Annotated in this window: 113 protein-coding genes, 5 tRNA genes and 5 pseudogenes (2 of these 123 running past the window's edge); 63 read left to right on the top strand and 60 right to left on the bottom strand. The window is 62.8% G+C overall.

Features of this window, described 5'->3' with window-relative positions:
* From cheA to ACODNH_RS08320, 7 genes are all read left to right on the top strand, one after another.
* On the top strand, nt 1-1,685 hold the 3' portion of the coding sequence (gene cheA / locus ACODNH_RS08290) for a chemotaxis protein CheA (protein WP_306709167.1). Its footprint begins 310 nt before the window's first position; the window shows 1,685 of its 1,995 coding nt (coding positions 311-1,995); its start codon lies beyond the left edge, outside the window; its stop codon occupies nt 1,683-1,685.
* Nucleotides 1,682-2,491, top strand: a complete 810-nt coding sequence (locus ACODNH_RS08295; RefSeq protein WP_434531242.1) for a CheR family methyltransferase — start codon at nt 1,682-1,684, stop codon at nt 2,489-2,491. The genes cheA and ACODNH_RS08295 overlap by 4 nt, the downstream gene beginning before the upstream one ends.
* Before the next feature lie 6 nt (nt 2,492-2,497).
* Nucleotides 2,498-3,730, top strand: a complete 1,233-nt coding sequence (locus ACODNH_RS08300) for a HEAT repeat domain-containing protein (protein WP_434531243.1) — start codon at nt 2,498-2,500, stop codon at nt 3,728-3,730.
* Between the two features lie 59 nt (nt 3,731-3,789).
* Nucleotides 3,790-4,653 (top strand): CheF family chemotaxis protein, encoded by an 864-nt coding sequence (locus ACODNH_RS08305; RefSeq protein WP_306709173.1) that lies wholly within the window; start codon nt 3,790-3,792, stop codon nt 4,651-4,653.
* A gap of 66 nt (nt 4,654-4,719) precedes the next feature.
* Complete coding sequence (locus tag ACODNH_RS08310; protein ID WP_007189320.1) at nt 4,720-5,109, top strand: 30S ribosomal protein S6e; 390 nt, start codon at nt 4,720-4,722, stop codon at nt 5,107-5,109.
* Nucleotides 5,110-5,114: 5 nt separating this feature from the next.
* Nucleotides 5,115-5,543, top strand: coding sequence for a DUF7112 family protein (locus ACODNH_RS08315; protein ID WP_306709176.1), 429 nt, complete (start codon nt 5,115-5,117; stop codon nt 5,541-5,543).
* A 99-nt stretch (nt 5,544-5,642) separates the two neighbouring features.
* Nucleotides 5,643-6,521, top strand: a complete 879-nt coding sequence (locus ACODNH_RS08320; RefSeq protein ID WP_306709178.1) for a CheF family chemotaxis protein — start codon at nt 5,643-5,645, stop codon at nt 6,519-6,521.
* Nucleotides 6,522-6,546: 25 nt separating this feature from the next.
* Here the strand turns inward: ACODNH_RS08320 and ACODNH_RS08325 are convergent, their stop codons facing one another.
* Entirely contained in the window at nt 6,547-6,969 is a 423-nt protein-coding gene (locus ACODNH_RS08325) for a dCTP deaminase (RefSeq protein WP_434531244.1), read from the bottom strand.
* 104 nt (nt 6,970-7,073) lie between these two features.
* On the opposite strand from ACODNH_RS08325, the gene ACODNH_RS08330 reads away from it, so the two are divergent.
* Entirely contained in the window at nt 7,074-7,505 is a 432-nt protein-coding gene (locus ACODNH_RS08330) for a DUF5807 family protein (protein WP_434531245.1), read from the top strand.
* A 1-nt stretch (nt 7,506) separates the two neighbouring features.
* On the opposite strand, the gene ACODNH_RS08335 is transcribed toward ACODNH_RS08330, so the two are convergent.
* The 3 genes from ACODNH_RS08335 to ACODNH_RS08345 form a co-directional block, all read right to left on the bottom strand.
* Nucleotides 7,507-7,944, bottom strand: coding sequence for a hypothetical protein (locus ACODNH_RS08335; RefSeq protein WP_434531246.1), 438 nt, complete (start codon nt 7,942-7,944; stop codon nt 7,507-7,509).
* A 79-nt stretch (nt 7,945-8,023) separates the two neighbouring features.
* Nucleotides 8,024-9,115 (bottom strand): DHH family phosphoesterase, encoded by a 1,092-nt coding sequence (locus ACODNH_RS08340; protein ID WP_434531247.1) that lies wholly within the window; start codon nt 9,113-9,115, stop codon nt 8,024-8,026.
* 43 nt (nt 9,116-9,158) lie between these two features.
* Complete coding sequence (locus ACODNH_RS08345; RefSeq protein ID WP_170096931.1) at nt 9,159-9,623, bottom strand: universal stress protein; 465 nt, start codon at nt 9,621-9,623, stop codon at nt 9,159-9,161.
* A 124-nt stretch (nt 9,624-9,747) separates the two neighbouring features.
* Here ACODNH_RS08345 and ACODNH_RS08350 point away from each other — a divergent pair, with 124 nt between their 5' ends.
* Nucleotides 9,748-10,188 carry a universal stress protein gene (locus ACODNH_RS08350; protein WP_306709188.1) on the top strand — a complete coding sequence of 147 codons (441 nt, stop codon included), beginning with the start codon at nt 9,748-9,750 and terminating at the stop codon, nt 10,186-10,188.
* On the opposite strand, the gene ACODNH_RS08355 is transcribed toward ACODNH_RS08350, so the two are convergent.
* Nucleotides 10,185-10,706 (bottom strand): GNAT family N-acetyltransferase, encoded by a 522-nt coding sequence (locus ACODNH_RS08355; protein WP_434531248.1) that lies wholly within the window; start codon nt 10,704-10,706, stop codon nt 10,185-10,187. The two genes, ACODNH_RS08350 and ACODNH_RS08355, sit on opposite strands and share 4 nt — an antisense overlap.
* Complete coding sequence (locus ACODNH_RS08360; protein ID WP_306709192.1) at nt 10,703-11,074, bottom strand: universal stress protein; 372 nt, start codon at nt 11,072-11,074, stop codon at nt 10,703-10,705. The genes ACODNH_RS08355 and ACODNH_RS08360 overlap by 4 nt, the downstream gene beginning before the upstream one ends.
* Before the next feature lie 115 nt (nt 11,075-11,189).
* Between ACODNH_RS08360 and ACODNH_RS08365 the strand changes: the two genes are divergently transcribed.
* Nucleotides 11,190-11,918 (top strand): DUF5806 family protein, encoded by a 729-nt coding sequence (locus ACODNH_RS08365; protein WP_434531249.1) that lies wholly within the window; start codon nt 11,190-11,192, stop codon nt 11,916-11,918.
* 11 nt (nt 11,919-11,929) lie between these two features.
* Entirely contained in the window at nt 11,930-12,355 is a 426-nt protein-coding gene (locus ACODNH_RS08370) for a hypothetical protein (RefSeq protein WP_434531250.1), read from the top strand.
* Between the two features lie 33 nt (nt 12,356-12,388).
* Here ACODNH_RS08370 and ACODNH_RS08375 read toward each other — a convergent pair whose 3' ends face one another.
* Nucleotides 12,389-12,907, bottom strand: coding sequence for a DUF7529 family protein (locus ACODNH_RS08375; protein WP_434531251.1), 519 nt, complete (start codon nt 12,905-12,907; stop codon nt 12,389-12,391).
* 86 nt (nt 12,908-12,993) lie between these two features.
* Between ACODNH_RS08375 and ACODNH_RS08380 the strand changes: the two are divergent.
* The 5 genes and pseudogenes from ACODNH_RS08380 to ACODNH_RS08400 form a co-directional block, all read left to right on the top strand.
* Nucleotides 12,994-15,665, top strand: a pseudogene (locus ACODNH_RS08380) (dipeptide ABC transporter ATP-binding protein).
* A 97-nt stretch (nt 15,666-15,762) separates the two neighbouring features.
* On the top strand, nt 15,763-17,508 hold the full coding sequence (locus ACODNH_RS08385; protein WP_434531252.1) for an ABC transporter substrate-binding protein: 1,746 nt from the start codon (nt 15,763-15,765) through the stop codon (nt 17,506-17,508).
* 20 nt (nt 17,509-17,528) lie between these two features.
* Nucleotides 17,529-18,611 carry an ABC transporter permease gene (locus tag ACODNH_RS08390; RefSeq protein WP_306709203.1) on the top strand — a complete coding sequence of 361 codons (1,083 nt, stop codon included), beginning with the start codon at nt 17,529-17,531 and terminating at the stop codon, nt 18,609-18,611.
* Nucleotides 18,608-19,537 carry an ABC transporter permease gene (locus ACODNH_RS08395; protein ID WP_306709205.1) on the top strand — a complete coding sequence of 310 codons (930 nt, stop codon included), beginning with the start codon at nt 18,608-18,610 and terminating at the stop codon, nt 19,535-19,537. The genes ACODNH_RS08390 and ACODNH_RS08395 overlap by 4 nt, the downstream gene beginning before the upstream one ends.
* A pseudogene (locus tag ACODNH_RS08400) lies at nt 19,537-19,896 on the top strand (DUF7268 family protein); the annotation flags it as partial. The gene ACODNH_RS08395 and the pseudogene ACODNH_RS08400, both read left to right, overlap by 1 nt.
* Before the next feature lie 4 nt (nt 19,897-19,900).
* Here the strand turns inward: ACODNH_RS08400 and ACODNH_RS08405 are convergent.
* Nucleotides 19,901-21,226: pseudogene (locus tag ACODNH_RS08405) on the bottom strand (dihydroorotase); the annotation flags it as partial.
* Between the two features lie 24 nt (nt 21,227-21,250).
* Nucleotides 21,251-21,934: a lipoate--protein ligase family protein gene (locus tag ACODNH_RS08410; protein ID WP_306710459.1), complete on the bottom strand. Its 684-nt coding sequence runs from the start codon at nt 21,932-21,934 to the stop codon at nt 21,251-21,253.
* A 63-nt stretch (nt 21,935-21,997) separates the two neighbouring features.
* Between ACODNH_RS08410 and ACODNH_RS08415 the strand changes: the two genes are divergently transcribed.
* Nucleotides 21,998-22,195: a hypothetical protein gene (locus ACODNH_RS08415; RefSeq protein ID WP_434531253.1), complete on the top strand. Its 198-nt coding sequence runs from the start codon at nt 21,998-22,000 to the stop codon at nt 22,193-22,195.
* A gap of 284 nt (nt 22,196-22,479) precedes the next feature.
* On the top strand, nt 22,480-23,334 hold the full coding sequence (locus ACODNH_RS08420; RefSeq protein ID WP_306709210.1) for a hypothetical protein: 855 nt from the start codon (nt 22,480-22,482) through the stop codon (nt 23,332-23,334).
* Between the two features lie 68 nt (nt 23,335-23,402).
* On the opposite strand, the gene ACODNH_RS08425 is transcribed toward ACODNH_RS08420, so the two are convergent.
* Nucleotides 23,403-23,975: a cysteine hydrolase family protein gene (locus ACODNH_RS08425; protein WP_306709212.1), complete on the bottom strand. Its 573-nt coding sequence runs from the start codon at nt 23,973-23,975 to the stop codon at nt 23,403-23,405.
* Nucleotides 23,976-24,123: 148 nt separating this feature from the next.
* Between ACODNH_RS08425 and ACODNH_RS08430 the strand changes: the two genes are divergently transcribed.
* The 5 genes from ACODNH_RS08430 to ACODNH_RS08450 all read left to right on the top strand — a co-directional run bounded on the left by ACODNH_RS08430 (nt 24,124) and on the right by ACODNH_RS08450 (nt 28,845).
* A complete protein-coding gene (locus ACODNH_RS08430) occupies nt 24,124-25,584 on the top strand; it encodes an Hvo_1808 family surface protein (protein ID WP_434531254.1) in 1,461 nt (486 codons plus the stop codon).
* On the top strand, nt 25,577-26,935 hold the full coding sequence (locus tag ACODNH_RS08435) for an Hvo_1808 family surface protein (protein WP_306709217.1): 1,359 nt from the start codon (nt 25,577-25,579) through the stop codon (nt 26,933-26,935). Before ACODNH_RS08430 ends, ACODNH_RS08435 begins: the two co-directional genes overlap by 8 nt.
* A 52-nt stretch (nt 26,936-26,987) precedes the next feature.
* Nucleotides 26,988-28,151, top strand: coding sequence for a nicotinate phosphoribosyltransferase (locus ACODNH_RS08440; RefSeq protein ID WP_434531255.1), 1,164 nt, complete (start codon nt 26,988-26,990; stop codon nt 28,149-28,151).
* 34 nt (nt 28,152-28,185) lie between these two features.
* The gene (locus ACODNH_RS08445) at nt 28,186-28,470 is read left to right on the top strand and encodes a DUF6360 family protein (RefSeq protein WP_004515308.1); all 285 of its coding nucleotides are present in this window, start codon (nt 28,186-28,188) and stop codon (nt 28,468-28,470) included.
* A gap of 75 nt (nt 28,471-28,545) precedes the next feature.
* Nucleotides 28,546-28,845 (top strand): CPCC family cysteine-rich protein, encoded by a 300-nt coding sequence (locus ACODNH_RS08450; RefSeq protein ID WP_306709222.1) that lies wholly within the window; start codon nt 28,546-28,548, stop codon nt 28,843-28,845.
* An 18-nt stretch (nt 28,846-28,863) separates the two neighbouring features.
* Here the strand turns inward: ACODNH_RS08450 and ACODNH_RS08455 are convergent, their stop codons facing one another.
* Together ACODNH_RS08455 and ACODNH_RS08460 are read right to left on the bottom strand one after the other, a co-directional pair.
* Nucleotides 28,864-29,718: a ZIP family metal transporter gene (locus ACODNH_RS08455; protein ID WP_434531256.1), complete on the bottom strand. Its 855-nt coding sequence runs from the start codon at nt 29,716-29,718 to the stop codon at nt 28,864-28,866.
* A gap of 178 nt (nt 29,719-29,896) precedes the next feature.
* Nucleotides 29,897-31,033: a site-2 protease family protein gene (locus tag ACODNH_RS08460; RefSeq protein WP_434531257.1), complete on the bottom strand. Its 1,137-nt coding sequence runs from the start codon at nt 31,031-31,033 to the stop codon at nt 29,897-29,899.
* Between the two features lie 97 nt (nt 31,034-31,130).
* Here ACODNH_RS08460 and ACODNH_RS08465 point away from each other — a divergent pair, with 97 nt between their 5' ends.
* Nucleotides 31,131-31,877 (top strand): MBL fold metallo-hydrolase, encoded by a 747-nt coding sequence (locus ACODNH_RS08465; RefSeq protein ID WP_434531258.1) that lies wholly within the window; start codon nt 31,131-31,133, stop codon nt 31,875-31,877.
* Between the two features lie 24 nt (nt 31,878-31,901).
* Here the strand turns inward: ACODNH_RS08465 and ACODNH_RS08470 are convergent, their stop codons facing one another.
* The 4 genes from ACODNH_RS08470 to ACODNH_RS08485 form a co-directional block, all read right to left on the bottom strand.
* Nucleotides 31,902-33,197: an NUDIX domain-containing protein gene (locus ACODNH_RS08470; RefSeq protein WP_434531259.1), complete on the bottom strand. Its 1,296-nt coding sequence runs from the start codon at nt 33,195-33,197 to the stop codon at nt 31,902-31,904.
* 73 nt (nt 33,198-33,270) lie between these two features.
* Nucleotides 33,271-34,374 carry an aminotransferase class V-fold PLP-dependent enzyme gene (locus ACODNH_RS08475; protein ID WP_306709232.1) on the bottom strand — a complete coding sequence of 368 codons (1,104 nt, stop codon included), beginning with the start codon at nt 34,372-34,374 and terminating at the stop codon, nt 33,271-33,273.
* A gap of 217 nt (nt 34,375-34,591) precedes the next feature.
* Nucleotides 34,592-35,209 (bottom strand): rod-determining factor RdfA, encoded by a 618-nt coding sequence (gene rdfA, locus ACODNH_RS08480; protein ID WP_306709234.1) that lies wholly within the window; start codon nt 35,207-35,209, stop codon nt 34,592-34,594.
* A 44-nt stretch (nt 35,210-35,253) separates the two neighbouring features.
* Nucleotides 35,254-37,215 (bottom strand): archaea-specific SMC-related protein, encoded by a 1,962-nt coding sequence (locus ACODNH_RS08485; protein ID WP_306709236.1) that lies wholly within the window; start codon nt 37,213-37,215, stop codon nt 35,254-35,256.
* Nucleotides 37,216-37,518: 303 nt separating this feature from the next.
* On the opposite strand from ACODNH_RS08485, the gene ACODNH_RS08490 reads away from it, so the two are divergent.
* The 3 genes from ACODNH_RS08490 to crcB are packed head-to-tail and all read left to right on the top strand — an operon-like array spanning nt 37,519 to nt 38,611.
* Complete coding sequence (locus ACODNH_RS08490; RefSeq protein ID WP_004590827.1) at nt 37,519-37,866, top strand: hypothetical protein; 348 nt, start codon at nt 37,519-37,521, stop codon at nt 37,864-37,866.
* A 2-nt stretch (nt 37,867-37,868) separates the two neighbouring features.
* Nucleotides 37,869-38,252, top strand: coding sequence for a fluoride efflux transporter FluC (locus ACODNH_RS08495; protein ID WP_306709239.1), 384 nt, complete (start codon nt 37,869-37,871; stop codon nt 38,250-38,252).
* A complete protein-coding gene (crcB, locus tag ACODNH_RS08500; protein WP_306709241.1) occupies nt 38,252-38,611 on the top strand; it encodes a fluoride efflux transporter CrcB in 360 nt (119 codons plus the stop codon). The genes ACODNH_RS08495 and crcB overlap by 1 nt, the downstream gene beginning before the upstream one ends.
* Nucleotide 38,612: 1 nt before the next feature.
* Here crcB and ACODNH_RS08505 read toward each other — a convergent pair whose 3' ends face one another.
* Nucleotides 38,613-39,689: an ATP-binding protein gene (locus ACODNH_RS08505; RefSeq protein WP_306709244.1), complete on the bottom strand. Its 1,077-nt coding sequence runs from the start codon at nt 39,687-39,689 to the stop codon at nt 38,613-38,615.
* A gap of 75 nt (nt 39,690-39,764) precedes the next feature.
* Here ACODNH_RS08505 and ACODNH_RS08510 point away from each other — a divergent pair, with 75 nt between their 5' ends.
* Nucleotides 39,765-40,211: a DUF7382 domain-containing protein gene (locus ACODNH_RS08510; RefSeq protein WP_004958888.1), complete on the top strand. Its 447-nt coding sequence runs from the start codon at nt 39,765-39,767 to the stop codon at nt 40,209-40,211.
* On the opposite strand, the gene ACODNH_RS08515 is transcribed toward ACODNH_RS08510, so the two are convergent.
* The 3 genes from ACODNH_RS08515 to ACODNH_RS08525 form a co-directional block, all read right to left on the bottom strand.
* The gene (locus tag ACODNH_RS08515; protein ID WP_005537314.1) at nt 40,208-40,939 is read right to left on the bottom strand and encodes a protein-L-isoaspartate O-methyltransferase family protein; all 732 of its coding nucleotides are present in this window, start codon (nt 40,937-40,939) and stop codon (nt 40,208-40,210) included. The genes ACODNH_RS08510 and ACODNH_RS08515 overlap by 4 nt on opposite strands.
* A gap of 61 nt (nt 40,940-41,000) precedes the next feature.
* Complete coding sequence (locus ACODNH_RS08520) at nt 41,001-41,624, bottom strand: protein-L-isoaspartate(D-aspartate) O-methyltransferase (protein WP_306709250.1); 624 nt, start codon at nt 41,622-41,624, stop codon at nt 41,001-41,003.
* Between the two features lies 1 nt (nt 41,625).
* Nucleotides 41,626-42,279 (bottom strand): HVO_0476 family zinc finger protein, encoded by a 654-nt coding sequence (locus tag ACODNH_RS08525; RefSeq protein WP_007189348.1) that lies wholly within the window; start codon nt 42,277-42,279, stop codon nt 41,626-41,628.
* A 110-nt stretch (nt 42,280-42,389) separates the two neighbouring features.
* On the opposite strand from ACODNH_RS08525, the gene ACODNH_RS08530 reads away from it, so the two are divergent.
* On the top strand, nt 42,390-42,806 hold the full coding sequence (locus ACODNH_RS08530) for a DUF1648 domain-containing protein (RefSeq protein ID WP_306709253.1): 417 nt from the start codon (nt 42,390-42,392) through the stop codon (nt 42,804-42,806).
* Nucleotides 42,807-42,921: 115 nt separating this feature from the next.
* Here ACODNH_RS08530 and ACODNH_RS08535 read toward each other — a convergent pair whose 3' ends face one another.
* Nucleotides 42,922-43,881: an aminopeptidase gene (locus ACODNH_RS08535; RefSeq protein ID WP_306709255.1), complete on the bottom strand. Its 960-nt coding sequence runs from the start codon at nt 43,879-43,881 to the stop codon at nt 42,922-42,924.
* A gap of 192 nt (nt 43,882-44,073) precedes the next feature.
* On the opposite strand from ACODNH_RS08535, the gene ACODNH_RS08540 reads away from it, so the two are divergent.
* Nucleotides 44,074-45,138 carry a type II glyceraldehyde-3-phosphate dehydrogenase gene (locus ACODNH_RS08540; RefSeq protein ID WP_306709258.1) on the top strand — a complete coding sequence of 355 codons (1,065 nt, stop codon included), beginning with the start codon at nt 44,074-44,076 and terminating at the stop codon, nt 45,136-45,138.
* 3 nt (nt 45,139-45,141) lie between these two features.
* On the opposite strand, the gene ACODNH_RS08545 is transcribed toward ACODNH_RS08540, so the two are convergent.
* The gene (locus ACODNH_RS08545) at nt 45,142-45,633 is read right to left on the bottom strand and encodes a metallophosphoesterase (protein WP_306709260.1); all 492 of its coding nucleotides are present in this window, start codon (nt 45,631-45,633) and stop codon (nt 45,142-45,144) included.
* Nucleotides 45,634-45,744: 111 nt separating this feature from the next.
* On the opposite strand from ACODNH_RS08545, the gene ACODNH_RS08550 reads away from it, so the two are divergent.
* Complete coding sequence (locus ACODNH_RS08550; protein ID WP_306709261.1) at nt 45,745-45,996, top strand: DUF7533 family protein; 252 nt, start codon at nt 45,745-45,747, stop codon at nt 45,994-45,996.
* On the opposite strand, the gene ACODNH_RS08555 is transcribed toward ACODNH_RS08550, so the two are convergent.
* The gene (locus tag ACODNH_RS08555) at nt 45,993-46,667 is read right to left on the bottom strand and encodes an RNA ligase partner protein (protein WP_434531260.1); all 675 of its coding nucleotides are present in this window, start codon (nt 46,665-46,667) and stop codon (nt 45,993-45,995) included. The genes ACODNH_RS08550 and ACODNH_RS08555 overlap by 4 nt on opposite strands.
* A 96-nt stretch (nt 46,668-46,763) precedes the next feature.
* Here ACODNH_RS08555 and ACODNH_RS08560 point away from each other — a divergent pair, with 96 nt between their 5' ends.
* A complete protein-coding gene (locus ACODNH_RS08560; RefSeq protein WP_434531261.1) occupies nt 46,764-47,876 on the top strand; it encodes an RNA ligase in 1,113 nt (370 codons plus the stop codon).
* A gap of 14 nt (nt 47,877-47,890) precedes the next feature.
* Here ACODNH_RS08560 and ACODNH_RS08565 read toward each other — a convergent pair whose 3' ends face one another.
* The 3 genes from ACODNH_RS08565 to ACODNH_RS08575 form a co-directional block, all read right to left on the bottom strand.
* The gene (locus ACODNH_RS08565) at nt 47,891-49,732 is read right to left on the bottom strand and encodes a UvrD-helicase domain-containing protein (RefSeq protein WP_306709268.1); all 1,842 of its coding nucleotides are present in this window, start codon (nt 49,730-49,732) and stop codon (nt 47,891-47,893) included.
* 81 nt (nt 49,733-49,813) lie between these two features.
* Nucleotides 49,814-50,113 (bottom strand): DUF7521 family protein, encoded by a 300-nt coding sequence (locus tag ACODNH_RS08570; RefSeq protein WP_004958925.1) that lies wholly within the window; start codon nt 50,111-50,113, stop codon nt 49,814-49,816.
* A 28-nt stretch (nt 50,114-50,141) separates the two neighbouring features.
* Nucleotides 50,142-50,492, bottom strand: coding sequence for an ArsR/SmtB family transcription factor (locus ACODNH_RS08575; protein ID WP_004958928.1), 351 nt, complete (start codon nt 50,490-50,492; stop codon nt 50,142-50,144).
* 132 nt (nt 50,493-50,624) lie between these two features.
* Here ACODNH_RS08575 and ACODNH_RS08580 point away from each other — a divergent pair, with 132 nt between their 5' ends.
* Nucleotides 50,625-51,122, top strand: coding sequence for a PadR family transcriptional regulator (locus ACODNH_RS08580; protein ID WP_058994187.1), 498 nt, complete (start codon nt 50,625-50,627; stop codon nt 51,120-51,122).
* Nucleotides 51,123-51,399: 277 nt separating this feature from the next.
* Here the strand turns inward: ACODNH_RS08580 and ACODNH_RS08585 are convergent, their stop codons facing one another.
* Nucleotides 51,400-51,579, bottom strand: coding sequence for an HVO_0416 family zinc finger protein (locus ACODNH_RS08585; RefSeq protein WP_004515335.1), 180 nt, complete (start codon nt 51,577-51,579; stop codon nt 51,400-51,402).
* A gap of 194 nt (nt 51,580-51,773) precedes the next feature.
* A complete protein-coding gene (locus tag ACODNH_RS08590; protein WP_306709276.1) occupies nt 51,774-52,346 on the bottom strand; it encodes a YbhB/YbcL family Raf kinase inhibitor-like protein in 573 nt (190 codons plus the stop codon).
* A 175-nt stretch (nt 52,347-52,521) separates the two neighbouring features.
* Here ACODNH_RS08590 and ACODNH_RS08595 point away from each other — a divergent pair, with 175 nt between their 5' ends.
* A complete protein-coding gene (locus ACODNH_RS08595) occupies nt 52,522-54,804 on the top strand; it encodes a nitric-oxide reductase large subunit (protein WP_434531262.1) in 2,283 nt (760 codons plus the stop codon).
* A gap of 82 nt (nt 54,805-54,886) precedes the next feature.
* On the opposite strand, the gene ACODNH_RS08600 is transcribed toward ACODNH_RS08595, so the two are convergent.
* The 3 genes from ACODNH_RS08600 to ACODNH_RS08610 form a co-directional block, all read right to left on the bottom strand.
* On the bottom strand, nt 54,887-56,647 hold the full coding sequence (locus ACODNH_RS08600; RefSeq protein WP_434531263.1) for an alpha/beta hydrolase family protein: 1,761 nt from the start codon (nt 56,645-56,647) through the stop codon (nt 54,887-54,889).
* 258 nt (nt 56,648-56,905) lie between these two features.
* Nucleotides 56,906-57,277: a hypothetical protein gene (locus ACODNH_RS08605; RefSeq protein WP_434531264.1), complete on the bottom strand. Its 372-nt coding sequence runs from the start codon at nt 57,275-57,277 to the stop codon at nt 56,906-56,908.
* A gap of 82 nt (nt 57,278-57,359) precedes the next feature.
* The gene (locus tag ACODNH_RS08610; protein ID WP_434531265.1) at nt 57,360-58,349 is read right to left on the bottom strand and encodes a ring-cleaving dioxygenase; all 990 of its coding nucleotides are present in this window, start codon (nt 58,347-58,349) and stop codon (nt 57,360-57,362) included.
* Between the two features lie 137 nt (nt 58,350-58,486).
* On the opposite strand from ACODNH_RS08610, the gene ACODNH_RS08615 reads away from it, so the two are divergent.
* Nucleotides 58,487-59,014 (top strand): phosphopantetheine adenylyltransferase, encoded by a 528-nt coding sequence (locus ACODNH_RS08615; RefSeq protein WP_434531266.1) that lies wholly within the window; start codon nt 58,487-58,489, stop codon nt 59,012-59,014.
* 38 nt (nt 59,015-59,052) lie between these two features.
* Here ACODNH_RS08615 and ACODNH_RS08620 read toward each other — a convergent pair.
* The 4 genes and pseudogenes from ACODNH_RS08620 to ACODNH_RS08635 form a co-directional block, all read right to left on the bottom strand.
* Nucleotides 59,053-59,814, bottom strand: a pseudogene (locus tag ACODNH_RS08620) (energy-coupling factor ABC transporter ATP-binding protein); the annotation flags it as partial.
* A gap of 47 nt (nt 59,815-59,861) precedes the next feature.
* On the bottom strand, nt 59,862-60,653 hold the full coding sequence (gene cbiQ, locus ACODNH_RS08625; RefSeq protein ID WP_306709292.1) for a cobalt ECF transporter T component CbiQ: 792 nt from the start codon (nt 60,651-60,653) through the stop codon (nt 59,862-59,864).
* A gap of 3 nt (nt 60,654-60,656) precedes the next feature.
* Entirely contained in the window at nt 60,657-60,971 is a 315-nt protein-coding gene (locus tag ACODNH_RS08630) for a PDGLE domain-containing protein (protein ID WP_306709295.1), read from the bottom strand.
* Entirely contained in the window at nt 60,971-61,609 is a 639-nt protein-coding gene (locus ACODNH_RS08635; RefSeq protein ID WP_306709297.1) for an energy-coupling factor ABC transporter permease, read from the bottom strand. Before ACODNH_RS08635 ends, ACODNH_RS08630 begins: the two co-directional genes overlap by 1 nt.
* A 120-nt stretch (nt 61,610-61,729) precedes the next feature.
* Here ACODNH_RS08635 and nikR point away from each other — a divergent pair, with 120 nt between their 5' ends.
* Nucleotides 61,730-62,140: a nickel-responsive transcriptional regulator NikR gene (nikR, locus tag ACODNH_RS08640; RefSeq protein WP_306709299.1), complete on the top strand. Its 411-nt coding sequence runs from the start codon at nt 61,730-61,732 to the stop codon at nt 62,138-62,140.
* A gap of 92 nt (nt 62,141-62,232) precedes the next feature.
* On the opposite strand, the gene ACODNH_RS08645 is transcribed toward nikR, so the two are convergent.
* A tRNA-Ile gene (locus ACODNH_RS08645) sits at nt 62,233-62,307 on the bottom strand.
* Nucleotides 62,308-62,487: 180 nt separating this feature from the next.
* Nucleotides 62,488-62,560: transfer RNA gene (locus ACODNH_RS08650), tRNA-Asn, on the bottom strand.
* 95 nt (nt 62,561-62,655) lie between these two features.
* On the opposite strand from ACODNH_RS08650, the gene cca reads away from it, so the two are divergent.
* Nucleotides 62,656-64,056, top strand: a complete 1,401-nt coding sequence (cca, locus tag ACODNH_RS08655) for a CCA tRNA nucleotidyltransferase (RefSeq protein ID WP_306709334.1) — start codon at nt 62,656-62,658, stop codon at nt 64,054-64,056.
* Here the strand turns inward: cca and ACODNH_RS08660 are convergent.
* The 4 genes from ACODNH_RS08660 to ACODNH_RS08675 all read right to left on the bottom strand — a co-directional run bounded on the left by ACODNH_RS08660 (nt 64,035) and on the right by ACODNH_RS08675 (nt 67,542).
* Nucleotides 64,035-65,042, bottom strand: coding sequence for a histone deacetylase family protein (locus ACODNH_RS08660; protein ID WP_306709337.1), 1,008 nt, complete (start codon nt 65,040-65,042; stop codon nt 64,035-64,037). The two genes, cca and ACODNH_RS08660, sit on opposite strands and share 22 nt — an antisense overlap.
* Nucleotides 65,043-65,480, bottom strand: a complete 438-nt coding sequence (locus ACODNH_RS08665) for a histone (protein ID WP_306709338.1) — start codon at nt 65,478-65,480, stop codon at nt 65,043-65,045.
* Nucleotides 65,481-65,535: 55 nt separating this feature from the next.
* Nucleotides 65,536-67,002, bottom strand: coding sequence for a single-stranded DNA binding protein (locus ACODNH_RS08670; protein WP_306709340.1), 1,467 nt, complete (start codon nt 67,000-67,002; stop codon nt 65,536-65,538).
* 192 nt (nt 67,003-67,194) lie between these two features.
* Nucleotides 67,195-67,542 (bottom strand): hypothetical protein, encoded by a 348-nt coding sequence (locus tag ACODNH_RS08675; RefSeq protein ID WP_434531267.1) that lies wholly within the window; start codon nt 67,540-67,542, stop codon nt 67,195-67,197.
* 257 nt (nt 67,543-67,799) lie between these two features.
* On the opposite strand from ACODNH_RS08675, the gene ACODNH_RS08680 reads away from it, so the two are divergent.
* Nucleotides 67,800-67,872: transfer RNA gene (locus ACODNH_RS08680), tRNA-Arg, on the top strand.
* A 263-nt stretch (nt 67,873-68,135) separates the two neighbouring features.
* Here ACODNH_RS08680 and ACODNH_RS08685 read toward each other — a convergent pair.
* On the bottom strand, nt 68,136-68,528 hold the full coding sequence (locus ACODNH_RS08685) for a hypothetical protein (protein WP_306709345.1): 393 nt from the start codon (nt 68,526-68,528) through the stop codon (nt 68,136-68,138).
* Between the two features lie 85 nt (nt 68,529-68,613).
* Between ACODNH_RS08685 and ACODNH_RS08690 the strand changes: the two genes are divergently transcribed.
* Nucleotides 68,614-69,231 (top strand): DUF309 domain-containing protein, encoded by a 618-nt coding sequence (locus ACODNH_RS08690; protein WP_306709347.1) that lies wholly within the window; start codon nt 68,614-68,616, stop codon nt 69,229-69,231.
* Nucleotides 69,232-69,257: 26 nt separating this feature from the next.
* Here ACODNH_RS08690 and azf read toward each other — a convergent pair whose 3' ends face one another.
* A complete protein-coding gene (gene azf / locus ACODNH_RS08695; protein WP_004958965.1) occupies nt 69,258-70,031 on the bottom strand; it encodes an NAD-dependent glucose-6-phosphate dehydrogenase Azf in 774 nt (257 codons plus the stop codon).
* 74 nt (nt 70,032-70,105) lie between these two features.
* Between azf and ACODNH_RS08700 the strand changes: the two genes are divergently transcribed.
* The 4 genes from ACODNH_RS08700 to ACODNH_RS08715 all read left to right on the top strand — a co-directional run bounded on the left by ACODNH_RS08700 (nt 70,106) and on the right by ACODNH_RS08715 (nt 73,315).
* The gene (locus ACODNH_RS08700; protein WP_434531268.1) at nt 70,106-70,453 is read left to right on the top strand and encodes a dihydroneopterin aldolase family protein; all 348 of its coding nucleotides are present in this window, start codon (nt 70,106-70,108) and stop codon (nt 70,451-70,453) included.
* A gap of 74 nt (nt 70,454-70,527) precedes the next feature.
* The gene (locus tag ACODNH_RS08705) at nt 70,528-71,634 is read left to right on the top strand and encodes a DUF7544 domain-containing protein (protein WP_434531269.1); all 1,107 of its coding nucleotides are present in this window, start codon (nt 70,528-70,530) and stop codon (nt 71,632-71,634) included.
* Between the two features lie 105 nt (nt 71,635-71,739).
* Entirely contained in the window at nt 71,740-72,198 is a 459-nt protein-coding gene (locus ACODNH_RS08710) for a DUF5790 family protein (protein ID WP_434531270.1), read from the top strand.
* 229 nt (nt 72,199-72,427) lie between these two features.
* Nucleotides 72,428-73,315 (top strand): DUF4399 domain-containing protein, encoded by an 888-nt coding sequence (locus ACODNH_RS08715; protein WP_306709359.1) that lies wholly within the window; start codon nt 72,428-72,430, stop codon nt 73,313-73,315.
* A gap of 25 nt (nt 73,316-73,340) precedes the next feature.
* Here ACODNH_RS08715 and ACODNH_RS08720 read toward each other — a convergent pair whose 3' ends face one another.
* Entirely contained in the window at nt 73,341-73,865 is a 525-nt protein-coding gene (locus tag ACODNH_RS08720; protein WP_306709362.1) for a DUF6789 family protein, read from the bottom strand.
* Between the two features lie 117 nt (nt 73,866-73,982).
* Here ACODNH_RS08720 and coxB point away from each other — a divergent pair, with 117 nt between their 5' ends.
* Genes coxB through ACODNH_RS08735 form a run of 3 tightly spaced genes read left to right on the top strand, consistent with a single transcriptional unit; the run spans nt 73,983 to nt 77,609 of the window.
* The gene (gene coxB / locus ACODNH_RS08725; RefSeq protein WP_306709364.1) at nt 73,983-74,771 is read left to right on the top strand and encodes a cytochrome c oxidase subunit II; all 789 of its coding nucleotides are present in this window, start codon (nt 73,983-73,985) and stop codon (nt 74,769-74,771) included.
* Nucleotides 74,768-77,338: a cbb3-type cytochrome c oxidase subunit I gene (locus tag ACODNH_RS08730; protein WP_306709366.1), complete on the top strand. Its 2,571-nt coding sequence runs from the start codon at nt 74,768-74,770 to the stop codon at nt 77,336-77,338. Before coxB ends, ACODNH_RS08730 begins: the two co-directional genes overlap by 4 nt.
* 4 nt (nt 77,339-77,342) lie before the next feature.
* On the top strand, nt 77,343-77,609 hold the full coding sequence (locus tag ACODNH_RS08735) for a cytochrome C oxidase subunit IV family protein (RefSeq protein WP_306709368.1): 267 nt from the start codon (nt 77,343-77,345) through the stop codon (nt 77,607-77,609).
* Nucleotides 77,610-77,612: 3 nt separating this feature from the next.
* Here the strand turns inward: ACODNH_RS08735 and ACODNH_RS08740 are convergent, their stop codons facing one another.
* A complete protein-coding gene (locus ACODNH_RS08740) occupies nt 77,613-78,056 on the bottom strand; it encodes a hypothetical protein (RefSeq protein ID WP_306709371.1) in 444 nt (147 codons plus the stop codon).
* Nucleotides 78,057-78,395: 339 nt separating this feature from the next.
* Here ACODNH_RS08740 and tnpC point away from each other — a divergent pair, with 339 nt between their 5' ends.
* The gene (gene tnpC, locus ACODNH_RS08745) at nt 78,396-79,781 is read left to right on the top strand and encodes an IS66 family transposase (protein WP_434530227.1); all 1,386 of its coding nucleotides are present in this window, start codon (nt 78,396-78,398) and stop codon (nt 79,779-79,781) included.
* A gap of 32 nt (nt 79,782-79,813) precedes the next feature.
* The gene (locus ACODNH_RS08750) at nt 79,814-80,224 is read left to right on the top strand and encodes a DUF7534 family protein (RefSeq protein ID WP_306709373.1); all 411 of its coding nucleotides are present in this window, start codon (nt 79,814-79,816) and stop codon (nt 80,222-80,224) included.
* A 266-nt stretch (nt 80,225-80,490) separates the two neighbouring features.
* Here the strand turns inward: ACODNH_RS08750 and ACODNH_RS08755 are convergent, their stop codons facing one another.
* Together ACODNH_RS08755 and ACODNH_RS08760 are read right to left on the bottom strand one after the other, a co-directional pair.
* On the bottom strand, nt 80,491-82,413 hold the full coding sequence (locus tag ACODNH_RS08755; protein ID WP_306709377.1) for an ABC transporter ATP-binding protein: 1,923 nt from the start codon (nt 82,411-82,413) through the stop codon (nt 80,491-80,493).
* Between the two features lie 39 nt (nt 82,414-82,452).
* A complete protein-coding gene (locus ACODNH_RS08760; protein WP_434531271.1) occupies nt 82,453-83,043 on the bottom strand; it encodes a DUF192 domain-containing protein in 591 nt (196 codons plus the stop codon).
* A gap of 97 nt (nt 83,044-83,140) precedes the next feature.
* Between ACODNH_RS08760 and ACODNH_RS08765 the strand changes: the two genes are divergently transcribed.
* From ACODNH_RS08765 to ACODNH_RS08780, 4 genes are all read left to right on the top strand, one after another.
* Nucleotides 83,141-83,214, top strand: a tRNA-Val gene (locus ACODNH_RS08765).
* Between the two features lie 358 nt (nt 83,215-83,572).
* Nucleotides 83,573-83,646, top strand: a tRNA-Phe gene (locus ACODNH_RS08770).
* A 133-nt stretch (nt 83,647-83,779) separates the two neighbouring features.
* The gene (locus ACODNH_RS08775) at nt 83,780-84,349 is read left to right on the top strand and encodes a hypothetical protein (RefSeq protein WP_306709409.1); all 570 of its coding nucleotides are present in this window, start codon (nt 83,780-83,782) and stop codon (nt 84,347-84,349) included.
* A 103-nt stretch (nt 84,350-84,452) separates the two neighbouring features.
* The gene (locus ACODNH_RS08780) at nt 84,453-84,698 is read left to right on the top strand and encodes a hypothetical protein (protein ID WP_434531272.1); all 246 of its coding nucleotides are present in this window, start codon (nt 84,453-84,455) and stop codon (nt 84,696-84,698) included.
* On the opposite strand, the gene ACODNH_RS08785 is transcribed toward ACODNH_RS08780, so the two are convergent.
* On the bottom strand, nt 84,699-85,373 hold the full coding sequence (locus ACODNH_RS08785; RefSeq protein ID WP_306709413.1) for a class I SAM-dependent methyltransferase: 675 nt from the start codon (nt 85,371-85,373) through the stop codon (nt 84,699-84,701).
* A gap of 159 nt (nt 85,374-85,532) precedes the next feature.
* Nucleotides 85,533-86,033 carry an Hsp20/alpha crystallin family protein gene (locus ACODNH_RS08790; protein WP_306709415.1) on the bottom strand — a complete coding sequence of 167 codons (501 nt, stop codon included), beginning with the start codon at nt 86,031-86,033 and terminating at the stop codon, nt 85,533-85,535.
* Between the two features lie 458 nt (nt 86,034-86,491).
* Here ACODNH_RS08790 and ACODNH_RS08795 point away from each other — a divergent pair.
* Nucleotides 86,492-88,275: pseudogene (locus tag ACODNH_RS08795) on the top strand (FAD-linked oxidase C-terminal domain-containing protein); the annotation flags it as partial.
* Between the two features lie 60 nt (nt 88,276-88,335).
* Nucleotides 88,336-89,319 (top strand): heterodisulfide reductase-related iron-sulfur binding cluster, encoded by a 984-nt coding sequence (locus ACODNH_RS08800; protein WP_434531437.1) that lies wholly within the window; start codon nt 88,336-88,338, stop codon nt 89,317-89,319.
* Here the strand turns inward: ACODNH_RS08800 and ACODNH_RS08805 are convergent.
* A complete protein-coding gene (locus tag ACODNH_RS08805) occupies nt 89,311-89,835 on the bottom strand; it encodes a hypothetical protein (protein ID WP_306709421.1) in 525 nt (174 codons plus the stop codon). The two genes, ACODNH_RS08800 and ACODNH_RS08805, sit on opposite strands and share 9 nt — an antisense overlap.
* 52 nt (nt 89,836-89,887) lie before the next feature.
* Nucleotides 89,888-91,084: an ATP-binding protein gene (locus ACODNH_RS08810; protein WP_306709423.1), complete on the bottom strand. Its 1,197-nt coding sequence runs from the start codon at nt 91,082-91,084 to the stop codon at nt 89,888-89,890.
* A 223-nt stretch (nt 91,085-91,307) separates the two neighbouring features.
* Here ACODNH_RS08810 and ACODNH_RS08815 point away from each other — a divergent pair, with 223 nt between their 5' ends.
* A complete protein-coding gene (locus ACODNH_RS08815) occupies nt 91,308-91,502 on the top strand; it encodes a cold-shock protein (RefSeq protein WP_004515390.1) in 195 nt (64 codons plus the stop codon).
* 2 nt (nt 91,503-91,504) lie between these two features.
* Nucleotides 91,505-91,699 (top strand): cold-shock protein, encoded by a 195-nt coding sequence (locus ACODNH_RS08820; protein WP_306709429.1) that lies wholly within the window; start codon nt 91,505-91,507, stop codon nt 91,697-91,699.
* A gap of 166 nt (nt 91,700-91,865) precedes the next feature.
* On the opposite strand, the gene ACODNH_RS08825 is transcribed toward ACODNH_RS08820, so the two are convergent.
* The 3 genes from ACODNH_RS08825 to ACODNH_RS08835 form a co-directional block, all read right to left on the bottom strand.
* Entirely contained in the window at nt 91,866-92,606 is a 741-nt protein-coding gene (locus ACODNH_RS08825; RefSeq protein WP_306709432.1) for a DUF429 domain-containing protein, read from the bottom strand.
* Nucleotides 92,607-92,713: 107 nt separating this feature from the next.
* Entirely contained in the window at nt 92,714-92,899 is a 186-nt protein-coding gene (locus ACODNH_RS08830; protein WP_306709434.1) for a hypothetical protein, read from the bottom strand.
* 41 nt (nt 92,900-92,940) lie between these two features.
* Nucleotides 92,941-93,099 carry a hypothetical protein gene (locus tag ACODNH_RS08835; protein WP_306709436.1) on the bottom strand — a complete coding sequence of 53 codons (159 nt, stop codon included), beginning with the start codon at nt 93,097-93,099 and terminating at the stop codon, nt 92,941-92,943.
* Between the two features lie 75 nt (nt 93,100-93,174).
* Between ACODNH_RS08835 and ACODNH_RS08840 the strand changes: the two genes are divergently transcribed.
* Together ACODNH_RS08840 and ACODNH_RS08845 are read left to right on the top strand one after the other, a co-directional pair.
* Complete coding sequence (locus ACODNH_RS08840; RefSeq protein WP_306709438.1) at nt 93,175-93,897, top strand: sugar phosphate nucleotidyltransferase; 723 nt, start codon at nt 93,175-93,177, stop codon at nt 93,895-93,897.
* Between the two features lie 65 nt (nt 93,898-93,962).
* Nucleotides 93,963-94,559 carry a DUF4864 domain-containing protein gene (locus ACODNH_RS08845; RefSeq protein WP_306709440.1) on the top strand — a complete coding sequence of 199 codons (597 nt, stop codon included), beginning with the start codon at nt 93,963-93,965 and terminating at the stop codon, nt 94,557-94,559.
* Here ACODNH_RS08845 and ACODNH_RS08850 read toward each other — a convergent pair.
* The 3 genes from ACODNH_RS08850 to ACODNH_RS08860 are packed head-to-tail and all read right to left on the bottom strand — an operon-like array spanning nt 94,556 to nt 97,887.
* Nucleotides 94,556-95,635 (bottom strand): sugar ABC transporter permease, encoded by a 1,080-nt coding sequence (locus ACODNH_RS08850; RefSeq protein WP_306709442.1) that lies wholly within the window; start codon nt 95,633-95,635, stop codon nt 94,556-94,558. The two genes, ACODNH_RS08845 and ACODNH_RS08850, sit on opposite strands and share 4 nt — an antisense overlap.
* Nucleotides 95,635-96,597: a carbohydrate ABC transporter permease gene (locus tag ACODNH_RS08855; RefSeq protein ID WP_306709445.1), complete on the bottom strand. Its 963-nt coding sequence runs from the start codon at nt 96,595-96,597 to the stop codon at nt 95,635-95,637. Before ACODNH_RS08855 ends, ACODNH_RS08850 begins: the two co-directional genes overlap by 1 nt.
* Before the next feature lie 9 nt (nt 96,598-96,606).
* Nucleotides 96,607-97,887 carry an extracellular solute-binding protein gene (locus ACODNH_RS08860; RefSeq protein ID WP_306709447.1) on the bottom strand — a complete coding sequence of 427 codons (1,281 nt, stop codon included), beginning with the start codon at nt 97,885-97,887 and terminating at the stop codon, nt 96,607-96,609.
* Nucleotides 97,888-98,098: 211 nt separating this feature from the next.
* On the opposite strand from ACODNH_RS08860, the gene ACODNH_RS08865 reads away from it, so the two are divergent.
* The gene (locus ACODNH_RS08865; protein ID WP_306709449.1) at nt 98,099-100,189 is read left to right on the top strand and encodes an alpha-amylase family glycosyl hydrolase; all 2,091 of its coding nucleotides are present in this window, start codon (nt 98,099-98,101) and stop codon (nt 100,187-100,189) included.
* 92 nt (nt 100,190-100,281) lie between these two features.
* On the top strand, nt 100,282-101,448 hold the full coding sequence (locus tag ACODNH_RS08870; protein WP_306709451.1) for an ABC transporter ATP-binding protein: 1,167 nt from the start codon (nt 100,282-100,284) through the stop codon (nt 101,446-101,448).
* A 113-nt stretch (nt 101,449-101,561) separates the two neighbouring features.
* On the opposite strand, the gene ACODNH_RS08875 is transcribed toward ACODNH_RS08870, so the two are convergent.
* Nucleotides 101,562-103,580: a glycoside hydrolase family 15 protein gene (locus tag ACODNH_RS08875; RefSeq protein WP_306709453.1), complete on the bottom strand. Its 2,019-nt coding sequence runs from the start codon at nt 103,578-103,580 to the stop codon at nt 101,562-101,564.
* Between the two features lie 174 nt (nt 103,581-103,754).
* Between ACODNH_RS08875 and ACODNH_RS08880 the strand changes: the two genes are divergently transcribed.
* Nucleotides 103,755-104,807 (top strand): TrmB family transcriptional regulator, encoded by a 1,053-nt coding sequence (locus ACODNH_RS08880; protein WP_306709456.1) that lies wholly within the window; start codon nt 103,755-103,757, stop codon nt 104,805-104,807.
* A 31-nt stretch (nt 104,808-104,838) separates the two neighbouring features.
* Here the strand turns inward: ACODNH_RS08880 and ACODNH_RS08885 are convergent, their stop codons facing one another.
* Together ACODNH_RS08885 and ACODNH_RS08890 are read right to left on the bottom strand one after the other, a co-directional pair.
* On the bottom strand, nt 104,839-105,306 hold the full coding sequence (locus ACODNH_RS08885) for a type IV pilin (protein WP_434531438.1): 468 nt from the start codon (nt 105,304-105,306) through the stop codon (nt 104,839-104,841).
* Nucleotides 105,307-105,414: 108 nt separating this feature from the next.
* Nucleotides 105,415-106,413 carry a glutathione S-transferase family protein gene (locus ACODNH_RS08890; protein WP_306709458.1) on the bottom strand — a complete coding sequence of 333 codons (999 nt, stop codon included), beginning with the start codon at nt 106,411-106,413 and terminating at the stop codon, nt 105,415-105,417.
* Nucleotides 106,414-106,633: 220 nt separating this feature from the next.
* On the opposite strand from ACODNH_RS08890, the gene ACODNH_RS08895 reads away from it, so the two are divergent.
* Both ACODNH_RS08895 and ACODNH_RS08900 read left to right on the top strand, forming a co-directional pair.
* Nucleotides 106,634-107,167: a 50S ribosomal protein L16 gene (locus ACODNH_RS08895; RefSeq protein ID WP_306709461.1), complete on the top strand. Its 534-nt coding sequence runs from the start codon at nt 106,634-106,636 to the stop codon at nt 107,165-107,167.
* A 239-nt stretch (nt 107,168-107,406) separates the two neighbouring features.
* Nucleotides 107,407-107,550 carry the 5' portion of a hypothetical protein gene (locus tag ACODNH_RS08900; protein WP_306709463.1) on the top strand. 51 nt of this gene lie beyond the right edge of the window, so 144 of the gene's 195 nt are visible here — the first part of the coding sequence; the start codon lies at nt 107,407-107,409; its stop codon lies off the right edge, out of view.

Raw genomic sequence — 107,550 nt, forward strand, 5'->3', positions numbered from 1 at the left:
AGCACGGCGAATCGGGGACGGAGACCGACGAGATGGTCGAGGAACTCCGAGCTGTCCTCGAAGAGGGGGCCGCCGCCGCGGGCGACACCGAAACGACAGACGACAGCGACTCGTCAGACAGCGACGAGTCGCTCACCACGGATGCGGGCGTCAGTGATGCTGACATTGACGGTGATGCCGTCGGCGAGCGGGTCCTGCAGGCCGAGATCAGTGTCGGGGAGTCAGATATGCTCGGCGTCGACTCGATGCTGGCCGTCGAATCCATCGAGGGGCGGTTCGATATTCTCGATTCGAGTCCGAGCCGTGCCGATATCGAGGACGGTGAGTTCGAGGACACGTTCGTCCTGTATCTCGACGGCCCCGACGCGGCGACTGTTGACGCCGAACTCGGTACGACTGGAAAGGTCGACAGTTTCGACGTAACCGACGTGACCGATGAGCTGGTAAGCGACACAGACACCGGCTCCAATGCTGCCGACGATAGCGGGTCGAGCTCGGATTCGGATTCGGGTTCCGACCCAGAGGCCGAAGAAGAAGAACACAGCGTCGACGAGATCAAGTCCGTCCGCGTGGACGTGGACCAGCTTGACGACCTCCACGGGCTCGTCGAGCAACTGGTCACGAGCCGAATCAAGCTCCGGCGTGGCGTCGAGAAAGACGACCTCGATTCCACCGGCGAGACGCTGAACGAACTGGACAAGATTACGGCGAATCTCCAGAACACAGTGATGGATATGCGGCTCATCCCGCTGAAGAAAGTCGTCGGGAAGTTCCCGCGGCTCGTCCGGGACCTCGCGCGCGAACTCGACAAAGACATCGAGTTCGAAATCGAGGGCGAGGATATCGAGCTCGACCGAACCATCCTCACCGAGATTTCGGACCCGCTGATGCACATCCTGCGGAACTCGGTCGACCACGGGATCGAGTCACCCGAGGAGCGCGAACAGGCGGGCAAGCCACGTACCGGTCACATCACGCTCCGGGCTTCCCGGGAGCGCGACCACGTTATCATCGAAGTCGAGGACGACGGGGCCGGGCTTGATGTGCAAGGGATCAGAGAGAAGGCAATCGAGAAGGGCGTCCGCTCGCCAGAGGAACTGGACGCGATGGACGACTCCGCAGTGTATGACCTCGTGTTCCATCCTGGCTTCTCGACGGCCGACGAGGTGACCGACACTAGCGGGCGTGGCGTCGGAATGGACGTCGTCCACGACACGGTCTCCCAACTCGATGGGTCAGTCAGCGTTGACTCCGAACCGGGTGAAGGAACGACTGTCTCACTGCGCCTGCCGGTGACGATGGCGATCGTCAAGGTGCTGTTCGTCAAGGTCGGCGGCGAGGAGTACGGTGTCCCGATCAAGAACGTCGACGAGATTACCGGGACGGAGGAGGCAAAGCAGGTCAACGGCCAGGAGGTCATCAAGCACAACGACGAGATCTACCCGGTCATCCACCTCGACGACACCTTCGACATCGAGGGCGAGACGGCCAACGGCGACGGGATGCTCGTCCGCATACGCGAGTCCGAGCGCCAGGTCGCGCTCCACTGTGACTCGGTCAACAGCCAAGAAGAGGTCGTCGTCAAGCCCCTAGAGGGGATCCTCTCGGGAACACCCGGCCTCTCGGGCACGGCCGTCCTCGGTGACGGGAACATCGTCCACATCCTCGACGTGGTGACGCTATGAACAAAGGCAGCGATCGGACGTTCAATGACCTTGTAGAGTTTGTCGGCGAAGAGATGGACTTCGAGTCGGGCTTTTACAACGACTCGTATCTCGACCGCCGTATCACCGCGCGGATGCGCCGGACCGACACCGAGGACTACCAGAGCTACCAGCGACTGCTGGAACGCGACAACGGCGAGCGCGAGGAACTGCTCGATTCGCTGTCGATCAACGTCACCAGCTTCTTTCGGAACCCAGACGCGTGGGAGCGACTCCGGCCGGTCCTCCGAGAACTCACGGAGAACAACCGTCGCGTCAGGCTCTGGTCCGCCCCGAGTGCCGACGGCCGCGAGCCGTATTCGGCAGCGATGCTGGCACTCGATGACCCCGAGATTGACGCACGCCGAGTCGAGATCACGGCGACAGACATCAACGCCGACATCCTCGAAGAGGCCCGTAAAGGGACCTACGCGACCTCCCAGACGACCGACATCGCTGATGAACTGGAGCCGCTGGACGATTACACGAAGTACATCGAGCAGGACGGCGATACGTTTCAGGTTCGGGACCAGGTCAAAGAGATGGTCACGTTCGAACAGCACGACCTCATCAGGGGCGACCCCAAGCGCGATTTCGATCTGGTGTTCTGCCGGAACCTCCTCATCTACATCGATTCGGAGTTCAAGGTCCCCATCTTCGAGACGATTCGCGGGTCACTCCGCGAGGGCGGCTACCTCATGATCGGCATGACCGAGACGCTGCCCGCGGAGTGTCGGGATTCTTTCGACGCGGTCGACAAACGACACCGCATCTACCGGCGTGTGTAGCGACCTATGAGCCTCTACGAACTGGAACGGGACGGCAAGGCACAGGAACTCATCCGCCTCCTCAGAGAGAGCGACAACGAACGGGTCAAGACCCGTGCCGCGGAGCTACTGGGGAACTTCGAGGACCACGACGACCGGCGCGACGTTGTCAATGCCCTCGTGGACGCGGCCCAGAGCGACAGCGACGCGATCACCGGCGCGGCTATCGACTCACTTGATGAACTCGGTGACGACGCGATCACGCAACTTATCGGGAGTATGGCCGGCGTCGACCTCGAAGACGACGCCGCCGACTGGGTGAAGGCGAAGGCGTATATGCAGGTGCTCGACGCCGAAATCCCGGAACTCCGGATGGCAGCGGCAAACGGCCTCGGAAACCTAGACCAGGCCGACGCGGTCCCGAAGCTCGCAGAGCGCTTCGAGGACTCTGATCCGCGAGTACGGGCGCGAGCGGCCCGGTCGGCCGGGAAGATCGGCGACTCGCGGGCAACGACGCCGCTGGAGTCAGTCTTGTCGGACCCAAAAGCTGGCGTCAGGCGCGAGGCGGCGGACGCGCTGGGGAATATCGGGAACCGACAGGCGCTTCAGGCGTTGTTGCCGCTGTACGAGGATGACGACGAGCGAGTCCGGCGCATCGCCGTTGGGGCGTTCGGGAACTTCGGCAACGACCGGCCGGTCGACTATCTCATCGAAGCCCTTTCAGACGAGTCGGCTGCCGTCCGACGAACGGCCGTCTACTCGCTCATCGAACTCCTGTCGAACGTCCCGACCGACCAGAGCCACCAGATACGCGATACCGTCGTCGAGAAGCTCTCGAATACGGATGACCGGAGCGTCGTCGTGCCGCTGGTCGAAATTCTCGAAGAGAGCACGCAGGCCGCCCAGCGGCGTAACACTGCTTGGATGCTCGGACGGGTCACCAGCCAGGAAGAGCGTGACCGCGTCATCGAATCACTGGTCGACGCACTCAGCGACGACGACCAGATGCTCCGGCAGTTCGCCGCCACCAGTCTCGCCGAACTCGGCGACGATGACAACATGGTGGAACGGCGGCTACTCAAAATCGTGCAGGACGACGGCGTTGACCCCGATATCCGGGGACAAGCTATCTTCACCCTTGGGAAAGTTGGGAGCGAGCGCTCCCGGAAGACGCTGGATAAACTCATCGACGAGACCGAACACGACGTGGTCAGGAAGAAGGCCTTCTCGGCCATCTCGAAGCTCGGTGGCCGCGGATGAGTCAGCCGAGTGGATTAAGACGTGGCGGTGCGTACACCAGAGCGATAGCTGGCTAACCGATGAGCGACGGAGAACACGCACTGGTCGATACGAAGGGGAAGTTCGTTCAGGTCGTCTCGGACGGGCGCAAGCGAAACGACATCGAGTGGCTACCCGGTCGAATTTTGCTCTCGAACAAGCGGCTCGTCCTCGCGACCAGCGAGGGCAAACGGACCATCCCACTATCGAAAGTCAGCAGCGTCACGGCCAGCCAGATGAACCAGCCACTCGCACAGGTGGACAACTACATCAAGGTGCAGGCCGGCCGGAACGTGACGCTCATCTCGGCAAAGAAGGCCGAGGAGTTTCAGGAAAAACTCTACAGCACATTACTCGACCAGACCGTCGTCCTCGTCAACCATCCCGCAGTCAAGGGTGGCGTTGTTCAGGACGGCGGCTGGGAGAAGGGGCGGCTCAAGCTCGACGGCGACTGCATCAATCTGGCCATCGCCAGCGGCACGTTCGTCGAACTGGACATCGACGACGTTGGGACCGTCGAGGCAAAGGAGAAGACGATCCGCAGCGACGAGCGACCGCTGCTAGAGGTCGAACACACCATCGAAGGGACCAGCGTCGAAACCCACATCTCGGGGACACCCCGGCACGTCTCGCTCATCGAGGGGCTCGTCCGGCAGGGCGAGCAGCGCAACATCGCCGACGACGTGGAGCTTTCCGACAAGGAGACGCAGGTGCTGATGGCGCTGTACTCCGGTATCTCGCCGTTCAAGATTCCGGAGTTCGTCGACATGGAGATTGAAGAAGTCGAAGCCGTATATGACCGGTTGATGGAGTCCGATATCCTCGAGCCGGTCCGGACACGCCGGGAGGTCCAGCTTGAGGCCCGCGGTCGCTCAATCGCGAGCGATGCGATGGCCGACCAGTAACCGAGACGGTGTGACCGAGACGGACGGTTCGACGCGTTTTTGAAGCGCGGTTGATTGAGAACAGGTATGGCAGAATTCACGGTCGCTGTCTCCGACCCGGAGGACGGCCACACCTACCAGATCGACGTTGACGGACAGGACGCAAACCGCTTCATCGGCCGCGAGCTCGGCGACGAGGTCGACGGCGGCGCTGTTGGCCTTGATGGCTACTCGCTTGAACTGACCGGCGGCTCGGACACCTCCGGCCGACCGATGCGACCCGACGTTCGTGGCGTCACGACGAAAGAAATCATGTCCGATGGCGGCGTCGGCTTCGAGCCGACCACCGACGGCGAGCGCAAGCGGATCACCGTTCGTGGCCGCGAGGTCAGCGACGACACGCGCCAGATCAACGCGAAGATTACGGCCCGCGGCAGCGACGACGTGGCCGACCTCCTCGGCGACGACGACGAGTAAGTCACGTGCCGGACCGCGTTCCCAGTGACCACGAAACCGTCGAGACGCATCGCGTTCCCGTCGAGTCGGTCGGCCGAACCGACCGACCGCGAGTTGTACTCCCGGACGAACTCGATTTCGACGACGGAGACACCGTTCGCCTCGCAATTGACGGCGACTGGTACCACGCCGTCGTCGAGACGAATCTCGACGGCGAGCCGGTGATCTCACACGTTGCCGACAACCGCCGACTGGCCCGCGAACGAGACGGAACAAACCGCCTCGCGGAGTGGGTTGCCGATAGTGATGTCTCGCTTGGCGGGTCAGCACATCTCGACGTGGTCACCGACGGAACCGAGTACGGCCTCCGAACGCCGGGCAAGCGCGTCGTCTATACAGCGACTGGCGGCCCGGATTCCTCGCTGTCAGATATTGCTCGGAACCTCGACAACTGACGCTGTTGGCCCCATTCTCCTGAGCGAATCCGATTTTTGCTGTTGATACTCGCGCGAAACGCTCAATATCAGTGCTGATGTACATCGGGTAACGGACGAATGTCGGAATCAGTGATTGCGGATTTCGTCGGCAAATTCAACTCCGAAGTGGCCGGTCGGGGCGACCCTATCAGAGGTCGGATCGTCCTCTCGCAGAAGCGACTGGTACTGGCTGCAAGCGAGGACGACAAGCTGACCATCCCACTGGATTCGATTTTCGACATCGCCATCGGGCAGGTCCCACCCGATCTGGGCGATTTCTTCGACTCGACAGTGACCATTGCCTTCGAGCGCAAAGGAAAGCGACTCGTCGCAGCTATCGAAGCTGGCGACGAGAAAATCGAGAAGTTCGGCACGGTACTGTTCAAAGCCGTCATCAACGGTACCGAAACGACGGTCAAGGAACGCGCCCGCGTCGGTGGTCGCGTCACCGACGAGTCGTTCAAAACGGCGAAGCTATTCCTCACGCCCGGAAACGTCGAGTTCCGACGCAGCGACGGGTCGTTCAACGTCGACCTGAAGACAGTGTCGGACTTCGACCGGAATACGCGGGAAATTAACGGCAAAGGCCGGCCGGTACTGACGGTCCGACACATGAAAGACGGGACAGCCATGACGACGCTGGCCGCGATGGCGTCGAACCGCAAGATGTCTATCCTCGGGCGCTATCTCCGCCGCGAGTACGCCGAGCTCATGGAGGAGCTCAAAGACGTCGAACTCACGAAGGACAAGAAGGAGGTGCTGGTCGCGATGTACTCGACCGGCGACATGGACGGGATGCCGCTTGCAAGTATTCTTGGCAAGGATTCCTCACAGGTGTCGATGATTCTTCAGGACCTCTCGGCCGACGGCCTCGTACAAGACGGCTCCGACGGGCCGACGCTCACGCCGACTGGCAAGGTCGTCGCCAGCCGCCACCTCGAAGACGTGAACGCCTAATAACAGGGCGCTACCGCTCGTCGTCTTACTCCTCGGCTCCGACAATCGTACTAACTCTGGCGTTTTCCTTGAGCTTCAACCCCGCGCCGCCGACAGATAGTGGCACGCGCGGGAGCGCGCCAACGTGCAGTGTCGGGTGAGTCGCCCCGCGTTCGAGCAGTTCCGTCCGCGGCTGGAGCGTCACCGTCGCCTCGCCGGTCAGCGACTCGTTGTACTCGATAAGATACTGGCCGGCCCGCAGCGTCCACCACTCGTAGTCGTCGTCCGGTTTCCGCTTTTCACTTGTATGGGGAACCACTTCGGCCGCATCAAGCTCGCCGCCGCCGAAGTCGATCCGTCCCGGTTCGATGACCTCATACACCGCTGCGACGGTGAGGTCGAACCCTGGGCTGTCAGTCTGGGTCGGTTCGTGGACGATATCCGTGACGTACTGGGCGAAGTCGGTCATGTACGACTGTATGCCGCGAGTGTGCGTAAAAGTGAGGCTAGAACGGGACAGAGACATGCGGGAGGAACGCGGTACTTTTGCCCGGCGAGTGACTCCCTCTCTGCATGACCAAACACACGGAGTTTCTGGCGGGCGAGCGGCCTGAAGACGTGCTGTTCTTCCTCCATGAGGACGCCGTCTCGAACCCGGGTGCGCTGGCCGAGTACGCCGACGAAGTCGAGGACGGGCACGTTCTCGTCCTGCCGGGCGATGACGGCCGGAGTGCGTTCCAGTCGGCGACAGGCATCGACCCGATGGGACTGGCCCAAGAGGCGATGGGTACGGAGGGGGACATCGACGACGACCTGACCAACGCGGTCTGTCCGGTCGCCGAGGAGGAACCGGACAGTGACCACACGACCCGCTTTGTCTTCGCCTTCGCCGAAGAACAAAACGAGGACGTGGGCGGCCTCTACGCTGAGGGCGACGTGGTCCACGCCTACGCGGTGTGTGCCTGTGGGGAACGGTACAGCGACAAGTGGGTCGTCGGGGAGTAGCTTACAGCAGGAACGGCTCGGCAAGTCTGACGAGCAGTGCCTTCGGGAGTCCTGTTACTGGACTACCGCCATGTGAATATGGCACCCCAACCTCGTTGCGGGTGACGCCGTGGCGGAGGTGCTGGATACCGTCGAGGAGGAACCAACAGCCGAGGAGTGCCCCCAGGACAACGACCCACGTTGGGCCAGCGGCTGTAACCGTGTACGCCACGAAGCCAAACACGAGGAGCCCGAACACCACGTGGTCGGCGTAGTCGCCGACAGCGGCCTGGGCGACATCGGCGACGAGCCAGACACAGAAGGCGAGCGTTGCCGCGACTGCGGCATACCGTACCGACCCGTCGAGAACGTACAGCGTCGCGCCGACAGCGACGGTGCTTCCGAGTCGCTGTCGCACAGCTGTTTCGCGCGCGATTCGCGTGTGGAGGGACTCGGGCATCACCCAGAAGTGACGACTGAGAGGCAAATCAACGTTGTGTCGGGCGACGATACACCGTCCACGTCACTGTCAGGTCCGTCTACCGGTCGGTATCGACGCCTTCCGCTTCTTCCTCAGGCAACCGCCGGAACGCATCGACAATGGCCTGTTTCGCAACGGCCCCTTGCGTCGTCCAGTGGTGGGCGTAGTCCATCATGTCGTCGTAGATGTCGGGCTTGCAGCCCGCGGCTTTCGGGTGGCCGCCGCCGTTGACCTGCTGTGCGACCTCGTGGGCGCGCTCAAAGCTGTCCGTTCCGCGGATCGAGGCGGAACCGGCGGGCTTGACGATGACGGCGGCGTCCGCGCCCTGCTCGCGGAGGGCTTCGGCGACCTCGTTCTGCGAGCAGCGGCCGTAGGTGACGCCAACCGTCCACTCGCCTACGTCGCGGAGTTCGGCCCGGTCGACGGCCTTCTCGATAAGTGCCTCCTTCTCGACGCGCTTCTCCTCAAGGAACTCATGGAACTCCGGCGAGAGGTCGGGTCCGTGGTCACGGACCGCCTCGATATACTCCTCGGGTTCGCTCCAGTACGAGAGGTCTGCGAGGTCGTCGCTGCGGGGGTCGTCACGGATCCAGAGGTCGTGGTCGCGGGTGACGGCAGCGAGGTCGGCCCACTGCTCGTCGAAGTCGTAGTCGAGTTCCGACAGCGCCACGTCGGCGGTACACACTTCCTCAGAGTCGCCAACGGTGCGTTCGACACCGGCCGCGTCCACGTCGGCGGCGAGGTCGTCGGGCCACTGGTGGTGGTCGAACCAGACGACCCGTTCGGTGGTGTCGACTAGTGAATCGAGCGGGGCGATGTCGGACTCGCGGTCGGGACAGAGGTCACAGATGAAGACGGTCGCGTCAGGGTCGGCGTATTCGGCGGTCCATTCGAGCGCTTCCGTAAGTTCGTGTGGACCGGCGGGCAGCAGCGCGCCTTCGCCGTGGGCCTCGCGGATCAGCGCGGTACAGGCCAGTCCGTCAGCGTCGGGGTCGGCGATAACAATGACGCCGGCGTCCTGCAGCGTCTCGGCGGCTTCGGCTTCGGCTTGCTCTTCCTCGTAGGAATCCGGAATAAAGAACCCCTCACCGGGGAGTACAGATTTGCGGCCGATAGAGAGGCGGTCGTCGTCGATGAGCCAATCGTCCATGCCACAGCAAGCGGGCGGGGCGTCAAGAAGCCGTCGGGTTCCGTTACACGTCCTCGCGCTCGGGGTTGGGCTCGCCTTCGAGCTGGCGGACCGTCAACAGCGGCATCGGAGCCTCCCGGACGAGTTCCTCGGCGACGCTGCCCAGCAGGTAGCCGTGTTCGCCGTGGCGGCCGCGGGTTCCGCTGACGATGACATCGGCGTCGTGTTCCACTGCGTACGTACAGATCTCGTCGGCCGGGTCGCCCTCCCGAACAGCAGTGACGAGTTCCTCGTCTGCCTCGGCGTCGGCGGCCTCCAGAATGAACGAGAGGGCGCGGCCGCCAGTGGTCGCCAGCGCGCGCTCCAGCGCCTCGCGAACCTCTTCGGGAGTCGTCTCAACCTCGCCGGTGTCGACGACGTACAGCCCATGGACAGTTGCGTCGAAGCGCGCTGCCAGGTCCAGCGCCGCCTCGACGGCCCGCTCTGCGCTGCCGGAGCCGTCCGTGGCGATGACCACCGTATCGAACATACACCACGCATCGAAGCCGCGACTAAATACACTGTTGGTCACGGCGAGGGACTCACCGGATGACACGACGCCGCCGGCTCGAACCCCGGTGGATTTTTGCCGGCCGGGGTCACAGTGGCGAGTGATGGATATCGACCTCGTACTCGCGCCGGTCGACGGCAGCGACCAGTCGGAACGAGCGGCCGAGTACGCGATCGCCGTTGCGGAGCGGTATGACGCCGACCTCCACCTGCTGTTCGTCATTGACGAACGACTCCACCAGGATATCGACAGCGGCGACGTGAGCGCGACCGCGATCGCCGAGGAGCACCAGGCGTTCACCGAGAGTATCCGAGAACGGTTCCGCGACGCCCACGACGGCGCGTTCGAAACGTCGTCCGCGACCGCGTTCTCAGAGACACGGCTGATGCAGACGCCGGGTAGCGTTGTCCTCGACGTGGCTGAGGACATCGACGCGGATTTCATCGTCGTCCCGCGCGAGGAAAGAAGCGAAGGCGAAAAAGCCGTCGGGCGCGCAGCGACCTACGTCATCGAGTACGCAAGCCAGCCGGTCCTCACCGTCTAAAGACGGATCCCCATCTCTATCTCGAAGCTCTCGGCGCTACTGATCTCGAACCCGACCTTCTCGTACAGCGATATCGCCGGATCGTTCCACCGCTCAACGGTGAGCCAGACGTGGCCGATGCCTTCGGCCTGGCCGTACCCCAGCAGCGTCTCGACCAGCGCTGTCCCGATACCAGCACCCTGGTACGCTTGTAACACGAAGATAGCGAGTTCGTGCTCGTCCTCGTTGTCCGGGACCAGCGTCGCGTGGCCGGCGACAGTATCGTCGTGTTTGGCGACGACGTTTACACAGTCGCCGTCAAGGATCGTTTCGAGCCACTCGCGGATGGCGTCCTCTTTGACAGGCGGGATGCCCTGCGCCCGGTCGGCGGGGTCGAAGTCGAGATACATCTCGACGAGGCTCTCCGTGTCGGCGTCGTCCGCAGGGATGACGTCGATGGACCGGTCCTCGCGGTCGGTGATCGTCCGCGGTGGCTGCGGGAACGCTTCGGCGGGTTCATCTGGGTACGTGCGAGTCATCGGATGAGAGTCACCGGCGTCTGTGCGTTCAGGAGGACGAACTCGACAATGGGGCCGAGCTGTATCTTCCCGAGCGGCGAGCGGCCGCCGCCGCCGAGGACGATCCTATCGAACTCCTCGCTCTCGGCAATGTTCACCAGCTCACTTCCCGGTGAGGTGCCTTCGACACGGCGGAGCGGCGGCTCGAGCCCGCTTTCGTCGATATGCTCCTGTATCCGTTGCTGGACCGCTTCGATATCGGTGTCATTGTCTTCGTTGTCGAAGACAGCGACGGTCAGTTCGTCGCCCGTTTCGGCAACACGTTCGAGTGTTTCGGTCAGTGCCTGGTAGGACAGTTCGCTGCCCCCGACACCGAGCAGTATTTTCATAGTCGGGCCATGTATGGGAGCGGTAAAAAAGCCACCCGGCTGAACTGTCGGGAGAAGACCATGACAGCGGGGCGGCGGCGATACCCTTTTTCACCGCGGGCACGCATGCTCGGCTATGACTGAGGGCGCACCGCCGGACGAGACGGATGTCGAGGCGGCAGACGACGGATCGGCCGGACACCAGTCGGACGACCCGGCGGCCGCGGATGACGGGGCCGACGACGCCACCACAGGGAGCGGCCCTGCTGACTCGGCCACTGAACAGACAGCACCGGCCGAGCAAGCTAGCGAGACGGCGGTGTCCGAAGCCAATGACATCCCGTCCGACGTACAGAAGTACGACCGCTTCAAGAAAATCGAGGGCGGGACCTACGACCGCGCGAACGATTTCCTCCGGGACCGGACGTACATCACCGCCCGCGAGTGGGCCATCGCCCGCCTCTGTGCTGACTTCCGGACCGAAACGGGCGTCGAGATGACGAAAATCGGAGAAAACCTCCCGGAACTCGTCCCGTTCATGACGGACACGTACACGCCACAGGCGGTCAATCAGGCCCGCGCTGCCTTCGAAGACAAGGTCCGGAAGGCCGGCGCAACGTTCCTCTACGGTGCAATGTGTGACTTCTTCACCGCCGAGGACCTCGACGACGTGATGTACGAGGCCACGGAGGTCGCGAAGTTCCTGCTCGAAGTCGAGGGCGTCGACCTCGCCGTCGAGGACGAGATGGAGGCCGAAGACCGGATCTCCTCAGTGATGCGGGAGGTCCGCGAGCAGTCGGCGGCGCTGCGACACGACGAGGTGTGTTGTCCGGAGTGTGGCAATGAATTTCAGGTCGACGAGTAGCCACGGCTGAGATGGACGACATCGACCCTGACGCACAACCGTCGATGTCGGTCCACGAAGCGACACAGAAAGTGCTACGGACTGACTTGGCTATCGGTATCGGCGGGGCGGTGCTTGGCTACGCGGAAGCGGGGACAGCATTGATCGACGTACTGGCGGTGGTCGTCGGGTTCGGTCTCCTGACGGGTATCACGGTGGCTATCGTCGAACACGACGCGGTCCCGGGCGTCTACCCGGAGGTCGCCGCACTGGCGGCATTCATCGTGCTTTCCGGGGTTGTCGCCGGCCTCATGATGCTTTCCGAGGTGTCGGTGACGCTTGTACTCGCAGCCGTTCTCTCGGGCTTCGGTGTCGGTGTCATCGGCAACCGGTTGCTCTACGGGATCGTTTTCGACGTGCCAGCGTACCGACTGACCCAGGTGCGTGAGCAGTCATAGTCACGCAGTTGGTGCCCGGTCCTGAACTGGCGTTCAGTCGGGGAAGAACGGCTCGGGGTCCTCGTGGGTGACGGTAACCACCTCATCGTCGCTGAGCGGTCGGATATGCGAGTACAGTCCGTGGTCGGCGGCAACCTGCGAGAGGTCCGCGCGGTCGGTCTGGTCGTAGTACAGCGGCACGAGCACGGCGAGGTCGTCGCCACATTCCAGCGCGACAAGCAGGAACACCATCCCGTCGTCGGTCGCCCGAAACACCTCAGAGCGGTCGACGGTGCGGTCTTCGAGCGCGTCGGCGACCCGCCGGAACTCATCACCCGGAACCACGACATCGAAGCCAAGCCGCCGTGTTTCGGGCTCGTACTCGCCGGTCTGTTCGGCCATCGTCCGCGGCTCACCGGTCAGCACCGCCACGTCGCCGGGATGGAGTTCGATGGCCTCGCGCCCGTCGTCGCGGTACTGTGTTGCCGTCGCAGTCATGTCCTCGATGACCTGCTCCCAGTGACCGACGACACGGTCGAAGGGGTTAGATTCGGGGTCGGCAGGGTCGTTCATACGTCGAGTGTGGCGGCGGCCGGGATAAATTGTTGGTGGGACAGTGGCACAACAGTTTTACTGGTATTTTGAGAAGAAGGGGACAGATGCGCGACCTCTTAACATTATCTGACCTCCGTACCCAGTTCGAGACGGACCGCGGAACCGTCAAAGCCGTCGACGGCATCGACCTCACCGTCAGGGAGGGGGAGACCGTCGGTCTGGTCGGCGAGTCCGGATCAGGGAAATCCGTCACAGCGTTATCGGCAATGGATATCGTCGACGAGCCCGGACACATCGCCGGCGGAGAGATCCGGTTCGGCGCACTTGAGACAGTCACACGGCTGTCCCGGCAGTATCCGAAAGCAGTACGGACAGCAGACGAGGGCAGTGGGTTCATCACCATCGACGCGGCGACGGTCGACCGGAGTCGGCTCCCTGCATCGCTTGAGACGACGGCTGATGACCAGACGCTGGCCAAGCGGTTCATTCAAGAAGCCCCGAAAAAGGCCCTCCCGGAGGCCGGTGACGCACCCGTCACGATTACCGACGGCTACGTCGATCTGACGGCAGCCCCGGAACGGGTGATGCGGGACATCCGCGGCGGCGATATGGGGATGATCTTCCAAGACCCGATGACCTCGCTGAACCCCGCGATAACGGTCGGCGAGCAGGTCGCGGAGAGCCTGCGCCTCCACCGCTACGGGAGCAAGCGAAACGACTCGTGGTTCAACGCCGTCCGTGAAATCACGCCCTCGATCAGCCGGGGCGGCGAGATGGATGAGGAGGTCCGGGCGGACGTTATCTCGCTGCTGGAGGAGGTTGGTATCCCGGAACCGTCCGACCGCGTCAACGAGTATCCTCACGAGTTCTCCGGCGGGATGCGCCAGCGCGTGCTCATCGCCATCGCGCTGGCGTGTCGCCCAAAGCTTCTCGTCGCCGACGAGCCGACGACGGCGCTCGACGTGACCATTCAGGCACAGATTCTCGACCTTATCGACGACCTCCAGGCGGACCTCGGGATGTCGGTGCTGTTCATCACGCACGACCTCGGCGTCGTCGCAGAGACCTGCGACCGCGTCGCCGTGATGTACGCCGGCGAGATCGTCGAGGAGGGGCCGGTCGAAGAAATCTTCAACAACCCATCACATCCATACACGTACACGCTGCTTGAATCGATACCAGGCGATGGGACAGAGCGGCTGACGCCGATCGAGGGGAACGTCCCCAGCCTCATCGACATGCCAAGTGGCTGCCATTTCGCCGACCGCTGTCCGTGGGCTGAGCCGGAGTGTCGCGAGGGCGAAATTCCGTACCTCCAGCACGGCCCGGACGACGTCACCCATCGCTCGAAGTGTATCCTCGAATCGTTCGATACGGACGAATACGGTACCGGCGATACCGGCGTTGCCGCGACGGAAACGACACGAACGGACAGACAGCTCATGGAGGTTGACGGGCTGAAAAACACTTCTCGCGGGCCGACGACCTGCTGGACAAGTACGTCGGCCGCGAACCGGAGTCAGTCAAAGCCGTCGACGGCGTCTCGATGGACATCTACGAGGGCGAGACGCTGGGACTCGTCGGCGAGTCCGGCTGTGGGAAATCGACGACCGGGCGGACCATCCTCCGACTACTTGAACCGACAGACGGGAAGGTCGTTTTTGCCGGACAGGACCTTTCGGAGCTCGATAAAAGTGGTCTACGTGACGTCCGCCGGGACCTGCAGATGATCTTCCAGGACCCGATGTCCAGCCTCGACCCGCGGATGACCGTCGGCCAGACGATTATGGAGCCGCTGAAAATCCACGATCTCCCGGAGGACACCGGTGACGGCTCACGCCGCGAGCAACGGGTCGACCGTGTGGCTGACCTCATGGAGGCGGTGGGACTCGACACAGACCAGTACGACCGCTACCCGCACGAACTGTCAGGCGGACAGCGCCAGCGAGTCGGGATCGCCCGCGCGCTCGCCGTCGACCCCGACTTCATCGTCTGTGACGAACCCGTTTCAGCGCTTGACGTGAGCGTGCAGGCCCAGATAATCAATCTCCTGGAGGACCTCCAGCACGAGTTCGGCCTGACGTATCTGTTCATCGCCCACGACCTGAGCGTGGTTCGCCACATCTGTGACCGTGTCGCGGTGATGTATCTCGGCGAGGTGGTCGAAGTCGCCGACACGCCGGACCTGTTCGCGGACCCGAAACATCCCTACACGCGGGCGCTCATGTCGGCGATCCCGGAACCGGACCCGACCGTGGAAGCCGACCGGATACTGCTGAAAGGTGATGTCCCGTCACCGATTGACCCACCGTCAGGCTGTCACTTCCGGACTCGCTGTCCCGAGGTCATCCCACCGGATATCGATATCGAGCAGGAGACGTACCGCGAGGTAATGGACTACCGGCAACGGGTCGAGGACGAGGCCATCGCCATCGATGCAGTCCGGGAGCAGGCCGGAAACGCCGACAGCGCCACAGCGGCGACGGACGGCGGCGCAGATCTCACCGAACAGCCAAGCGGCAGGGGACAGGTGTCGATGTCGGCGTTCAAACAGACGATGTTCGACCGGTTCTTCGAAACGAGCCTGACCGGAGAGAACCGCCGCGTCGTCGGGACGTCGATTGAGCATCTCGCGGACGAGGACTGGGACGCTGCCGCATCGGTGCTACAGGATCGATTCGAGAGCGTCTGTGAGACACAGCACCCTGCACTCCAGCCGGACTCCCATCCAGCAGCGTGCCACCTTTACGATCAGAGTGACGGAAGCGGTGACTGAATAATATTACTTAGCTGCACATAAGGCTCAGGAGATATATAACTGAATCATTGATCTATCCGGTACAATTATAATAGATCTGTTTGAAGAAAGTCCCATGTCATCCGGTGATTCTCTGGACAGACGGAGCTTCCTTACCGCGGCCGGCAGTGCCGCGGCAGCCGCAACGCTTGCAGGTTGTTCCGGCGACGGCGGTGATGGTAGCGGGACCGAAGGTGGAGACGGTGGCGACGGGACTGGTAGCGATGGGGGCGACGGTGGAGACGGGGGCGACGGCGGAAGCGATCAGACGCTCGTGTACGCCCGCGGTGACCACCCCGAGAACTACGACCCACAGCAGTCAACCAGCGGCGAGGTGGCAAAAGTCACCAACCAGGTGTTTGACACCCTCATCCAGTTCGCAGCCGGAAGCGGCGGCCAACTCGAAGACGCGCTCGCAACTGACTACACACTTGAGGGGAGTACCGCGACGCTGACGCTCCGACAGGGTGTGATGTTCCACAACGGCGAAGAGTTCACCGCGTCAGACTTCAAGGCGACCTGGCAGCGGTTCACCCAGAGCGACTACGAGTACTACCTCGGCGATGATACCCGGTCGGGGTACGGTCCGTTCACGCTTGGCGACTGGATCGAAAGCGTCGACGCGAGTCAGGACTACGAGCTGACGATCGAGCTTACACAGCAGTTTGCGCCGTTCCTGCGGAACCTCGCGATGTTCGCCTCGGCAGTCCTCTCGAAAGCCCAGATCGAGTCACTGGGCGACAGTCAAGCCGACCTCGGAAGTGAACCTGCAGGTACTGGGGCCTTCCAGTTCGATACGCTCGACAACCCGAACGAGCGCATCCGACTGACGGCCAACAACGACTACTGGGGAGACGGCCCGAACGTCGGGACGGTCATTTTCAAGACCATCACCGAAAACAGCACGCGGGTGCAGGACGTCATAAACGGGGCCTCACACATCACAGACAACCTCGATTCCTCCGGATTCCAGCGCGCCGAGGAAAGCGGAACGGCGACCCTGTTGCGGAAGGACGGCATCAACCACGGCTACATGGCGATGAACATGGCCCGGTTCGAGCCGTTCCGGAACCAGCAGGTCCGCCAGGCCATCGCCCACGCCGTCAACACCGAGGCCATCGTCAACCAGATCTACCAGGGCTTTGCAACGCAGGCCTCCCAGCCGCTCCCGCCGGACGTGCTCGGGCACAACGACGACCTCGATCCGTATCCGACGGACAAGGAGAAGGCCCAGTCGATGCTCGAAGAGGCGGGTTACGGCGACGGCTTCGAGTTCGAACTCGCGACGTTCTCGAACCCCCGCGGATACAACCCCAGTCCGGTCAACACGGCGAACCAAGTGAAGTCAGACCTAGAGGAAATCGGTCTGACGGTCAACATCAACCAGTTCTCCAACTTCGGGCCGTATCTGGACTACACGTCGGCCGGGAAACACGACGCCTGTTTCCTCGGCTGGTACACCGATAACGCCGACCCGGACAACTTCCTGTACGTCCTACTGGACCCGCAGGTCGAGATGGACGCCGTCCCCGACGGGCAGGACTGGGTCAGTTTCGACGCCGACGGGTACAACACCCTCAACGTCTCCGGATGGGCCAACACGGACTACATGGAACTCGTCCGGGAAGCCCAGAAGACCTACGCGGAGGGCGACCGCGAGACGATGTACGAGGAAGCCAGCCAGATAGCCTACGACGAGTCCCCGTGGGTGTTCCTCGACTACGCCGAGACGCTTCGGGCAGTCAACGAGACTGTCGTCGAGGACTCCTACACGATCAGCTCTGTCGGTGGCCCGTATCTTAACACAGTCGAGCTGCAGTAGCGCTTCAAGAGAACTTTCGAATGAACTGGACACAGTTTCTTTTCAAGCTGGCCGAGCCGGTGGTACCGCCACGGTTCGTCATCAAGCGGCTGCTGTTGCTCATCCCGGTGCTGTTCGGCGTGGCGTCGGTCGTCTTCGCGATTCTCCACCTGGCCCCGGGCGACCCGGCTATCATTATCGCTGGCCAGCGAGCGTCAGCCGAACAGCTAGAACAAATACGTGTTGAGCTGGGACTTCGGCGGCCGCTCTGGGAACAGTACCTGAGCTTCCTGTGGGACGCGGCACGATTCGACTTCGGCCAGTCCTACAGCATCAGCCGCGGGAACAGCGTCCGATCGGTCATCTCGGACCGACTCCCGATCACGCTCGAACTCGCGATTTACGGCCAAGCAGCGGGCATCCTGCTTGGACTGCCACTGGGCATCATCTCCGCGGTCAAGCAAGACTCACTGACGGACCACGTCACTCGGATCGGAGCGCTGACTGGTATCTCGGTCCCAATATTCTGGTCCGGACCGCTGCTCATCTTGCTGTTCTCGACGTATCTTGATGTGTTCCCGACCAGTGGCCGCATCAAATCGACGCTGTTCCTGCCCGACACTTGGATGCTGTTCGGTCGTGAACTGCCCCTGACCGGGATGATAACGCTCGATACGATCCTGCTTGGAAACACTGAGGCGTTCCTCTCGGCGGCGCATCACCTGTTCCTGCCGGCGGTGGTCATCGGCGTCTACTCGACAGCGCTCATCTCGCGGATGATGCGGTCCTCGATGCTCGAAGTCATCCGTCAGGACTACATCCGGACCGCGCGGGCGAAAGGGCAGGGCGCGAAGATCACGCTGATGAAACACGGCTTCCGGAACGCGCTGATTCCGGTCGTCACCGTCATCGGGATCCAGTTCGGCACGTTGCTGGGCGGGGCAGTCCTGACCGAAACCGTGTTCGGTATCAACGGGATGGGGCTGACCATCGTCAACGCTATCGGCGTCTCTGACTACCCGGTAGTTCAGGGAACGGTTCTCACCTTCGCCCTGCTGTTCACGCTTGTGAACCTCCTCGTCGATGTCACCTACAGTTATCTTGACCCACGGATCCAACAATGAGTACGGACACCGAGACACGGGGTACGCTGGGACGCCTGCGGGCGTCCCCGTTCCTCGCCGACCTGCTGACGAACCGCCTCGCCGTCGTCGGGCTGACGATCATCCTCAGTATGGCCGCCGTCGCCATCTACGCCCGCGTGACATACGATGTCGGCGCACTTGCCAGCTCACAGCTCGGGACCGAAATCGCTGACCGCGCACCGCCCGGCTGGCTCGGTCCCGCGCCCGCGAACCAGCAGTTGTTCGGCACAGACGCGGCGGCACGTGACATCTACAAGCGGAGTCTGTACGGTGCGTGGCTGGCCCTGAAATTCGGGACGATCACGGTCGGGACCTCAACGACCGTGGGTGTCGGACTGGGCATTATTGCAGCATACTACGGCGACGTGACCGACAACGTCATCATGCGGACGATGGACGTGCTGCTGGCGTTCCCGCCGCTGTTGCTCGCACTCGCGCTGGTCGCCATTTTCCCGCGAGATCTTGGACTCTGGCGGGCCGTGGCGGCGCTCGTGCTGGTGTACACGCCGCGGTTCGCTCGAGTCGTTCGGGGAGCCGCACTCAAAGTGCTTGAAGACGAGTACGTCGACGCCACGGTCGCGCTTGGCGCGACTGATCCGCGAGTTCTCATCCGGCATATCCTACCGAATACGCTCGCGCCGATTACCGTCCAGTCCACGCTGAACTTCGGACTCGCCATCATCGACCTCGCTGCACTGTCGTTTCTTGGGTTCGGTGCACAGGCAGGGTCGCCATCGTGGGGACTGATGCTTTCCCGCGGTGTCGAGAACGGCCTCCTGACCGGCGAGTGGTGGCTCTCCTTCTTCCCGGGGCTGTTCCTCGCTATCACCGTGCTCGGGTTCAATCTGCTCGGTGACGGGATGCGCGACGCGCTCGATCCGCGGATGCGCGACGCGGTTGACTGATGGCCCAGCGCGGTTCCCCACCGCGGCTCCGGCAGTACGTCGCGGTCCGGGCGCGACTGGTTGGGAGCGGGCTAGTCGTCGGCCTCCTGCTTGGTGGCCTCGGAATGGTGGGCTGGACGCTCTACACCGGTGATGCACGGTCGAGTGAAGCGACGGTGTTCGCCCTCGGCGCACTGGTGTTCGGCTTTGGCCTGCTGGGCTGGTCCGGGTCGATACTCGCCGGCCGCGGCATCGAAGCCATGCAGGAACACATGGACACACGAAGCAACTGGACCGAGCGCGACTCGCGGCGGGCAATGGCCCGGCTCTGTGGCGGTGGCGGCGGGATAATGGTGGGGACGTCCGTCGTCGCGACGTTATTCTCAGCCGCTCGCTGTCCGCACCGCGGACATTCTCGCCCTGATGGTCGTAGAACACGTCCTCTTGAGCAGTGCTATCGTCAGCTTCCAGCACGTCGCCGCGCTCGTAGACGACCGTGCCCCGGACCATCGTCCATTCAGGGAACACCGCATCATGGCCCTCGAACGGCGTCCAGTCGCATTTCGAGTGGAGCGTCGCACCGCTGATCGCGCTCGTCTCGGTCGTGTCGACGAGCACGAGGTCAGCGTCCTTGCCGGCTTCGATAGCCCCCTTCTGTGGGATGTCGAACACGTCGGCCGGGTTGCGTGCAGTGAGGTCCCGAACGCGCTCGTAGGTGAGCCCGCTGTCCGGGTCACAAGCTTCAGCCAGTAGGAGCGGGAGGACCGTCTCGACACCGGGGACGCCCGACGGCGCGTCCCAGATACTGGCGTCTTTCTCTTCACGGGTGTGTGGCGCGTGGTCCGTTGCGATCATATCGACGGTCCCGTCGACGACGCGCTCGTAGAGCTTTTGGCGGCGTTTTTCGCGGCGCAGAGGCGGGTTCATCCGCCCGAACGTCCCCAGATCTGAGAGATCTCGCCGCGAGAGCAACAGGTGATGTGGCGTCACCTCGGTCGTCATCCCGGCCTCACTGGCGATGTCGACGCCCTCTGGCGTGGACGTGTGGGCGATGTGTATCGTCGCATCGTGTTTCTGCGCGACTGTACAGGCCCGCTCGACGGCCTCCGCTTCGGCCTTTGCGGTCCGGAACGCGCTCCAAGCGTCGGCGTCGTCACGGGCCCGGGCATCGTCGTTGAAGTAGTCAGCGTCCTCGGCGTGGACGGTGACCGGCACGTCGTTGTCGGTGGCAGCCTCCAGTGCGTCGGCAAACAGGTCGGCCTCGATACCCATGTCGCCGGTTGAGTCCGCGAGGAACACTTCGCCGAGTGCGAACAGCCGACGGCGAAGGAGGACGTTCGGAATCCAGTCGGCCGTGACGCCACCGTTGATACCCCAGTCGACGACGGAATCGGCAGCGAACTCGGCCTTCTGGTCGAACGACTCCCCGTCGATGGTCGGTGGGTCGGTGTTTGGCTGGTCGACGACAGCCGTGACGCCGCCGGCCGCCGCCGACCGGGACCCACTCTCCCACGTCTCCTTGTGCGGGTAGCCAGGCTGGCGGAAGTGAACGTGCGCGTCGATCATCCCCGGAAACAGTCGCTTGCCGGTCGCTTCGATGACATGCTGGTCGGACGCGTCGAGGTCGCGTCCGACTTCGACGATTGACTCGCCACGCACACGGACGTCGCGCTGACGACCGTCCGGTAGCGTCGCGTTACGGATGAGCATACGCCCAGTCGGCCGGGCGCACCCCTAAGTCTCTCGGATAGTGCCCACCGAGACGTCGCGGCCGTCAGCCAGTGACCGCTCCAGCGCTGCGATGACCCGTTCGGGGTCGTCGGTTCCCCCAGCGTTGGCGATGCTCCCGACGCTCTGGGGGTCGAAGGGGACATCAAGCGCCTCGTAAATCGGGGCCAGCACCTCGGCGATAGCCACGTGGTCCCGAGCGACGACAATGCCGCCGACAACAGCGACGGACTGGCGGACGCGCTGGGCGAGCCCCGCGATTTTACCGTCGGCCTGAATCGAGTGGCTCCCCGGACAGAACGCGGCGTCCGGTTCCCCGGTCCGAGCGGTGATGCCGCAGTCGTCAAGCGCGCGCTGCACAGTGGCTTTGGCCCACTCGTAGCGGTCATCGATAGTCCCTCGCGGGTCCTCGGTCGGGACAGCGAGGGAGAACGAGACAGTCGACCCAGTGTAGGCGACAGCGCGACCCCCAACGGCGCGCTCGATGACAGTGTACCCCCGGTCGCGAGCGGCCCGGCACGCTCGGTCGTAGCCGTCGCTGTTCGCGTCACGGCGGCCGAACGCGACCTGTCTGTGCGGTCGCCAGACTCGCAGGGCTGGCTCGCGGTCTTCGGCGACCGTCTCGGCCATCTCGCGGGTCCGCTCGAAATCGGTTTCGGGGTCGGCGGCGCGGCCCCGTAGCAGGCGCATAGTCACACCGTACGGCCCCTTCGGATTAAATCGGTCGCCGGTCCAGCAGGTGACCCCACAGCGGTGGATAGCGAACAGGCGACACGTGACCGTCGCGGCGGGACGTGTCGCGCTCCCGCTGCCCCCGCCGCGGTCGTCGTCAGCGCATACGAAGCGATGGCCCCAGTATGGCTCTTGAACCCTCGGACGAACCAGGACGCAGTAACGAAACAGGCCATCGTGATGCCGTGTCACAAGTTGTCAGAAGCAGAGAGCGAATGAGACAGAGCAATCCAAAGCCAGGTTTGGTGTACCGCGCTCGAACTCTGTGAGAGCGCGGCTTTTCGCCACCGAAAGACTCGCGAACTCGTCTTTCAAGCCTTGCTTCGTGGTTCGAGAGAGCTTCGCTCTCTCGTCATCACGAGGGGCGCTTGCGCCCCTCGAACGACTCCGCTCAGCAAGACCACGTTTTTCAAGGAGTGGTGGCGAGCATCGCGAGCCACCCGACGCAGAAAAAGGTGGTCTTGGACGACAGAGCCATACCGGTACACCCCTAATCGCCGTCGATGGCCGTCACGATACCGCGAGACGTGCTTGTCCAGTACTACCGGTTCTCCCTGTACAACTCGCCGTTCGACGCCCACGACGAGGGGTGTGCCATCGACCTCTACCCCGACGGCGAACGTGCACCGTCACCAGTCGCTGGCGAGGTCGTCGATACAAAGACGGTCCAGGCCCCGCCGAAGGCCTACGCCGCCGAGCACGATCACCTCATCGTGATCGATACTGGCGATACTGTGGCGCGGTTACTGCACGTCGACCCCGCTGTCGAACCCGGCGAGACAGTGGCCGTCGGCGACGACCTCGGAGCGCTGGTGCGGGCAGGCTTTTTCGCGCCGTGGGTCCCGAACCACATCCACCTCGGCTTCCGCGACCCTGATGCGAACCCCTACCGGGCGTCGGGGTCGCTGCCGGTCGACGTGGCCGTCGACGTGACGCCGCTGTCCTGGGACGGGACCGGGACCGTCGTCGACAGCGGCGAAACGTGGGCCCGACTTGACGAACCTGCCCATCCGGAACCCCGTGAATCCTTCGTTGGCATCGCCAACGATGTCGACGGCGACGGCTCAAGCGTTCTCGACGGCGGCTTGCCCCACTACTCGGGTGGTGGTCTGCTGAGTCATGATGGGGTCGAGGCCGCGGCCCTTGCAGGCCAACACGTCGGGACAGCCGACGGCCGAACGGTCGCATGGGACGACGTGACCGTGCTGGCGAACGGCAACCCGATAACCGGTATCGCGCTGTTCTGTGGCCGCGAGCGCTTCGGCGCGAAACTCGTTGGCGAGGGCATCGACCTCACCGTCGGCGACGAGGTACGGGTGACCATCGAGCGGGCCGCGGCCGTCGACGACGCCACGTAGCTAGACTATCGATAGCGCTCAGTGCAGGTCTGCTTCACCTGTTCATAGGCTGGGCCCTCGCCCATCCGTCAGGCGAACGTGAGGTCGTGGCGGTCAGTCAGTTCGCCGAATAGCCACTCCGCGTGATCCAGTGCGTACTCGCGGTGCTCGTCCTCGATGTAGCCGACGGCGTCCTCAACAAGCACTGGTCGGTAGTCTCGAAGGCCGGCACTGGACGCGGTGTGGAGTACGCAGACGTTCGCGAGCGTGCCACAGATGATCAAGTCCTTGACGCCGTGGGCGTCGAGCCACCCCTCCAGTTCCGTCTGGTAGAAGGCATCGTAGGTGTGCTTGACGACGATCAAGTCCTCGTCCTGTGGGTCAAGCTCGTCGACGAGTTCGGTCTCCCAGGAATCTTCAACGACGTGTTCGCCCCATCGGTCGAACTCATCGTAGTAGTGGGTGTCCTCGAACTGGTCGGGCGGATGCACGTCGCGGGTGAATACGACCTTCGCGCCAGCTTCACGGGCACGGTCGATGAGTTCGGCACAGGGCTCGATTGCTGCTTCGCTGTCCGGTGCGTAGAGGCTCCCGTCGGGGTGACAGAAGCCGTTCTGCATATCAACGACAATTATGGCGGTCTGCGCTGGGTCGAGTTCCATACGAGAACCTTGGCAGGGCGCGACTACGAAAGTTACTCTCACGGTGGGGTTCGGACGGCCCAAACAGACGCACAAAGTCCTTCTGGCCGACGAATGTGGTCACGATGAGCGTGTGACTTTTCACTGTGGTAACCTACCGTGAAAGTAGATGCGCCGCCCTTTCGCCCTCGTCGTTCTCTGTGCCGTTGCGCTGTTACTTGCAGGCTGTCAGGCACCCAGTGTGTCGCCCGACCAGACGGAGTCAAGCAACGTGGATCTGACGCCAAGCGAACCCGCGACCGACTACGGGAGCAACGACTCCGCCCCGGCAGCGCCTGCGACGGACCGGTTGGGCTACGAGAACGGCTACTGGTACAACGAGTCGCTATCGGTAACAACCGAAGACGGACTGAACGAGACAGAGCGGGAAGCCGTCGTTGCCCGAACAATGGCCCGCGTCGAACGGATTCGCGGGCTGGAGTTCGAAGAGACGGTTCCGGTCTCCGTCGTCTCGCGGGCCGAGTACCGCAACAACACGGGTGGCGGCGAGACCGGCGATTCGCTGCGCCGGTTTGACAACGTGAAGTTCGAGGCGCTGTTTTTCATCGGTGAGGACCGCGACTCTATTGCGGTCCAGAACAGCAACCGCGGAGAAAGCGTGCTGGGGTACTACAGCAGCCAGCGAAGTGAAATCGTCATCGTCAGTGAATCGGCGACACCGACGATTAGCCGGGGGACGCTGGCCCACGAACTCGTCCACGCGCTGCAGGACCAGCACTTCGGCCTCGAAAGTGACGCGCAGACGCGGGATCAGGTACAGGGTCGGAACGGCATGGTCGAAGGCGATGCCGTTGCTGTCACCCAGACCTACACCGACCGCTGTGGCGAGGCATGGCGCTGTATCGACAGGCCTGCCCAGAGCGGCGGTGGTGGCGGTGACCGCCACTTCGGTATCAACTTCATGCAGTATTTCCCCTACAGCGATGGGCCCGGCCTGATCAGAAATCTCCGAGAACGTGGCGGCTGGAGCGCCGTCAATGACGCGTACGACGACTATCCCGACGGGGCCGCCGAAGTGACCTATCCCGAGCGCTACCCCGAGTGGGAACCCGAGTCAGTCTCGCTTGCAGACCGGTCCAGCGACGACTGGGAGCGGGTCAGACCCTCGACCGACCGCGACCGACCCGACTACGCCGTTGTCGGCCCCTCCGCCATCGCCGGGTCGATGGCGTACACCATCGCCGATGACTACAACGAGTCGAGCGTTGTCCGGACGCGGGACGTCATCAACTACAAGGATGGGGCGTTGGACAGCGACGACCCGTACAACTACGACTTGCCCGCGACCGACGGCTGGACCGGTGGCCGGATGCACGTCTACGCCAGCGGCGACGAAACGGCATACGTCTGGAAAACGACGTGGGCCAGCGAGGCCGACGCCCGCGAATTCGTCGACGCCTGGACAGCGGTCATCGCTCACTGGGGCGGCACTCGAACCACGGACGGCCACTGGGTAATAGCGGAGGACAGTCCCTACACCGACGCTGTTTCGGTCAGGGTCGACGGACAGACCGTCACTGTGGTGAACGCACCGACAGCCGACGAACTGAGCGAGGTCCACGATGCGTAAGGAACTGCTCGTCGCGCTGGCGGTCGTCCTCGCGGGCTGTGCGGTTCCGTCCTTCGGCGGCAGCGACCACCCTGCGACGCCGACCGGCGAAGACGCCATCGGCTACGAGAACGGCTACTGGTACGACGACTCGGTGTCAGTGACGACCGACGACGGACTGAATGAGACGGAGCGGGAGGCTGTCGTCGCCCGGACGATGGCCCGCGTCGAGCAGGTCCGCGATTTGGAATTCAAAGAATCGGTCCCGGTTTCGGTCATCTCCCGGGCAGAGTACCAGAACCGGTCCGGGGGCAACGACAGCGGCGACAGCAGTCGTCCACAGGACCCCTGGAACGACCAGGTGTGGGAAGCGCTCCTGATAATCGGTGAAGACTCCGGCAGCAGCGACGAAATCGATGACACACTTTCGACGACAGTGCAGGGCTACTATTCGCCGAGCGAGGACGAAATCGTCATCGTCAGCCCGACGGAGACGCCACAGATCGACCGACGAACCCTCTCACACGAACTCGTTCACGCCCTGCAGGACCAGCACTTCGGGCTGAACGGCTCCGCGAAGACGCAGGACACACAACTATCACGACAGGGCGTTACCGAGGGCGAGGCCAACTACGTCCGTGCCCTCTACGAACGTCAGTGCAGTGACGGCTGGGGCTGTATCGCGCTCCCGGACCGGACCAGTGACGGAGGCAGCAACGACGGCGATACCGAAAGCCAGGAACCGAGCTACAACGAGGGGCTGTTCACGGTTCTCTACCAGCCCTACGTTACCGGACCGCGGTTCATTGATCAGGTTCGCTCTGACGGTGGCTGGGACGCCGTTGACGCCCTCCACGACAACTTCCCCGACAGCACCGAACAGGTGCTCCACTCTTCGAAATATCCGGACGAAAAGCCCGTGAACGTCACTGTTGCTGACCGTTCGACCGACGAATGGAGCCGCTTCGACCACGACCCGGTCGGCGACACAGTTGGGGAGACCTCGATTTACGCGATGATGTACCACAACAGGCAGACAGAGGGCGACCGCTACAGCTACGAGAGCGAGGTCTCGGCAGGTTGGGGTGGTGACCTTGTCGTGCCCTACCGCAACGGCTCCGGCGGGTACGGGTACGTCTGGGAGACCCGCTGGGACACCGAGGCGGATGCTAGCGAGTTCGCACAGGCCTACCGAGCGGCGCTGACCGAGGAACACGACGCTAGCCAGCCCCGCAGTAACGTCTACGTCGTCCCAGCAGACGACCAGTTCAACGACGCCTTCCGCGTGGTCCGGTCGGGGAAGACCGTCCGCATCGTCAACGGACCGACAGTGAGCGACCTCGACGAGATTCACCAGCAAGCAGAGTCCTGAGGGGCAGTCGCCGACCGGACCGCTTTTTTCGCCACACTGAAAACACCGTGCCATGAGCGAGGAGTTCGACATCGTCTCACCAGAGGCGATTCGCGAGGGGCGGGCGACCGACGCCTACTTCGACCGGACGATGGAGGCGCTAGAACACGCGGGCAAGAACCCGGACGTGGTCGCCGAGGTGACGGCGAATCAGTTCGCGACGGGCCGGTGGAAGCTACTGTCGGGGCTGAAAGACGCCGCCGAGTTGCTCGAAGGGCGGGACATCGATGTCGACGCGCTCCCCGAAGGACAACTGTTCGACGGTGGCCCGGTGATGCGAATCGAAGGGACGTACCGGGAATTCTGTCGTCTAGAGACGGCGCTCCTTGGCTTTCTTTCACATTCGACCGGTGTCGCGACGCGAGCACTAGAGGCCCGCCACGCCGCACCGGAGTCGACGGTGCTCTCCTTTGGTTCGCGCCACGTCCACCCGTCGATCGGTGCGATGGTCGAGCGGTCCGCGCTGCTGGGTGGTCTCGACGGTATCTCGAACGTCGCTGCGGGTGAGGTTATCGGCCGGGACGCCGGTGGGACGATGCCCCACGCACTCATGATTTGCTTCGGCCGGGGCAATCAGGAGCAGGCGTGGCAGGCGTTCGACGCCGCTGTCCCGGAGGAGACACCACGTATCGCGCTGACCGACACCTACAGTGACGAGACCGACGAAGCGCTCCGCGCGGCGGAAGCTGTCGATGACCTCACGGGCGTTCGGCTGGACACGACCGGCTCCCGCCGCGGGGACTTCCGCCACATCGTTCGAGAGGTACGCTGGACGCTGGACGCCTACGGGCACGAGGACGTGGACCTGTTCCTCTCAGGCGGTATCACCCCGGCAACCCTGCGAGAACTACGAGACGTGGCCGACGGCTTCGGCGTCGGGGGGTACGTCGCCAACGCCGACCCACTGGATTTCGCGCTGGATATCGTCGAACTGGACGGCGAGCCGGCCGCCAAGCGAGGGAAGCTCACCGGGACGAAGTCAGTGTACCGAACCGCCGATGGCGGCCATCACATCGGCCTGGCCGACCGCGAGGGGCCGGCGGACGCCGAGTCGCTACTGGAGCCACTGATTCGGGACGGGGAAATCGTCAGGGAGTTCGACCTCGATGCGGCTATCGACCGCGCGGAGTCGGACGCCGAGCGAGTCGGCTACGAGGGCGTGACCGCGGCTGAGTAACGGGCGTTAAGTCTCCGGCCCGCGAACACGCGATATGGTCGACCGCATCATGAAGGTCAACGCGTACACGACCTTCGACCTGCTCGACGGTGAGGTAGAGGGCCACGGCTTCGAGGAGGAGGCTCTGGCTGTCCTGAACGTGACCGCGCCGCGAAAGAACCCGGACCACGTCGAACTCCAGCTAGAGATGGACAACACCGACCTCGACGCGGTGAAGCCACACGCTGACTCGGTGACGCTCTCGGCAGCCCAGGCCCGCGAACTGGCCGCTGAGCTGGAGGAGTACGCGGAGAAAGTCGAAGACGCACAGTCGGAGTAATCTGTCCGTCTCAGCGATAGTCATGCATCGCTCCGGGTCGATAATTCTATGGTGTGAAGACACATACCACGAAATATGTCAACCGAGACGCCCGGAAATCCAGCCGCACGGGAACTGGGCTATTGCCCGTGCTGTGGCTACCAGACACTCCCGGAGGGCCGACCCGGGTCATACGAGATGTGCCCGGTGTGTCACTGGCTCGACGACCCGATTCAGTTCGGCGATGTAGAGTTCGTCAGCGATACGAACCACGTGTCACTGACAGAAGCGCGTGAGAACTTCCGCGAACACGGGGCATGTTCGCCCGACGAGGCCGGAGATTGCGAGGAGCCGACGGACCTCGACCGCGACCCGAACTGGCCCTACGAAGAATAGTCGACACGAAGACAAGACTCAGGCTGCAAGCGCGATATCCAGATACAGCATGATGATGACGCCGGCCATCAGGCCGAGCGTCGCGACGCGCTCGTAGCCGCGCTGGTGTGTCTCAGGGATTATCTCGTCGGAAATCACGAACAGCATCGCACCCGCCGCAAAGCCCATCGCATAGGGCAGGAGCGGTTCGATGGTCACGACGGCAACAGCGCCGAGCACCGCCAGCGGGATTTCCACGACGCCGGAGCGAATCCCGGCGAAGACAGCATAGAGTCGACGGTCCAGACCTGCATTGATTGCTGCAACGGAGACGGCCAGCCCCTCGGGGATGTTCTGGATACCGATAGCGAGCATCAGCGAGAGCGCGCCGCCGATCTGGAGCGGGTCGCCGGCGGCCGCACCGAAGCCGACGCCGACGGCCAGCCCCTCAGGGATGTTGTGCAGCGTGATCGCGAGGATGAACAGGATGACGCCCGCCAGTTTGGATTCGTCGACCGAGAGGTCCTGACTGGGGTTGGCCGCGTCCGACCGCCGGTTGCCTGTCAGTAAGTAGTGGGCGTGGGGGACGAGACCGTCCGCGCGGTCGAGGAACAGCGCGCCCAGTCCGACGCCGATAAGCGTCGGAATCGGATTTCCGCCCGAGTACTCCTCGATACCGGGAATGATGAGGCTCGTGAACGCGGCGGCCAGCATCACGCCGGCGGCGAAGCCCAGTGCCGTGTCCAGCGCCCGCTCCGAGGGGTCACGCCAGACAAGCACGAGCGACGCACCAAAGAGGTTCATCGCCGCGATGATGACTCCGCCGACGAGGCCGTTTATCAGCGGGTCGGTGCCGACGAGGTCGACAAACAGTTCGACGAGCCCGGTTTGCATTGTCCAGTAGTGTACGTCGCCCCCTCTTGGGTGTACCGACAGTCAGGAGCGGTCGTCTCTGTTTCAGCGGAATCCCCGCAACGAATCGAAAACTCATGGTTCGCACATGTCATCCAGCCAGATTCAGGTAGGGTCTTCTAGCTGATAGGGGGCCGTATTCGAGCCATTAAACGCTGTGTTAGAACGGTTCCGGCGAGCCGACGACCCGACGCATCTCCATCGCGCTGGCGAAGTCTTCCCGGGAGACCACGCGGGTTCCCTCAGGCCCATCGACGAAGGCGGCGGAAGCCCGGGCAGTGTCGAGTTCGACGAGCGCGTCGAAAGCGGCTGTTTCCGAGGCAAAACGTGGCAGGTCGGTGTCCATCAGGTCGGCGACGGTGTCGGCCTCACGTTCGGCTTTCGAGAGTTCTCTGAAATCGCCGACCGTGACGACGCCGACTACGTCGGCACCGCGCGTGACCGCGAACTCCGTCCGCCGGTCGGCAAACATCCGGTCGACTAGGTTCTCAACGCTGGCGTCGGCCTCGATAGTCGCATCGAGCGGACTGGCCACGTCATCGACAGTCAGTCCCTCAAGTAGCGCTGCCAACGCGACGGTACGGGATTCACTCGACGCAGCACCGTAGACGAACAGGGCGAGTAGCAGCAACATCGGGCTAAACGACATGACGCCGACGACGGCGAACAGCACGGCAAACCCGGTCCCAATGCGGGCGGCAATACGGGTCGCCGTCGCGTAGGGCCGCGTTCGCGCAAGCAGTGCCCGGAGCACGCGGCCGCCGTCCATCGGGAACGCCGGCAGCATGTTGAACACGGCGAGAAAGAGGTTCGTGACAGCCAGCCAGCCGACGACGAACAGCGTCACCTGCGCGCTCGCTGGCAGGGCAAACAGCGCGGCGTAGCAGGCGACCCCGGTCAGAATACTCACGGCAGGGCCGGCAAGCGCAATGACGAGCTCCCGGTTCCACTCCTTTGGCATGGCTTCGAGGCTAGCGAGGCCGCCGAGAATCCAGAGCGTGATTGACTCCACCCGGAGCCCGTAGCGCATCGCCGCCCAGGCATGGCCCAGTTCGTGGAGAGCGACGCTGGCGAACAGGCCCACGGCCGCGGCGGTCCCGATAACCCACGGCGTCTGGCCCGCAGTCAGTACCGTGAGGTCGAGCGTCACGCCGGAGAGGACGCTCACGATGCCGGCATACACCGAGATCTGGGCCCCGCTGCCGATAATCCAGGCCAGCACCGGCAGGAAAATCAACAGCGAGACGTTGACCCGTATCGGAATCCCCCAGACCGTCGTGATGTGGAAGTTTCGCACGTGACACCCAACGAACAGTGGCCGGGTATAGCTTCTGCACGGAGACGACGCCGACGAGTAGCGGCCTTATTCAGGGTGTAGCGTGTACGGATATCTAATGACAGTTCGACACGACGGGCTGACCGTCGACTGGCTGGGGTACGCGACGCTCCGGTTCGCGGGCGACGACACGGTGGTGTACGTCGACCCGGGCCGGTACGGCGTGCTCACCGGCGAGTGGGAGCCCCACACGGACGGCATCGGCCATCCGCCAAGCAGCGACTACCGCGCGGAAGACGGCGACATTGTTTGTGTGACACACGTCCACCACTACGACCCGGATGGTATCGAGCGCGTCGCGAGCGAGGACGCGACCATCGTCGCCTATGAGGGTATCGATGAGCGCGTCGGCGATCGGGACCTCCCGCCGCTATCCTCGCTCCCCTACGACGTTGTCGAGGTCGGAATGAAATCACAGACCACGGTCAAGGACGTGCCGATCTGGTCGACACCGGCGTACAACGAGCCGGATGGGAAGCATACGCTGCCCGATGGCACCCCGTACCACCCGGAGGGATTCGGCTGTGGCTTCATGATCGCCATCGAGGGGACCAGAGCGTTCTATCCCGGCGATTCGGACGTGCTACCAGGACACCGGACCCTTGAGGTATCGCTACTGTGTCCGCCCATCGGCCCGCGGGCGACGATGGACCGCCACGAGGCCGCCGCCCTGGCCGCGACCATCGACCCGGACCTCGTGATGCCAGTCCACTACAATACCTTCTCTAACCTCGAAGCCGACTCCCGCGAGTTCGCCGCCGACGTGGCCGAAGCCGGCGTCCCGGTCGTGCTAGACGAGCAATGAGCGAGTGCCCGCCGGTCTCGGATATCACCGCCGCTCAGTCCATTCGCTCCGGTCTTGGTGGGCATCAGCGATCTCCTCGATATCGTTCGTCTCCAGAACGCCGCGCTCGGTGACGACGGTCATTGCCGACGCCGGCGTCATATCGAAGGTCGGGTTCGATACGACGATGTCGGCGTCGCCGTCGTACACCTCCTGTGGCTCCCGCTCCTCTCTGTCCCACGTAGCGCGTGGTGCAATCTTGTCCGTCGCACACACCGCGTAGCAGTCCACGTCCGCGGCGGCCGCCGACAGCGCCGCCGAACGGGTTCCGGCTTTGTTGACAACGCGGCCGTCCAGCAAAACACGGTCGGCCCCGACAACGAGCGTGTCGGCGCTCCACACGTCCAGTTCATGGCCGAAGGCCGCGTCGGTGGTCAGCGTCACCGTGGTGCTCTCGGCAAGCGTCTCGGCGACGCCAATGCCTTCACCGCCGGGCCGTGACTCGGCGACGAGCACTACCTCGGGAGCAGCGGCCTCGACCACTGCACGAACTGTTCCGGACCGAGAAAGCGTCGCGATGCGGTCACCGACGCGCTCAGCGGCGACGGCCGCGGCGACCCAGTCGGCGGTCACCGCGTGGTTCAGCGTCTCGGTCGCGGCCCGCTCGACGGCCGCCGGCGATTCGTCGGTAACGGCGGCCATCGCCCGATTGAGACGGTTCGCGACGACGACCATTGATGGGCGCGCCTCTCGGATTTCAGCGGCGAGGGCGGCAAGCGCGTCCCAGTCGTCACCGTCCCGTTCGGCAGTCTCCAGATCGACACTCCGTCCGGCGTCAGCCGAGGCGGCTTCGTCGCGTAGCACCTCCAGTGCCCGGAGCGACAGCCACGCCGAGCCGTGGGTCCGGTCCTCGCGAACGGTCGCCAGTCGCGGGCGAACACGATCCCAGGAGGTCCACAGTCGCGGGACCGTCTCACGAGTCAGTATTTCCGGCGGGTGGACCCACGCAGTCTCGATTGTCTCCTCGTTCGTCGCGACCGTGCGGGCCTCACAATCGAACAGGAACGGATGGACCCGCCAGCGAACCCCGTGATCGGTGTCTGCGACCTGAAATGAATCGCCCTGCCGGACGAGCGTCACCGCGTCGGCCAGCCCAGTTTCTTCGTCGATTTCGGCCCGCGCGGCCGTCTCGGGATCCCGGTCCCGCCCAGCATCGTCGGCGACGTGTCCCGCGACCCCGCTCCACTGGCCCTGGTACGAACCAACCGCGTCGCTCCGGCGCAACAGTAATACCTCGCCTTCGCTGCGCAGGAAGCACGTCACGACGGGGCGTGTCTCCATACGAGGCGGAACGACCGGCCGGGGCAAGAAAGTCCGGGCCTGTGACGCCAGTCACAGCGGGACGCTGTGAACGCTACAGCGCGTCAAGCAGGCGGTCGATGTCGTTGGCTGTATTGAACACGTGGACCGAAGCCCGGAGCGCCTCGGGGTGGGGGAGTGACCTGATGATGATACCGTCAGCCGCGAGTCGCTTGACGGTCGCCTCGGGGTCGTCGGCGGTGAACGTCACGAGCCCCGACTCGTAGTCGCGGGGGCTCAGCAGTCGGTCGCCGAGGCTGTCCTTGAGCCGGTCAGTCAGCCGCTCAACACGGGGCTGAATTGTATCGAACCCGACAGCCTCAACCGTCTCAATGGCGTTCGCGAGCGCAACGTAGGGGACCGGTGAGGTAGTGCCGACCTCGAAGCGGCGCGCGCCTTCGTAGTATGTGTATCCGTCAGCACCGGGGTCTTCGACGCTCCGGTAGCCAATGCGGGTCTGGCGCAACCGGTCATACGCGTCGGGGTCGACATACAAGAATCCGCCACCCCAGACGCCCAGCAGCCACTTGTGCCCCGCCGCGGCCACGAAGTCCGCGCCCCATTCGGTCACGTCAACGGGGTGCTGGCCGACGGACTGGACAGCGTCGACGAGTACCTGTGCGCCGGCGTCATGGGCGACCTCGACGACATCCGCAACCGGGAGTCTGGTTCCGTGGGTCCAGGAGAGCGAACTCAACGCCACCAGTCTGGCGTCAGCCACAGCGTCTTTCACATCAGCCATGTCAAGCCGACCGGCATCTGTTTCCAGTACTCGGGCCTCGATGTCGTGGGTGTCGACCAGGCGGTCCCAGGGTAGTGTGCCGGCGGGGTGTTCGAGATCAGTCCGGACCACCACATCGCCGGGCTGCCAGTCGATAGCCCCAGCGACCATATTGACCCCGTCGGCGGTACTGCGAGTCAAGGCGACGTTGGCGGCGTCAGTCCCGATATGGCTGGCGACAACCTCTCGAGCTGCCGAGAGAGCGTCCCACGCAACCGTATAGGGTCCCTCATTGGCAGGTGCGTCGAAGGCGTGTCGTTCGAGAAACGCCGTCGCAGCGTCGACCACTGGGCGCGGCGTCGGCCCGCTTGCCCCCGTGTTGAAGTACGTACACCGTTCGAGTGCCGGGATTGACGCTCGGATCTCGGCTGGGTCCATGTCCGTTCCGATGGTCCCCGACGCCTTCAGCCCTGTGTGACCCAGTAGGCAGCTTCGACAGCGGATTCCCAACACGGCAGTACAGTTCTATTTCTACGGCCGGCCATCATTACTGATTTTCTTGTTTTGTTGTGTTTCACAACTTTTATCGATTGCTTCGATACTTTTGAATGATTGCAGTGTCTCGAGATAGTCAGACGGAGCCTAGAGTGACAGCTCAGTCCTGCTGACACTCGCAGCCGCCCTGCTCGAAGAACTCCGCAACGGCATACTGGCTGCCACACGACTGGCACAGCACCTGCGCGTCCAGAAATATCTCGAAGTCATCGATATCGATACGGTCCGTATCGCGCAGTTTCTCAATGCGCTGGTCGGTGACCGACAGCGTTCGGGTCAGGAGCCGCTGAATGCTTTCAAGGTCCTTCTCGATCTTCTCATCGTCGGATAGCCCCTGGTACTCCGCGCCGCGCCATTCCTTCAGATACGACCGAATGGCCTGATAGGTGATGAAATCGGTTTCGAGACTGTCTACGTCGACGCCGTTACGTTCGAGTCGGTTGACGGTATCAGTCCGAACACCTGTGCTGATGTCGTCACCGGTGAGGTTCTCGTAAGTCGATTCCACGTCGCTTTCGAGGGCGCTCAGGCCCGCATCGACCAGTTCGCGTTCGAGGAGGCGCTTGTTGAAAAACTCGGCAAGGTCACGGAGACTCATCCGCTCTTCACCATCACCCGTCCAGCGAGCCTCCATCTCCGCACCGAGTCCATCAAGTTCGTACTCGTCGATGAGTCGAGCGACTTTGCTCGACGGCCGGCCGTCTGTCGTATTCGCCATCTGTTATTCCCACGTACGGTAACCGGAAGTAAAAGACTACGGGGTTAGATCGAAGTGATGCGGTTGAAGTCGTCGTCCAGCGCCTGCGCGTCCTCCGGCAAGAGGGCGACAACGAGATGTTCGGCGTAGTCGGCGAAGTACTCGACGAGCTCGGCGATTCGTGCCGAGTCGATGGCTTCCAGCGAGTCAAGCAGCATGAACGGAACGCTCTCGTGGAGGTCATGCACCAGATAGCCTGCAAGGGCGAAAATGAGGCCGGTTACCTCGCGCTCGCTCTCGCTGAGGTGCTCAATGGTGTCCTCGTACGCCGCGCCGTTCTCGGTGGTCCGGACAATGTGGAGTTCGAACACCGTTCGGTCGACCTTCTGACGCCCCTCACGGACGGTCTGCTCGACGCGCTCGATCCAGATGCGTTCGAGGTTCTCGTACTCGAGGATCCCGAGGATGGCGTCCATGTGCTCGTTGAACTCGTCGACAGCGTTAGCCTCGATCTGGTCGATTTTCGTCCGCTTGTCGGTGAGTTCCTCGACAAGATCGTCGCGTTCGTCGCGGAGGTCGTCGGCCCGGTTGACCAGTTCCTCAATTTCCTCTATTTCGGCAGACACGTCGTCGAGGTCGGATTCCAGGCTGTCGATCTCGAACTCAAGCTGATTTGCCTCCCGGTGAAGCGAGAGGATCTCGTCGAAGTCCTCGGATTCGAGGTTATCAACCTCGTCTTCCAGCGACTCGACGTCCTCCGTCAGTTCCTCGCGTCGGTCTTTCAGCGAAGTGATCTGCTCTTCGCGGCGTTCGATCTCCGTGTCCGTCTCCTGAATCTTCCGCTCGACGTTCTCACGGCGGCGCTGCTTTTTTTCGGCCTCGCGCTGGTCGGTCTTGAGATCGTCGAGCTCCGACTTGATGTCGTTGAGGTCCTCGACCTTCTGCCGGCGGAGGTCCTGCAGGCGGTCAACGGTGTCTTCGATCTGCTCGCGGTTGACCGTCGAGCCACACGTCCAGCACACGACGGATTCCTCGTCTTCGCCATCGAGAAGTTGCTCTGTCACCGCACCGTCGGAGCCCTCGGGCGCGTCTTCGAGCGACTGGATGACATCGTAGTCTTCCTCTTCGAGCCGTTCCTCGTTGTACTGGATGAGGCTCTGGAGGTCGGATATCTCGCTGTTCAGCCGCTGGCGCTGGTCGCGCAGGCTTGCGATCTCGTCTTCGAGGTGCTGCTGGTCGCCCATCGGCGTCTCCGGCAGATCATCCAGTTCGTCTTCGAGGTCGGACCGCTCGCGTTTTAGCGAGGTGATGCTTTCTTCCTGTGCCTCGATATCGCGCCGGACAGATTCGAGGTCCGACCGCGTCGAGCGGAGTTCATCGAGCTTCTCTTCGAGAACATCCTGTTCCTGACGGCTCTCCTCGATATCTCGGCTGCTGTTGTCGATCTCCTCTTCCCGCTCGGCCAGTTCTTCGCGTTTCTCCTCGATCTGTTCGCGGAGTTCGGTCCGGCGCTGTTCGAGGTCCGGGAGGTCGCGCTGGCGGGACTCGACCGTGGCGAGTTCGTCGTTGATCTCGCCTTTCTCCGCTTCCAGCTGTTCGACTTCCGAGCGGATCGCGTCGATGTCGACCGGCCGCATGATAATTTCGCGGAGGTCGTCGCCGCGAGCCACAGACCGGCGCGCCTCGTTGGTTTCGAGGAGGAATGCGAACAGGTCGGCAACCGCAGGGTCATCAAGATATCCGTCGCCGTCAAACTGCACAGCGTCCCCCGCTCGCGTGAGCGTCCGCTCGTACACTGCATCCCCGTAAGTGAGGGCAACGCTCCCCTCGTCGGCGTCGCCTTTCAGCGTGGCCTGCGTACTCCCCATCGCCGCCATAATAGACTGCAGAAACGACGTCCGGTTTGTGGCGTTTTTCCCCGTCAGTACCGTCACGCCCGGTGGAATATCGACTGACGTCTCATCGATCCCACCGATATTGGTTACATCGAAATGGGCGACACTAGATCCTTGCTTTGATTCTGGCATTGCTCTGCCGTAGTCGGAGAGGATATAAAAATAATTTCATTGCCGAAAACCAAATTACAGATTACCAGCCACACTACCGGCCGATACATCAGACGGTGCAGTATTATACAGCAGACAGTGAACGGACCGACAGTTGGCTCTGGAATAACACCTGTACCAATATTATTCCGAGCTGGAGCTATTGGCGAAGACAGATAGGCTTTTTCTTCAATGCTGCTATTTTGTTGTGTATAGCAATATTTCTCGCTTGTGACGGGTTTTGATATGCCAATCTATAAGTCGGCGTGATTGGAAGCTGATTGTATGACCCGGTATGAAACGCTGCTTGAGGTCGAACTTGACGAGTGGGACAGTGGGTATGGTGTCTTGCAGATCGTTGATCCAGATGACAGCGACACTGCCGAGCTACGGTTCTGTTACTTCAATGAAAACGGCAAATTCACGAACCGGCCGCTAACGCTACGCCCCGACGAAGAAACACTAGACCGAACGACGCGGATGGTGGAGAACCTCGGCTACGTTGCCCGGACCTTCGACCCAGCAGAGATCCGTGAACTCGTGGATACGCTCGGCGAAGAGCGGGTTATCGAACTCGCACAACTCGTCGACACCCTTGGCGAAGCACGGCTGGCGGAGATACTCGGGGAGTAAGGATGACAGACACCCACCCGCTGGTAACGGTCGAAACTATCGTCCTCGTGGGTCTGGGAGGATTTGCCGGCTCGAACCTTCGGTACTTCGTCGGCCTCTTTTTCCCGGGGTTACAGGGGACGCTGCTGGTCAATGTCTGCGGCAGTTTCGCACTCGGCGTCTTGGTGTACGAGGGGCTGCAGGTCGGCGCACTAGCCAGCGAAACGAAGCTGGCCGCGTCAACCGGCTTCATTTCGTCGTTTACCACCTACAGTACGTTCGCAGTGGAGACGGTTCTGACACCCGAGTGGGCGGTCGCAAACATCGTCGGCAGCTACGCTCTGGGTTTTGCCGGCGTCCTTGTCGGTCGTGAAGCCGTCCGACTGTTCGCTGGAGGTGAGCGGTAATGGTTGCTCTCGAATCGGCGCATCTGGTCGGGACTGGTGGGGCGCTTGGCGCTCTCTGTCGCCACTATCTGGCGGATGCGGTCCAGCGAGAGACGTTTCCACTCGGGACGCTCACAGTGAACGCTATCGGAAGCTTCGCTCTGGGACTGTTGACCTTCGCTGGTGTGACCGGTGACGCGGCACTGCTTGTCGGTGTTGGTGCGTGCGGTTCGTTCACGACGTTCTCCTCCTTTTCAGTCGAGACAGTCCGACTGTGGGAGGACGGCTACGTGGCCTTGGCCACTCTCAACGCTGTCGGGAATCTCGTCTGTGCGCTGGCTGGGATCGGGTTGGCCTGGGGCGTCGTACAGGTTGTTTGACTCATACAACGTCGTTATTTTCAGAACCCCCCGCACGAGCTTCGCACTCTCTGTCTGCTCCGGGGTCGCTTGCCCGCGGGGTCTCGCCGCCGTGGGGCGTCCGCCGCTCACGGACGGTCACGTGATGGACTGATTCGGTGCCGTCGTCGACGACGAGCGCGTCACCGGTCGTCTCCGGTAGCCGAGCCGCGAAATCACCGTCGAGATACGTCGGCTGGGTGGCCTGTAGTGCCTCAATGTCAGCCGTGCTCGTCAATCGGTGGGCAACGAGCAGGTCGGTCTGGGAGACGGTTGTCGCTGGCACCACGCTGGGTCGCTGTGTCGCCAGCATACAACTTACGCCGGGCTGGCGGCCTCGGGTGACGAGACGGCGGAGCGGACGCCGGGCGACGCCATCGGTGAACGCGTGGGCCTCGTCGACCAGCAGCCACGGCAACCGACTCGTCTGTTCGGCCATCCGAGCGTCGTACAGCGCAGTCGCGACAGCTGCGAGAACCGCACCGGCTGGTCGGGAAGCGAGTCCCGACATATCGAGCGCAGTCAGGCTATCGCTGCACAGCGTTCCCGTCTCGATACCCGAAGGCTCGAAGATGCCCCAGGACTCGGCGAGCGCGAGATGGTTCGCCGCTGCACGGGCGGTGCTCGCCGCCGCATCCGTATCGGCCACCCACGAGCGCATCCCGTCAAGAGTTGTGCACTCGGCCGCCGCTCGCCACACAAGCGCTCCCGCGCCCTGTTCCGGGTCGAGGCCAAGCACTGTACACCACTGGCGCGGGTCGAGCGTGTCCGCACGAACGCTGGGATGCACGACCTTTGCAGACACGTCCGCAGTTCCGAGCGGCGTGAACGCCCCCATCGGGTCGACAACGACCGGGGCAACTCCTTCAGTAGCAATCAGCCCCTCGGCGAGAACGCCAAGCGTGTAGGTCTTCCCCGACCCGCGTTTGCCGACGACAAGACCGACGTGTGGCCGGTCAACATCGAGGCTGACCGCAGCACCGCGGCTCCCATCGCGGGCCCGATAGTGACCCAGCCGCGTCGTTGCCCCCGTCGCTTCCTCGCGTCCGATAACCACCATGCCGGCGGTTGTCCCGTTTCGGTACTTGAAGGTTCGTACGAGGGTTCAAATACGAGTTTGGAGCCACACCTGTCCATGTCAGATTCGCTGTGGCGCGACGAACGTGCCATCGAGGGGCTACCGATTCGTCTCGTTATCGCGCTGGTGGTCGGTGTCGCCTGCCTCTCCGTGATGATGAGTACCATCTCCGGAATCGAGACGCTGCAGGTAACCGAGGTCGATGTGGAGCCCCACCCGGAGGTGACGAATCCGGGGACGCAAGACGTAGTTGTCACCGTCGTCGACTCAAAAGGGTCGCCGGTGTCCGGTGCAACAGTGGTCGCGAAAAGTGGGACAGCAACGCTCTCGTCGGTTACAACCGGCGAGACGGGTAGCGCAGGGAACGTGACCCTCTCACTGTCGCCGTCGCTCGGACCGAATCAACAGGACGGCACCGTCACTTTCGAAGTGAAACCACCGGCTGGGAGCAACTACGAAGACGCTCGCTCGAACACCGACCTGCTTGTCGTCGAGTCGCCCTAGCCGTCCCAGTCAATCCACTCCTGCTCCCATCCCGCGCGGGACTGAGCCGCCTGGCGGGCACGCTCGCGGTCTTCACGGTGGGTCCGGTTGCGCTCGACAGTGTCGGCCTGTTCACCCTCGACGAGCATCGGCTGGAACGCGACAGTGCCGTGTCGCTTGACCGAGCCGTCGGCCTCCACGACAGCCAGTGACTGCTCGCCGGTGCCAAGCGGCATCACCAGTCGGCCGTCATCGGTCAGTTGCTGGAGGAGCGCCCTGGGTGGGTCAATCGCGGCGGCTTCGAGAAGAATGCGGTCGTACGGTGCGTACTCCGGGAGTCCGTCAGCCCCGTCACGGCGGTCCACGAGGACGGCGTCATAGCCTGCTTCTGCCAGGTTCTGGCGTGCTTCGATGACGAGGCGACGCGTGATGTCTATCGCATGAACGTTCGCTGCGCCGACCTGTTCTGCCAGCACGGCGGCCGTGTAGCCGACGCCGGCACCGACCACAAGCACATTGTCGTCTTCTTCTGGTGACAGGGTTTCGAGTACGCGGCCGGCGGTACTGGGCGAAAGAACGCGCGTGCCAAGGCGTTCGAACGGGCGGTCGGAGTAGGCCTGTTGCTCGCCGACGAAGGCCTCTCTGGGGACGGCGCGCATCGCTGTCGACAGCCACGCGCTCCGGACAACACCCTTGCTCTCGTGTTGGAGGCTGTCGACCATGTCGTCTCGCAGTACCGCCGGGTCCATATCAGGGTATTCGGCCGAAGCTATATCAATGGCGCGACAACGGCCGCGTCCGTCGAAAACCCTACTGCAACGGGACGAACCGGACGCCGCCGTGGTCCTCTTTTTCGAGCGTGCCGCCGGCTTGTTTCTCCGCCCGGATGAGGCGCTGTTGTCCGTCGCCAACCGGAGCCAGCAGGATGCCACCGTCGCGGGTCTGCTCGACGAGCGGGGCGGGGAAATCCGGTGCGGCACAGGTCAGATACGTCCGGTCGTAGAGCGCGTGTTCTGGCCACCCCTGCTTGCCGTCACCGGCTCGAACGGAAACACCGCTGTAGCCGGTCGCTTCCAGTGTCTCGCGTGCCTCATCGGCCAGCGATGCGTGGTACTCCACGCTGTAGACGTTCTCAGGACCGACCAGTTCGGCGGTCACCGCGGCGTGGTAGCCACAGCCCGTACCGACCTCAAGCACCCGGTCACCCGGGGACAGGTCGAGCAACTCGGCCATAATTGCGACCATATGCGGCGCAGAAATCGTCTGGCCCGACCCGATCGGGAGCGGGCGGTCGGCGTAGGCATCGTGTCGCTTGTCGTCCGGAACAAACTGATGGCGTGGAACCGATGCTATCGCTTCGAGGACAGTCTCGTCGTCGACACGCGAGCGCAGGTGGTCAGATAGCCGCGACCGCTGCCGGTCCCAGTCGACCATCCTACCAAGCCGACCACGCCGTGGTTGACTCGTCCCTGACGTACAGTCGGTTGATGTCCTTCGCAATACCCATGTCGCCGTCGTGGTCCATGTTCTCGTGGTCGTAGCCGTGGGCGTCGTCGCGGACGTGAATCCCTTCGACGGTGAACTCTTCCTCGCCGAACTCCTCGGTCTCGCCGACGACGAACTCGTAGTCGCCGGGGACGTGGAGTTTGAAGCTCTCAGTCTCGTCGTGGGTCCCGTCTTTCGGGTGCATCGTGACGTTGACCGAGACGTTGCCGACGGCCCGCGACCAGATTGTCTCGACGTCCTCGGCGGCCGCCTCGTCCTCGCGGCCGTCCGCGGTCTCCAAGCTAGTGATGCGCGCGGTCACGACAGCTTCCTCCGTTTCTAGGAGGAACTCCTCGCCAACGGACAGTTCTTCTTCGGCCGGCACGTCGACCTCGGCGGTGAAGGAGTCTCCGTCCTGTGAGACGACGACACTACGCTGCAGCGTCTCTTCTTCCGGGAGTTGTTCCTTGTGGACGTGGTCACAGTCCGTACAGCGAACCGTCACGTGGCCGCCCGGCTTCAGCACCTCGTGAACCGTTTCCAGATCCGGCGAACAGGCCGGACACGGGAGGGCGATGCGGTCGCCCGGTGTAGCGTCTGTCATATACGGCCGTTGACTGCGCTCCCGTAAATGGTCGTCGCCACGGCGCTGCTCGTGGTTCTTACTCGCACAGTCACGCTGCCCTTCTTTTGCCACCGGGCCAAACGACGGGTATGGCGCGCCGACAGAGCCATGCCGACATCGCAAGCGGTGTCGTCATCGGCCTGACAGCCTTGGCTGGTCTCACAGTCTGGTCACGCCTCCCCGCTGAAATCGCGATTCACTTCTCCGCGTCGGGCACGCCCGATACCTACGTTTCGAAGCCGGTCGGTGTCGTTCTCATGCCGGCGCTGATGTTTGCAACCCTCCTCGTGCTGAAGGGTGCGTTCCGCTACGACCCGCCGGACGTGCCGCAGGTGGCGGCCACTATCACCGTCGCAACGATGGCGTTCATGGGTGCGGTACACGGGCTGGTGCTCGCGTGGAACCTTGGCTATCCGGTGCCGTTCGACCTCGTCCTCGTCGGGTCGCTCGTCTGGGCGGTGCTCATTATCGGCTACGCTGTGACGGTCGAATACGCCGACAGATAACGGACCGTCGGCGGCCAGTATGCGCTATCCGCGCCACTGTGCCCCTTCAGAAGTTCACTTTGGCTTCGGTTACGCAACGCAGAGGGTTTCACTTCCTCCCCGTCCTCATGGCTTCTCAGTCGCCGTTCGGCTTCGGGAGGGCCACTTCCTCTCCATCCGCATACACGGTCGGTTCCGTCAAAATCCCGTCCAGATGAATCGGCGCGTGGACATCGCCGCCCATCGCGTGGTCGTCGCCGATAGCGATGTGGACCGTGCCACCAGCTTTTTCGTCCAGAAGGACGGAGCCGACGAGTTCGGTTACGGCGACGTTCGTGCCGATACCGAGCTCAGCGAGATTGTACGCGTCCCGGCCAACCTCTTCAGCGGCATCCTCGACCTGTGCGCGAATATCAGGATCGTCGATGTCCGTGACGTACCCGTCTTCGACCTCGAAAGTGAGGCGCTTGTCGTCGAGTTTGCCGTGGGGGCGCATCGTCCCGTCGACAACGAATGTGCCGTCAGCCGTCTCAGGGGCGAGGAACACCTCGCCGGCAGGGAGATTCGACATCTCACCGGCCTCGTGGACGATGCCGGTGTCCATATGCCACTCGCGGGCACCGATGCCGAACGTGATGTCGGTCCCTTGGGGCGACGTGACCCGGATCTCCTCGGCGTCTTCGACCTGTGCCAGCACGTCCTCGCAGTGCTGTTCGATACGGTGGTAGTCGGCGTCTAACCCCATGAGGAACACGCCCTCGCTGATGCCGGGCAGGGTCGCAACGCGAGCGCCGGCCTCGTTGGCGTCGGTCCGGGCTTCGGTGTGGCTCAGGCTCTTGGTCGTCGGCGCGAGCACGACATCAGCGGTTTCCATCGCGCCAGCGACCGGCGCAGGCGGTTCCGAACCGTGTTGCTCGCCCGGCGGGTAGCGCACGAAAACAGAGTCGTCGGTAATCTCTGCGGCGACGCGATACAGCGCCTCGCCGATTGCCTTCCGCTGGTCATCAGTGATGACGGCACATGACTCGTCGGGCTGGAGGTTCAGGCACTGTTTGACGGCGGTCTCTGCGGGCGCGCGAAGCGACGAGTTGTCCATACAACTGATTGCGTACTCCGGCTGAATAACTCTTGATAGACTGCCGGCGTATGCCGGCGAAACACGCTCCATCTCAGTGTTTTCTGGTAATTCGTGCTAAAAGATCACAATATCCAGAGGTACAACTATCTGAGTTAATTTCTCCATAAATTAATCACAAAGAATATACTCTCCCCGAAGAGATGGACGTGTATGCTCCACGTGGGCATCAACGGCTTCGGCACCATCGGGAAACGCGTCGCTGACGCGGTGCGTGTCCAGCCAGATATGACAGTTGCGGGCGTCGCAAAGCGCTCGCCGAACTTCGAGGCAACTATCGCGGACGACCGCGGCTATGATCTCTACGCCGCGGACGGCCGCGAACCGTTCGATGAAGCCGATCTCGGTACGGCCGGTACGGTCCATGACCTCATTGCAACGAGTGATGTGGTCGTCGACACCACGCCAAGTGGCGTCGGCGCGGCCAACGCGTCGCTATACGCCGAACATGACACGCCGGCCATCTTCCAAGGCGGAGAGGACGCCGATGTGGCAGACGTGAGCTTCAACGCCCGCGCCAACTACGAGAAGGCAGTCGGGGCCGACACGGCCCGCGTCGTGTCATGCAATACAACGGGTCTTTCACGCCTGCTCGCACCGCTCAGGGAATCATACGGGGTTGAAAAATCACGTGTGACACTGGTCCGGCGCGGTGCTGACCCGGGCCAGACCGGCCGTGGCCCGATCAACGACACACTCCCCGACCCCGTCGAAATCCCCTCCCACCACGGTCCTGACGTCCAGACGATTTTTCCCGACCTCGACATCGATACGATGGGTATGAAGGTTCCAACGACGCAGATGCACACCCACAGCGTCAATGTCACGCTGGAAAGCGAGCCGACGACAGAGGAGGTCACGTCGCTGCTCGCCGACGAATCGCGGCTGTTCCTCATCCCGGAGACGCTTGGTATCGACGGCGCAGGGAAGCTCAAGGAGTACACCCGGGACGCCGGTCGCCCGCGTGGTGACGTGTGGGAGAACTGCATCTGGGCCGAATCCATCACGGTTGAGGGGCGGGACCTCTACCTGTTCCAAGCGATTCACCAGGAAGCCGACGTCGTACCGGAGAACATTGACGCCGTTCGCGCGCTCTCCGAGCGGACCGCAAGCGCCGAGAAGAGCATCCGCCGGACTGACGAAGCCCTCGGTGTCGGCCGCGGCCTTGTCGAACACGACGGCAGCCCACAGCGCGTCGACAGTCACGCCGACGACTGATTCTTACCCCAGTTCGTGGAATTCGACCTCGCCAGTGTCCGTCGAGAGCGTCGCGACCGAAAACGGCTCGGGCGCCGGTGGAATCGAGATGCCACCGGGGTTGAGTCGTACTGTGTCCCCACGCTCCTCGTGCCCACGTTCGTGCGTGTGTCCGTGGAAAACGTAATCGTAGTTTCCGCATTCAACCAGTGCATCAACGATCTCTCCGCTAGTCCCGTGATACACCGCGACGGCGTGCTCGTCGATTGTTACCTCGCCCATCTCGCCGAAGTACGTGCCGAACTCTTCGACAGTGGACTGGACCGCCCACTCACCGTCGTTGTTGCCACGTACGGCGTAAAACGACCAGTCACCGTCAAACGGTGTCACGGAGAACGGAGCGACGAAGTCGCCGCAGTGGACGACGGTCTCACAGCCCGCGTCAGCGAACGTCTCAACTGCGGCTTCGACCTGCGACGCGTTGTCGTGTGTGTCCGAGACGATGCCGATTTGCATACCAGCGACGTTCAGCCGGCAGCGACTTGAACGTATGTCCCTCGGTGCTGGTGCGGACGTAGTCGTCACGCAGGCGCGATGTTTTTGTTTAGTCACCGCCTACGATGGCCGATGGCACGGGGACTCATCGGGACAATAGAGCTGATGATCGCGGTCGTACTCGCCGCGCGGGTCACCCTCCTCGGCGTCGACAACCTCGCTCGTGGCCAGACAGTGATCGGTGCGGTCTTTCTCGGGTTAGCTGTCGCCTTACTGGTCATCGAGTGGGTCGCTCCCTCCCCAACGGACATCCCCGGCGCAATCGCCGGCCGGGCACGTAGCGCGCTCCCCGGTGGGAAGCCACCGGACAGTGACGAGGACTAACTCTCGTCGCGCCAGCGGTCCGGATTGCCGGCGGCGAGATACTCCCTGAGCAGCGGCGGAAAGTTCCGGCCCTTGAGATACCGCAGTCCGAAGTCCTCCGCCCAGTTGATGATACCCTGGTCCTCTGTGACAACGCCGGCGTCCAGTTCCTGTGCAAGAATCAGGAGGTCGAAGTCCTCGCGGGAGTCGAGCACGCCCTGCCGGAGCGTATCCCGGTACTCGTCGCGCAGGTCCGAGATTACTTTGTCCACCTCCGTCATGTGATCGTGTTCCTCGACCGTTTCGGCCCGTGACTCCTCGGCCTTCCGGACGGCCTTCTCCGAGACGCGCAGGCCACGGTCGACCCGCTCGGACATCTCGTCGATGAACTCATACACCAGATCCGCTGGAATCCGCACCTCGTGGTGGGCCGGCGACTTCGTGATGACCCACGTGTCCAGTTTCGTCAGCACCTCGTCGCTGATGGCCCGGTCTTCGAGCATCGTCGTCAGCTCGGCCTGAATTGACGGTGGCATGTAACAGGAGATGTTGTGGACCAGTTTCGCCTCCGAAATTAGGTCGAGCAGATCCAGACAGGCCGCCTCCAGATTCTCGTCGTCGCCTCTGATTTCGGGGGTGAGAAACAGCGACGTGTCGAGGACGAACCGTTGTTTGAGCGGGCGGTCGACCATACTGGCGCTACGATAGCCTGCCACTAATGTTCTCTGACAGGTACGGTAGTGACACGCGCCAGCAGTATTTTAGTGTCATGTCAACAAGAACCAATCATGTCGAGAGACTGGGGGTCGCTGTTCGATGTCGACACTGACCCCGAGGACCTGCTGGAGCACTTCGATACCGAGTGGTTTCGCGGACAGCGATACCGACACCTGGGCGACGAGCGCCACGGCATTGAGCGCGGAACAGCGCTCGTCGGTGACGTGGTTGTTCGCGGCTATCCGTCGATGCCGCGTGCGCTCGTCCTCGAACCGGCGATCCAGGAAACGTTCGACGGCCCCGTCGCCATCGAGGAGAAGCTCAACGGCTACAACGTCAGGGTCGCGCGGGTCGACGGCGACCTCCTGGCACTCACCCGGAGCGGGTTCGTCTGTCCGTACACTACGCGAAAGGTCGAAGCGTTGCTCGATGCTGAGGCGTTTTTCGACGACCACCCAGAGTATATGTTGTGTGGTGAGCTCGTCGGACCGGAAAACCCCTACACAGACCACGACTACAGTGAGATCGATGAGGTCGGGTTCTACGTGTTCGGGATTCACCACCGCGAGAGCGGGACGCCGATGGGTGTGGAACGGCGACTCGACCAGTGTGCGACCTACGGCCTCGACAGCGTCGACCACTACGGGACGTTCACCCCGGCAGCGGCCGTCGACGCCGCCCGCGAGCGAATCGACGATCTGGACGCTCGCGGGCGGGAGGGGGTGGTCCTGAAATCGGCCGACGGAGAGACGGCACTGAAGTACACGACGAGCGCTATCCACCGGGCCGACCTCGAACACGCGTTCGAACTCCCCTTCGACTACGGGCGAGACTTCGTCTTCACGCGCGTCATGCGGGAGGCCTTTCAGGCCGTCGAGCGCGGCGAATCGGCGGCGGCCGTCCGTGAGCGGGCACGAGAGTTAGGCGAGGCGATCCTCCAGCCCGCAGTCGAAACGATACGGACAGTAGACAGGGGTGACCCGGTCGGCGAAACGCACACCGTTCGTGGCGACCCGAAGATCATCGACGATCTGCTGTCGTACTTCCGCGAGCAGGGGCTGGAACTCCACGTCGAGCACGACGAGACAGTGGGCGGGCAGCGTGTTGTCACGTTTACCAAGGTCGCCCAGTCGACGCGTGACAAGACGAGGTACTACCTGGAAGGAGGGACAATCGACGAGTGAGAGAAGCGGCCGCTTCAGTCGGCCGCGAGGGTTTCGCTGGCGTCGTCAAGCAGTTGCTCGATGGAGCGGTCACTTGGCTCGTTCTCCAGCAACACGTCGATTGGCAGCGTCGGCGCGCCGTCGACGAGGTTCTCAAGCAGGACGAGCCGTTCACGGGCGCGGGACATCCCGACGTAGAACACGCGCCGTTCATTGTCGGTCAGCGTCGGGATGGGACTGGTGTGTTTCGTGAATTCTTCCATGCCGGGCACTTCGATACCCTGCTGGTCGACAGTCGCGGCCATCTGCTCAACAACCTTCTCCGTGAGGTCGGTCGCGACAAACACGTGGTCGGCCTCACGACCTTTCGCGGAGTGGATAGTCCCCACGCGAACACGGTCGGCGTCCATTCCGGTGTAGTCGCCGGTGAAGTACGCGTCGACAGTCCGCTCTTGGAAGTTAGTCACCTTCCGGAGCATGTCGCCCGCAGAGGCCGCGTCAGGGAGGAACGGGACGTGCTCCTGAACCACGTCGGGTTCGATTTCGATATCGGCGATGTCTTCGTCCTCGTGGGACTCGTCGATCTCTTCGAGCGCATCGAAGAGTTCATCGCGTTCGCCCGTGCCGAAGGCAGAGTCGACGAGCATATCCGCGAGCCGGCGCGCTTCGAGCACCGTGAGCGGTTCCTCGGCTTCGACGGCTTCGAGCCCGTTGACGTACTGGGTGAGCCGGTCGGTCCACATCCGTTGGTCGGTGAGACAGGAGAACGGAATCCCGTTGTCGATAAACTCGTCGATGAACTGGAACATCTGGTAGCGGGCCCGGAACAGCACCATCACCGTCTCATCGGACTGCTCGATGGTCCGCGTGACGTTCCGGGAGAGATCAAACATCGAGGGGTTCTGGACCGCCTCGACGCGGCCACCCTCCTTGCGGGGATTGAGGTCCTTCTCCTGACGTTTCTCGATGTGGCGAACCTCGCGGTTGACGACGTTCAGAATACGCGAGGGGAGCCGGTAGGAGTTCGGCAGGACCTCGTCCTGGGTGACGACTTCCTCGAGCAGGAGGTCGGGGTCAGCGCCCTGCCAGGCGTAGACGACCTGATCGTCGTCGCCGGCGATAAGCACCCGCTCCATGTGGGGTTTCCACTCGTCGTACACGTCGTACTGCAGCGTCGTGATGTCCTGAAACTCGTCGATGATGAGGTAATCGACGTTGGGGAGCAGCGAGCGCTGGGCGACCCGTTCGAGCATGTCGGCGAAGCCAGTCAGGTCGTTCTCGCCTTTGTACGTGCGCCAGCCGCGAATGGCGCTTGGCACATCGATGCGGTCGTCGTCGGTCGGCCAGGTCGGCGTGTACTTGTTGCCGGTCTGTGCGTTGTCGTCGATTTCCGGCGGCAGTCGGACCTCTTCGTCGTCCCACTTGAACGGGACGTCGTACCAGTCGGCCACGTCACGTCGGGTCCGCTGAAGCCACTGGCTCGTCGCGATGATCTTGTTCCCGATGGTGGTCGAACGAGCCGACCGACGCCGGGACCCTTCGTACTCGTCCTCGTAGTCGATACCGAACTCTTCACAGAAGGCCTCCTTGTCGTCCTCACCGACAACGTCACCGCGGGAGAGGTTCAGCAGTTCGTATGCCTTCGCGTGCATCGTACAGACGTTCCCGCGGAGAGCGCGAGGGGACAGTCCGAGTCGGTCTGCGAGCCGTTCACGAATCTCGGCCGCCGCCGCACGTGTGTACGAGACAACAAGTACGTCACGGAAATCGACGTCGTCGTCTTCCAGCAGTTCGTCGACGCGGTCAAGCAGCGCCGTCGTCTTCCCGCTACCGGGCCCACCGAACAGGCGGACAACCTCGGTGGTCGAATCAGTCATTGAACATGTAGTGGGACCGCGGCCAAATAAACAACGTGCTTTACGGGGACGATAACTGACAGGCGAACCCAAACGGATTTCTCACCGGTACAGCGACACGTACAGCATCGCGAACCCGATGATGAACGGAATGGTCTCTGACATCTGGAAGAACACGCGAACGATAGCACCGGTTTCGCCGGCGCTCAGTTGCGTGATGACACTGGAGATAGCGACGCCCATACTGATGAACGCAAAACCGACAAACGCGTACTGGAGCCGTTCTGACGGGCGCTTCCGGTAGGCCTGAAAGCTAATCAGGGTGATACCGAGTGTCAGCCCGAACACCACCATCCGCATCAGGATGAGCACGCTACGTGCGATGGCCACGCCAGTCGTCATGCGGTCACCCGTTCATTAGTCGGCAAACTCATTCCGGGTTCAGCTCGTCCCAGAGCTGACTGAACCGGTCCGGGAGGTTCTCCTCCCGATAGATGCGTACTTTGTACTCCTCGTCCTCAAGCGAGATGACCGTCGACTCGAAGTTGGACTCGTACACCTTGTAGTGGTTTCCGTCCTCGGCGACGAGCGTCCGGTCGGTAATGAGGTCGTACTCGTCGAGCAGTTCGATACGTCGATACACCGTCGGCAGCGAGAGGTCACACTCCTCTGCGAGTTCCTTCGCCGACTGCGGTTCTCGACTAATTGCGGCGAGTACACGGCGCGCGTGCTGGTCGCCGATCGTATCGAGAATCTCCTCGATGCTCTGTTCCTCAGCCACTACACCAAGATTCGCGTCATATTATATAAGCGTTTTCGAGCACTGTGGTGGTTTCACGTTCAGAAAACACTGCCCCGTTTATATCATGATAGCCCCTGTAGCACTCAGTGCGGATTGCGTTCAGGTGAGACGATGTCCGGAGACAACCTCCGTCGCGTGACGACGGGCAAGATGCAGGGCCAGAATGCCGATGAGCGAGTGACCCCTCTCGGCGATACAGAGCGCCCGGAATCGCATGACCCACCCAGTCGTGACGCCATTACGGAGTCGCTGTTAGATCCGGTCATTGACGACGTCGTCGACGGCGAGACCGCCGTCGATGACGGTCTAGTCACACAGAGTCTGGAAGAGATCCTACTGGCGATGATCGCAGTCGCCGATGGTGGCACCCACGGAACCGGACTGATGGAGGAACTGGAAACCCAGTTCGGTGCCGAACTGAGTCCGGGGACAGTGTATCCCCGGCTGCACGAGTTAGAAGCGGATGGCACGCTCCAGATGCACGAACTCGTCCAGACGAAACAGTACGGAATCGCGGACGATGCAGCTGCGAAGGAGCAGATCGCAACGTCCGCGTACCAACATCTCGCACTCGGGCTGTTCCTCCATGCGTCGCTCGATGCGCTGTAACCACCACGAGCCGGTTATCTCGCCGACACACGACCCCCCAATCGTCGGCTACGAACCGGTCGGCCCGCCGGCACACGACCCCCCAACCGTCGGCTGGCCACGCAAAGACTCCCCACTTCCTTTCTGCGCACCGTAATGCAGTTCCGACTATCTGTACCGTTGCTGTCCCACCAAGCGACGGCGTGAGGCGCAGTTCGGCAGAGAGAGAACTGCCGGTTCTGCAGGTTGGTACTGTCGCTACTGGATGAAACGTGGAAGACCGAAAAGCGGAGTATCCTTACCGTACCGGTGTCCAGCCACACACCGAGCACTGTGCCGCTGTCGACTCGTGAAGACCGCCGCAATCAGGGCACTGCTTCTTGTTATAGCTCTCTTCCCAACCACTCTGGTCCACGTCGTGGCCACGCTGGGAGAGGAACTCGTCGAACATATCGTCACTACTCGGTGCGGACGCCATACATGATATGGTATAGCACATCAGTATATAGGTTTAATGGTATTGTGAAACATTGCCATAAGTAACGACGCACCACGAACGACGAGACGGTTTTACCGCGGGCTGTGCTACGTAGAAGCTGCATAACCAGTAGACAGCAGCAAATAAGCGGTCGTTCAAACCGTATGTTGGAACCTGTGTCCGGGTGCCACTCGTTAGCTTTCGGTCGCAGCCGGGTGGGTGTAGTCAACGGTGAGACGGGTGCTTGCGATGAGCGCGTTCGCGATGGTCTCTGACGCTTCTTCCTGCTCAGTTCCGCCCTCGATAGATAGTTTCTCGCCGAGTGCGTACACCTGAAACCGGTGTTCGTAGGGCTGTCCGGCTGGTGGACACGGTGGTTCATACCCCGGCTCGTTGGGGGGCTGTGTTCCCTGTCGAGCGCCGTCGAGCGTATCGAGGGTCGGCTCGCGAGGGAGTCCGGCTGGAATCCGCTCCATCTCTGGCGGGACGTTCCACAGCGTCCAGAACACCGGCTGGCTGAACACGCCACCGTCGTACTCGGCTGTGACGGCAAGCGCTGCCGTCGGTTCCGGGACGCGCTCAATGACAAAGGGCGGCGAAACGCCGTCGCCGTCGCAGGTAAACCGGGCCGGAAGCTCGTCTCCGGAACTGAACGCGGGGCTCGACACTTCGAAGGCCGACGTTGTGTCGTCCGACTGCCCGGTACAGCCCGCGCTGCCGACCAGTGCTGACACCCCGAGTGTCTGGACGAAGTGGCGACGGCGCATATCAGAATGGGAGGGACAGGTAGTAATCTGCCTTGTGATACCTCGCCACGTATCACGCCGAATCCGGGGACGGGACACCACTGGTCCCTATCAGGGCGAACATGTTCCCTCCCGTCACCAGCGACTGAGAACGTCTTACCCCCTTCTTATTTTGGGGTGCTGGAGTTCTAACCACATGAAACTCAAACGCAAAACGATCGCGAAGGTGATCGCCGCCGCGTTCGTCTTCAACCTCATCGTTATGGGGGCCGGCGCGTGGATCGCGTATCAGGAAGCGCCACCCATCCCCGAACAGGTTGTCGGACCCGACGGCGAGACGTTCGTCACGGGTGAGGACATCCGTGACGGGAAGAAGGCGTTCCAGAAGGACGGGCTGATGAACCACGGTTCGATTCTCGGGAACGGCGCGTACTACGGCGCAGACTACACCGCTGACTCGCTGGAGTTGAAAACCCAGCATATGCGGACGTACTACGCCGAGGAACGCTACGGGACTGAGTACGAATCGCTGTCGACGGCCGAACAGGCCGCCGTCAATGACGACGTGAAGCAGGACCTCAGTGGGGAGTACGAGGGCGGAAACATCGAGTACTCCGCCGCAGAGCTGTACGCCCACCAGCAGGTCCGTCAGGAATACGTCGAACGATATCACGAAGGAAGCCACGAACGGGGCATTCCCGAGGGAATGATCGACTCCGAAACCGACGCCCGACAGTTCGCTGACTTCGCCATGTGGACGGCGTGGTTCTCCCACACCGACCGCCCGGGCGGCGACCACTCCTACACGAACGACTGGCCGTACGAGCCCGCCGCCGGTAACGACGCGACCGGCGCGGCGATGACCTGGAGCGTCATCGCGATGGTCCTCCTCGTCGCCGCCGCTGGTGGCGGCATCTGGCTGTACCAGTCCGTCAGCCTCCCGGAACCGTCCGCCGGCGACCTCTCGGTTCCCGAGCCGGGCGACGTGAGCATCTTCCCCAGCCAGCGGGCGGCCTTGCGGTTCATCCCGGTTGCCGCCGGATTGTTCCTCGCACAGGTGTTGCTCGGTGGGTTACTCGCTCACTTCTACATCGAACGAGCCGGCTTCTTCGGTATCGAGGAAATATTCGGCGTCCCGATCCTCCAGCTACTGCCCTTTGCCATAGCGAAGACCTGGCACATCGACCTGGGCATTCTCTGGATTGCCGCGACGTGGCTCGGCGCAGGACTGTTCCTCCCGCCGCTGCTGACCGGCCACGAGCCCAAGCGCCAGTCGACGTACATCAACATCCTACTCGGAGCTATCGTCGTCGTCACCGTCGGCGGCCTCGGCGGTATCTGGCTCGGCTCGCACGGTTACTTCGGTGATCTCTGGTGGATCGTCGGCAACGAGGGGCTGGAGTACCTCGAAGTCGGGAAGCTCTGGCAGGTCGGGCTGTTCGTCGGCTTCGGCCTGTGGGCCGTCCTCTCGATTCGAGGCCTGAAGCCGCTGCTGGACCGCGAGCCGGTGTTCGGTCTCGCGCACATGATCCTGTACGCCGGCGGCTCCATCGCCCTGCTGTTTACCGCCGGGTTCTTCTTCACCCCCGAGACCAACATCGCCGTCACGGAGTTCTGGCGCTGGTGGGTCGTCCACATGTGGGTCGAAGGGGCCTTCGAGTTCTTCATCGTCGCCATCATCGGGCTGACGCTGGTGTCGATGAACCTGCTTAGCCGTCGCAGTGCCGAGAAGGCAGTCATGCTTCAGGCATTGCTGGTCATGAGTACGGGCGTCATCGGCGTCTCCCACCACTACTGGTGGGTCGGGATGCCCGATATGTGGGTCCCCATCGGGAGCGTGTTCTCGACGCTGGAACTGCTGCCGCTGGTGTTCATCCTCTACGAGGCGCTGGGCCAGTACCGGGCGATGTCCGAGACTGGCGGGTTCCCTTACAAGCTCCCGTTCATGTTCATCATCGCCAGTGGGATCTGGAACTTCGTCGGGGCCGGCGTGCTCGGGTTCTTCATCAACCTCCCGCTGATCAACTACTACGAGCACGGCACCTACCTCACGGTCGGCCACGCCCACGCCGCGATGTTCGGGGCCTTCGGCTTCCTCGCGCTGGGGATGGTCACCTACATGCTCCAGCTCGCTATCAAACCTGGTCGCTGGGACGGCTCCTGGCTCCGGGCGGCGTTCTGGTGCTGGAACGTCGGCCTGGCGCTGATGGTGTTCGTCTCCGTGCTGCCTGTGGGCTTCATCCAGCTGGAGACAGCGTTCACCGGCAGCTACGCCGCGGCCCGGAGCGTGGCGTTCTACAACCAGCCGCTCGTCCAGACGCTGTTCTGGGCACGGCTCCCCGGTGACACGCTCATCATCCTCGGGACGGCTATCTACGCAGCCGACCTGATCCGCAAGCGGTTCGTCCTCCGGAGATCCGAGGATGACCCCACGGTTGAGGACATGGCCGTCGCAGAGGGCGTGATGAGCGACGACTGAGTCACCGCTGGGTTTCGGCTGTGCGTCGTCACAGCCGGAACACGATCATCACCAAGAGCGAATAGAAAAGTGAATGCCGGGTCTAGACGGGGAACTGCGTCGCCGTTCCGGCGACGATGACCCACGTCACGAGAACGGCGTTGATTGTCGCGCCGACCCAGACCCGCCCCGTCTTTCTGAAGAAGTAGGTACTAACGAAGGCCACGATGCTGAGCAGGGCGACGAACTGCAGCGCCAGAATGGTCAACAGTGGGTGGCCAAGCGGCAGGGGCTGGCCGGTCAGCAACGGAATGTACTGAATCGCCAGTAGCACGACGAACCCACCGACGACGATGAGCCAGTTCGTCGCCATCGCACGGCGAAGCGACCGGGACTCACCCTCGGGACGGAGCTGGCCGTGCAGGAGCGCACCGAGGACGACAAAGAATGCGAACAACGGCAGGAGATACGAGAGGCTAATCCGGAACTGAGCCGGAGAGAGGAGTTTGATGGCGAATACCCAGATACGGAAGTCCGTCTGGAACAGGAACGCCACAACGGCTTCAAACAGGTACAGCACGCCGACGGTAGCGACGCCGGCTAAGACCGAGACGCCGAGCGTTCGTGCACCGTCGCCCGTATCGAGGCCGTAGTTCGCCAGCGACACCGACGGGTCGTCCGCGTTGCTCGTGTAATGCCACACCGCAAACAACACCGCCGTGATGACCGTGTTCCCCAGCGCCCAGACGATCACACCGTTGTTGATCTGCTGTGGGAACAGCCAACTGAGCCCGATGATCAACGGTGCGATGTCCTGCAACGGGAAGTACGTCACAATCGGGATGGCCGCTGCGAGGAGCGACGCCGCGTACCGCTTGGCGCCGGTCATCCCCTTCCCGTCAGGATACTCCCGTCGAAGCCTGTCAGTCGATGCCCGCTCGACGAGTAGCCCACCGACCGGGAACAGTGATAACACACCGCCGATGAGGGCGATAAAGGTCCCCAGCGATTTCCAGTACCAGACCTGATTGCCAGGGTCCATCTCGTCTTCACCTTCGAGCGTGAGCTGGAGCCATTCGATGGACGCGCCGATAGCTGTGGTTGAGAGGTGGTCGCCGGGATGGGTCGTTGCCGGTGTGTACAGCCGGCGTGCGGTCCCATCGTCGACGCTGCCGTAGGTACGTTCCTCCTCGACAGCACTGTCTGTACCGAATACCGTCTGGAGTTTTTTGCTCTGCTCAACGTCGGAAGCACTCGCGGTCCCCCACATCAGCGGGGAGAACTCGTCGTATTCGCTGAACACGACGGCGAAGTTCCGCGGGAATGAGTCAGTGCCTTTGGGGGCGCGGTTCGACCCCGTCGAGGAGCCTTCGATGACCATCGATTCGTACCCGTCCGGGTGGGCTGCGGCCGCCGTGACGACGGTCCAACCGCCCATCGAGTGCCCTTCGAGGCCGATGTTTTCGTTATCCACGTAGTCTAGCGAGCGGAGATATTCGAGGCTGTCGGGGCCACCGTAGCCGTTCTTGAACGCTGGCGGGTCTGAATAGCCGTGGCCGGTCTGGTCGATAGCGAGCACGACGAAGCCCCGTCTCGCGTACTCGATAGCGAACGGCGATTGCGTCTCTTTCGAGTTAATGTACCCATGGACGGCCAACACCCCCGGTTGTGGCGAAGCGCTGCTTGCCTCCTCAGGGATATACAGCGTTCCGCTCATCATTGTCCCGTTGGTTCCGGAGAACGTCACGTCGCGAACCTCCACGGAACCGGCGTCTGTTTGTACTGTCCATGCGAGCCCGCTCCCGCTGAATATCAGGAGCAACGACACTGCAGCTACGATCCATAGTCGTCTATCATCGTTCATTATAATTCCACGAGCACAGGTGAGACACTCAGGGAATTAAAGTTACTGTAAACTCCAAGCCAACGGTAAAGAATTGAGAGGAGACCCTGAGACGTGCATTTTGACCAGTACTATGGGGACGTGATTCTACCTCATGTAGTGTACCGCGCCCTACCCGCCAATTCATTACCAACTAGTCCAGAGTGTGAATAAACCGCTTTCTAAGCCTTTATGAGGACAAATAGCTGCTCTCGTCCGGTATCCACCTCACCGGTGAGGTTACGCGCTACCGAGTTCGTTGGTCCAGAGATGTTCGATATCGGCTTCGAGGTCAGCCGTATCAAGCACCTCGACACCCGACAGGTATTCGCGGGCGTCAGTGAGATGCTGCTGGACGGCGGCCACGTCATCGACCGACTTTGCGGCATAGAGCGACACTCGCGCCCGGTTGATTTCCAGTCGCTCCCCGAGCGCCTGCGTCACTGGGATGTCATGCTCGTCGCTGAGCTGTGCCATACGGTCTAACACGCTTGTTGGTACTTCCAGTTGGGCCGCAAGCTCCCGCGACGGCAGGTCGACCGTGACATCGGTCGTCTCACACTCACTCTCCCCCCACGGCGCGATAACGTACTCCTGTCCCTCTGTGGACATATGACACAGGACACCCCAGCCACTCATATTTACTCACAGGCTACTAGGAAGAATAAAGCGGATACCGGTCGGACCGGTGGCGTTAGTCGTCGGCTTCGGCTGTCTCTGGCCGGGGAATCGTCACATCCGTGAGCCCAGCTTCAATTTCCTCACGCCGACCCTCGAACTTCCCGGGCAGCACCAGCTGGCCGCCGAGGTCATCAAGCGGTTCGTCGCTGTCATAGCCGGGGCCGCTCGTAGCGAGTTCGAACAGCACGCCGCCGAACTCCCGGAAGTAGACCGACCGGAACCAGTGGCGGTCGATCTGTGACGTGGGACGCAGCCCCGCGCCGCGGACGGCCTCACGCATTGACTGTTGGTCCTCGTCGGTCGGCGTCTGGAAGGCGACGTGGTGAACCGTGCCGTGACCCTGCCGACCGCCCTCGATAGTGGGCAGGATGTCGACGTACTTCCCGATGGTCCCCGTCGCAGCGAAGCGGGTCCGCTCGTCGCCGGGTGTATCCCCTTGTGCCTGCTCCGTCCCGACTTCCTCCAGACCCATCGTCTGGAGCAGGTCCGCCGTGGGTTCGGGGTCAGCGAGCCAGAGTGTTACCGAGTGGAAGCCGCGGATTGCGGCCTCTTCGGGAACGAACTCCGTCCACGGCTCGGTCGGGTCGTCGTCGGGGATCTCGACTTCGACCAGTTCAACCGGAAGCCCATCTGGGTCGTGGAACGGGAGGACGGTCTCGCCGAACCGCTCAACGCGGTCGTCGTAGTCGACGCCATACTCCTCGAATCGGTCCTCCCAGTAGTCGAGACTCCCCTCGGGAACGCGGAATGCGGTGCGTGAGACCTGTCCGGAGCCGACCTTCCCCTGTGCGTGGTCCTCCCACGGGAAGAAGGTCATGCTCGTCCCCGGGTTCCCCTCGGCGTCGGCAAAGAAGAAGTGGTACGTACTGGGGTCGTCCTGGTTGATCGAGCGCTTGACGAGCCTGAGCCCAAGCGTTTCGACCCAGAAATCCATGTTCTGCTGGGGATCGCTTGCAATGCACGTGACGTGGTGGATACCCGGTGTTGGGGTGACTTCGGTCATTGGTATCAATACGTGCCGGAACTACTTGAGTGACTGCTGACGCGAGTGTTACCGGGTTACAGTCGATGGAAGCAGTTGGCGCTGACGAATCATGCGACGGACAGCAGCTATATATGACACTGGTGGGACATTCGTGTATGGCAGACGCGGACCGGACAGCGATTCTCGGCGGGACCTTCACACCGATTCACAACGGCCACCGGGCGCTCCTACACAAAGCGTTTCAGACCGCAAGCCACGACGGGAGTGGCGACGGCCACGTCGTCGTCGGTCTGACTAGCCCCGAACTGGCTACAGAGACGCGTAGCGACCCGACACACGTCAAACAGTTGGGTGCGTACGATGACCGTCGAAGCGCGCTCGCTTCCGAGTTGGACCAGTTGGGTGAGCCGTACACCGCCACATATGAGATTGTCCGACTGGACGACACGCAGGGACCGGCCGCGACACGGGCAGACGTGGATGCGCTCGTCGCTTCGCCGGAGGCGAAGGCGCAGCGACGCGCCTACGAACTCAATCAACAGCGGCGGGACACGGGACTTCATCCGCTGGAAATCCATACGCCGCCGTTCGTCGTCGCCGAAGACGGCACGCGAATCAGCAGCACCCGGATTCGGAACGGCGAAATTGACGTGCATGGCCGCCTGCTCGACGCGTCGGAGTGACAGCGGTCAGTTAGAAGTCCGCCTTCGGATCCAGACCGTCATTCTATGGTATCTAAACCAGCCGCATCCAGCTGTTCGGCGGCACTATCGACAGTCAGCGGCACGTCCGCTGTTCGCCCCTCGAACAGTCTGACGACCTGTGGCGGGCGCAGATCACAGTCCCGCAGCAGGTCAGTGTCTGTCAGGATACGTCGGGTCGGCCCCCTCGCAGCAATCGTACCGGTATCGTCAAGCAGCAGCACCCGGTCTGCGACGTGTGGAACGAATTCGGTATCCGGCGTCGAAACGACGAGCGTGACGCCGTCGGCCGCGAGTTCGTCGAGCAGGTCGAGAATCGTTTCGCGGTTCGCAGCGTCGACGTTGCTCACTGGCTCATCAAGCAGCAGCACGTCTGGTTCGACGGTGAGCGCGCTGGCGAGGGCGGCTCGGCGCTGTTCGCCGCCGCTAAGCCGGAACGGCGGCTTCGACAGGAGGCCGTCGAGGTCGAGCCGGTCCGCGACCCGCTCGACGCGGCGGTCGACTTCCGCGCGGTCGCAGTCGAGTTGTGCTGGCCCGTAGGCGAGGTCCTCGCGGACGGTCGGATTGAACAGGTAATCGGCAGGGTTCTGCGTGAGGACGCTCAGCCGACTGCGGACGGTGTCGGCGTCGGTTGTTTCCTCGAAGTACCGCACCTGCCCGCCGTCAGGATCGACCAGGCCACCCAGCAACTCTAGCAGCGTCGACTTGCCAGCCCCGTTCGGGCCAAGTAATGCCACACGCTCGCCGCGCTCGATAGACGCGTCGACACTGTCGATGGCCAGCGTCTCGTCGGGGTAGGCATATCGGAGGGCAGTGGCCTCAATGGCGGTCACGCGACCACCACCACGACAACGAGTGTGACGAGCAATCCGAAAGCGAGATCAGCTCGTCCGAGTGGTTCCCTCGGCTGTACCGGCGTCGGTCCAGTGCCGCCGCGGGCGCGAGCGGCCCGCTGGACCCGTTCGCCGCGCTCTAGGCTCCGAACGAGAAACGAGCCCACGAAGTGCCCTGAATCGCGCCAGTTCTGTCGGAGGCTCGGCTCGGCGATGGTTCGGCTTCGTCGAGCCCGGACCATGCGTTCGAGTTCGGCGAAAAAGAGGAGCAGATAGCGATACGTGATTCCGAGCAGTGAGACGGCAATCGGCGGCGCTCGGAGCCGGCGAAACGCCGCCAGCAGGTCGGCGAAACGAGTCGTCAACAGCAGGACGGAGAGGAAGCCGACGCACGCGGTTACACGGACAGCGAACGTGAGTACGTAGTCGACGCCAGGGGCCGAGAGTGGTAGTCCACCCAGTGAGGGGCCACCCATCAAGAACGCTTGCGGGGCGACGACGACGAGCGCGAAGGCCGGCGGCCCGGTTAACCGACTCAGGAAGGTCCGGACGGGGACACGAGAAAGGGCCGCGAGCGCCGTGGCGAACAGCGCGAGCGCACTAACGACTGCCAGCGCCCGCTGTGTCACAGTCAGGGTGACGAGCGTCGTGGTGCCGACGAGCTTGACCGTCGGCGTGACGGCCTGGAGAAACCCGTCCCGATCCGGCAGGTCCTCTGCAAGCAGGAACCACTGGGCGCTGGCCGCGATGGCTGCGACCGTCCGGTCGAGCAGGTCCCTGCCGGACATACGCTACTGTCGCCCGTCGGTATCCGTCCCGAGCAAGCGTCCGATGCCAGCCCCGAGGAGGAGCGTCAGCGCCGTCCCGACGACAGCTGACACGAACGTCCCAGTCGCGCCGCCGAAACCGGGGACGCCGTAGTCCGGAAACAGCGCGGTACCGACGGCGGTGGCGTGTTCTGTCGCGCCGGTCGCTTCGGCGGCATTCTCCAGCGGTTCAGCGTAGCCGACCTGGCCAGCCGCCCACCCGAATACCGGGGCAAGCAGCGTTAGGATCAGTAGCGCGGCGAGCGCACGAGGCAGCCAGTCGGGGCGATTCCAGGCCATCACGCGCTCACCTCCGGAGCGGCGTTCGGTCGCAGGTCAGGTCGAGCGCGGGCGAGGTAGCGGTACACCGAGGCGGTGATGGCCCCCTCAATCAGCCCCAGCACGAGATGCCCGACGCCCATTATCGATAGCGTCGTCAGCAACTGGTACTGGAACGCCGAGGAGAGGCCGAGCTGGAGTGCAGCGGTCAGTGCGCCGGCCGTGATTCCCAGCCACCCCGCGGCGAAGGCGGCCCGGAACTCCCCGTAGGGGACGAGCAGGCGATAGATGGCGTATCCGACATACACCTCGACGACAGCCATGTTGAATACGTTCGCGCCAAGCACCACGAGCCCGCCGTCACCGAAGACGAGCGCCTGAATCGTGACGACAGTCGCGACACAGAGTGCGCCCAGATGCGGGCCAAGAAGAATCGCCGCGAACGCGCCCCCGACGAAGTGGGCGCTGGTGCCACCCGGAATCGGCCAGTCGAGCATCTGTGCGGCGAAGATGCTCGCCGCGACGACGCCGAGCAACGGTGCGCGCGAATCGGATATTTCACCGTTGACGCGCTTCGCAGCAACGCTCAAAACGACGACCGCAAGCGCACCAAACAGCAATGCAAGCGGCAGATCGATATATCCGTCGGGAATGTGCATACTACTCAGGTCTGGCCCCGGCGCGGTAATAATACTTTTTCATCGGGCAGTATTACTGCCGGCGGGTGAGTATTACCGAAGCCCGGATACCCATATGCGGCCCCGTCCCTATCGACACACATGAGTGACGATCTCGACCGGATCAGTCTGACACTCCCGTCGTCGATGGTCGACCGACTCGACGGCATCGTCGACGAGTGGGAATACGCGAGCCGGTCGGAGGCGATACGAGATTCGCTCCGTGACTTCTTTGCGACCTACGAGTGGGAATCCGGTGACGAACAACACCACCACGGAACCATTGTTATCGTCCACGACCACCACGTCTCGGGCATCGCTGACGAACTCCAGACGGTCCAACACGAGATGGCCAACATCATCACCTCCGTCCAGCATATTCATCTCTCCCACGACACCTGTATGGAGACGCTGGTCGTCGAGGGCGCGGGCGACAGAATTACTGAACTTGCCAACCGACTCCGGGCGATTGGCGGCGTCCAGCAAGTCAAGGTCGTCGTCGTGGACGAGTGAGCAGCGGGCGGTGAGCGAAAGTGGTCCCGAAGCGCTGGGGCTGTTCGGTTCCGCAGATAGCCATCTTACAGACGGCTTTGAGACAGCAGAAATGGGCCCTGCCGGATTTGAACCAGCGCTCAATCGGTTATGAGCCGATCGCTTTAACCAGACTAAGCTAAGGGCCCTTCAGAATGGTGTTGATGAGTCCGCATCTTTAGCCTGTCGGGTTGGAGTGGTGGGGTTCGGAGATGCAATCGGCCAATACAGAGAGCTCCGGCATCGGCTGTGTATGTCATCATCCAGCGCCTCCAAAAGCCGACAGCGGCGGAGTCGCAGCGCTCGTCATTTAATGAATGAAAGAACGACGCCACCGCCAGGGCTCGAACCTGGGACAACCTGGGTAACAACCAGGTGCTCTACCAACTGAGCTACGGCGGCGCGAACGCATTCAATCATTGCCAGAGTTGGTAATTAGGGCTTTCGTTTCCAGTCGGCATCGACACGCTTTCACGCACTTGTGCGCAAGCGGCGGTATGAGCGATGAGTTCGACGCCGTCGTCGATACGGTGCGAGCGCGGGTCTCGCCCACTGACGACGAACGAGCGCAATTACAGCGGGTTGCCGACGCGGTGATGGCCGACGCCGAAGCAGCCATCGCCGACCTCCCGGTCGAGGCTGAGGTCGTGCAGGTCGGCTCGACGGCACGGGGAACGTGGACCGCTGGGGACCGAGACGTGGACGTGTTCGTCTGCTTTCCGCCGTCTATCGAGCGTGAAACGCTGGAGGAGTACGGGCTGGCCGTCGGGCACGACGTCCTGCCCGATGGGCGCGGAGAGTACGCCGAACACCCCTACGTCGTCGGCGAGCGCGAGGGGTACGCCGTGGACCTCGTGCCCTGTTATGCGGTCGAGGACGCCACAGAAATTCAGTCCGCGGTCGACCGGACACCGTTTCACACCAGATACCTGCAGGAGCGACTGGACGACACCAGCGCAGCAGAGGTGCGGGTGGCAAAGCAGTTCCTAAAGGGGATCGGCGTCTACGGGAGCGACCTCCGGACGCGCGGATTCTCGGGCTATCTGACGGAGCTGCTGGTGCTTGAGTTCGGTGGGTTCCGGGCGTTCCTCGAAGCGGTCGCGGACTGGCACCCGCCGGTTCGGCTGGACCCCGAGGACCACGGGAGCGAGACGTTCGACGACCCGCTGGTCGTCATCGACCCGACGGACCCGGAGCGCAACGTCGCGGCGGTCCTGTCCGAAACGAACGTCGCCACGCTCCAGCACTACGCCCGGGACCTTCTCGCCGAGCCGCGGGCGTCGCTGTTCACTGAAGACGACCCGGACCCGTTCGAAGCAGCGGAGGTTGAAGCCGCGGTGTCACAGCGGGAGACAACGCCGGTCGCGCTTCGCTTCGCGGCCCCGGATGTCGTCGACGACCAACTCTGGCCACAGCTCCGGAAGTCCCTCGGCGGGCTCTGTAGCGAACTCGACCGTCGTGAGTTCGAGGTCCTGCGATCGGCTGCGTTTGTCGAGGACGGAAGCGGTGAGGCGGAACCGGTGGCCAACGAGAATCAGGAACGGGACGCCGTTTTGCTGCTCGAATTCTCCGTCGCCGAGCGGCCGGCTGTCGAGCGCCATGAGGGGCCGCCGGTGCACGTCCGCGAGCACGCGAGCGGGTTCTTCGAGAAGTACGACGATGACCCCGAGGTGGCCGGTCCCTTCATCGACGGCGACCGATACGTCGTCGAACGGCAGCGAGCGTTTACCACAGCTACTGGGTTCCTGTCGAGTGATGCCGTCTACGACGTTGGGCTGGGACGGCGGATCGAGTCGGCGCTGGAGAACGGGTACGAAGTACTGGTCGGCACAGATATCGCAGTGCTTGCCGACGGCTTCGGTGTCGACCTAGCGAGCTACTTCGATCCGAAGCCCTGATCGGCGAGTTCATCGAGAACATCGCGGGCGTCGTCGCTGACATCATCGTCCGGCTCCATCGGCTGGTAACCGTCGAAGACCTCGTGAACGGTTGTAACCGAATCTGAGAGCGTATCAAGTCCGTAGCCGCCTTCGAGAATGACTCCCAGCGCAGCGTCACAGGCGTCTGTGAGCGAGCGCATCCGGTCGGTCATCGCGCCGTATCCCTCGGTCGAGACACGCATCCGTGAGATGGGATCGTGTTCGTGTGCGTCGAAGCCGGCACTGATGAGCAGCAGGTCGGGGTCGTAGTCCTTAATCGCCGGCGCAATGCACTCGTCGATTGCGGCGAGGTAGTCGGCGGTATCAGCACCGGGCTTGTACTTCACGTTGAGATTCGTGCCGTCGGCGTCGCCCTTGCCGGTCTCTTCGATGTCGCCCGTCCCGGGGTAGAGCCCGTCTTCGTGTATCGAGGCATAGAACACGTCCGAACGGTCGTAGAAGATGTCCTGTGTGCCGTTCCCGTGGTGAACGTCCCAGTCGAAGATGGCAACGCGGTCAGCGTCGGCTTCAAGCGCCGCCTGTGCGGCGACGGCCGCGTTGTTGATGAAACAGAAGCCCATCGCGTCGTCGCCCACAGCGTGATGGCCGGGCGGCCGGCCGAGAGAGAACGGCGTATCTCGGCCGGTGTTGCCATCAAGCGCGGCTTCCGCCGCCCAGACGGCGAGGCCAGCTGACGCGAGTGCAGCGTCCCACGTCTCCTCGACTGCGACGGTGTCAGCATCCCAGTTCCCGCCGCCGTCGTCGCAGAACTCGCGGAACTCCGCGATGTAGTCGGTGTCGTGGACCGCACGGACGAGGTCGAGGTCTGCGTCGTCGGCGGTGACGTACTCGACACCGTGGTGCTCCTTGAGCGCGCGCCGTATCGCTCGAAGTCTGTCGGGACTCTCCGGATGTCGCGGCCCGGTGTCGTGGTCCAGACAGACCTCGCGGTAGCCGAAGTTCATTCAGTAGTACTGTTCGAGTTCGAAGTACGTTTCAACGTCAGCTGCCTTGATCGTCCGGCGGTCAGCATGACGAGCCAACGTAGCGGCCGCGGCGGCCGTTTCGTCGGCGTACGTTTCGAGAAGCGACGCGAGGGCGACGCGGGCATCCATTGCGACGCGGTAGTCGTCGTCGATGTCGAGCCGTGCGATGCGGTCGACCGGCGCGACGGGGAGTTCGAGGCCATCCTTTTCGGGGACCTGCTCGATGCCGAAGTCGGCCGGCATCAGCGTCTTTCGCCCGTCCGTGGTGGCCTCCGTGGCTGCTGTGACGGCAAGTGACGCGCCGTAGTCCTGTATTCGACGAGCCAGTTCCTCCGCAGCGTCGGCACTCACCCGGAGCCCGTCCGCGTTCCGCCGAATGACAGCATCCACCGGTGCGAACGGTAGCTCGACACTCATACCCAAACCCGGGAGTGTTGCGGTCTTAAGAGTTTCCGTAGCGTCGCTCGGCGACTCAGAACACGTCCTCAGCGTGAAGCCGGTCGTCACGGAGTTCGCCACGGACCGTTATCTCCTGCCCTAACTGCACGCGCTCGCCGGTTTCGACGCTCATCGTCTGCTCGCCGTCGTCGAGTACGACGGGGTCGCCGGTCTGGACAACGGTGCCGGTAAACTCCACCTGCTGGCCGGCACTCTGTGCGCCACCGTCCGGAGAAGTGTCGCCGGTGCCGGCGCTGGCTGCGGCCGCCTCGTTGCCGCTGCTGTCAGCGTCAGTGTCATCCCCCTCGTCGCCAAAGGAGGACAGTCCGGCGTGTTCGGCATCGGTCGTCTCAGCGCCGGCTCCGCCGCCTGCGCCACCAGTCGCCAGATCTGCCCCGTCGTCGAGCACGACAATCGTGGAGTTCCAGCTCGCCGATGCTTCCTTGTCGTCCTGCCAGCCGTCCTGAATCTCAACATCGGCCGCGAGCACCTCGTCGCCCGGTGCAATGTCCTTGTCTGCCTTGTCGCCCCACAGCGCCACACGGATGTCGCCCGTCGCGTCCTGAATGCGAACGTTCCGGACCTGCCCCTCGCTGCCGTCGTCCCGGTCGAACGTCCGCTTGGGGTCGGCCGAGCGGACGACGCCGGCAATATCGGCTGTCTCTTCGAGTTCGACTTCCGCGATAGGGTCCGCGTCGGGCTCGAAAGCCACGTCGTCTTCCACTTCGTCGACAGCCCCCTGATCGCCGACGTGGAGTTCAAGCGAGCCGTCCCGCTCGCGAACGTAGCCGTCGATTATTTCCACAGCCGCGCCCGCGTCGAGTTCATCGGCGCGGTCGGCCCGGTCGTCCCACAGCGTCACGCGGATGCGCCCCGTCTCGTCGCCGAGTGTGAGGTTCGAGACGCGCCCCTCACTGCCGTCGTCCCGGTCGAACGTCCGGATCGAGTCGGTGTCGAGCACGAGCCCGCGCAGCGTCACGTCGGACTGGCCCATCGTCAGCGCGTCGATGGACGAACCAGCGCCCGGCTCCACGTCGATTGTGGCGTCGTCGTCCGGTTCCGCCTTATCGACGGACACCTCCAGCCCGTTGTAGCCGTCTTTCGGCCGGCCTTTGACCCGGAGTACGTCGCCGACCTCGAGTTGTCCCTCGTCGATGTCGACGGCCTGGCCGTCCCAGAAGGCGAGCCTGAGGCTCCCGCTCTCGTCGGCGGCCTCGACGTTGATGACCCGGCCGTCCTCGTCCTCGTCGTCGCGTTCGAAGGTCTTCAGGTCGCCGATGGCCATCACTTTGGCGAGGAATTTGACCTCGTCCATCCCGGGTTCGATATCGGCGATGGCGTTGACCTCGTTCTCGTTGAGTTCGTGGGCCAACAGCATCGCGGCCGTCTCTTCGTCGGCGAGCCCACCCATCTGCTCGACCTTCTCCTCGACGGCCTCGCGGAACTCCTCCTCGGGGACGTCCGTCTCTAGGTCCTCGTAAATGTCCTCTATCGCACCCATCTATCTATGGGACGCTGGGCTGGGGCGCGCTTAAGCGTTGTCGTTGGGCGAGCGAGCGGCCGCTGTCGGTCGATTTCGGTCGTATCTCGTCCATGACTCGAAGGTGGTCACGGGATGGGATATAAACCCTCGTCTGCTGGTCCGACAGCAGGCACTCCCATTCCGCCACGGTGAGAGCGGCGCAGGTAGCCGTTAGCGTGTCGCTGTTGTCACAGGGCACAGGCCGTTGCCACTGTCGTGAGAAACGGCCACCGTACCGGGGAGTCCGTTCTCAAACATCACCGTAGCCCGGTAGTCGATTTCTATAATGGCTTGCGTACACATGTCGCCAGCATCTGGCATCTCTTTCGTCCCAACGCTGAGACTCAGTTCATCGGCACTCGTATCATACGATATGTCCGTCAGATCGGCCGTTTTGCACCCGTCAGACCCCCAGATAGTTCCGTCAACGACAACCTGATGCTCGTCAAAAGTCACCGTTGCCGAACTTGTCTGTGACCCGGACTGTCGCTTGGTAATACTGAATGTCGTCTCGTTCACACTTGAGGTTTCACTTGCACCCTCCGTGGATGTTTCCCCGCTCCCGGGAGCCCCACCAAAGCAGCCAGCAAGCGCTATCGAACAACCGAGACCTCCGTATTGCAGGAGTTGTCGGCGCTTCATACTTGACCTAATGTACCACATTTGAAAGGTACTCCCGTCGCTCAAACCAGTGTTGCAGCGACGTGTGCCTACCAGTCGCGTGACGGTACGCGAATCGTCACCCTTTTTAGGTGCACCACCCTCTCTCGATATGAGTCCGGATAGGGTAGTGGACTATCCTCTTGGCTTGCGGAGCCAGGGACCGGAGTTCAAATCTCCGTCCGGACGTCATTCTCACGAAGCAGACCGGCGAGCAACGCATAGCGTGTGCTTGCCACCGCGAAGAGAGGTGACGGACAGCGGATGTTTGAGCAGACGAGGAACGCGCAGCGAAGCGAGCATTTCTCGGCGAGTTCAAACCTCCGTCCAGACGTTCACTTCATTCACGACCAGACGTGCTCCACGCTCGCGATGCTCGCGTGGAACTCCGTCCGGACGTTTCTGCCGACGCAAACCACCGAGCGACAGTCGGAGCGACCGTCTATTACCGTTCAGATCTCTGTCCGGTCGTTTCCGTCACGGCTAGTCGTCCCGTTTTCGGTCGACGCTATCGTCAACGCGCTCCCGACAGCCAGGCTAAACGACGCGAGGCCAAGGACGGTGAGCGACACCACGAACGCTTGATCACCGGGGAGCGCAAGCTGCTGCTGGAGCGTCACCACGACGTAGGTGGTGACGCCGGTGAAGGCCCCACCCCAAATACCGCCCCTGCTGAATATCGGGAGGACATTTCGTTGCGTGTAGAGGCCGACAATAGCGGCGAACAACGTCAGAGCAAACGTCGACAGGAGCACAGGGTCAGTGACCAAGAACTGCCAGACGAAGATCGTCAGGGCGGACGCGCCGGCCGCGCCGAACAGCCATCGACGCCAGAATCGTGGCACAGGCAGACTTGCGGTGTCGGTGACAAATCAGTTCGGTTGTACGGGTGCCGATGTGGTTTTCCGGCCGCAAGGCGAACCCACCCGTGTGCGCGACCATCTCCGTGCCGGCATCGCAGTGTACAACGAAGGTCGCTATCACGCCGCACACGACGCGTGGGAAGAGCGTTGGCTGGACCTCGATTCGGGCGATGACGAGCGATTCCTGCACGGCCTCATCCAGTTCACCGCGGTCGTCCACCACGCCAGCGAGGAGAACTGGTCGGGTGCGCAGGGGTTGGCCGAGAGCGCGACGGAGTACCTCGACGGCCTGCCCAACCCGTATCACGGCGTGGCGGTAGACGAGGTCCGGGCGTTCCTCGCGGCGACGGCGGCTGACCCCCACCACGCCGCGACGGACCCGCCGACGCTGACACACGAGGGCGAAGCGATTGGCTACGACGCGCTGAATTTCGACGCCACGGCCATCGCCGCCGAGGTGCTGGCGGAGGCTGGCCGGTACGACGAGGCTGTCGTCGCTGACGCTGTTGGCCGCGCACGGAGTGAACTCGACGGCGACGGCGGTTCGCAGTTTGCCGGGATGCTGTTCTCGTTCGTGCGCGAGCGCGACCAGCGGCCCGTCGTCTACCAGCGGCTTCGGGATCACGTCGAACTAGAACAGCAGAAAGACGACGACGTCCGTGGGCTGTTCGACGGCTCGGGATAGCGGACGACCACAGCGGCGGGAGTCGTCTACGGTTCCGGTTCGGCGACCCGTTCTTCGCCGTCGAAATGCGCGGAGTTGTCCTGTGGGTCGTAGCCGAGCACGTCCTTGGCGCGCTCGATGGAGTAGTACTTGCGGTCGTTGTCGGAGATGCCGTAGACGATTTCGTACTCGTAGTCAGCCTGCAGCGCACAGTCGTGGATGTGGGCACAGTCGCGGTAGGAGAGCCACATCGCCTGCCCGCGCTCATAGTCGATTGGCGGGTGACCGCGAGTGAGGTTGCCGATACGGATGTTGCAGACGGAGAGGCCGTGCTCGTCGTGGTAGTAACGGCCCAGTACCTCGCCGGTGGCTTTCGAGACGCCATAGAGGTTACCGGGACGGGGGAGTTCTGTCCCGTCGAGGCGGTACTGGTCGTCCGGGCGATACATCTCGGGCGTGCGCTCATCCGTTTCAAAGGAGCCGACGGCGTGGTTCGAGGACGCGAAGACGAACTTCTCGACGCCCTCGTCGACAGCGGCCTCGTACATCTTCTGGGTGCCGTCAATGTTGTTTTCGAGGACGGAGTCCCAGGGGGCTTCCGGCCGGGGGTCGCCAGCCAGGTGGATGACGGCGCCGACGCCGTCCATCGCCGCGGCCACGTCGCCCTCGCTGGACACGTCCCCGACGAGGTACTCGTGGTCGGGCTCCTCGGCGGGTGGGCTGTGGAACATGAGTTTCCACTCGTAAGCGTCCTCGAGTCCTTCGAGGATGGCCGCCCCGACAGCGCCGCCAGCGCCGGTGAGCAGAACCGGGTCGTCCATTCGTATGAGAGGATACGTCGCACGCAATAGGTAGCTTGCGGTTCGCTTTTGTGTCGCCCAGCCGGACCGATTGTATGGAACCCACAGCTCCGCAAGCGGCGTGTTTCGAAGCGGGCGTCAAGTTCGGGTCGCTGTATCACCAGTTCACAGGGACACCAATCAGTCCGGAGAGCGCCGACTCGCTCGCGGCGGCGATGGAGGAGGCCATCGAGAATCAGCCGTTCTGTGAGGCGGTCACCGTCAGCGTCCGCACAGAAGCACTGGAAACCGCTATCGCCGAGGGCGGAGCGGACTACACAGAACTCACCGGGCGGCTCATTGATGTCGAGATGCAAATCGAGTACGAGGGGGTCACGGTCGAGACGAGCATGGCGATGGAAGACGGATATCCGCTGATGCAAGTCAACGAAGTGCAGGAGTGAAATAGCCAGAGAGCGGCCTGAATCCTTGACATAGCCCCGAAAATTTTACCAGAGCGGGCTGTGAGACGTCCGACATGGCCCTCCACGCAGTCGACGATATCGACGACGCAATCGACGCGACGAAGTCGTTTCTATTCCCTTTTGAGAAAGGGACATGGCTCCGGATGGCGTTCGTCGTGTTCTTCATCGGTGGCGGCGGTGTCGGGCTGAACAACGTCCAGTCGTTCAGCAACTTCGGTGATTTCGGCGGGAACGGCGGACCGAGCGGGCCCAGCGGCCCGGGAAGCGACTTTCAGCTGACCGCGCCGCTTGAAAGTGCGCTGTCCCTACCAGGGGACCTCGCTATGCAAGTCTCTGAACCCGGTGTCCCGTCCGGTGCGCCGGACGAACTACTCGCCGGGGCCGGGCTGCTTGTGTTCGCCGTTTTCGGCCTGTTCATTCTGCTAGCGCTCGCGTACGGTATCCTGAGTAACTTCATGGAGTTCGTGTTGACCCAGGCGCTCATCGACCGCGAAATACACGTCCGCCGGTATTTCAGCGAGCACGTCGGTGATGGAATACGGCTGTTCCTGTTTCGGCTTGTCCTCGGGATTATCTGGCTCGGCGTCGCGCTCGTGATCGGTGCAGCCGTGTTCTTCCTGGCGCTCGGTGGTGAGGCCGCAAACGTCGGGGCGTCAAGCGTCCTCGCGCTATCGGGACTGTTCATTGCCGTGTTCGCGGTGCTCGCGATAAGCTATGGTATCGTCTTCGGCTTCACCACGGTGTTTGTTGTCCCGCTGATGACGGCGGACAACGACGGCGTCCTCTCCGGTTGGTCGCGGCTCTGGGGGTCGATCAAACGCCATCCCAAGCAGTACCTCGCCTACCTGTTTTTCTCCATTGTCCTCCAGATCGGTGTCGGTATCGTTAGTGCGATTCTCGGCATTATCGCATTCATCGTCGTGCTGATCCCGTTTGGGCTCGTTGCAGCTGCGCTGTATCTCGCGCTCCAGAATACCGTCGGCGTAGTCCTGGCCGGGATTGTCGGGCTGTTGGGACTGCTGGTCCTGTTCGTCATCGGTGCGTTCATTCAGGTCCCCTTGACGACGTTCCTGCGATACTACGCGATGCTCGTGCTGGGTGACATTGACGCCGACATGGACCCGATTCCTGAGGTGCGTTCGGACATCCGGGCCGAGTAGCCACAACGGCTTTTCGGTTTCAAGGATTACCGCCGGGTCACGTCCTGCGGTTTCACTTTCACTTTCAGGCGGGCTTTTAATCCCTCACCGTACCAACGGTTCCGTATGAGCCAGTCAAGTCTGGACGACGACGAACTGTTCGGCGAGGCCGCAAACGAGATGCGAACGGATGTCGAGGAGTCACTCGCGAAGGCCCGCGATGCGCTCCCTGAAGCCGATTCAGTCTGGGACGTGGAAGCCGACAACACGCTCGGCGTGCTGAACTCGCTCAAGACGGCACTCGACGTGGGCGACGCCGAGGAGCACCTCCGCGACGCGAAGAAGTGGTACACGATGGGCGAACGCGCGGACGCCTTCGAGGACGCCGACGATCTCGCCGAGGAGATCGAGACCATCACGGACCTCATCGACAACGTCGACGACGCCCGCGAGCAGGTCGGCGACCTCACGGCGACGATCCCACAGCTTCGCAGCACACTCGAAGAGTTCGAGGGCGAGGACGGGGCAGACGCGGAGGCGGACGCGGAGGCGGACGGCGACGCCGACGCAGAAGCTGAAGCCTGAGTTCGGGACAGCTACGTCACGGCAGGCGCGCCACATTCTCCGCCGGTAGCCAGCGCGTCGCTTGCGTCGTCCAGCAATCTTCCTCCCGAACGTACCGGTTCCGGTGTAACTGACTGCAGACACAGGTCTAACCGATGATCGGCAACCGGTGTGACATTCTATCCAAGGCCGTATTTACGGCCGATCAATCGCTTAAGTGTTCGCGGAGCAACAGTTCCCGCGACGTACTATGGTCGACAGACTCACACGCCGGACGTTCGTCTGTGGCGTCTCGACTGCTGTAGCGACTGTACTCGCGGGCTGTAGCGAGGAACAATCGGGCGGAGGCGCGGAGACACCGACCCAGACAGGAGGCACTGATAGCATGGCGACAACGCCATCGAACGGAACAGAAACTGACGCAACCGAAGCGGCCGCTGAAGAATACCGGAACGGCGTCGGGCAGGATGCCAGGATCTCCTTTGCGGTCCCAGACGATGCTGCGACCCTTACCAGCCCATCAGTACAGTGGCAGGCCGTCGCCGACGGTGTCACCATCGAAGAGGCAGGGGAAGTGACCAGCGGAGCCGGGCACTACCACATCATCGTCGATAGCGACCCCGTGACACCGGGCGAGACGATTCCGGCCGACGACACCCATATCCACTACGGGACCGGGCAGCGAAACGGAGTGGTAGCACTCGACCCTGGCGAACATACGCTGCACCTCCAACTGGGGGACGGCGCACACACAGCGATGGCACTGACCGACAGCATCGATGTGACCGTCAGCGACGAGGCAAGCCTCAGTGTCGAGACGAACATCGACGGGAGCGTCGTCGACTGGGAAGCCAGTGTCGAGAACTACACTATCGGGCCGACTAGCGACGGTATCACGGCAAATACGGGCCATCTACACACGATCATCAACACCAATTCGGTGCCGACCGGCGAGGTCATCCCAAGCGATTCGCGGCACGTCCACTACGGCGATGGCTCGACAAGCGGGAGCCTCGACCTTGCCGATCAACTGGGCGATGTATACGAGAGTGGCGAGCAGACGGTTCACTTCCAAGTCGCGTCTGCAACACATCGTGCGACGACGCTCATCGCGTCGGAGACGGTGACAACAGAATAGCCGCAGTCTCGACTGGACCTCAGCCTCAGACGATAGAGTCCGGGCGCGTCGAGAAGTAGTTAAACACCGCGCCGAGTCCGATGCCGTAGACGACGTGGGCGACGAGCGTTAGCACCGCGTACAGTACCAGTGTGAGTCCGGACTGGTCAGTGTAGAAAGCGAGCACGAACCCAGTCCACATCGCGCCGCCGAAGAACGCGCCACTGACAGGGTCAGACTGGCCAGGGAGGTATGCTTTCAGCGAGGCGAACAGCAGCGGCCACGGGAACATCCCGCCGCCGAGGAAGATGACGAAGCCGAACAGTACCTCTGGGACATAGCCGGTCAGACCCACAAGCTCGGTGAGGATGGCGAAGTCGTTGAGGTTGAACGCGCCCAGTGACTGGGCGATGAGGAAGACGACGGTCATCATCGCTGTCCCGACCAGTCCGCCAGCGGCACCGACGACACCGTCGGCGAGAATCCCGGCGAGGCTATCGAACTCCTCGACCTCTGTGAGTCCGTCGTCGTTGATAGGCGGGTCCTCAACGCCGGATGACGTGTCTTCCATGGTGTGTTGTAACATGCCAATAGATAAAAAAGTTCCCGCACACGTTAGGCTACTAAACCAAATATGTCAGATATTTGTCCGCAATACCTATTACAGGGTGGGAAGAATCATGATAAAATGGCGGCACCCATGATAACATACGCCATGTTTGTGTTCCCCTTGCATGGCGGCGACGTCAGGGCCCCCAGTGCGGTGTTCAACCAGATCTTCGAGGTGTTCCTGCTACTGGGAACAGCCGTCGGGGTGGTCGTCGTGGCGTACACGCTGTACCACGCGCTCAAGTATCGCGACGACGGGGGCGGGGACCCGTATGCTGACAAGGTTGAGCGCCCAGAAATGGGTGAGATGCCAACCGGCGGCGCGGGTGGGCGGAAGGTGTTCTACTCGTTCAGCATCAGCGCGGTCATCGTCGTCTCACTCATCGCCTGGACGTACTCGCAACTGCTGTACATCGAACAGGGCCCCGACCCGGCACAGGAGGAGGCACTGGAAATCGACGTGGAAGGGTACCGCTTCGGCTGGGACTTCGTGTACCCGAACGGGCACACAACGAACACGCTCCGGGTGCCACAGGACCGGGTGGTCAGATTACAGGTGACCTCGACGGACGTGTTCCATAACTTCGGGATCCCGGAGTTGCGAGTCAAGACCGACGCCGTCCCGGGTCAGTACACGTCGGCCTGGTTCACGGCCAATGAGACGGGGACCTACACCGCCAAGTGCTACGAACTGTGTGGCAGCGGCCACTCGCTGATGACGACGGACGTAGTTGTGATGCCACAGGACGAGTACGAGGAGTGGTACGCTGACACTGCGGGCACCAACGAAACGGAGACCAACGGGAACGAAACCGGCGGTGCTGCCCACCGGATTGCACCCGCCGTCGTGGGAGGTGTCCCGGTATGAGCCAAGACCACGAACACGGTCTGCCGCCCAAATCGTCGGTCAGCCGGTGGTTCCTCACGACTAACCACAAGGACATCGGCGTGCTGTATCTCATCACTGCGCTGTTCTTCCTGGTGTTCGGCGGCGTCCTCGCCCTGCTGTTCCGCCTCGAACTGATTTCCTCGGGCGCTGACCTGCTGGGCTCGATGGGGTACAATCAGGCGGTGTCGACCCACGGTCTCCTGATGGTGTTCTGGTTCATCTCGCCGTTCGCCTTCGGGTTTGCGAACTATGTCGTCCCGCTGCAGATCGGGGCGGACGACCTCGCTTTCCCGCGGCTGAACGCGCTGTCATACTGGCTGTACCTGTTCTCTGGTATCCTGATGGGCGTCTCGTTCTTCCAGGGGACCACCTTCGCGGGCGGGTGGACGATGTACGCCCCGCTGAACACGCCGGCCTATATTCCGGGCGAGGGGCTGGGTGCGACCTCGGTCGTGTTGGCGCTCATCATGTTCACCGCCGCGGTGACGCTGGGGTCGGTGAACTTCCTGACGACGATGTACCGCATGCGAGCCGAAGGGCTGCGGATGCGGGACATCCCTATCTTCTCGCTGTCTATCAATCTCACCGTCTGGATGATGCTGTTTGCCTTCGCGGCGCTGCTTGCGGCGCTGATGATACTCGCATCCGACCACATCCTCGGGACGACATACTTCCAGTACTCCATCGACGGGACGACGATGGCGACCGATGCAGACAACCCGGGTGCGTCGCTGCTCTGGGCGCACCTGTTCTGGTTCTTCGGCCATCCAGAGGTGTACATCGTCTTCTTCCCCGCGCTTGGCGTGATGGCCGAGTGCTTCCAGACCTTCACCGGTCGGCGGCTGGTCGGCCGGAAGTGGTTCATCATCTCGATGGTGCTGGTGGCGCTCCAGAGCTTCGTCGTCTGGATGCACCACATGTTCCTGACCGGGATCAACCTCCCCATCAAGACCATCTTCATGGCGACGACCATCGGGATATCCCTCCCCTTTGACCTGATGGTATTCTCGCTCATCTACACGATGGCGAAGGGGCGGGTCCGGTTCACGACGCCGTTCCTATTCTCGCTTGGCGCGCTCATCCTGTTCATCATCGGCGGCATCACCGGCGTCTTCCTCGGCGCAATCGTGCTCGACTACCAGTTCCGTGGGACCTACTGGGTCGTCGCGCACTTCCATTACGTGATGGTCGCGGGCGCGACGGCGCTGTTCGGCGGCCTGTACTACTGGTATCCGAAGATAACGGGGAAGATGTACAACGAACGACTGGGGAAGATACAGTTCGGCGTCTACTTCCTCGGGTTCAATCTGCTGTACTTCCCGATGTTCATCGCCTGGGAGACGCCGCGGCGCGTGTTCGTCTACCCCGACGGCCTGCAGATATGGCACACCATGGCTACCGTCGGCGGGTTCATTTTGGGCGCGAGCTTCCTGCTCATGTTCTACAACCTCTTCGTGAGCCTCTGGCGCGGGGAAGATGTCGGGCCGAACCCCTGGGAGTACGCCACCTCTGCCGAGTGGGCGACCTCCTCGCCGCCGCCGCTGGAGAACTTCCCCGGCGTACCGAGTTACGCCAGCGGGAAACTGGCGTTCCTTGAGGACGAGACGGTCGCCGAGCGTACCGAGAGTACGCCCGGAGCCGCAGCGCATGGCCACGCGGCGACCGACGGCGGGACCGCGACGGACGGCGGCGCGGTGACGGCGAGGGCCACGGTGACGGCCACTGGAGTGGAGTCGACCCACGAGGTCGGCGGCGAAGAACACGCCAGCCACGCCAGCTTCTGGCCGTTCCTCGTCAGCCTCGGCGGCTTCATCGCGTTTCTCGGGCTCTCGGGTGTGCGGACGGGAAGCGTGTTCTACCTGTCCATGGTTGCCGTCGGCGGGGTGGCGACGTTCGGGTCGCTTGTCGGCATGACCCGCGAGCCGTTCCACGCGCCGGAGATGGCCATCGCCGAACGGTGGCCCTTCGAGAAAGTCGAAAAGATGAAACTCGGGATGTGGACGTTCCTCGCCAGCGACATCGTCCTGTTCGGGGCGTTCATCGGCTCCTACGCCTTTGTCCGGGTCGCCTACGGCTGGACGGCCTGGCATCATGACCTCATCCCCGCCGAGCACGTGACCATGCCCGGCCTCATCAACACGTACCTGTTGCTCACGTCGAGTTTCCTCGTCGTGCTGGCGATGGTCGCCGCCGAACGGGAGAGCAAGCGCGGGACCGTTGCCGCGCTGGTCGGAACGTTCGCGCTCGGGGTCGGCTTCCTCATCAACAAGGGACTGGAGTGGCAGCACCTGTTCCACATCAGCACAGAGACCTTCCCGAACGGGTGGAATCTCTCGACGAACATCGCGTCGTCGACGTTCTACCTGACGACCGGGCTCCACGGAGCCCACGTCACTATCGGGCTCATCATCTGTGCGTACATGACCGTCCGGGCATGGAACGGGGCCTACCAAGGCGACGATAGGGCCATAGAGTACTTCGGATTGTACTGGCACTTCGTCGACATCGTCTGGCTGTTCCTGTTCCCCCTCTTCTACATCCTTTAGAACAATGGACTGGAAAGGCTACACCATCATATACGTCGTACTGTTCGCCTTCGCGACCGCACAGGCCGTCGTCGAGTTCGCCGGCCTCGTCGACAGCGCTTACTGGGCCGCCTTCGCGCTCATCATGGTGCTGTCGATTATCAAGGCCGTCGGCGTCGCCGCGTACTACCAGCACCTCCGCTGGGAACCCCGCGCCGTCACGTACCTCGTGCTGGGCGGGACTGTCGCCGCGCTCGCGCTGACCGGGGCCGCCGCGTACTCGATACTGTGAGGCTCAGGCCCCGACAAGCTGGAAGCCGACCGCGATAAGAAAGAGGACGCCCGCGACGGTCGCGGACTCGGCGACCGCCAGCGAGCGGGGGTGCCCCCGGCGCGTCGCCGAGAGATACACCCCAAACAGCAGGTAGCCACAGAGGCCCACGCCGCCGACGACAGCGACCGCCAGCCCAGCGATCGACTGGGTCTCGACGGGGCCGGAGATAGACGCGACGACGCCGACGAGGAGGCCGACGACCAGCACCGCGAACGCGCCGACCCAGACCATCGGCTTGTCGGCGTACGTCTCGAAGCGGCTCTCGCGGTCGCTCGCCGGGGACCGGCCGCTCGTGGACGTCGACGGACTATACTGATACCAGCCGCGCCCGCGGACCATCCATGCGACTACCGCCATCACTAACACACCCATTAGTGCCGTGCTAGCGAGGTACGCGGTTGTCATGTGATGGCATTACAACACAATGCATAATAATCGTTTGTGCTCAGCTGACCAGAAATCGGTATCTTGGGCTATTGCAGTGTTGAACTAGCGGGGCGTCTCTCTTTTCACGGAAAGCCTATACATATCTAGTACGTGTTTAGCCCCGATGAACTTCGCCACTATCTCGTAACAGGCGACCAATCGGGGGCATATGTACCCTCAGCAAGGGCTAATTGGATTTCTCCAGGGATGGTCTCCGCTCGGAGACCATCCCGGTGACCCTGCTGAGGTAACGCTGAGGTGGTCATAGTGGATTGGGATGACCTCAGTAAAGACGAACTTCTCTCACGGTTTCTCCAGATGGAAGAGCGAATTGACGAGCTGGAGGAGAAGCTTGAGCAAAAGGACGAACGGATCGAAGAGCAGCAAGAGCGAATCGAAGAACTCGAAACACGGCTTCGCAAATACGAGAATCCACATACACCGCCTAGTAAGCGACGGTCGGGGACTGACGAGTCCCCGACCTCGCAAGATGACGAAGGCGACGATGTCAGAACTGATGGCGGCACTCCTGGACGGAAGGACGGTCACGACCCAGAGTGGCGCTCTACAGCTGATCCAGACGAAGAAGTTGAGGTCACCTGTGACTGTTGTCCAGAGTGTGGCCAACACTTCGACGAGTCGGTGGGCGTCAGCCCCCGACTCGTCGAGGAGATACCGGACCCGCAGCCACCAGAAGTCACGCAGTACAACCGCCACTGCTACCAGTGCGACTCCTGTGGGACTGAGACAGTCGCTACACACCCCGACTGCCCCGATGAGGGGCAGTTCGGGGTGAACGTTATCGCCCAATCAGCACTGTCGAGGTACGACTACCGCCTCCCCTATCGGAAGATTGCAGACCGTTTCGAGCAGCTGCATGAACTGGAGTTGTCAGGCGCGGCCGCGTGGCACGCGACCGAGCGCGCTGCGCGCGCCGGTCGCTGTGAATACGAGCAGATCCGCCGTCAGATCCAGCAGGCTGACGTTGTCCACATCGACGAAACAGGCGTCAAACGGGATGGTGAGCAAGCATGGATCTGGACGTTCACCACCGAGAACCATACGCTCTACGCGGTTAGAGAAAGTCGTGGAAGCGACGTTCCCGCGGAAGTCCTCGGCGAGGACTTCGCGGGAACAGTTATCTGTGATGGGTGGACGGCCTATCCAGCTTTCAGCGACAATCTCCAACGGTGTTGGGCACATATTCTGCGAGAGGCTGAAGATGCCGCTGAAAAGCAGCCAGAAGGCAAACCGATTTACGACTCTCTCAAGCAGTTGTACGTCGCTCTCCAGACGCGACTGGAGAGCGACTTGACTCTTCGTGAGCGAGCAGAACTCCAGCGTGTTGCACGAAGAGAGCTTGAGTCGCTGATTGAGCGGTCGGTTCCCGACGGACCAGTGGCAACACTTATCAGAAAAATCGAAGGGGGCCTCGACCACTGGCTCACCTTCGTCGGTGAGCCAGCGGTCTCTCCGACGAACAATGCCGCCGAAAACGCGCTCCGTGAACCGGTGGTTCTCCGGAAACTTATCGGAACACTCCGCAATGACCGCGGGATGTTCGTTCATGAGACGGTGCTGTCCCTGCTGGCGACGTGGCGCCAGCAGGGACGCAATCCCTATGACGAACTCAAGCGAGTCTCCCGAAACAACGAGATGATCTCACGAGATCAGGCTGTGCCGGCCGTTGAGTCATCGGGGTAAACACGTACCATATCTAAAACCGACTGAGGCCTGTGCAATTCGTCCCGTTCGCCGGTGAACACCCGTTTGTCGGTGCTGCTTTCGCGCTTTCGGTCGTCATCTACATTGGGAATCTCATCGCACTGGGCTACTGGGCCCGTGCAGAGGCCAGAGCACGCAACGGGTCCGTGATCGGAACGTTCCTGCTGCTCTCCACGGGTTTTGGGCTGGTCTACTACGTCTGGGTTCGCTACGTCCGAAACGACTGGGAGCCGCGCTCGGAGCCAGCCGACCGGCGTGAGCGGGTTGTCACTGCCTACTCGCTGGCCGTCCTCCTTGCATTCGTGGCCGGCGCGCTCGTCACACCGCCAGATCCGATGATGCAAGTCCTGGCTCTCCCGCCGCTGTTTGCCGTCTCATTCGTCGTCTCGTATTTGTTTGTCACGCGAGGGGGTCGGCGGTAGCGGCGGAACTACTGCCTAAGCTGTAAGAGTGTGTAGTCCGTGGATGGGACTTCAGCTAGCACTACCAGACACCGCCAGACCAGCGTGACAGGAGAGAACTTGGTTCTGCCAGGGATGCATCTTTCAGCGACCGGCTGTTTCAATCCGGCTTATGTCTGGAGAATTGGCTGTTGACAGGGCCGAACAGCTCGGACATGGAACCCTCACCCCTTCAATCGTCGGCAACTCCTGATAACTGACGGTTCGAACATTGCGTTCTCACCGTTTCAGTCATCAGCATCCGTCCGCGCCCGTCGCTGAATCGCCCGCTCAACGAACTCCTCGGGAAGCTCGTCGATTTCGCCGGCCTGAACTGCCCAGAGGTTGGCATAGAGGCCGTCGGCGGCGAGCAGTTCGGCGTGGCTCCCACGCTCAACGATGCAGCCGTCCTCGACGACCAGAATCGTGTCGGCGTCTTTCACCGTCGAGAGGCGGTGCGCGATGGCAAACGTGGTCCGGTCGGCGGTCAGGTCATCAAGCGACCGCTGAATGAGCATCTCCGTCTCCGTGTCCACGTCGCTGGTCGCCTCGTCGAGGATGAGGATCTCGGGGTCTTTCAGGATCGCCCGCGCGATGGCGATTCGCTGGCGCTGGCCGCCGGAGAGCTTGACACCACGCTCGCCGACCATCGTGTCGTAGCCGTCCGGAAGGTTGCGGACGAACTGGTCGGCCTCGGCGGCCTCCGCGGCAGCGACGATTTCCTCCTCGGTCGCGTCGAAGGTTCCGTAGGCGATGTTCTCCCGGACGGTGCCGTAGAACAGGAACGTCTCCTGGCTGACGTAGCCGATGGCGCGACGGATGCTCTGTATCTGTACGTCCTGCACGTTCTGGCCGTCAATGCGAACCGTGCCGGAGTCAACGTCGTACATCCGGAGCAGGAGCTTCAGTACGGTCGACTTCCCCGCGCCGGTCGGGCCAACGAGTGCGACCGTCTCGCCGCCATCGGCCTCGAAGGAAATGTCCGAAAGCACCGGCTCGTCGTCGCCATCGTAGCCAAAGGCCACGTCCTCGTACTCGACTCGCCCCTCGGTCACGGCAAGCGGCGGCGCGTCCTCGGCCTCTTCGAGGCGGCCGGGCGTGTCCATCAGCCCGAACACGCGCTCGGCGGAGGCGTAGGCCCGCTGGTACATGTTGATGATCTGCCCGAACTGCGCCATCGGCCAGACGAACCGCTGCGTGTAGATGATGAACGCGACGAACTGCCCGCGGGAGAGCGGTGCCGTCAGCGGCCCGGGTGCCTGGCCGGTGACCATCAGTCCGCCGACGATGAACGTGACGACGAAGCCGATGCCCGAGACCAGCCGAAGGCCGGGGAAGAAGGTGATGCGCGTCTCGATGGCGTCCCAGTTGGCGTCGAGATAGTCTTCGGAAGTATCTTCCACCCGGTCAGCCTCGTAGGGCTCGGTGTTGGCGGTCTTGATTATCTGAATGCCGCTGAGGTTGTTTTCCAGTCTGGAGTTGAGCTTGCCGACCGTCGACCGCACCTCGGCGTATTTGGGCTGAATAACGTCGATAAACCGCTTCGTGAACACGGCGATAATCGGGACCGGAAGCAGGGCGACCAGCGCCAGCTGCCAGTTCATGTAGAACAGGTACGTGGCGATGCCAACGACCATGATTATCATCCGCGAGGCGGAGTTGAGCCCGTCGTTGAGGAACTTCTCCAGCCGGTTCACGTCGTTTGACAGCACTGACATCATCTCGCCGGTCTGCTTATCGGCGAAGAAGTCCATGTTCAGCCGCTGCATCGTCTCGTAGGTGTCGGTGCGAACGGCGTGTTGGACGTGCTGGGCGAACTTGTTCCAGCCCCAGTTCCGACTCCAGTGGAAGACAGCCCCAAAGCCGAACGAGGCGGCGATGATGCCGGCGGTGAGCCACAACTGTGACCCCTGTCCGTCGGGAATCCATGTGTCGGGTATCAGGAAGAGGCCGTATTCGGTCTCCTGTAGAAAGATGGCGTCGATAGCCAGCGCCAGGAGGAGCGGTGGCAGCAGGTCCAGCATCCGAGCGACAATAGAACTGAATAAGCCGACAACGAACGCCCCCCAGTGACCCTGTCCGTAGCCGGTGAACAGTCGAAGCATCGGTCGGTCGACGCGTTCTCTGGCGTCCTCGAACACGTCGTCGTCCGAACCCGCGTCGAAATCCATTGTCGAATTCAGGGGCCGAACCTGCAAAAGGCCGTCGGGCTACGTGGCTTCGGGCGGCAGGTCGACCCGGTCGCCGACCTCGACGCCGGTCCGGTTCGTCCAGCCGCGGTTCACTTCGAGGACGTACTTGCCCCGCCCCTCGTAGCCCGTCAGGTCGTTCTCGCTGGTCCCCGCCGGCGGGAGCGGCGCGTGGTGGATGGTTGTGATAGTGCCGTTGGCGTCGATGAAGATGATGTCGAGGGGGAACGACATATTCCGCATGACGTAGGTATGCTGGCCCGCCTCGTCGTGGACGAACAGCATGCCCTCGTCGGGGCCGAGTGACTCGGTCTCGCTCAGCCCGACATAGCGCTGATTGAACGTCTGTGCGATGCGAACCTCGACCGTCCCCAGCGGTTCTCCAGCGTTTTCTTCACGCACCGCAACAGTCGTCCCTGGCGTCGAAGCATCCGTGGAGGGCTGTGTTGCAGTCGGCGTCACCGCTGCCTCCGCTCCTTCTCGGACCGTCACTGTGCCTTCCTCGTACTCACCAGTGCCGAGTACCTCGATCCAGAGGCCGGTCTGGAGGACCACGGCGGCGGCGACGAGCAGGCCGACGAGTCCGAGCACAACCACGGCAGGGCGCTGCATACTCCATGTGAGGGACAGACTGTGGGTAATACTGTCGGTGCCCACTGTCGACCGAGAGAGAAAGCGTTATTCCTGCCGATGGAAAACGGTGGAGTACGGGTCCGTGGTCTAGTTGGTTATGACGTGGCCTTTACAAGGCCGAGGCCGGTGGTTCGAATCCGCCCGGACCCATCCTGCGACGAACGGACGTGAGGAGCGGATGTCCCTGTGGATTCGATCCCAACCAGTCGCGCGCAACATCGTAGCCCAGGTATCAGGGCGTCTATCTCGATTGATAGTCGCCCGTAATCCATATATCCGGAGTGGTGGTAGTTCATGGCATGATAGATGGCTCGACGTGTCCGGCCTGCAGCGGGGACGTCTCAACGACCAACGGCACTGAGTACGAATGCGACGACTGTGGTGAGACGTTCGACAGCGCCGACCTATTTCTCCCGTAATCGACGGTCGACCCTCCCCGCGGATGCCACAAAACCTGCGCCCGCTTTCGAAATGCTTTTTTCTACCCTCGTCATCGATTGGAGTGCGCGCCGCCTTAGCTCAGACTGGGAGAGCACTCGACTGAAGATCGAGCTGTCCCCGGTTCAAATCCGGGAGGCGGCATTTCTTACGGACAAAGTGAACAGTGAAAACGCTCTCCAGCGGATTTGAACGATGTAACTAAGTAGCGACCACCGCGCTGCCCCGTTGACTCACCACAGTCGCCGGAACAGGTACTTCCGTGGCGACGAGTAGCATGGGTATGACAGAGGAGCCAGCACACGAGCAGATGGAGCGCCATGCGACCCTGACCGATGAACTCGCGGAGCTCAGTGCGGAGCGGGATGCCGTCGCGGCGTCAGTACAGGACCGGCTTACTGACGCGGTTTCAGAGGCGATAGCAAAAGCGGGGACGAACGTCGGGAGTCTGGGGCAGTCCAAAGACGGCAAGCGGTTTCGGTTCGAGGCGCGGCTTGATCGAGCGGCGCTGGTGGCGGCGGTAACGGAAGCGCTGCCGGATGGGTTTGTCGTCTCCCATGTCAACGAGGACGGAACACTGAGTGTGGACTGGACCGGCGACAGCACCACACCGTCGAAGCGGGAACACGGGGCCATCCTGAAAGCGATCATCGCAGAGGAAACAGCGACGGATAGCGACGGCTTCATCGAATCCGTCCCCAGCCGTGACCGCGTGCTGGCGCGGGCGGTTGAACTGGGTATCGACGAGGGAGACGCGGCAGACCGCCTCAGTCGGCTGGCGACGCTGGACGTGGTGGATATCACTGACGAAGGGGTCTACCCCGACAAGAACTTCTCGCGATATTAGCGATCGAGGGCGGATATCAGCCGACAGCAGGCGGAAAGGGACACGTGGACGGAGTGACGTGACCGACGTTTATTACTTGGTCCAGTCTGTGGTGTCAGACGAAATGGCAGTACTATCGACAGAAGACGAGGGGAAGTTCCTCATGGACGCACAGGGAGAACAGATCGGCATTGTGACCGAGGTTGCCTCGAAGGAACAGGTCGCGTACGTCGAACCGGACCCGGACCTCGCCGAGGCCTGGGTGCAGGGGCTCGGGTTCGGTGACGCCGACGAAGACGACATCGAGGTCGCTGCCGACGCCATTGGGACAATAACTGACAGCGAACTGCGTGTGACTGTCGACCTGTAGTCACGCGACAGACTCGGGACGCTCGCCCACTACGAACGTCCACCACTTGATCAGCTGCGTCCGTTCATAGAGACCGAGAAGCCGCGCAGACACATTCGACTCGGAGATGCTCGCGAGCATCAACGGCGACCCGAGCGTCTGTTTTTCTATGATCTCGAACAAGTCGGAGACGAGGTCAGTGACAGCAGTCTCCGATAGGTGGCGATAAATGTCGGTGTCCTGTTCAAGCAGTCCTAGCCGGAACGCGGCACCCTTGGTGAGCTTGCGGTACAGCCCCGGTGTTCCTTCGAGCAGGGCGATACGGCCCTCAGGGCGGAGTACGCGGGCAGCCTCGCGAAGGATTTCAGGGCGGTCCGCGGGCGGAACGTGATGGAGAAACCGGCGGCCGATAACGGCGTCGAAAGAATCATCATCGAACGGCAAGGCGCGGGCGTCGCCGGCCAGCGCCGGCTTGCTGACGGTTTCAGCGTTCGACGGCCAGCCTTCCAGTCCGATATCGGCGCGGGGATGCATATGCTGGCCGAACGCGAGCTCGAGCGTCCGACCGGGCGGGAGCTGTGCGGCTATGAGCTCGTCGTGTCGTTCGTATATTCGGTGCAACAGCGGGTGTTTTCGGATGTTCCGTGGCCGCTCGACGATTGCGCCGTCCTGAACATCCCAAGTCGCTTCGGACATGTTACGGCCTCACAGTTTGCGGTCGACGGTGCCTGCACGAGACTATAGAGGAGATAAGAGATCAGCAGTAGCTGACTAAGATCGGGATAGCAGGTTGCTAAGATCGTCCTTGTTGAGGCGGTCGTTTAGCATCGGCAAGCAACAGTGGAAAAAAGACGTCTATTCGATTTCGATTCGGTTCGAGTCGTTGGCGTCGTCCGCGCGCGGCAGCGTTATTTCGAGAACCCCGTTGTGGTAGGTGGCAGTGATGTCGTCGTCCACCACCGGTTCGGGAACAGCGACTCGTTCGGCGACTCGTCGGCTGTGTCGGCGGGCGCCATCGCTCGTTTCCGCAGCGACCGTGGTCTCGCCCTGGATGCTGAGGACGCCGTCTTCGAAGCGAACGGCAAGGTCGTCGCGCTCGAAGCCCGGGAGGTCAGCCATCACGGCGTACCCGTCGTCGGTCTCGTCGACGTGGAGGTTCGTGTCGATGCCGTGCCGTCGGTGGTCGCCCGAGCGCGTGCTGGCGGTTGATCGGTCGGCGCGGTATCCGGGGCTGACAGGCATTCGGCGTCTCGAATCGTCATCCATCCGCCGGCCTAGACTATCGTCCATCATCTCCCGTTGCGTCTGTGCGAAGAGTCGGAGCATCGTCTCGAAGGGATCGTTGCTGTGTGTCATAATCAACATACATACGACTCTGTTGATATTAGCAGTTGCGTAACACGTGCTATCACAGGGGGGGCGGAAGCGCCGTCCGTAGCCTGCGTTCGACCGGCCCAAGAATGCGTGATGAGATACCGTAGCGGAACTGTTTTGTCAGGCGTACAGCTAGAACAGCCACAGATAACCGCCGAGTACCCGGTCCATCGGTGGCCGGGCGACTGGACACGACACACACCATGGCAACCGATTCCGGCACCCGGATAGACCCTTCGGCTGACGAGGTATCGAACTACGACTACCAGAACGACACTGTTGCCCGGTCTGGCCTCGTCGATGACCTACAGGCGCGCGTCGACGGCGAGGTCCGGTTCGACGAGTACTCGCGACAGTTGTACGCGACCGACGCCAGCCTCTACGAGGTGCTGCCCATCGGCGTCGTCTATCCACGGTCGACCGATGACGTGGCCGCGGTCATGTCCTACTGTGAGCAGCGTGAGATTCCGGTGCTGCCACGGGGCGGGGGACAAGCCTCGCCGGTCAGACCGTCAACGAAGCCGTCGTGCTAGATTTCTCGCGGTACATGAACGACCTCCTCGAGGCCCGGCCCGATGACCGACGAGCGCGGGCCCAGCCGGGCATCAAGCTCGGCGACCTGAACGGAGAACTGGCCGACCACGGGCTGAAGTTTGCACCGGACCCGGCATGGGGCGACAAGAGTGTCCTTGGCGGCGCTATCGGCAACAACTCCACTGGGGCTCACTCCCTGCAGTACGGCAAGACCGACGCCTACATCGAGGAGTGCGAGGTCGTTCTTGCGGACGGCACTGTCACCACGTTCGGCGAAGTCACCCGCGAGGAACTGCGCGACCGGGCGGCCCCCGACGGAGACCTCGAAGCGCAGATTTACGCCGAAATCGAACGGATACTCACCGAAGAAGGCGAGGCAATCGAGAGCCACTATCCGGACCTGAAGCGCAACGTCTCAGGGTACAACCTCGACTGGGTGCTCGAAGACGCACAGGATGGAACCATCAACGTCGCCTCGCTGCTGGCCGGCAGCGAAGGGACCCTCGCCATCGTCACCGAAGCCGAGGTGTCGCTGGAGCCGATTCCAGAAACCAAGTCGATGGGCCTGCTCGCCTACGAGGGGCTCATCGAGGCCATGGAAGACGTTGCGGACATCCTCGAGCACGACCCGGCAGCCGTCGAGGTGCTCGACGACGTGCTCATCGACCTGGCCCGGGACACCGCCGAGTTCGAAGACGTGGTCGGTATGCTGCCTGACGGGACACGGGCGGTCCTCATTGTTGAGTTCTACGCCGCCGACGAGGAGAGCGGGCGACAGAAGGTCGCCGATCTGCTGGCAGACCGAACAAACGGCGTCAACCCTGCCGCCGACCCGACCGCAGACCGGACGGTCGTTAACGCACCGATACGGGCGTTCGACGCTATGGAGGCCCACGACGAGGCGAAGCGGGAGAAGTTCTGGAAGATGCGCAAGTCCGGCCTTCCGATACTGCTCTCGCGGACGACCGACGAGAAACACGGCTCGTTCATCGAGGACACCGCCATCCCGCCGGCAAACCTCCCGGAGTACGTCGCCGACTTCCAAGAGATTCTGGAGGAACACGACACCTTCGCCTCCTTCTACGCCCACGCCGGCCCCGGCGTGCTCCACATCCGCCCGCTCATCAACACGAAGTCGGTCGAAGGCGTCGAAACCATGGAATCCATCGCCGACGCAGTAACCGACCTCGTGGTGAAATACGGCGGAAGCGTCTCGGGCGAGCACGGCGACGGCCGCGCCCGCACGCAGTGGAACGAGAAGCTCTACGGCGCGGACCTCTGGGAGACGTTCCAGGAACTCAAATCGACGTTCGACCCTGACTGGCTGCTCAACCCCGGACAGGTCGTTGGCGTCGACGCGGGCGAGGTCAAGTCCGGCGCGATGCCCGAGCGAGCACGCACAGTCGACATGACCGAGAACCTCCGCTTTGATCCGGAGTACGAGTTCGACACTGGCTTCGACCCCGCGCTGGAGTGGGACAACGACAATGGAATGCAGGGGATGGTCGAACTCTGTCACGGCTGTGGGGGCTGTCGCGGCCCACAGGAGACGACCGGTGGCGTGATGTGTCCGACCTACCGCGCGTCTGAGGAGGAGATGACGACGACCCGAGGGCGGGCGAATATGCTCCGGCAAGCGATGAGCGGCGACCTGCCGGACGACCCTACGGACGAGGAGTTCATGCACGAGGTGCTCGACCTCTGTATCGGCTGCAAGGGGTGTGCGAAGGACTGCCCGAGCGAGGTCGATATGGCGAAGCTCAAAGCGGAGGTGACCCACGCCCACCACCAGGAACACGGCTCCAGCGTCCGGGACAAGCTGTTCACGAACGTCGACGCGCTTGCCGGGCTCGGAAGCGCGTTCGCACCGCTATCGAACCTCGCGACGAAGGTGCCGGGCGCTCGAACCGTGCTGGAGAAGGCAGTCGGTATCGCCCCGGACCGCACGCTGCCGAGCTTCCAGCGGACGACGCTACAGGACTGGTTCGACGAGCGCGGTCCGCAGGTCCCGGCCGACGAGGCCGAGCGACGGGCGCTGCTGTTCCCCGACACGTACACGAACTACAGCCATCCTGAAGTCGGGAAAGCCGCCGTCCGCGTGCTCGAAGCCGCGGGCGTCCATGTCCAGTTGGCCAACCGAACCGACAGCGGGCGGCCGGCCCACTCGAAGGGCTTTCTCGACCAGTCCCGAGCGACTGCGCGGGACAATGTCAACGCGCTCGTCCCCGCAGTCGAGGAAGGCTGGGACGTGGTGCTGGTCGAGCCAAGCGACGCCGTGATGTTCCAGTCGGACTATCTGGACCTGCTGTCAGGCAAGGACGTGGAAACGCTCGCGGCCAACGCCTACGGCGTCTGTGAGTACCTCGACACCTTCCGGCTAGACGAGGCGGCTGACTGGGACGTGCCGCCCGAGACGCTGACCTACCACGGCCACTGCCACCAGAAGGCGACGAAGAAGGACCACCACGCCGTCGGCGTCCTCCGGCGGGCCGGCTACGAGGTGGACCCGCTGGATTCTGGCTGTTGTGGCATGGCCGGGTCCTTCGGCTACGAGACCGAGCACTTCTCGATGAGCAAGGCCATCGGCTCCATCCTGTTTGACCAGATCGGAGCGAGCCGCGGCGACACAGTCGTCGCGCCCGGCGCGTCCTGCCGCACGCAACTGGACGACTGGGACGAAAGCGATGGCGAGCCACCGCATCCGGTGGAGAAGCTCGATGCGGCCCTAGCCTGAGAGTTCGTCGGGCTGGCGGACCGCCTGAACGATGCCGACCGTCTGGCCGACCAGCGCGAGCCCGATGCCGGCGAGCAGCGCGATTTCCGCCGGTGGGAACAGCGCGCCAGCGTACACCGCCGCACCGAGAACGCTCAGCACTGCGCCGGCCGTGTACGCCCGCTGGCCTGTCGGAACGTGCTTCCCAGTGTAGTAGAGGCCGACACCAGGAACAGCCAGCCACCCCAGTATGGTCGTCGTCAGGAACGGAACCCGAAGCGGAGAGTAGAGGAGACCGACGATGCCTCCGAGAGTGAGCAAGAGTCCGACGAGGAGAATGTCGCGCCAGATCCGGAGGACGCCCGTCTCCATCTCGTCCCACGAAAGGACGGCAAAAGCGGCGATGAGAACGGCAGCGACGACGTGGAAGATCAGCACGGTCCGGTCAGTGACCACATCGAGATGAGCCAGCCCCACGAGCAGCCACGCCAGCGGGATGAGTACGGTCGGACCCTGTGCACGCAAGCGAGGGAACATACGCCTCACTGTGCCCCCCACAATCAAGAAACGTCGGTCGTGTCATGCCGTGTCACGCTCGCGGGAGCTCGACGACGAAGTGCGCGCCGTCAAGGTCGGTATTAGTCAATCTAAGGTCGGTGTTCTCACCGGCGTCGGCGAGGTAGATATCACCGCCAAAGCTCGTAACGAGTGTTTCGACGAGATGGAGTCCGCCACCGTGCGTGTCGCCCGCCCGTGGGTCGAAAATCCTGTCGCGCTGGCCCTCGGGAATCCCCGGGCCGTCGTCAACCACGTGAATCTCGACGACAGCATCGGTCTCGCGGATCGCGACAAATACTGACGGGTGATCGTGCCCGTCTCCCGCCGACTGGGCCGTCTCCGCTCGCTGTGCCTCGTCCTGCAGTACTGCCCCGTCCGTCGCGGTCCCCTCGGCTGAGAGTTCGGCCGCTGGCGTCCCGTGCTCGATAGCGTTCTCTATGAGGTTCCGGAGAACCGGGCGAGCGGCCTCGTTGGTGTATACCATCGCGCTGTCCGGGGCTCGGTGCTCGATGGCGATGGAATGTGTCTGCTCGATTCGCCGTATCACCGCCTCGGCGATCCCGACGATGTCGGTCGGTTCGAAGGCCGGGTCGGAACCGAGGGTCTCGGCGACAGCCCCAGCGTTGTCGACCAGACTGTCGAGTTCGGTTACCTGCTCGTGGATCGCGTCCGCCGCCGTTTGAACCGTCTCCGAGTCGGCGTTACGCCGGATGATCGTCGTCCGGCCGTCGATAACGACCAGCCCGTTCGAGATATCGTGTCGAAGCAGGTCGTTGACAAACGACAGCGTGCTCGCGGTTCGAGTCGCACGACTGGCATCCTGACGGGCCCGGACCGCGAGCGTGCCCGCGATGAGTCCCGTGACAGCGCCAGTCTCCATCGCCAACAGAGTGACAAACACCGGTTCGGCGATTGTTCGACCCTCGATCATGCGGATGAAGACGCTCAGACCGATGACAGTCCCGACTGCGAGGCTGCCAACAACGCTCCAGACGAACACAGTCCAGATCTGCTCACCCGGTGTTGACGACGAGACGAGGCGATAGCTGCCATACACCAGCACCAGCGGTAGTAGCCCGTCGAGAGCCAACGCGAGGGCGGGGCCGCCAAGCTGTCCGATGCGCTGTGTCTCAACACCGAGGTGCCAGACGACAGCCGCACCTGTGAACGCGAGGCCGAAGCCAGCAAGCAGCCACGGCGCAAGGTGGGCCCGGGCACCACGGGACATGATTACAACTTGGGCTCGAATGGCTAATTCCATTTGGTTAGTGAGCCGGTAAGACCGAACGCGACACTGTGGCGTCTATAGCCAGCCGGGAGACCCGGCGACGTATGTGCCATGACAGTATTACTCACTGCATAATCGCAAGACTGCGGTCGGATCTCCCTGTTTCCCACCAGAGCATCGTACCGACACTGTTATCCGTGGTGCTGGCATCTCTTTGGTTGCAATGGCGAAAGGAACGGTTGATTTCTTCAACGACACTGGCGGTTACGGTTTCATCGACACTGAGGACGCGGACGAGGACGTCTTCTTCCACATGGAAGATATCGGCGGCCCGGACCTCGAGGAAGGACAGGAGCTCGAATTTGACATCGAGCAGGCGGACAAGGGTCCGCGAGCCAACAACGTCACGAGGCTCTAACAATGGCGGAAGGCACTGTCGACTTCTTCAACGACACTGGTGGCTACGGCTTCATCGAAACCGACGATGCGGACGAAGACGTCTTCTTCCACATGGAAGACGTTGGCGGCCCTGACCTCGAAGAGGGGCAGGACGTCGAGTTCGACATCGAGCAGGCGGACAAGGGTCCGCGTGCGACCAACCTCACGCGACTGTAAGACGGCTTCTGTCTACAGTCTAGCACTATAATCACTTGTCAGCGGTCGCGGTGTACCATAGCGTACACGGCAGTGGCGCTGGCACGTACATAACTCACGGCGAGCAACAGCGCTCGGTGGGACACGTCACTACGTGAGCAGTGGCGACATCGCTCGATAGACAATTCTACGTGAGTAGTGGCGACGCAGCCCGATAGACGATTTCCATCGGCAGCCCCGTCGCATCTCGCGGTGGTTCGGGCGGGAGCGTGTACAGGTCCCCGTCACTCGGGGCAGCCGTGTACGCGAGCACAACGGCGTCCAGTACGTCGTCGACAGCCACCGCCGTCCCACCGGTTGCTTCGGCGGCTTTCTGGACTGTTGGGGCGGCGTCGCGGTCGTGTTGTGCGAGAATCCGCATCCGCTCGGCGTATCCCCCAGCAGTATGTTTTGCGTAGCTAAGCGGCTCGCCGCCGAAAGCGCGGAAACAGACTTCCGGGTGGGATTCTCGGATAGCGGCGGCGGCCTCGGGCAGTTCCTGCAAGAGTTCGTCGACCCGGGCGAGGCTGTCGCTCTGTGCGAACGCCCGTTCAGAGAGGGTGTGGTCAGTCTTGCGCTTGTGGACGCGATTGGCCGTCGAGTAGCGCTGTTTTCGGGTCGCTTCTCGCACCGGCGGTGTGCGGACCGTCGTGCTGCGCTCGCCGAGGACTGACCGGGCGAGTTCGTCACACCGGCGGTCCGGCTCGCCGGATTCGACAAGTCCGATCGGCACGCCGACCAGAATCCGGCGGGCGCGCTCCTCGTAGGCTGCCCAGCACGCACCGATACTGTCGAACACCGACGCGTGGTCGAAGCCGTCGCCAGTGAACGCGACAGCGACCCAGGACTCATCGCTCCGATCGACGCCGACGTACAGCGGTTCCGCCATTACTGATACTCGTTTCGACGGGCGCAAAAGTGTATCCCGAGGTGTTTCTTGACCAACCGGTCCGGTTCCAGGCTATCGGTCGACGCGCTGACTGTCCCGACGACGGGTCACGACCGCCCGAATTTCGTGAGGTCCTTGAGCGGCACGAGCCGGTGTTCCATCGCCGGCTTGGTGTAGCCAGCCGACTCCTCGGAGACGCCGCTGGTGAACACCAGCATCTTCTGCTGGAGGACGTGCGGTACGCCGTCGTTGTCCCGGATGATGTCGACCGAGCGCCACGCTTCGTCTTCCATGTGTCTGAGTCACATGCTGCTGCCACCTGTCTCTTTCCCCGTCAGGCGTCCGGCCCGACGAAGACAGTCCGGAGCCGCGCACCACAGTCCGGACAGCACAGCGTCTGCCAGCGGTTGGTGTCGAGGTCACCGAACGTCTCCCGGCGAATGGCTACCTCGGCGGTGACTGGCCGGCCGCAGATGTCACACTCCTCGACCATGCGTCGAGGTTGGCGGGCCACAGACAAAATCCGCTCGCCCACAGGCATTTAGCCGGCCCGAGCGTGGGGCCGGATATGGACGGCGTCGTACTCGCTGCCGGCGAAGGGACGCGGATGCGGCCACTCACTGCGGACAGACCGAAGGGACTGGTCGAGGTAGCCGGAAAGCCGCTGCTGACACATTGCTTCGATACGCTGCTGTCAGTCGGCGTCGACCGATTGGTGGTCGTCGTCGGCTACCGCGGTGACGACATCGTGTCCCACTACGGCGACCAGTATCGGGACGCGCCAGTGGAGTACGTCCGGCAGGACGAGCAGTTGGGACTGGCGCACGCGCTCGAACAGCCCAGTTCCGCCGTTGACGGGACCTTTGTCATGCTGAACGGCGACAACGTCTGCCGGGCGAACCTTGACGACGTGCTTGACCGACACCGCGAGACCGACGCCAGCGCGACGCTGCTCGTCGAAGACGTGTCGCGGGCCGAGGCCAGAACGACCGGTGTCGTCACGACGGACGGCGAAGGCGAGGTGACGGGCCTCGTCGAGAAGCCGTCGGACCCGCCGTCGACGCTGGTCACGCGAGGCTTCTTTGTCTTCGAACCGGCCATCGGCCACGCCTGCGCGCTGACGCGACCCTCCGAGCGCGGCGAGTACGAACTCCCCGACGCAATCGACCTGCTGTTGAGCGCTGGCCACCGCGTTGAGGCAGTCGAACTGGAGGGATGGTGTCACAACGTCAACGAGCCGGGCGACATCGATACCGTCGAACAGCGACTCGGCGAGAGCGTCGACCGCTGACGAGCGCGCCGACGCGCTGTACGTAGCGGCAGAACACGGAAGCATGTCTACCCCAATACAGGGGTATGACAGCCGCTCGGCCACTCGTGCTCGTTGCACTCGCCGTTCTGGTCTCACTGGCGGGCTGTGGCACGTTTTTCGGAACTGGCGAAACAGGGCCGGAACCGACGATAACGCCTGCCGCCGTGCCGACAGATGAACCACAGGCGGTGGAAGCGACGGACGAGGGGAGCTACTGGGGGAACGTCTCCGTCGACGCCAACCGGTCGGCAGTGACGCAGCCGCGAGTCCTCGAACTACGACCGAACTGCAAGCGGCCACCGGGACTGGTCGTCCATATTCAGGTGCTGGCGCTGCGGAACAACGACCCGGCAACGAACGAGGGCATCAACACCACGTGGCAGTTCGCGTCCCCGTCGAACCGGGACCTGACGGGACCGTACGCGAACTTCGTCCGGACAATCCAGAGCGGGTTCGAACCGCTCCTGAACGCGACGGGCGTGCGGTACGGACCGCTGGACCGCGACGGCGACACCGCGTCACAGCCGGTGACCGTGGCCAACAGAAACGGAACGACGACGAGCTACCGGTGGACGGTCGAAAAGCAGACCGAAACGCCATATGAAGGCTGCTGGATGACGGCTGGCGTCGCGCCGGCCTAACCTTCCATCCCGCTAAAGGAGAGGCCGCCCTCGATGTAGCGCTGGGCGAACAGGTACGCCAGCATGATCGGCGAGGCGAAGGTGAGCGCGAACGCGGAGAAGCGCGCCCACGGGATGGAGTACTCGTCGACCATCGCGTACAGGCCGACCGGCAGCGTGTAGTTCTCCGTCCCCAGCAGCGTCTGGGCGACGACGAACTCCGTCCAGCCGGTGAGGAAGACGAAGATGAACACCGTCGCCAGCCCAGCAGTCGACATCGGAATGATGACCTCGGTGACGACCCGCCACGGCGGCGCGCCGTCGACGACGGCGGCCTCCTCGTAGGAGACCGGAATACCGTCCATGTAGGTCTTCAGCAGCCACGTGTTGAACGGCACGGCGGTCGCCGCGTAGTACACCGCAAGCGCCAGCTTGCTGTCGTTGATTCCGAACTGGACGTACAGCGCATACATCCCGATGAGCAGGGCAACGCCGAGGCCGCCCCCGACCTGTGTCATCAGTACGTAGAGGAACAGGACCTTTCGGCGGAAGAGGAACTCCCGGCGCGAGAGGGCATACGCCGCCGGAATGATGAGCGACATCGCGATCAGGACTGTTGGAATCGCCACCATGAGGCTGTTCCAGAGGAAGCGCTTGAACTCCGACGGGCGGTTGACGCCGTAGTCGGAGGCATCCAGAATTTCGATCCCCGGCGTCTGGAACACGAAGGCGAGGTCTGTGAACGGGATGGCCGCGGTAATCGAGTACGACGGCACGATGAGATCACCGATCACCCAGATGAACGGTTTGACCGTCGGATCAGCGGGCAGCAGTGAGAAGCTCTCTGAGGTGTACAGCGAGCTTCCGGAGCCGGAAAGGGCCGCCATCAGAATCCAGTAGATCGGGAAGAGCAGTGCCAGCACGACCAGTGTCGCGCCAATCGTCGAGAGGATGACCTTCAGAACCTCCGACGCGGGTAGCTCGCCCCGACGGACCGCCTGCATGGTGTAGGACCACTTTCGAACTGTTCGGGCGGGCATCGTGGCGAACGTCTTGATGTCGTCGCCGAGCTTTCTGGCGATTGCACCAAGCAACATCAGTCGTTCACCCCGTCGGCGAGCTTTCCTTTCTTGACATTGAGCCACATGAACGCGCCGATGAACACGAGCGCGATGATACTGATAGCCGCACCGCGGCCGTACTGCTGGAACGACAGTGCCTCACGATAGCCGTAGACGACGATGAGTTCGTTCGCCCGCGCCGGGCCGCCCTGATTGAACACGAACGGAATGAGGAACTGCTGGAACGACGCCGCAGAGGTCAGAATCGATGCGAACAGCACGGGACGTTTGATCGACGGCAGCGTGATGTGCGCAAAGCGTGCCAGAAACCCCGCGCCGTCGACGACGGCCGCCTCGTGGAGTTCCTGGGGTACGTCCTGTAGCGCGCTGACGGTGATGATGACCATGAACGGGTACGCCAGCCACGCCTCCGTGACGTTGTACGCGATGAAGGCAGTCCAGCGGCCCGAGAGCCACGCGACCGAACTCGCCCCGAATGCGGTCAGCAGCTGGTTCATCAGCCCGAATTCGGCGGAGCTGAAGATGCCGCGCCACACGGTGATGGTGAAAATCGGCGGCAGCCCCATCGGGAAGATGATGAGCGAGCGCAGGACGCGCTTACCGCGGACGAGGTCGCTGGTCACGACGAGCGCGATAGCCAGGCTCGCCCCGATTTTGAGCGTGACGCTCGTGGCGACAAACAGCCAAGTGACGCCAAAGGAGTTCCAGAACTGGCCGTCGGTCAGCACATCAGCGTAGTTCTCTAATCCGACAAACAGTGCGTCACCGAACGTGAGCACGGCGACGACGCCCTCGCCGGCGAACAGATTCGCCGGCTGGGCGTTTGTAAAGGAGATTCCTAGCAGGTAGAGGACCGGGAACAGCATGAACGCCGAGAAGACAAACAGCCCCGGGAGCACTAGCAGTAACGACGCGTCGTCCCGCGTCAGAAACGGGACCGACTCAATGCGGTCCGCCGCTCGTGAAACGGTACTCATGGGCGTTTCTTACTCCCAGTTGCTGCGGATTTCCTCGGCGGCGGTCGTCAGTGCGTCTTCGGCGCTTGAATCGCCGTTGAACACTTCGATGAGGGCGTTCTCAAGCGGCGACCACACCTTGTTCATGCGCGGGTCAGTCGGCATCGGGACCCCCTGGCTGACGGTCTGGGAGTACGTCTGGACGTGGTCGGGGAGTTCGTCGCTGCCGACGAGGCTGTCGAGCACCGGAATCGCACCCTGCTCCTCGGCGAGTCGCGTGGCGTGGTCCTCGTTGGTAGCGAACCACTCGACGAAGTTCCGGGCGGCCGTGGCGTCGGCTCCACCCTCGTTCATCGCGTCCGCGAAGTACCACATCGAAATGCCGGTGTACGGCGTCACCTCGCCGCCGTCGATGGCAGGGAACGTCGCCACTTCGTAGTTCACGTCGCTCTGGTTCAGCGTCGCCAGGTACCACGGCCCGTTAACTGCGAAGGCGGCGTTCCCCTCGGAGAACGTCGCAGCCTGCGGTTCGTAGTTCGGGTCGTCGGGCATATACGGACGGAGGGTATCGAGAGCGAACTGGAGTCCCTCGATGGCCTCGTCGGCATCCAAGCCGAGCGCCGGGTCCTGCTCCGGGTCAAAGTAGTAGCCGCCAAAGGCCTGTATCCACCCGCTCGTGAAGTACGGGTCAAACGGCATGGCGAGGCCGTACTGGCTGCTGCTCGGATCGTGGTACTCCTCCATTGTCGCCACCATGTCGTCGGCAGTCTCGGGCGCTTCGTCGACGATGTCCGTGTTGTAGATGAGCGTCACTGTCTCCGCCGAGTGAGGGAGGCCAACAACGGCATCGTCGAACTGGACGGCGGAGGCGGCAGCGTCCGTGAACTGGTCTAAGCTCACGGAGAGTTCGTCGGACTGGTCGACGACGAACTCCCGCTGGTAGTAGTCGCCCACCCAGTCGTGTGCCCACTCAAAGACCTCCGGCCCCTGCCCGGCCGGAATCGCGCTCGTGGTCTTCTTTTCCATGTTGGAGATGTCCGACCCCTCGACACCGAACTCCGTCTTGCTCGCGAACGTCTCCATCGCGTCCTCGCGTGCAGGGATCTCCGAATCCTGCAACTGATACCACGCCGTCGCAGTCCCGCCTGCCTGCTGACTTCCGCCGCTTGCCCCATCGCCCGAGCCGTCACCGGAAGCCGTTTCCCCCTCCGAGCCGCCACTGCCCTGCTCTTGCACACTACAGCCAGCAAGGGCTGTAGCCGCCCCGACACCGCCGATCCGTTTGAGCACCGTCCGTCGTTCCATTGTCATGGATAGATATGGGATGAAATAGTCCTTCATAACTTAAATCATTCGGAAATAGAAGAAGACAATGATGATAGATTCCGGAGATCGACGTGACATCGCCTCGCAATGTATCGGTTTCAGCAAATCGGAGATAGTAGAATAGGCGAAGTAATATTTTTTCTAAAATCTAACCAGAAGCGTAACACTCACACTACCGACCCCGCACCGTAGGCGTATGCACTATCCAGGACCGCCGCGGTTCGCCACCGTCGGCGAATCGGTGGAACTGGCCCCGCGCCAGCCCGATCCCGACATGGTTGCCGAGTGGCGGGTAGTCGAGCGGCCAGCGGCGAGTACAGCAACGCTTGGCGACGTCCCAGTCTGTCACTTCGAACCAGACGCCCCGGGTGTCTATCGAGCCGAGCTAACCGTCGCAGACGGTACACACGAGCAGGTCATCCGAGCGTTCCCGGACGTCACCGAGACGGCTCGGTTCAGCGTCACGGCGGACGACTTCGACGACGGCAGCGATCTCCCCGTTGCCGACCGCGCCATCGTCATCGGAAAGTTCAACGACTTCACGATGGGAACCCACTGGGCCGAACGCGACGGCGACGAGTGGGTCATCGAGACCGAACTCCCGCCGGGGACCCACCACGCGATTTTCAGTTTCGACGGCTCCTTCAAGTCGACCGCGACCGACGAGGTCACTATCGAAGGTCCCGGTCGTCCCCGGGTCGAACTCACCAGTGAAACGGTGGATGCGGACCTCGTCGTCTCGGCGGACGCCCGCGCGGCCCCGTCGGGGAGCGAACCGGAAGTCGAATTCTATCTTGACGGCCGAGATGCACTGGCGGAGTCGGCCGTGACCGTCGACGGCGACAAACTTCGGGTCCCACGCGAAACACTGCCTGAAACGGCCCGGATTCACGCGGTCGCCGTCGCAGAGCGCCACAGTGTCGCGGACACGCTAGTCGTGGAATGTGGCAAGAAAAGCGAGGACACAGGCGCGGGCGAGACGATATCTGTCTCGCGGCCGGCCGACCCGCCGGCCTGGGCCGGCGACGCCACCATCTACGAGATATTCGTCCGGTCGTTCGCCGGCGAGACCGTCGACACGACCTTCGAGGCCATCGAGCGGCGGGTCCCCTACATCGAGTCGCTGGGCGTCGACGTGGTGTGGCTCACCCCCGTCCAGGCGAGTCCGACCCGGCACGGCTACCATATCACCGATTTCTTCGACACCGCCACGGACCTAGGGACGCGCGCGGCGTTCGAGTCGCTGGTCGACCAGCTCCACGACGCCGGAATTCGGGTTGTCTTCGACCTGGTCCTCAACCACAGCTCGCGGGACCACCCGGCGTTCCAGCTCCACCGAGCCGGCGTCCCCGAGTACGCCGACTACTACGAGCGAATCCCGGCATCGCAGGATGTCTCCGACGTCGACTGGGCGGGCGAAGACGCGCCGGGGCACTACTTCAACTGGACGCGGATTCCGAACCTCAACTACGACTCGCTCGACGTCCGGCGCTGGATGCTCGACGTGGTCGACGAGTGGCGCGACGTGGTCGATGGGTTCCGCTGTGACGTGGCCTGGGGCGTGCCACACGGCTTCTGGAAGGAGGTCCGCGAGCGGGTGAAAGCCGACGACCCGGAGTTCCTGCTGCTCGACGAGACGGTCCCGCGTGACGCTGCCTTCGCCGAGAACGAGTTCGACCTCCACTACGACACGGACCTGTTCGACACGCTCCGAGATATCGGGACCGGCGAGGAACCGGCGTCGGCGCTGTTCGAAGCGCTCGACGCGACGGCCGGGCACGGCTATCCCGACCGCGCCGGCCACATGCGATACGTCGATAACCACGACGAGGACCGCTACATCGACGAATGCGGGGCCGCGTCACTGCGGGCGGCTGTGGGGGCCACGTTCACGCTCCCCGGGACGCCGATGATATACGCCGGGCAGGAGCGCGGCGTCGAACAGCAACGCGGGACGATGCGCTGGCACGACGGCGACAACGCCTTGACCGACTTCCACCGGCGACTGGTGGCGTTACGAGCGGACCACGCGGCACTGAGCGCGCCCGGGGTGCGCCCGGTTGCCCATACCGTCGAAACGGGCGATTCGGACAGCGTTATCGCGTACGAGCGCACCGACGGCGATGAGACGCTGGTGGTCGTTCTGCACTTCGGTGAGGGAACAGCGACAGTCTCGCTCGACACCCCAGCCGGGGACACCGACCTTCTCAGCGGTGACTCTGTCAATAGCGACGGGACAGTCGAGGTCAGCGATATTGTCGTGGTACCGGTGGCGAGAGAGCGCTGACAGCACTCGGTTCCACAACCGTACTGACTCTGCTAGAACTTCTATGAAAAATCCCATCAAACTTATTAGCGATGGGTGTGAGACTCTGTGTAATGGCGAGTCTCGAACTAGACGGTCTCCGCAAGGAGTTCGACGGTGGCTCCATCGTGGCGGTCGACGACATCGACCTGTCCATCGACGATGGGGAGTTCGTAACGGTCGTCGGCCCGTCGGGGTGTGGGAAATCGACGACACTGCGGATGATTGCCGGGCTTGAGCGACCGACAAGCGGCCGGATCCGCATTGGTGACGAGGACGTGACGGACGTTCATGCCCGCAAGCGCGACGTGGCGATGGTGTTCCAGAACTACGCGCTGTACCCGCACAAGTCCATCCGGCAGAACATGGCGTTCGGTCTCCGGATGAGCACGGACCTCTCGAAGGAGGAACGGCAAGAGCGAGTCACCGAGACGGCAGAAATGATGGGTATCGGGGACCTGCTCGATGACACGCCGGACCAGCTTTCCGGCGGGCAGAAACAGCGAGTCGCCCTCGGGCGTGCCATCGTCCGGGAGCCGGATGTGTTCCTCTTCGACGAGCCACTCAGCAACCTCGATGCGAAGCTTCGGACGACGATGCGGACGGAAATCCAGCGCCTGCAAGAGGAACTCGGAATTACGGCTGTCTACGTCACGCACGATCAGGAGGAAGCAATGACGATGGGCGACCGCATCGTCATCCTCAACGACGGGGAACTCCAGCAGGCCGGCCAGCCAAAGACGGTGTACGAGAACCCAACCAACCAGTTCGTCGGCGGCTTCGTCGGCTCGCCCTCGATGAATTTCCTCGACGTGACCACGGAGCCGCTCAGCAGCGGCGTGCGGCTCACCGGCGCTAACGACGACTTCTCCTATGACCTCACGGGCGGCCGTGCCAATGCATTCGGCGACAGCCAGCGTGGGTCGTACGTGCTGGGGATCCGACCGGAACACGTTTCGGTCAGCGACGGGGGCGACCAGAACGCCGTCCCGGCAACGGTCGACGTGCTCGAACCCATCGGCAGCGACAACTACCTCTATCTCGACTTGGGTGAATCGAAGACCGGGTTCGAGGGCGACGGCGCGCCGGATTTCATCGCCAGGGTGAGCACCGACGTGGAGCCGGCCATCGGCGATCAAGTACAGGTGTCGTTCGACGAATCCGCTGTCCATCTGTTCGATTCGGAGACTGGCGAGGCAGTCACAGCCGGCGAGGACGCGCCTGTCGCAGCACCGCAGTAGGGCATCGGTACCTGTTTTCGGTCGTCGCCGCTGTTCTCGACCGTAGTTGCTGTTTTCGGCCATCGACTCCCACCTTCGGGATTTTCCGAAGTGAATGGGCCGCGTAGAAAGAGTTATTCGCGGACGCTCAGCGGCTCGGCAGTGAGTTCCTCGGCGTCAGTGAGGTGGGCCACCGTTGCCAGCCGGAGCGCGTGGGGCCAGCCAAGCGGCGTGCCACAGTCTGGCGTCCCGTCGTCAAACAGTTGCTCGGGGAGGTAGCCGCTGGGCTGAACGAGCGAGCCGCCGGGGAGAATCTCCTCCAGCAAGTCCCGTGATCGGGCGTAGGCCCCCGTTGCTCGGCTGTCGTCGGCATCACGCAGGAGGGCACCCAGCTGGGCGGCACTGTTTGCGCCCCACGCCGTCGAGACGCTCCAGATTTTCTCGCGGTCCTGTGAGCCACATCGCCAGTCGTCGCCCTCGAAGCGGATGAGGCCGCGGATGTCGCCGGTGTCCCGCTCTAGCCCGTCGAGTGTCGTCTCGACGTGGGTGTAGAGCCGGTCGCGGGTCGCCGCCGGCAGGTCGATAGCCTTGGCAGCGACGCGACAGGCGGCGGGGAGGGCCAGCGTCGCGGAGTCCAGTCGGTCGTCGATGGCCCCGTCGTGTTCACGAAGGGCGTAGCGGTCGCCGGTCCACAGCGCGTCCAGCGACGAAAGCACCGTTTCGGCCTGTGACCGGGCGTGGTCTCGGAGCGTGGCACAGACGGGCGCGCGGGCGACGGCCGCGTAAGCGTGCAAGAAGGTTGCAGCGGTGTGCGTGAACCGGCCCTGCATGTTCTCCCAGGCGTTCTGGCAGGCAATGGGGAGGCCGTCGTCAGCCAACGTGTCATCGATGCTCTCGACGGCGCGCCCAAGCGTGGCTTCGATGCACTCCGGGTCAGCCGGCTCGCCGGTCCGGAGGTACGTCGCGAGGAAGGTGGTCACACTCGCGGTTTGGTCGGCCTGATAGTCCGCGTCCGAGCCGCTTTCGAGCCGAGCATTTGCCCAGCCCGGCGCGAGCGTCTCGTCGCCGGGCCAGACACGGTGGGGCCAGCTTCCGTCCGGTTGCTGCGTGCGACAGTAGAATTCAGCGGAGCGCTGATGCCACGCATCGAGTCCGAGGTCGAACATCCCGTCGGCTTCGAGCAGGAACGCCGATATCTCGGCGTCGTCGCGGAACCACGTGTAGCCGTAGCCGCCGGAGGTGACGTAGTACGGGTCGAAGTCGGGTGCAGCGATTCTGGCCCCGTTCGTAGCTGAAAGCAGCGAGAGGACCCGGAGGTCGGCCACGACGCTTTCACGGCTCGGCGTGTCCGCGGGGACGCGCCATCGCCGCTGTGCCTGGCCTGCTTCGAGCAGCGTCTCAGCGGTGTAGTGGTCGCTCACCAGCCGGTCAATGGTCGACAGCGCCGCGTCACGACCGGTTTCGTCCGTATCCGTCAGCAGCGTCGTCAGCGTGACGCCGCCGTCGACGAACGGCGCGGACAGCAGAACTCCGCCGGTTAGCGTCGTATCCTCGTACCGGCGCGCTCCGGTGTCTCGGGGGAACGAGACCGGGTCGTCGTCGACGAGTTCGGAGAACCGCTCGGGAATCTGGCCCGCAGCAGTGTCGAGTTCGGTAGAGACGCCGATGAAGTCGTGTTCGGAGCGGTGGTAGGCCTCAACCGTGTCTCCGTGCATCAGCAGGCTCTGCTGGCCGGTCCGCCCATCCGGTGCGAAATCGACGAACGCCCGCAGCGACACGTCAGCGGGCGCGTCACCGCGAAGTTCGAACCGGGTGACGTGGGCCTGTTCGATGGTGCAGTCCGTCTGGACGACAGCCCAGTCGCCGCGGTCGTGAATGGTCTCGACGACGCCGGTGTCGCCGCGATACCGCTGGTCAGCATCGGCGCTGAACCACGTCGTTGAACCTGTTTCGATGCCGAACCGCGAGCGGTCGATCCCTGTGAGCCCACACAGCGGATAGGAGTAGTCCCGCAACGAGCCGTCGCTGTCGACGTGCACTAACCGGCTGTCGAGTCCGGAGAAACTGCCCGTCGTAGAGCGGAGTTCGCCCGGGAACTGCTGCCGGCGGTCCCGGGTCCGCTTGAAGTCGTTGAGTGCCGTCCGGAGCGTCATTGGAGAGAGACACCACTGCAGGGGATATAAAATATGGTGTAATAGTTTTTCATTCTTGTGAGTCGTGGTGTCGGGACAGCCGAGGGCGCGTCCCCTCGCTGGTGGCTTTGAGGACTTTTCAGGGTACACAGCACCGAAACACAGTTATCCGCCGCCGTTACCAGATGTGAACAGATGGACGATTCGACTCTCAGGGACAGGCTGGAACAACTGGGCCTGTCGGAGAAGGAAGTCGACACGTACCTGTCGATTCTCGGCAGCGGCGAGGCCACAGCCAGCGAAATCGCCGACGACACCGGCGTTTCCAAACGGTACGTCTACAGCATCAGTGAATCGCTCGAAGACCGCGGATTCGTCGAGGTCAACGACCATGTCGTGCCCACGACGATCCGCGCCCGACCGCCCGAGGAGGTCATTGATGCCCTGACCGACCGGCTCGAAGAGATGAGCGGCGCGCTCGATTCACGATACTCCGCGAGCGCACGGGAACCCCAGCAGTTCGATGTCATCAAGTCACGGGTGACAGTCATCAAACGGCTCACGGAGTACATCAGAAACGCGGAGCGTGAGATCATGCTGTCGGTTCCACAGCAGTACCTCCCGGAGATTTCGGAGGAACTGGGTGCGGCCGTCGACCGCGGCGTCCTCGTGATGCTGGTCGTCAGCGGCGCTGACGGTCTGCGCTTGGACGACACGAGTGGGCTGGCCTCTGTGGTCCGGTCCTGGGACCAGCCGATGCCGATAATGCTCACCGTCGACGCCCAGTTCGGCCTGGTCTCCCCGACCGAGATGGTGACACGCACGAACTCCGACCAGCGCGCCATCGCCTTTGTCCAGCAACAGCTCGTTCCGGTGCTGTCGGGGTCGTTCCTCGGGAACTACTGGCTGATGGCTACCGAGGAGACCGTCACTGACCCGGCTCCGCTTCCGGCCACCTACCACGACTTCCGCCACGCCGTCCTCCAGGCGACGCTCCACCTGCGCGCCGGCCACGATATCCACGTCTCTGCAGAAGTGCGGGCCGTACAGGCCGACGACGACACCGCCACCATCGAGGGGACCGTCGTCGAGACGAAACAGGGCGTCGCCGAGCCACAGACCAACTCCTACCCCATCGAACACACGCTGGTCGTCGACATCGGCGACCGGACTGTCTCGCTTGGGGGCTCCGGGTCGTTCCTCGAAGACTACGAAACCGACGCAGTCACACTCTCGCTGGCCGAGTGATGGACTTCGTCCCGCCTGAAATTCGGGCGACTCAGTTGCGCTGGCTCGGGTCCGGCCAGCGATAGATAACGTACGTTTCCGACTCCGGTTCGTCGGCGGGGTTCCAGACGAGTCGAAGCGTCGCGTCATGCAGGTCCAGCGGTGCTCCGCTACCGGTGAACTGCCCCTGATGTATCGTAATTTCTGTCCCCGACGTAATCCGGGTTGAGGCCTGTGCCTGCATTGGACTAGTGTCAAGCGTCACGTCGCTGCCGTCAGCTCGCTTGGCACCGGAGACGACGACAGAGAGGTTGTCCCTGTAGACAGTGTCACCGCTGCTGAAGCTGAGATTTAGATACTCTCCATTGCCGGTGGTCCGTTCGTTGTAGTCGGCCACGATAGCGACCTGTGGAGCCTGTGTCGGCTGCTGCTCGCTGAAGCCGAGGGCAAACACGCCGACAGTGGCGGCGAGAATTGCAACAATGCCGACGAGGATAACAACACCAATGACCGGGCTCACAGCCCGCCTTCGCTCATCTACCCGACTCATTGAACAGAGGTGAGAACTGGGTATATAAAAGGAACAGCGTCGACTCAGCGTTCGATATCCGACGGCGATACCACCCGGTTACGCTGTTGGGAACAACGTCTCGGGAAGGTCGCCCGGCAGTTCATCGCGGTTGTGGGCAGCCTCGAAGTCGGGGTCGGGACCCATCGGGACGATGCGTTTCGGGCTCACGTCGGGGTGGGTGGTGTAGTAGTGCTCCGTGATGTGGTCCATGTTCACCGTCTCGGCAACGCCGGGGAGCTGGTAGAGGTCACGGAGGTACGGCCAGAGGTTGTCGTACTCGCGAATGAGCTTGTGGTTGCACATGAAGTGGGTGTGATACACCTCGTCGAAGCGAACGAGCGTCGTAAACATGCAGATGTCCGCCTCGGTCAGGCGGTCGCCGGCAAGGAAGCGCTGATCGTCGAGGACAGCGTCCCAGTGGTCCAGCGCGTCGAACAGTTCCTCGACGGCCTCGTCGTAGGCCGACTGGCTGTCGGCGAAGCCAGACCGATAGACCCCGTTGTTGATCGGCTCGTAGATGTCGTCGATGATGCGGTCGACCTCGTCCTGATAGCCCTCTGGGTAGAGGTCAACATCGTTGTCCGATACGTCGTCGAACTCGGTATCGAGCATCCGGAGGATCTCCTCGGATTCGTTGTTGACGATGGTTCCTTCCTGCTTGTCCCACAGCACCGGCACTGTCACGCGGCAGGTCGCGTCGGGGTCAGCTTCGGCATAGACCTCGCGGAGGTACTCCGACCCGTTGACCGTATCCGGCGTACAGCCCGCCTTCTCGGGCGTGAACTGCCAGCCGTCCTCACCGCGGAAGGGGTCAACGTAGTCGACGGTGATGGCGTCTTCGAGTCCCAGTAGCTTCCGGGCGACTAGAATCCGGTGGGCCCACGGACAGGCGCGGCAGGCGTACAGGTGATACCGGCCAGCTTCGGGCTGGAACCGCGCGTCGGGGTCGTCCTCGATTCGGTCGCGGAAAGTAGTGTCCTGCCGGTCGAAGGCCCCGTCCTCGTTCGTTGTTTCGTATGCGTCGGTGCGCCATTCGCCGTCAACGAGCATATTCATGGTATCTCTGATATGTGCGCAAAGCCTAAAAGAACGCGGTGACAGCGGTGTTACTGGGCCAGTACCGATATTCTCCAGACAACTGAGAACAGGTGCCTCAGCAACCACAGCCATGGTCAGTTTGGGCCCGCTCGCGGTTGTGTGAGACACTACGACACGCCGCCGGGCGGGTTCGAAGCCCTTATTGGGCCGCTCGGCGACGTATTCTCCAAGAGTACCTATGTCGGACAAACCCGCCTCAATGTACCGGGACATCGACAAGCCCGCGTACACCCGACGCGAATACATTACAGGCATTCCCGGGTCGAAGATCGCACAGCACAAGATGGGCCGCAAACAGAAGGACGCCGAGGATTACCCCGTCCAGATCAGCCTCATCGTCGAGGAGACCGTCCAGCTCCGTCACGGCTCGCTGGAGGCCTCCCGCCTGTCGGCCAACCGCCACCTGATCAAGGAAATCGGCGAAGAGGGTGACTACAAGATGACGCTGCGGAAGTTCCCCCACCAGGTCCTGCGCGAGAACAAGCAGGCGACCGGTGCCGGAGCTGACCGTGTCTCCGACGGGATGCGTGCCGCCTTCGGGAAGATCGTTGGCACCGCCGCCCGCGTTCAGGCCGGCGAACAGCTGTTCACCGCCTACTGCAACGTCGAGGACGCAGAGCACGTCAAGGAAGCGTTCCGCCGTGCCTACAACAAGATCACGCCCTCTTGCCGCATCAAAGTTGAGCGCGGCGAAGAGCTGCTGATTGCGTAAGTCAATCAGCAACGTCCGCTCACCGTTCGCAGAACGCGGCGGAGAACTGGTTGTCGTGTAAGTCGGACAGCGGCGTTCTCTCGCCGTTCACAGGCGGGACAGCCGCTCCCGACCTCGTTTTTCAGCGTCACTCCGAAGAGAACCATCCCAGTCGCTGGACATCGCAGTCGTAGCCGCTGTTTTATTGTATGTTATCAGTACCCACAATACTCTTGCACACGTCCCGCGTACCATCTCGTATGGCGTTCCGACTCGCACTCATGGCTCTCGGTGTCCTCGAACTGCTCCGGCCCCGGAAAGTCGTCGACTTCTGGATGGGGCTTGCAGCGACAAACGGTGATGAGGTAGACCTGCGCCCATGGGTGTACAGTGCCGCCCGCGTC

Source organism: Haloarcula sp. NS06 (assembly GCF_051122755.1).
Classification (GTDB): Archaea; Halobacteriota; Halobacteria; order Halobacteriales; family Haloarculaceae; genus Haloarcula.

Excerpts from the sequence above, each read along its gene's own strand:
- ACODNH_RS08295 (WP_434531242.1), top strand. The coding sequence starts at position 1,682 with ATGAACAAAGGCAGCGATCGGACGTTCAATGACCTTGTAGAGTTTGTC.
- ACODNH_RS08300 (WP_434531243.1), top strand. The coding sequence starts at position 2,498 with ATGAGCCTCTACGAACTGGAACGGGACGGCAAGGCACAGGAACTCATC.
- ACODNH_RS08305 (WP_306709173.1), top strand. The coding sequence starts at position 3,790 with ATGAGCGACGGAGAACACGCACTGGTCGATACGAAGGGGAAGTTCGTT.
- ACODNH_RS08310 (WP_007189320.1), top strand. The coding sequence starts at position 4,720 with ATGGCAGAATTCACGGTCGCTGTCTCCGACCCGGAGGACGGCCACACC.
- ACODNH_RS08320 (WP_306709178.1), top strand. The coding sequence starts at position 5,643 with ATGTCGGAATCAGTGATTGCGGATTTCGTCGGCAAATTCAACTCCGAA.
- ACODNH_RS08325 (WP_434531244.1), bottom strand. The coding sequence starts at position 6,969 with ATGACCGACTTCGCCCAGTACGTCACGGATATCGTCCACGAACCGACC.
- ACODNH_RS08330 (WP_434531245.1), top strand. The coding sequence starts at position 7,074 with ATGACCAAACACACGGAGTTTCTGGCGGGCGAGCGGCCTGAAGACGTG.
- ACODNH_RS08335 (WP_434531246.1), bottom strand. The coding sequence starts at position 7,944 with ATGCCCGAGTCCCTCCACACGCGAATCGCGCGCGAAACAGCTGTGCGA.
- ACODNH_RS08340 (WP_434531247.1), bottom strand. The coding sequence starts at position 9,115 with ATGGACGATTGGCTCATCGACGACGACCGCCTCTCTATCGGCCGCAAA.
- ACODNH_RS08345 (WP_170096931.1), bottom strand. The coding sequence starts at position 9,623 with ATGTTCGATACGGTGGTCATCGCCACGGACGGCTCCGGCAGCGCAGAG.
- ACODNH_RS08350 (WP_306709188.1), top strand. The coding sequence starts at position 9,748 with ATGGATATCGACCTCGTACTCGCGCCGGTCGACGGCAGCGACCAGTCG.
- ACODNH_RS08355 (WP_434531248.1), bottom strand. The coding sequence starts at position 10,706 with ATGACTCGCACGTACCCAGATGAACCCGCCGAAGCGTTCCCGCAGCCA.
- ACODNH_RS08360 (WP_306709192.1), bottom strand. The coding sequence starts at position 11,074 with ATGAAAATACTGCTCGGTGTCGGGGGCAGCGAACTGTCCTACCAGGCA.
- ACODNH_RS08365 (WP_434531249.1), top strand. The coding sequence starts at position 11,190 with ATGACTGAGGGCGCACCGCCGGACGAGACGGATGTCGAGGCGGCAGAC.
- ACODNH_RS08370 (WP_434531250.1), top strand. The coding sequence starts at position 11,930 with ATGGACGACATCGACCCTGACGCACAACCGTCGATGTCGGTCCACGAA.
- ACODNH_RS08375 (WP_434531251.1), bottom strand. The coding sequence starts at position 12,907 with ATGAACGACCCTGCCGACCCCGAATCTAACCCCTTCGACCGTGTCGTC.
- ACODNH_RS08385 (WP_434531252.1), top strand. The coding sequence starts at position 15,763 with ATGTCATCCGGTGATTCTCTGGACAGACGGAGCTTCCTTACCGCGGCC.
- ACODNH_RS08390 (WP_306709203.1), top strand. The coding sequence starts at position 17,529 with ATGAACTGGACACAGTTTCTTTTCAAGCTGGCCGAGCCGGTGGTACCG.
- ACODNH_RS08395 (WP_306709205.1), top strand. The coding sequence starts at position 18,608 with ATGAGTACGGACACCGAGACACGGGGTACGCTGGGACGCCTGCGGGCG.
- ACODNH_RS08410 (WP_306710459.1), bottom strand. The coding sequence starts at position 21,934 with ATGCGCCTGCTACGGGGCCGCGCCGCCGACCCCGAAACCGATTTCGAG.
- ACODNH_RS08420 (WP_306709210.1), top strand. The coding sequence starts at position 22,480 with ATGGCCGTCACGATACCGCGAGACGTGCTTGTCCAGTACTACCGGTTC.
- ACODNH_RS08425 (WP_306709212.1), bottom strand. The coding sequence starts at position 23,975 with ATGGAACTCGACCCAGCGCAGACCGCCATAATTGTCGTTGATATGCAG.
- ACODNH_RS08430 (WP_434531254.1), top strand. The coding sequence starts at position 24,124 with ATGCGCCGCCCTTTCGCCCTCGTCGTTCTCTGTGCCGTTGCGCTGTTA.
- ACODNH_RS08435 (WP_306709217.1), top strand. The coding sequence starts at position 25,577 with ATGCGTAAGGAACTGCTCGTCGCGCTGGCGGTCGTCCTCGCGGGCTGT.
- ACODNH_RS08440 (WP_434531255.1), top strand. The coding sequence starts at position 26,988 with ATGAGCGAGGAGTTCGACATCGTCTCACCAGAGGCGATTCGCGAGGGG.
- ACODNH_RS08445 (WP_004515308.1), top strand. The coding sequence starts at position 28,186 with ATGGTCGACCGCATCATGAAGGTCAACGCGTACACGACCTTCGACCTG.
- ACODNH_RS08450 (WP_306709222.1), top strand. The coding sequence starts at position 28,546 with ATGTCAACCGAGACGCCCGGAAATCCAGCCGCACGGGAACTGGGCTAT.
- ACODNH_RS08455 (WP_434531256.1), bottom strand. The coding sequence starts at position 29,718 with ATGCAAACCGGGCTCGTCGAACTGTTTGTCGACCTCGTCGGCACCGAC.
- ACODNH_RS08465 (WP_434531258.1), top strand. The coding sequence starts at position 31,131 with ATGACAGTTCGACACGACGGGCTGACCGTCGACTGGCTGGGGTACGCG.
- ACODNH_RS08470 (WP_434531259.1), bottom strand. The coding sequence starts at position 33,197 with ATGGAGACACGCCCCGTCGTGACGTGCTTCCTGCGCAGCGAAGGCGAG.
- ACODNH_RS08475 (WP_306709232.1), bottom strand. The coding sequence starts at position 34,374 with ATGGACCCAGCCGAGATCCGAGCGTCAATCCCGGCACTCGAACGGTGT.
- rdfA (WP_306709234.1), bottom strand. The coding sequence starts at position 35,209 with ATGGCGAATACGACAGACGGCCGGCCGTCGAGCAAAGTCGCTCGACTC.
- ACODNH_RS08485 (WP_306709236.1), bottom strand. The coding sequence starts at position 37,215 with ATGCCAGAATCAAAGCAAGGATCTAGTGTCGCCCATTTCGATGTAACC.
- ACODNH_RS08490 (WP_004590827.1), top strand. The coding sequence starts at position 37,519 with ATGACCCGGTATGAAACGCTGCTTGAGGTCGAACTTGACGAGTGGGAC.
- ACODNH_RS08495 (WP_306709239.1), top strand. The coding sequence starts at position 37,869 with ATGACAGACACCCACCCGCTGGTAACGGTCGAAACTATCGTCCTCGTG.
- crcB (WP_306709241.1), top strand. The coding sequence starts at position 38,252 with ATGGTTGCTCTCGAATCGGCGCATCTGGTCGGGACTGGTGGGGCGCTT.
- ACODNH_RS08505 (WP_306709244.1), bottom strand. The coding sequence starts at position 39,689 with ATGGTGGTTATCGGACGCGAGGAAGCGACGGGGGCAACGACGCGGCTG.
- ACODNH_RS08510 (WP_004958888.1), top strand. The coding sequence starts at position 39,765 with ATGTCAGATTCGCTGTGGCGCGACGAACGTGCCATCGAGGGGCTACCG.
- ACODNH_RS08515 (WP_005537314.1), bottom strand. The coding sequence starts at position 40,939 with ATGGACCCGGCGGTACTGCGAGACGACATGGTCGACAGCCTCCAACAC.
- ACODNH_RS08520 (WP_306709250.1), bottom strand. The coding sequence starts at position 41,624 with ATGGTCGACTGGGACCGGCAGCGGTCGCGGCTATCTGACCACCTGCGC.
- ACODNH_RS08525 (WP_007189348.1), bottom strand. The coding sequence starts at position 42,279 with ATGACAGACGCTACACCGGGCGACCGCATCGCCCTCCCGTGTCCGGCC.
- ACODNH_RS08530 (WP_306709253.1), top strand. The coding sequence starts at position 42,390 with ATGGCGCGCCGACAGAGCCATGCCGACATCGCAAGCGGTGTCGTCATC.
- ACODNH_RS08535 (WP_306709255.1), bottom strand. The coding sequence starts at position 43,881 with ATGGACAACTCGTCGCTTCGCGCGCCCGCAGAGACCGCCGTCAAACAG.
- ACODNH_RS08540 (WP_306709258.1), top strand. The coding sequence starts at position 44,074 with ATGCTCCACGTGGGCATCAACGGCTTCGGCACCATCGGGAAACGCGTC.
- ACODNH_RS08545 (WP_306709260.1), bottom strand. The coding sequence starts at position 45,633 with ATGCAAATCGGCATCGTCTCGGACACACACGACAACGCGTCGCAGGTC.
- ACODNH_RS08550 (WP_306709261.1), top strand. The coding sequence starts at position 45,745 with ATGGCACGGGGACTCATCGGGACAATAGAGCTGATGATCGCGGTCGTA.
- ACODNH_RS08555 (WP_434531260.1), bottom strand. The coding sequence starts at position 46,667 with ATGGTCGACCGCCCGCTCAAACAACGGTTCGTCCTCGACACGTCGCTG.
- ACODNH_RS08560 (WP_434531261.1), top strand. The coding sequence starts at position 46,764 with ATGTCGAGAGACTGGGGGTCGCTGTTCGATGTCGACACTGACCCCGAG.
- ACODNH_RS08565 (WP_306709268.1), bottom strand. The coding sequence starts at position 49,732 with ATGACTGATTCGACCACCGAGGTTGTCCGCCTGTTCGGTGGGCCCGGT.
- ACODNH_RS08570 (WP_004958925.1), bottom strand. The coding sequence starts at position 50,113 with ATGACGACTGGCGTGGCCATCGCACGTAGCGTGCTCATCCTGATGCGG.
- ACODNH_RS08580 (WP_058994187.1), top strand. The coding sequence starts at position 50,625 with ATGTCCGGAGACAACCTCCGTCGCGTGACGACGGGCAAGATGCAGGGC.
- ACODNH_RS08585 (WP_004515335.1), bottom strand. The coding sequence starts at position 51,579 with ATGGCGTCCGCACCGAGTAGTGACGATATGTTCGACGAGTTCCTCTCC.
- ACODNH_RS08590 (WP_306709276.1), bottom strand. The coding sequence starts at position 52,346 with ATGCGCCGTCGCCACTTCGTCCAGACACTCGGGGTGTCAGCACTGGTC.
- ACODNH_RS08595 (WP_434531262.1), top strand. The coding sequence starts at position 52,522 with ATGAAACTCAAACGCAAAACGATCGCGAAGGTGATCGCCGCCGCGTTC.
- ACODNH_RS08600 (WP_434531263.1), bottom strand. The coding sequence starts at position 56,647 with ATGAACGATGATAGACGACTATGGATCGTAGCTGCAGTGTCGTTGCTC.
- ACODNH_RS08605 (WP_434531264.1), bottom strand. The coding sequence starts at position 57,277 with ATGTCCACAGAGGGACAGGAGTACGTTATCGCGCCGTGGGGGGAGAGT.
- ACODNH_RS08610 (WP_434531265.1), bottom strand. The coding sequence starts at position 58,349 with ATGACCGAAGTCACCCCAACACCGGGTATCCACCACGTCACGTGCATT.
- ACODNH_RS08615 (WP_434531266.1), top strand. The coding sequence starts at position 58,487 with ATGGCAGACGCGGACCGGACAGCGATTCTCGGCGGGACCTTCACACCG.
- cbiQ (WP_306709292.1), bottom strand. The coding sequence starts at position 60,653 with ATGTCCGGCAGGGACCTGCTCGACCGGACGGTCGCAGCCATCGCGGCC.
- ACODNH_RS08630 (WP_306709295.1), bottom strand. The coding sequence starts at position 60,971 with ATGGCCTGGAATCGCCCCGACTGGCTGCCTCGTGCGCTCGCCGCGCTA.
- ACODNH_RS08635 (WP_306709297.1), bottom strand. The coding sequence starts at position 61,609 with ATGCACATTCCCGACGGATATATCGATCTGCCGCTTGCATTGCTGTTT.
- nikR (WP_306709299.1), top strand. The coding sequence starts at position 61,730 with ATGAGTGACGATCTCGACCGGATCAGTCTGACACTCCCGTCGTCGATG.
- cca (WP_306709334.1), top strand. The coding sequence starts at position 62,656 with ATGAGCGATGAGTTCGACGCCGTCGTCGATACGGTGCGAGCGCGGGTC.
- ACODNH_RS08660 (WP_306709337.1), bottom strand. The coding sequence starts at position 65,042 with ATGAACTTCGGCTACCGCGAGGTCTGTCTGGACCACGACACCGGGCCG.
- ACODNH_RS08665 (WP_306709338.1), bottom strand. The coding sequence starts at position 65,480 with ATGAGTGTCGAGCTACCGTTCGCACCGGTGGATGCTGTCATTCGGCGG.
- ACODNH_RS08670 (WP_306709340.1), bottom strand. The coding sequence starts at position 67,002 with ATGGGTGCGATAGAGGACATTTACGAGGACCTAGAGACGGACGTCCCC.
- azf (WP_004958965.1), bottom strand. The coding sequence starts at position 70,031 with ATGGACGACCCGGTTCTGCTCACCGGCGCTGGCGGCGCTGTCGGGGCG.
- ACODNH_RS08700 (WP_434531268.1), top strand. The coding sequence starts at position 70,106 with ATGGAACCCACAGCTCCGCAAGCGGCGTGTTTCGAAGCGGGCGTCAAG.
- ACODNH_RS08705 (WP_434531269.1), top strand. The coding sequence starts at position 70,528 with ATGGCCCTCCACGCAGTCGACGATATCGACGACGCAATCGACGCGACG.
- ACODNH_RS08710 (WP_434531270.1), top strand. The coding sequence starts at position 71,740 with ATGAGCCAGTCAAGTCTGGACGACGACGAACTGTTCGGCGAGGCCGCA.
- ACODNH_RS08715 (WP_306709359.1), top strand. The coding sequence starts at position 72,428 with ATGGTCGACAGACTCACACGCCGGACGTTCGTCTGTGGCGTCTCGACT.
- ACODNH_RS08720 (WP_306709362.1), bottom strand. The coding sequence starts at position 73,865 with ATGGAAGACACGTCATCCGGCGTTGAGGACCCGCCTATCAACGACGAC.
- coxB (WP_306709364.1), top strand. The coding sequence starts at position 73,983 with ATGGCGGCACCCATGATAACATACGCCATGTTTGTGTTCCCCTTGCAT.
- ACODNH_RS08730 (WP_306709366.1), top strand. The coding sequence starts at position 74,768 with ATGAGCCAAGACCACGAACACGGTCTGCCGCCCAAATCGTCGGTCAGC.
- ACODNH_RS08735 (WP_306709368.1), top strand. The coding sequence starts at position 77,343 with ATGGACTGGAAAGGCTACACCATCATATACGTCGTACTGTTCGCCTTC.
- ACODNH_RS08740 (WP_306709371.1), bottom strand. The coding sequence starts at position 78,056 with ATGACAACCGCGTACCTCGCTAGCACGGCACTAATGGGTGTGTTAGTG.
- tnpC (WP_434530227.1), top strand. The coding sequence starts at position 78,396 with ATGGAAGAGCGAATTGACGAGCTGGAGGAGAAGCTTGAGCAAAAGGAC.
- ACODNH_RS08755 (WP_306709377.1), bottom strand. The coding sequence starts at position 82,413 with ATGGATTTCGACGCGGGTTCGGACGACGACGTGTTCGAGGACGCCAGA.
- ACODNH_RS08760 (WP_434531271.1), bottom strand. The coding sequence starts at position 83,043 with ATGCAGCGCCCTGCCGTGGTTGTGCTCGGACTCGTCGGCCTGCTCGTC.
- ACODNH_RS08775 (WP_306709409.1), top strand. The coding sequence starts at position 83,780 with ATGGGTATGACAGAGGAGCCAGCACACGAGCAGATGGAGCGCCATGCG.
- ACODNH_RS08780 (WP_434531272.1), top strand. The coding sequence starts at position 84,453 with ATGGCAGTACTATCGACAGAAGACGAGGGGAAGTTCCTCATGGACGCA.
- ACODNH_RS08785 (WP_306709413.1), bottom strand. The coding sequence starts at position 85,373 with ATGTCCGAAGCGACTTGGGATGTTCAGGACGGCGCAATCGTCGAGCGG.
- ACODNH_RS08790 (WP_306709415.1), bottom strand. The coding sequence starts at position 86,033 with ATGACACACAGCAACGATCCCTTCGAGACGATGCTCCGACTCTTCGCA.
- ACODNH_RS08800 (WP_434531437.1), top strand. The coding sequence starts at position 88,336 with ATGGCGAAGCTCAAAGCGGAGGTGACCCACGCCCACCACCAGGAACAC.
- ACODNH_RS08805 (WP_306709421.1), bottom strand. The coding sequence starts at position 89,835 with ATGTTCCCTCGCTTGCGTGCACAGGGTCCGACCGTACTCATCCCGCTG.
- ACODNH_RS08810 (WP_306709423.1), bottom strand. The coding sequence starts at position 91,084 with ATGTCCCGTGGTGCCCGGGCCCACCTTGCGCCGTGGCTGCTTGCTGGC.
- ACODNH_RS08815 (WP_004515390.1), top strand. The coding sequence starts at position 91,308 with ATGGCGAAAGGAACGGTTGATTTCTTCAACGACACTGGCGGTTACGGT.
- ACODNH_RS08820 (WP_306709429.1), top strand. The coding sequence starts at position 91,505 with ATGGCGGAAGGCACTGTCGACTTCTTCAACGACACTGGTGGCTACGGC.
- ACODNH_RS08825 (WP_306709432.1), bottom strand. The coding sequence starts at position 92,606 with ATGGCGGAACCGCTGTACGTCGGCGTCGATCGGAGCGATGAGTCCTGG.
- ACODNH_RS08830 (WP_306709434.1), bottom strand. The coding sequence starts at position 92,899 with ATGGAAGACGAAGCGTGGCGCTCGGTCGACATCATCCGGGACAACGAC.
- ACODNH_RS08835 (WP_306709436.1), bottom strand. The coding sequence starts at position 93,099 with ATGGTCGAGGAGTGTGACATCTGCGGCCGGCCAGTCACCGCCGAGGTA.
- ACODNH_RS08840 (WP_306709438.1), top strand. The coding sequence starts at position 93,175 with ATGGACGGCGTCGTACTCGCTGCCGGCGAAGGGACGCGGATGCGGCCA.
- ACODNH_RS08845 (WP_306709440.1), top strand. The coding sequence starts at position 93,963 with ATGACAGCCGCTCGGCCACTCGTGCTCGTTGCACTCGCCGTTCTGGTC.
- ACODNH_RS08850 (WP_306709442.1), bottom strand. The coding sequence starts at position 95,635 with ATGTTGCTTGGTGCAATCGCCAGAAAGCTCGGCGACGACATCAAGACG.
- ACODNH_RS08855 (WP_306709445.1), bottom strand. The coding sequence starts at position 96,597 with ATGAGTACCGTTTCACGAGCGGCGGACCGCATTGAGTCGGTCCCGTTT.
- ACODNH_RS08860 (WP_306709447.1), bottom strand. The coding sequence starts at position 97,887 with ATGACAATGGAACGACGGACGGTGCTCAAACGGATCGGCGGTGTCGGG.
- ACODNH_RS08865 (WP_306709449.1), top strand. The coding sequence starts at position 98,099 with ATGCACTATCCAGGACCGCCGCGGTTCGCCACCGTCGGCGAATCGGTG.
- ACODNH_RS08870 (WP_306709451.1), top strand. The coding sequence starts at position 100,282 with ATGGCGAGTCTCGAACTAGACGGTCTCCGCAAGGAGTTCGACGGTGGC.
- ACODNH_RS08875 (WP_306709453.1), bottom strand. The coding sequence starts at position 103,580 with ATGACGCTCCGGACGGCACTCAACGACTTCAAGCGGACCCGGGACCGC.
- ACODNH_RS08880 (WP_306709456.1), top strand. The coding sequence starts at position 103,755 with ATGGACGATTCGACTCTCAGGGACAGGCTGGAACAACTGGGCCTGTCG.
- ACODNH_RS08890 (WP_306709458.1), bottom strand. The coding sequence starts at position 106,413 with ATGAATATGCTCGTTGACGGCGAATGGCGCACCGACGCATACGAAACA.
- ACODNH_RS08895 (WP_306709461.1), top strand. The coding sequence starts at position 106,634 with ATGTCGGACAAACCCGCCTCAATGTACCGGGACATCGACAAGCCCGCG.